The organism is Pseudomonas sp. Pseusp16 (assembly GCF_047324915.1).
Lineage (GTDB): Bacteria > Pseudomonadota > Gammaproteobacteria > Pseudomonadales > Pseudomonadaceae > Aquipseudomonas > Aquipseudomonas fluorescens_CD.
Genome location: NZ_CP168522.1, coordinates 3,355,435 through 3,468,112, shown reverse-complemented (window position 1 = coordinate 3,468,112; position 112,678 = coordinate 3,355,435). Strand labels below are relative to the sequence as shown.

General features: G+C 60.8%; 109 protein-coding genes (2 of these 109 running past the window's edge). 87 read left to right on the top strand and 22 right to left on the bottom strand.

What is annotated here, in order from left to right; genetic code table 11:
• The 3 genes from rluB to arfB all read left to right on the top strand — a co-directional run.
• Window positions 1–500, top strand: partial view of a 23S rRNA pseudouridine(2605) synthase RluB gene (gene rluB, locus ACEN8Q_RS15755; RefSeq protein ID WP_413427320.1) — the end only. Its footprint begins 712 nt before the window's first position; the window shows 500 of its 1,212 coding nt (coding positions 713–1,212); its start codon lies beyond the left edge, outside the window; its stop codon occupies window positions 498–500.
• 778 nt (window positions 501–1,278) lie between these two features.
• The gene (locus ACEN8Q_RS15750; protein ID WP_413427321.1) at window positions 1,279–2,700 is read left to right on the top strand and encodes an amino acid permease; all 1,422 of its coding nucleotides are present in this window, start codon (window positions 1,279–1,281) and stop codon (window positions 2,698–2,700) included.
• A gap of 227 nt (window positions 2,701–2,927) precedes the next feature.
• Window positions 2,928–3,341: an alternative ribosome rescue aminoacyl-tRNA hydrolase ArfB gene (arfB, locus tag ACEN8Q_RS15745; protein WP_008021374.1), complete on the top strand. Its 414-nt coding sequence runs from the start codon at window positions 2,928–2,930 to the stop codon at window positions 3,339–3,341.
• Here arfB and ACEN8Q_RS15740 read toward each other — a convergent pair.
• From ACEN8Q_RS15740 to phhA, 6 genes are all read right to left on the bottom strand, one after another.
• Entirely contained in the window at window positions 3,338–4,537 is a 1,200-nt protein-coding gene (locus ACEN8Q_RS15740; protein WP_413427322.1) for an MFS transporter, read from the bottom strand. The genes arfB and ACEN8Q_RS15740 overlap by 4 nt on opposite strands.
• Before the next feature lie 99 nt (window positions 4,538–4,636).
• Window positions 4,637–4,822, bottom strand: coding sequence for a hypothetical protein (locus ACEN8Q_RS15735; protein ID WP_413427323.1), 186 nt, complete (start codon window positions 4,820–4,822; stop codon window positions 4,637–4,639).
• 71 nt (window positions 4,823–4,893) lie between these two features.
• Window positions 4,894–5,025 (bottom strand): hypothetical protein, encoded by a 132-nt coding sequence (locus tag ACEN8Q_RS15730; RefSeq protein ID WP_008021369.1) that lies wholly within the window; start codon window positions 5,023–5,025, stop codon window positions 4,894–4,896.
• 263 nt (window positions 5,026–5,288) lie between these two features.
• Window positions 5,289–6,482, bottom strand: a complete 1,194-nt coding sequence (locus tag ACEN8Q_RS15725) for an amino acid aminotransferase (RefSeq protein ID WP_413705447.1) — start codon at window positions 6,480–6,482, stop codon at window positions 5,289–5,291.
• Complete coding sequence (locus ACEN8Q_RS15720) at window positions 6,482–6,838, bottom strand: 4a-hydroxytetrahydrobiopterin dehydratase (protein WP_007975310.1); 357 nt, start codon at window positions 6,836–6,838, stop codon at window positions 6,482–6,484. The genes ACEN8Q_RS15725 and ACEN8Q_RS15720 overlap by 1 nt, the downstream gene beginning before the upstream one ends.
• Before the next feature lie 105 nt (window positions 6,839–6,943).
• Complete coding sequence (gene phhA / locus ACEN8Q_RS15715; RefSeq protein ID WP_413425093.1) at window positions 6,944–7,729, bottom strand: phenylalanine 4-monooxygenase; 786 nt, start codon at window positions 7,727–7,729, stop codon at window positions 6,944–6,946.
• Between the two features lie 394 nt (window positions 7,730–8,123).
• Here phhA and ACEN8Q_RS15710 point away from each other — a divergent pair, with 394 nt between their 5' ends.
• From ACEN8Q_RS15710 to ACEN8Q_RS15385, 66 genes are all read left to right on the top strand, one after another.
• Window positions 8,124–9,683, top strand: coding sequence for a sigma-54-dependent transcriptional regulator (locus tag ACEN8Q_RS15710; protein ID WP_057398327.1), 1,560 nt, complete (start codon window positions 8,124–8,126; stop codon window positions 9,681–9,683).
• Window positions 9,684–10,008: 325 nt separating this feature from the next.
• Window positions 10,009–10,749, top strand: a complete 741-nt coding sequence (locus tag ACEN8Q_RS15705; protein WP_008021361.1) for a flagellar basal body rod protein FlgF — start codon at window positions 10,009–10,011, stop codon at window positions 10,747–10,749.
• 45 nt (window positions 10,750–10,794) lie between these two features.
• A complete protein-coding gene (gene flgG, locus ACEN8Q_RS15700) occupies window positions 10,795–11,580 on the top strand; it encodes a flagellar basal-body rod protein FlgG (protein ID WP_015096282.1) in 786 nt (261 codons plus the stop codon).
• Window positions 11,581–11,632: 52 nt separating this feature from the next.
• Window positions 11,633–12,328, top strand: a complete 696-nt coding sequence (flgH, locus tag ACEN8Q_RS15695) for a flagellar basal body L-ring protein FlgH (RefSeq protein ID WP_413425097.1) — start codon at window positions 11,633–11,635, stop codon at window positions 12,326–12,328.
• A gap of 18 nt (window positions 12,329–12,346) precedes the next feature.
• Window positions 12,347–13,456: a flagellar basal body P-ring protein FlgI gene (locus ACEN8Q_RS15690; protein ID WP_413425179.1), complete on the top strand. Its 1,110-nt coding sequence runs from the start codon at window positions 12,347–12,349 to the stop codon at window positions 13,454–13,456.
• Window positions 13,457–13,467: 11 nt separating this feature from the next.
• Complete coding sequence (gene flgJ / locus ACEN8Q_RS15685) at window positions 13,468–14,754, top strand: flagellar assembly peptidoglycan hydrolase FlgJ (protein ID WP_413705446.1); 1,287 nt, start codon at window positions 13,468–13,470, stop codon at window positions 14,752–14,754.
• Between the two features lie 23 nt (window positions 14,755–14,777).
• Window positions 14,778–16,823: a flagellar hook-associated protein FlgK gene (gene flgK, locus ACEN8Q_RS15680; RefSeq protein WP_413705445.1), complete on the top strand. Its 2,046-nt coding sequence runs from the start codon at window positions 14,778–14,780 to the stop codon at window positions 16,821–16,823.
• A gap of 13 nt (window positions 16,824–16,836) precedes the next feature.
• Complete coding sequence (locus ACEN8Q_RS15675; RefSeq protein ID WP_413425103.1) at window positions 16,837–18,408, top strand: flagellar hook-associated protein 3; 1,572 nt, start codon at window positions 16,837–16,839, stop codon at window positions 18,406–18,408.
• Between the two features lie 115 nt (window positions 18,409–18,523).
• Window positions 18,524–22,117: a glycosyltransferase gene (locus tag ACEN8Q_RS15670; protein ID WP_413705444.1), complete on the top strand. Its 3,594-nt coding sequence runs from the start codon at window positions 18,524–18,526 to the stop codon at window positions 22,115–22,117.
• 442 nt (window positions 22,118–22,559) lie between these two features.
• Entirely contained in the window at window positions 22,560–23,333 is a 774-nt protein-coding gene (gene rfbF / locus ACEN8Q_RS15665) for a glucose-1-phosphate cytidylyltransferase (RefSeq protein WP_413425107.1), read from the top strand.
• Window positions 23,315–24,397, top strand: coding sequence for a CDP-glucose 4,6-dehydratase (rfbG, locus tag ACEN8Q_RS15660; RefSeq protein WP_413705443.1), 1,083 nt, complete (start codon window positions 23,315–23,317; stop codon window positions 24,395–24,397). The genes rfbF and rfbG overlap by 19 nt, the downstream gene beginning before the upstream one ends.
• Window positions 24,394–24,954: a dTDP-4-dehydrorhamnose 3,5-epimerase family protein gene (locus ACEN8Q_RS15655; protein WP_413425111.1), complete on the top strand. Its 561-nt coding sequence runs from the start codon at window positions 24,394–24,396 to the stop codon at window positions 24,952–24,954. Before rfbG ends, ACEN8Q_RS15655 begins: the two co-directional genes overlap by 4 nt.
• On the top strand, window positions 24,951–26,177 hold the full coding sequence (locus ACEN8Q_RS15650) for a methyltransferase domain-containing protein (protein ID WP_413425113.1): 1,227 nt from the start codon (window positions 24,951–24,953) through the stop codon (window positions 26,175–26,177). Before ACEN8Q_RS15655 ends, ACEN8Q_RS15650 begins: the two co-directional genes overlap by 4 nt.
• On the top strand, window positions 26,174–27,295 hold the full coding sequence (locus ACEN8Q_RS15645) for a DegT/DnrJ/EryC1/StrS family aminotransferase (protein ID WP_413425115.1): 1,122 nt from the start codon (window positions 26,174–26,176) through the stop codon (window positions 27,293–27,295). The genes ACEN8Q_RS15650 and ACEN8Q_RS15645 overlap by 4 nt, the downstream gene beginning before the upstream one ends.
• Window positions 27,292–27,957, top strand: coding sequence for a NeuD/PglB/VioB family sugar acetyltransferase (locus ACEN8Q_RS15640; protein ID WP_413425117.1), 666 nt, complete (start codon window positions 27,292–27,294; stop codon window positions 27,955–27,957). The genes ACEN8Q_RS15645 and ACEN8Q_RS15640 overlap by 4 nt, the downstream gene beginning before the upstream one ends.
• A 30-nt stretch (window positions 27,958–27,987) precedes the next feature.
• A complete protein-coding gene (locus ACEN8Q_RS15635) occupies window positions 27,988–28,716 on the top strand; it encodes a cephalosporin hydroxylase family protein (RefSeq protein WP_015096269.1) in 729 nt (242 codons plus the stop codon).
• Between the two features lie 52 nt (window positions 28,717–28,768).
• Window positions 28,769–31,693 (top strand): TIGR00180 family glycosyltransferase, encoded by a 2,925-nt coding sequence (locus ACEN8Q_RS15630; RefSeq protein WP_413425119.1) that lies wholly within the window; start codon window positions 28,769–28,771, stop codon window positions 31,691–31,693.
• 134 nt (window positions 31,694–31,827) lie between these two features.
• The gene (pseC, locus tag ACEN8Q_RS15625) at window positions 31,828–33,018 is read left to right on the top strand and encodes a UDP-4-amino-4,6-dideoxy-N-acetyl-beta-L-altrosamine transaminase (protein ID WP_413425121.1); all 1,191 of its coding nucleotides are present in this window, start codon (window positions 31,828–31,830) and stop codon (window positions 33,016–33,018) included.
• Window positions 33,018–33,638, top strand: a complete 621-nt coding sequence (locus ACEN8Q_RS15620; RefSeq protein WP_111280481.1) for a pseudaminic acid biosynthesis-associated methylase — start codon at window positions 33,018–33,020, stop codon at window positions 33,636–33,638. Before pseC ends, ACEN8Q_RS15620 begins: the two co-directional genes overlap by 1 nt.
• Entirely contained in the window at window positions 33,635–34,342 is a 708-nt protein-coding gene (pseF, locus tag ACEN8Q_RS15615) for a pseudaminic acid cytidylyltransferase (protein WP_413425124.1), read from the top strand. Before ACEN8Q_RS15620 ends, pseF begins: the two co-directional genes overlap by 4 nt.
• The gene (pseG, locus tag ACEN8Q_RS15610) at window positions 34,339–35,844 is read left to right on the top strand and encodes a UDP-2,4-diacetamido-2,4,6-trideoxy-beta-L-altropyranose hydrolase (RefSeq protein WP_413705442.1); all 1,506 of its coding nucleotides are present in this window, start codon (window positions 34,339–34,341) and stop codon (window positions 35,842–35,844) included. The genes pseF and pseG overlap by 4 nt, the downstream gene beginning before the upstream one ends.
• Entirely contained in the window at window positions 35,837–36,889 is a 1,053-nt protein-coding gene (gene pseI / locus ACEN8Q_RS15605) for a pseudaminic acid synthase (protein ID WP_413705441.1), read from the top strand. The genes pseG and pseI overlap by 8 nt, the downstream gene beginning before the upstream one ends.
• A 226-nt stretch (window positions 36,890–37,115) precedes the next feature.
• A complete protein-coding gene (locus ACEN8Q_RS15600) occupies window positions 37,116–38,042 on the top strand; it encodes a ketoacyl-ACP synthase III (RefSeq protein WP_413425130.1) in 927 nt (308 codons plus the stop codon).
• Window positions 38,043–38,133: 91 nt separating this feature from the next.
• On the top strand, window positions 38,134–39,426 hold the full coding sequence (locus tag ACEN8Q_RS15595) for a motility associated factor glycosyltransferase family protein (protein WP_413425132.1): 1,293 nt from the start codon (window positions 38,134–38,136) through the stop codon (window positions 39,424–39,426).
• Window positions 39,423–39,689 carry a hypothetical protein gene (locus ACEN8Q_RS15590; RefSeq protein ID WP_413705440.1) on the top strand — a complete coding sequence of 89 codons (267 nt, stop codon included), beginning with the start codon at window positions 39,423–39,425 and terminating at the stop codon, window positions 39,687–39,689. The genes ACEN8Q_RS15595 and ACEN8Q_RS15590 overlap by 4 nt, the downstream gene beginning before the upstream one ends.
• A 242-nt stretch (window positions 39,690–39,931) precedes the next feature.
• Window positions 39,932–40,783, top strand: a complete 852-nt coding sequence (locus ACEN8Q_RS15585) for a flagellin domain-containing protein (RefSeq protein ID WP_111280493.1) — start codon at window positions 39,932–39,934, stop codon at window positions 40,781–40,783.
• 72 nt (window positions 40,784–40,855) lie between these two features.
• Complete coding sequence (locus ACEN8Q_RS15580) at window positions 40,856–41,209, top strand: flagellar protein FlaG (protein ID WP_413425136.1); 354 nt, start codon at window positions 40,856–40,858, stop codon at window positions 41,207–41,209.
• Window positions 41,210–41,291: 82 nt separating this feature from the next.
• Complete coding sequence (fliD, locus tag ACEN8Q_RS15575; RefSeq protein ID WP_413425138.1) at window positions 41,292–42,728, top strand: flagellar filament capping protein FliD; 1,437 nt, start codon at window positions 41,292–41,294, stop codon at window positions 42,726–42,728.
• 129 nt (window positions 42,729–42,857) lie between these two features.
• The gene (gene fliS / locus ACEN8Q_RS15570; RefSeq protein WP_413425140.1) at window positions 42,858–43,253 is read left to right on the top strand and encodes a flagellar export chaperone FliS; all 396 of its coding nucleotides are present in this window, start codon (window positions 42,858–42,860) and stop codon (window positions 43,251–43,253) included.
• A gap of 10 nt (window positions 43,254–43,263) precedes the next feature.
• The gene (locus ACEN8Q_RS15565; RefSeq protein ID WP_015096255.1) at window positions 43,264–43,560 is read left to right on the top strand and encodes a hypothetical protein; all 297 of its coding nucleotides are present in this window, start codon (window positions 43,264–43,266) and stop codon (window positions 43,558–43,560) included.
• Window positions 43,561–43,732: 172 nt separating this feature from the next.
• Entirely contained in the window at window positions 43,733–45,208 is a 1,476-nt protein-coding gene (locus tag ACEN8Q_RS15560; protein WP_111280501.1) for a sigma-54 dependent transcriptional regulator, read from the top strand.
• Window positions 45,209–45,336: 128 nt separating this feature from the next.
• Window positions 45,337–46,530 carry a sensor histidine kinase gene (locus tag ACEN8Q_RS15555; RefSeq protein WP_413425181.1) on the top strand — a complete coding sequence of 398 codons (1,194 nt, stop codon included), beginning with the start codon at window positions 45,337–45,339 and terminating at the stop codon, window positions 46,528–46,530.
• A 5-nt stretch (window positions 46,531–46,535) separates the two neighbouring features.
• The gene (locus tag ACEN8Q_RS15550) at window positions 46,536–47,921 is read left to right on the top strand and encodes a sigma-54-dependent transcriptional regulator (protein ID WP_413425143.1); all 1,386 of its coding nucleotides are present in this window, start codon (window positions 46,536–46,538) and stop codon (window positions 47,919–47,921) included.
• A gap of 258 nt (window positions 47,922–48,179) precedes the next feature.
• On the top strand, window positions 48,180–48,506 hold the full coding sequence (gene fliE, locus ACEN8Q_RS15545; protein WP_008021337.1) for a flagellar hook-basal body complex protein FliE: 327 nt from the start codon (window positions 48,180–48,182) through the stop codon (window positions 48,504–48,506).
• A 16-nt stretch (window positions 48,507–48,522) separates the two neighbouring features.
• Complete coding sequence (fliF, locus tag ACEN8Q_RS15540) at window positions 48,523–50,310, top strand: flagellar basal-body MS-ring/collar protein FliF (RefSeq protein WP_413705439.1); 1,788 nt, start codon at window positions 48,523–48,525, stop codon at window positions 50,308–50,310.
• The gene (gene fliG, locus ACEN8Q_RS15535) at window positions 50,303–51,322 is read left to right on the top strand and encodes a flagellar motor switch protein FliG (protein ID WP_007983391.1); all 1,020 of its coding nucleotides are present in this window, start codon (window positions 50,303–50,305) and stop codon (window positions 51,320–51,322) included. The genes fliF and fliG overlap by 8 nt, the downstream gene beginning before the upstream one ends.
• A gap of 4 nt (window positions 51,323–51,326) precedes the next feature.
• Window positions 51,327–52,112 (top strand): flagellar assembly protein FliH, encoded by a 786-nt coding sequence (fliH, locus tag ACEN8Q_RS15530; RefSeq protein ID WP_413425148.1) that lies wholly within the window; start codon window positions 51,327–51,329, stop codon window positions 52,110–52,112.
• On the top strand, window positions 52,102–53,460 hold the full coding sequence (fliI, locus tag ACEN8Q_RS15525) for a flagellar protein export ATPase FliI (RefSeq protein ID WP_413425150.1): 1,359 nt from the start codon (window positions 52,102–52,104) through the stop codon (window positions 53,458–53,460). Before fliH ends, fliI begins: the two co-directional genes overlap by 11 nt.
• A 6-nt stretch (window positions 53,461–53,466) precedes the next feature.
• Window positions 53,467–53,916 carry a flagellar export protein FliJ gene (gene fliJ, locus ACEN8Q_RS15520; RefSeq protein WP_413425152.1) on the top strand — a complete coding sequence of 150 codons (450 nt, stop codon included), beginning with the start codon at window positions 53,467–53,469 and terminating at the stop codon, window positions 53,914–53,916.
• Window positions 53,917–54,115: 199 nt separating this feature from the next.
• On the top strand, window positions 54,116–54,415 hold the full coding sequence (locus ACEN8Q_RS15515) for an STAS domain-containing protein (RefSeq protein ID WP_085717005.1): 300 nt from the start codon (window positions 54,116–54,118) through the stop codon (window positions 54,413–54,415).
• Between the two features lie 5 nt (window positions 54,416–54,420).
• Window positions 54,421–56,127, top strand: a complete 1,707-nt coding sequence (locus ACEN8Q_RS15510) for a SpoIIE family protein phosphatase (RefSeq protein ID WP_413425154.1) — start codon at window positions 54,421–54,423, stop codon at window positions 56,125–56,127.
• 30 nt (window positions 56,128–56,157) lie between these two features.
• Entirely contained in the window at window positions 56,158–56,526 is a 369-nt protein-coding gene (locus tag ACEN8Q_RS15505; RefSeq protein WP_413425156.1) for an Hpt domain-containing protein, read from the top strand.
• An 83-nt stretch (window positions 56,527–56,609) separates the two neighbouring features.
• Window positions 56,610–57,980, top strand: a complete 1,371-nt coding sequence (locus ACEN8Q_RS15500) for a flagellar hook-length control protein FliK (protein ID WP_413705438.1) — start codon at window positions 56,610–56,612, stop codon at window positions 57,978–57,980.
• Between the two features lie 229 nt (window positions 57,981–58,209).
• Window positions 58,210–58,713: a flagellar basal body-associated protein FliL gene (gene fliL, locus ACEN8Q_RS15495; protein WP_413425160.1), complete on the top strand. Its 504-nt coding sequence runs from the start codon at window positions 58,210–58,212 to the stop codon at window positions 58,711–58,713.
• Window positions 58,714–58,722: 9 nt separating this feature from the next.
• The gene (gene fliM, locus ACEN8Q_RS15490; RefSeq protein ID WP_007983373.1) at window positions 58,723–59,691 is read left to right on the top strand and encodes a flagellar motor switch protein FliM; all 969 of its coding nucleotides are present in this window, start codon (window positions 58,723–58,725) and stop codon (window positions 59,689–59,691) included.
• Between the two features lie 66 nt (window positions 59,692–59,757).
• Window positions 59,758–60,204 (top strand): flagellar motor switch protein FliN, encoded by a 447-nt coding sequence (gene fliN / locus ACEN8Q_RS15485; protein ID WP_057398370.1) that lies wholly within the window; start codon window positions 59,758–59,760, stop codon window positions 60,202–60,204.
• Between the two features lie 30 nt (window positions 60,205–60,234).
• Entirely contained in the window at window positions 60,235–60,648 is a 414-nt protein-coding gene (gene fliO, locus ACEN8Q_RS15480; RefSeq protein ID WP_413425183.1) for a flagellar biosynthetic protein FliO, read from the top strand.
• Entirely contained in the window at window positions 60,648–61,406 is a 759-nt protein-coding gene (gene fliP, locus ACEN8Q_RS15475; RefSeq protein ID WP_413705437.1) for a flagellar type III secretion system pore protein FliP, read from the top strand. The genes fliO and fliP overlap by 1 nt, the downstream gene beginning before the upstream one ends.
• On the top strand, window positions 61,403–61,672 hold the full coding sequence (gene fliQ, locus ACEN8Q_RS15470; protein ID WP_413425164.1) for a flagellar biosynthesis protein FliQ: 270 nt from the start codon (window positions 61,403–61,405) through the stop codon (window positions 61,670–61,672). Before fliP ends, fliQ begins: the two co-directional genes overlap by 4 nt.
• A 3-nt stretch (window positions 61,673–61,675) precedes the next feature.
• Window positions 61,676–62,458, top strand: coding sequence for a flagellar biosynthetic protein FliR (fliR, locus tag ACEN8Q_RS15465; protein ID WP_413705436.1), 783 nt, complete (start codon window positions 61,676–61,678; stop codon window positions 62,456–62,458).
• A 3-nt stretch (window positions 62,459–62,461) separates the two neighbouring features.
• Window positions 62,462–63,601 (top strand): flagellar biosynthesis protein FlhB, encoded by a 1,140-nt coding sequence (flhB, locus tag ACEN8Q_RS15460; RefSeq protein ID WP_413425168.1) that lies wholly within the window; start codon window positions 62,462–62,464, stop codon window positions 63,599–63,601.
• Between the two features lie 211 nt (window positions 63,602–63,812).
• Window positions 63,813–65,942, top strand: a complete 2,130-nt coding sequence (gene flhA / locus ACEN8Q_RS15455; protein WP_413705435.1) for a flagellar biosynthesis protein FlhA — start codon at window positions 63,813–63,815, stop codon at window positions 65,940–65,942.
• Window positions 65,943–65,953: 11 nt separating this feature from the next.
• Window positions 65,954–67,282, top strand: coding sequence for a flagellar biosynthesis protein FlhF (gene flhF / locus ACEN8Q_RS15450; RefSeq protein WP_413425172.1), 1,329 nt, complete (start codon window positions 65,954–65,956; stop codon window positions 67,280–67,282).
• A gap of 116 nt (window positions 67,283–67,398) precedes the next feature.
• On the top strand, window positions 67,399–68,229 hold the full coding sequence (gene fleN / locus ACEN8Q_RS15445) for a flagellar synthesis regulator FleN (RefSeq protein WP_008001746.1): 831 nt from the start codon (window positions 67,399–67,401) through the stop codon (window positions 68,227–68,229).
• The gene (gene fliA, locus ACEN8Q_RS15440; protein WP_007894214.1) at window positions 68,226–68,966 is read left to right on the top strand and encodes an RNA polymerase sigma factor FliA; all 741 of its coding nucleotides are present in this window, start codon (window positions 68,226–68,228) and stop codon (window positions 68,964–68,966) included. The genes fleN and fliA overlap by 4 nt, the downstream gene beginning before the upstream one ends.
• A gap of 167 nt (window positions 68,967–69,133) precedes the next feature.
• Window positions 69,134–69,505, top strand: coding sequence for a chemotaxis response regulator CheY (locus tag ACEN8Q_RS15435; protein WP_003183998.1), 372 nt, complete (start codon window positions 69,134–69,136; stop codon window positions 69,503–69,505).
• Window positions 69,506–69,526: 21 nt separating this feature from the next.
• The gene (locus ACEN8Q_RS15430) at window positions 69,527–70,315 is read left to right on the top strand and encodes a protein phosphatase CheZ (RefSeq protein WP_413425175.1); all 789 of its coding nucleotides are present in this window, start codon (window positions 69,527–69,529) and stop codon (window positions 70,313–70,315) included.
• Between the two features lie 51 nt (window positions 70,316–70,366).
• Window positions 70,367–72,628, top strand: a complete 2,262-nt coding sequence (locus tag ACEN8Q_RS15425) for a chemotaxis protein CheA (protein WP_413705434.1) — start codon at window positions 70,367–70,369, stop codon at window positions 72,626–72,628.
• Window positions 72,629–72,676: 48 nt separating this feature from the next.
• On the top strand, window positions 72,677–73,807 hold the full coding sequence (locus tag ACEN8Q_RS15420; RefSeq protein ID WP_413428154.1) for a protein-glutamate methylesterase/protein-glutamine glutaminase: 1,131 nt from the start codon (window positions 72,677–72,679) through the stop codon (window positions 73,805–73,807).
• The gene (locus ACEN8Q_RS15415) at window positions 73,807–74,547 is read left to right on the top strand and encodes a flagellar motor protein (RefSeq protein WP_413428155.1); all 741 of its coding nucleotides are present in this window, start codon (window positions 73,807–73,809) and stop codon (window positions 74,545–74,547) included. Before ACEN8Q_RS15420 ends, ACEN8Q_RS15415 begins: the two co-directional genes overlap by 1 nt.
• Window positions 74,548–74,562: 15 nt before the next feature.
• Window positions 74,563–75,453, top strand: a complete 891-nt coding sequence (gene motD, locus ACEN8Q_RS15410; RefSeq protein WP_413428156.1) for a flagellar motor protein MotD — start codon at window positions 74,563–74,565, stop codon at window positions 75,451–75,453.
• A 43-nt stretch (window positions 75,454–75,496) separates the two neighbouring features.
• Window positions 75,497–76,285 (top strand): ParA family protein, encoded by a 789-nt coding sequence (locus ACEN8Q_RS15405; RefSeq protein ID WP_008000390.1) that lies wholly within the window; start codon window positions 75,497–75,499, stop codon window positions 76,283–76,285.
• Between the two features lie 126 nt (window positions 76,286–76,411).
• Window positions 76,412–77,353: a chemotaxis protein CheW gene (locus ACEN8Q_RS15400; protein WP_413428157.1), complete on the top strand. Its 942-nt coding sequence runs from the start codon at window positions 76,412–76,414 to the stop codon at window positions 77,351–77,353.
• A gap of 73 nt (window positions 77,354–77,426) precedes the next feature.
• On the top strand, window positions 77,427–77,912 hold the full coding sequence (locus ACEN8Q_RS15395; RefSeq protein ID WP_007980742.1) for a chemotaxis protein CheW: 486 nt from the start codon (window positions 77,427–77,429) through the stop codon (window positions 77,910–77,912).
• On the top strand, window positions 77,913–78,305 hold the full coding sequence (locus tag ACEN8Q_RS15390) for a DUF2802 domain-containing protein (RefSeq protein WP_413428158.1): 393 nt from the start codon (window positions 77,913–77,915) through the stop codon (window positions 78,303–78,305).
• Between the two features lie 445 nt (window positions 78,306–78,750).
• Complete coding sequence (locus tag ACEN8Q_RS15385) at window positions 78,751–79,272, top strand: hypothetical protein (protein WP_413428159.1); 522 nt, start codon at window positions 78,751–78,753, stop codon at window positions 79,270–79,272.
• A 286-nt stretch (window positions 79,273–79,558) separates the two neighbouring features.
• On the opposite strand, the gene ACEN8Q_RS15380 is transcribed toward ACEN8Q_RS15385, so the two are convergent.
• Both ACEN8Q_RS15380 and ACEN8Q_RS15375 read right to left on the bottom strand, forming a co-directional pair.
• A complete protein-coding gene (locus ACEN8Q_RS15380; RefSeq protein ID WP_413428160.1) occupies window positions 79,559–79,888 on the bottom strand; it encodes an EscU/YscU/HrcU family type III secretion system export apparatus switch protein in 330 nt (109 codons plus the stop codon).
• On the bottom strand, window positions 79,885–81,462 hold the full coding sequence (locus ACEN8Q_RS15375; protein ID WP_413428161.1) for a flagellar hook-length control protein FliK: 1,578 nt from the start codon (window positions 81,460–81,462) through the stop codon (window positions 79,885–79,887). The genes ACEN8Q_RS15380 and ACEN8Q_RS15375 overlap by 4 nt, the downstream gene beginning before the upstream one ends.
• Window positions 81,463–81,661: 199 nt before the next feature.
• On the opposite strand from ACEN8Q_RS15375, the gene ccmA reads away from it, so the two are divergent.
• From ccmA to phnN, 11 genes are all read left to right on the top strand, one after another.
• Entirely contained in the window at window positions 81,662–82,297 is a 636-nt protein-coding gene (gene ccmA / locus ACEN8Q_RS15370) for a cytochrome c biogenesis heme-transporting ATPase CcmA (protein WP_085716985.1), read from the top strand.
• Window positions 82,294–82,962, top strand: coding sequence for a heme exporter protein CcmB (gene ccmB, locus ACEN8Q_RS15365; protein WP_007980754.1), 669 nt, complete (start codon window positions 82,294–82,296; stop codon window positions 82,960–82,962). Before ccmA ends, ccmB begins: the two co-directional genes overlap by 4 nt.
• 73 nt (window positions 82,963–83,035) lie before the next feature.
• Entirely contained in the window at window positions 83,036–83,791 is a 756-nt protein-coding gene (locus tag ACEN8Q_RS15360) for a heme ABC transporter permease (RefSeq protein WP_007980756.1), read from the top strand.
• Window positions 83,788–83,964: a heme exporter protein CcmD gene (ccmD, locus tag ACEN8Q_RS15355; RefSeq protein WP_007980758.1), complete on the top strand. Its 177-nt coding sequence runs from the start codon at window positions 83,788–83,790 to the stop codon at window positions 83,962–83,964. The genes ACEN8Q_RS15360 and ccmD overlap by 4 nt, the downstream gene beginning before the upstream one ends.
• Window positions 83,961–84,416, top strand: a complete 456-nt coding sequence (ccmE, locus tag ACEN8Q_RS15350; protein ID WP_008020317.1) for a cytochrome c maturation protein CcmE — start codon at window positions 83,961–83,963, stop codon at window positions 84,414–84,416. Before ccmD ends, ccmE begins: the two co-directional genes overlap by 4 nt.
• Before the next feature lie 3 nt (window positions 84,417–84,419).
• Entirely contained in the window at window positions 84,420–86,408 is a 1,989-nt protein-coding gene (locus ACEN8Q_RS15345) for a heme lyase CcmF/NrfE family subunit (RefSeq protein ID WP_413705433.1), read from the top strand.
• Window positions 86,405–86,941 carry a DsbE family thiol:disulfide interchange protein gene (locus tag ACEN8Q_RS15340; RefSeq protein ID WP_413428164.1) on the top strand — a complete coding sequence of 179 codons (537 nt, stop codon included), beginning with the start codon at window positions 86,405–86,407 and terminating at the stop codon, window positions 86,939–86,941. Before ACEN8Q_RS15345 ends, ACEN8Q_RS15340 begins: the two co-directional genes overlap by 4 nt.
• Window positions 86,938–87,411, top strand: coding sequence for a cytochrome c-type biogenesis protein (locus tag ACEN8Q_RS15335; protein WP_413428165.1), 474 nt, complete (start codon window positions 86,938–86,940; stop codon window positions 87,409–87,411). Before ACEN8Q_RS15340 ends, ACEN8Q_RS15335 begins: the two co-directional genes overlap by 4 nt.
• Window positions 87,404–88,606, top strand: coding sequence for a c-type cytochrome biogenesis protein CcmI (gene ccmI, locus ACEN8Q_RS15330; protein ID WP_413428166.1), 1,203 nt, complete (start codon window positions 87,404–87,406; stop codon window positions 88,604–88,606). The genes ACEN8Q_RS15335 and ccmI overlap by 8 nt, the downstream gene beginning before the upstream one ends.
• 15 nt (window positions 88,607–88,621) lie before the next feature.
• On the top strand, window positions 88,622–89,029 hold the full coding sequence (locus ACEN8Q_RS15325; RefSeq protein ID WP_008020322.1) for a hypothetical protein: 408 nt from the start codon (window positions 88,622–88,624) through the stop codon (window positions 89,027–89,029).
• Window positions 89,030–90,234: 1,205 nt separating this feature from the next.
• The gene (phnN, locus tag ACEN8Q_RS15320; protein WP_413705432.1) at window positions 90,235–90,786 is read left to right on the top strand and encodes a phosphonate metabolism protein/1,5-bisphosphokinase (PRPP-forming) PhnN; all 552 of its coding nucleotides are present in this window, start codon (window positions 90,235–90,237) and stop codon (window positions 90,784–90,786) included.
• A gap of 14 nt (window positions 90,787–90,800) precedes the next feature.
• On the opposite strand, the gene ACEN8Q_RS15315 is transcribed toward phnN, so the two are convergent.
• Both ACEN8Q_RS15315 and ACEN8Q_RS15310 read right to left on the bottom strand, forming a co-directional pair.
• Entirely contained in the window at window positions 90,801–91,688 is an 888-nt protein-coding gene (locus tag ACEN8Q_RS15315) for a LysR family transcriptional regulator (RefSeq protein WP_413705431.1), read from the bottom strand.
• Between the two features lie 89 nt (window positions 91,689–91,777).
• Window positions 91,778–92,983: an MFS transporter gene (locus ACEN8Q_RS15310; protein WP_413705430.1), complete on the bottom strand. Its 1,206-nt coding sequence runs from the start codon at window positions 92,981–92,983 to the stop codon at window positions 91,778–91,780.
• 235 nt (window positions 92,984–93,218) lie between these two features.
• Here ACEN8Q_RS15310 and ACEN8Q_RS15305 point away from each other — a divergent pair, with 235 nt between their 5' ends.
• Both ACEN8Q_RS15305 and ACEN8Q_RS15300 read left to right on the top strand, forming a co-directional pair.
• Window positions 93,219–93,848 carry a hypothetical protein gene (locus tag ACEN8Q_RS15305; RefSeq protein WP_413705429.1) on the top strand — a complete coding sequence of 210 codons (630 nt, stop codon included), beginning with the start codon at window positions 93,219–93,221 and terminating at the stop codon, window positions 93,846–93,848.
• 106 nt (window positions 93,849–93,954) lie between these two features.
• Window positions 93,955–94,398: a hypothetical protein gene (locus tag ACEN8Q_RS15300; RefSeq protein WP_413705428.1), complete on the top strand. Its 444-nt coding sequence runs from the start codon at window positions 93,955–93,957 to the stop codon at window positions 94,396–94,398.
• 129 nt (window positions 94,399–94,527) lie between these two features.
• Here the strand turns inward: ACEN8Q_RS15300 and ACEN8Q_RS15295 are convergent, their stop codons facing one another.
• The 8 genes from ACEN8Q_RS15295 to gcl form a co-directional block, all read right to left on the bottom strand.
• A complete protein-coding gene (locus ACEN8Q_RS15295) occupies window positions 94,528–95,526 on the bottom strand; it encodes a sulfate ABC transporter substrate-binding protein (protein ID WP_413428523.1) in 999 nt (332 codons plus the stop codon).
• A 221-nt stretch (window positions 95,527–95,747) separates the two neighbouring features.
• On the bottom strand, window positions 95,748–96,572 hold the full coding sequence (locus ACEN8Q_RS15290) for an ion transporter (RefSeq protein WP_413428524.1): 825 nt from the start codon (window positions 96,570–96,572) through the stop codon (window positions 95,748–95,750).
• Window positions 96,573–96,593: 21 nt separating this feature from the next.
• The gene (locus ACEN8Q_RS15285) at window positions 96,594–97,508 is read right to left on the bottom strand and encodes an urea transporter (protein ID WP_413705427.1); all 915 of its coding nucleotides are present in this window, start codon (window positions 97,506–97,508) and stop codon (window positions 96,594–96,596) included.
• Between the two features lie 131 nt (window positions 97,509–97,639).
• Window positions 97,640–99,055, bottom strand: coding sequence for a pyruvate kinase (gene pyk / locus ACEN8Q_RS15280; protein ID WP_413705426.1), 1,416 nt, complete (start codon window positions 99,053–99,055; stop codon window positions 97,640–97,642).
• Window positions 99,045–100,325: a glycerate kinase gene (locus tag ACEN8Q_RS15275; RefSeq protein WP_413705425.1), complete on the bottom strand. Its 1,281-nt coding sequence runs from the start codon at window positions 100,323–100,325 to the stop codon at window positions 99,045–99,047. Before ACEN8Q_RS15275 ends, pyk begins: the two co-directional genes overlap by 11 nt.
• A gap of 157 nt (window positions 100,326–100,482) precedes the next feature.
• The gene (locus ACEN8Q_RS15270; RefSeq protein ID WP_413705424.1) at window positions 100,483–101,376 is read right to left on the bottom strand and encodes a 2-hydroxy-3-oxopropionate reductase; all 894 of its coding nucleotides are present in this window, start codon (window positions 101,374–101,376) and stop codon (window positions 100,483–100,485) included.
• A gap of 145 nt (window positions 101,377–101,521) precedes the next feature.
• Window positions 101,522–102,304, bottom strand: coding sequence for a hydroxypyruvate isomerase (gene hyi, locus ACEN8Q_RS15265; RefSeq protein WP_057398407.1), 783 nt, complete (start codon window positions 102,302–102,304; stop codon window positions 101,522–101,524).
• A gap of 137 nt (window positions 102,305–102,441) precedes the next feature.
• Window positions 102,442–104,217 (bottom strand): glyoxylate carboligase, encoded by a 1,776-nt coding sequence (gene gcl, locus ACEN8Q_RS15260; protein WP_413705423.1) that lies wholly within the window; start codon window positions 104,215–104,217, stop codon window positions 102,442–102,444.
• A 268-nt stretch (window positions 104,218–104,485) separates the two neighbouring features.
• Between gcl and ACEN8Q_RS15255 the strand changes: the two genes are divergently transcribed.
• Together ACEN8Q_RS15255 and ACEN8Q_RS15250 are read left to right on the top strand one after the other, a co-directional pair.
• A complete protein-coding gene (locus tag ACEN8Q_RS15255) occupies window positions 104,486–104,926 on the top strand; it encodes a GlcG/HbpS family heme-binding protein (protein ID WP_103394780.1) in 441 nt (146 codons plus the stop codon).
• A gap of 213 nt (window positions 104,927–105,139) precedes the next feature.
• Window positions 105,140–105,598: an REP-associated tyrosine transposase gene (locus ACEN8Q_RS15250; protein ID WP_413705422.1), complete on the top strand. Its 459-nt coding sequence runs from the start codon at window positions 105,140–105,142 to the stop codon at window positions 105,596–105,598.
• A 111-nt stretch (window positions 105,599–105,709) separates the two neighbouring features.
• Here the strand turns inward: ACEN8Q_RS15250 and ACEN8Q_RS15245 are convergent, their stop codons facing one another.
• Entirely contained in the window at window positions 105,710–106,318 is a 609-nt protein-coding gene (locus ACEN8Q_RS15245) for a TetR/AcrR family transcriptional regulator (RefSeq protein ID WP_322614320.1), read from the bottom strand.
• A 134-nt stretch (window positions 106,319–106,452) separates the two neighbouring features.
• Here ACEN8Q_RS15245 and ACEN8Q_RS15240 point away from each other — a divergent pair, with 134 nt between their 5' ends.
• Window positions 106,453–107,367, top strand: coding sequence for a DUF808 domain-containing protein (locus ACEN8Q_RS15240; protein WP_413428617.1), 915 nt, complete (start codon window positions 106,453–106,455; stop codon window positions 107,365–107,367).
• A 139-nt stretch (window positions 107,368–107,506) separates the two neighbouring features.
• On the opposite strand, the gene ACEN8Q_RS15235 is transcribed toward ACEN8Q_RS15240, so the two are convergent.
• Window positions 107,507–108,295: a VacJ family lipoprotein gene (locus tag ACEN8Q_RS15235; RefSeq protein WP_413428618.1), complete on the bottom strand. Its 789-nt coding sequence runs from the start codon at window positions 108,293–108,295 to the stop codon at window positions 107,507–107,509.
• Window positions 108,288–109,586, bottom strand: a complete 1,299-nt coding sequence (locus ACEN8Q_RS15230; protein ID WP_413705421.1) for a serine/threonine protein kinase — start codon at window positions 109,584–109,586, stop codon at window positions 108,288–108,290. The genes ACEN8Q_RS15235 and ACEN8Q_RS15230 overlap by 8 nt, the downstream gene beginning before the upstream one ends.
• A gap of 225 nt (window positions 109,587–109,811) precedes the next feature.
• On the opposite strand from ACEN8Q_RS15230, the gene ACEN8Q_RS15225 reads away from it, so the two are divergent.
• Window positions 109,812–110,180, top strand: coding sequence for a hypothetical protein (locus tag ACEN8Q_RS15225; RefSeq protein WP_413705420.1), 369 nt, complete (start codon window positions 109,812–109,814; stop codon window positions 110,178–110,180).
• A 125-nt stretch (window positions 110,181–110,305) separates the two neighbouring features.
• On the opposite strand, the gene ACEN8Q_RS15220 is transcribed toward ACEN8Q_RS15225, so the two are convergent.
• A complete protein-coding gene (locus ACEN8Q_RS15220) occupies window positions 110,306–111,901 on the bottom strand; it encodes a beta (1-6) glucans synthase (protein WP_413705419.1) in 1,596 nt (531 codons plus the stop codon).
• Window positions 111,902–112,188: 287 nt separating this feature from the next.
• On the opposite strand from ACEN8Q_RS15220, the gene ACEN8Q_RS15215 reads away from it, so the two are divergent.
• Window positions 112,189–112,678: the 5' portion of a glycine betaine ABC transporter substrate-binding protein gene (locus tag ACEN8Q_RS15215; RefSeq protein ID WP_413428622.1), read on the top strand. 362 nt of this gene lie beyond the right edge of the window; only the first 490 of its 852 coding nucleotides appear in the window; the start codon lies at window positions 112,189–112,191; its stop codon lies off the right edge, out of view.

The following is a 112,678-nucleotide window of genomic DNA, read 5'->3' as shown; positions in this document are numbered from 1 at the left end:
CGATGGGCCGCTGGCGCGAGATGAGCCAGTACGAAGTCGACGTCCTCAGCGCGGAAGTCGGCCTGACCCCGGTGGCCATGCCGCAACTGAACGCCAAGAGCAAGGACAAGCTCGACCGGATGCAACGCAAGTCGTCGCGGCCGATGGCCAGGACCGAACGTGTACGCACCCTGCGTCCAGCGAATGGTGGACCTGCAGCCCCGCGTGAAAACCGCGAGCCGCAGATCGAAGGCGAGCGTCCAGGGCGCAAGCCAGCGGCGCGTCAGGACGGCGAACGCGGTCCACGCACGCCACGTCCGGCCAATGGCCGTACTGAGCGTGGTGAAGGTCGTGGTACGCCGGTAGCCGATCGTCCGGTCGACACCAAGCGCCCGGCCAAGCCTGCGCCGAAGCGTCCGGGGATCAAGCTGGTCGACGGTGACACGCCATCGGGCAAGCGCCGTGGCGCACCGGCCGGTTCCGGCCAGCGTCCGGGCTTTGGTCGGCGTAAGCCGGAGTGAGGCAGCGGTAAGCTGCAAGTGAAAAACGCCAACCTTCGGGTTGGCGTTTTTTTTTTGTCTGGCTTTATGTCTGTGTCGTTTTTGAGGCCGCCTTCGCGAGCAAGTCGCAGCACCGCAATGTCCGAAGTGGAAAGCCAGAATTACGCGTTGTAAAGAAAACATGACGAAATCCACAGATTAACCCCGTGGATTCGCCACTCTCTGGATTCCGTAAGAAAGCGCTTACACATCGGCGCCTTCCTTCCTCCTTCCCTCCGTCTAGCCCGCTTGTTTCACCGCTCCATGCAGGGTGTTATGCGCGCCATGCCTGTCGTGCAGGTGCATAACAAAAAGGAGGCGCAATGAACGCCGCAATCCGTTTCCATCTCTCTGCGAGAGGCGGTATTCCTGCCTTTCCCGTCGATGATCCGCAAGGGTCTGACCCATTTTTTGCAGCCGCCCGAACCTCTCGGGGCGGACACAGGCAATCCCGGCCATAGACGCGCTTGTCCAGCGGGTCTGGCAGCAGGGGGTTACAGGTGTACAATGCGCCGCGTTTTACCTGTGACCTCCTGCGCATCAGCGCAAACCTCAAGGCTATCCGCCTTGTTCACTCCGCCGCGTCACGAGCGTGTCGGGTTCGATTTCGTCGCAGATAAAAACAAACAGGTGACGCATGACCGTTGTAAATACGCTGAACTCCTGGTGCTTGCGCTGGGGTTTGATCGGTGCCGCTTAACGGATTTCCTGAGCAGCAACGTCTACTGAACATCATCAAACCTTGCGTGAGACCCTTTTCATGAGTGGACAACACCCGCAATCAGGCGAGCTGAAACGCGGCCTGAAAAATCGCCACATTCAATTGATCGCCCTCGGTGGCGCGATCGGTACCGGCTTGTTCCTCGGCTCGGCCGGGGTACTGAAATCCGCCGGCCCGTCGATGATCCTCGGCTACGCCATCTGCGGCTTCATTGCGTTCCTGATCATGCGCCAACTGGGCGAAATGATCGTCGAAGACCCGGTGGCCGGCTCCTTCAGCCATTTCGCGCACACCTACTGGGGCGGCTTTGCCGGCTTCCTGTCGGGCTGGAACTGCTGGATTCTGTACATTCTGGTAGGCATGTCCGAGCTGACGGCTGTCGGCAAGTACATCCACTACTGGGCACCGGACATCCCGACCTGGGTGTCTGCCGCCGCCTTCTTCGTGCTGATCAATGCGATCAACCTGGCCAACGTCAAGGTGTTCGGAGAAGCCGAGTTCTGGTTTGCGATCATCAAGGTCGTGGCAATCGTCGGCATGATTGCCCTGGGCAGCTACCTGCTGGTCAGCGGTAATGGCGGCCCGCAAGCAGCGGTAAGCAACCTGTGGTCCCATGGCGGCTTCTTCCCGAACGGCATCAGCGGCCTGGTAATGGCCATGGCTTTCATCATGTTTTCCTTCGGCGGCCTGGAAATGCTCGGTTTCACCGCAGCCGAAGCCGACAAGCCGAAAACCGTGATCCCGAAAGCCATCAACCAGGTGATCTACCGGATCCTGATTTTCTACATCGGTGCACTGGTTATCCTGTTGTCGTTGACCCCGTGGGACAGCCTGCTGACCACCCTGAACGCCTCCGGTGATTCCTACAGCGGCAGTCCGTTCGTGCAGGTGTTCTCGATGCTGGGCAGCAACACCGCTGCGCACATCCTCAACTTCGTGGTCCTGACCGCTGCCCTGTCGGTGTACAACAGCGGCACCTATTGCAACAGCCGCATGCTGCTGGGCATGGCCGAGCAGGGCGATGCGCCGAAGGGCCTGGCGAAGATCGACAAGCGTGGCGTGCCGGTGCGTTCGATCCTGGCCTCGGCGGCCGTGACCCTGATCGCAGTACTGCTGAACTACCTGATGCCGCAAAACGCGCTGGAACTGTTGATGTCGCTGGTGGTGGCCACCCTGGTGATCAACTGGGCGATGATCAGCTTCTCGCACTTCAAGTTCCGCCAGCACATGAACAAGACCCGGCAGACGCCGCTGTTCAAGGCCTTGTGGTATCCGTACGGCAACTTCATCTGCCTGGCGTTCGTGGTGTTCATCCTTGGCGTGATGCTGTTGATTCCCGGGATCAATCAATCGGTGTACGCGATTCCGGTGTGGCTCGTGTTCATGTGGGGCTGCTACGGCATCAAGAACAAGCGCAGTGCGCAACATGTAATGCAGTCTGCCAGTGCTTCGGTGAAGTAAACGCAGAGCGCAGTAACAACAAACCCGGCCATGTGCCGGGTTTGTTGTTTTCATGGCCCACATAAATCCCTTTGTGGGAGCGGGCTTGCTCGCGAAAAGGGCGTGTCAGTCGACATCTTTGTTGGCTGACCTGACGCATTCGTCGGAACGCCGCCCGGAGCAAGCCCGCTCCCACATTTTTTCCTCGCATGCCTTATCCTGCACACTCTGAATACGGACGCTTTTCCATGCTGGTCATTTCCAACAACGTGCATCTGCCGGATGCAGAGATCGAGTTGACGGCCATTCGCGCGCAAGGGGCGGGTGGGCAGAACGTAAACAAGGTCTCCAGTGCCGTGCACCTGCGCTTCGACATTCCGGCGTCGTCCTTGCCCGAGTTCTACAAGGAGCGGCTGCTGGCACTGCGCGACAGCCGCATCACCAGTGACGGTGTGCTGATCATCAAGGCCCAGCAGTACCGGACGCAGGAGCAGAACCGCGCCGATGCGCTGTTGCGGCTGACCGAGTTGATCCTCAGTGCCACCAAGGTCGAGAAGAAGCGCCGTCCGACCAAGCCGACCCTCGGCTCGAAGACCCGTCGCCTCGAATCCAAGAGCAAGCGCGGCAACATCAAGGCCGGGCGCGGCAAGGTCGACTTCTAACGGGCGTCCCGCGCCTCGCGTTGCTTCGGTGCCTGTCGGTACAGGTAAACGCTCAGCGTCAATCCGCTCACCGCAGCAAGGGCGGCGAACAGGAAGATCGAAGCGAAACCGAACCCGGCGGCAATGGCGCCAGCGACCGGTCCGGTGATCCCCAGTGACAGGTCGATGAACAGCGAATAGGCGCCAACGGCTGCGCCACGGCTGGAGGCCGGTACCAGGTTGACCGCTTCCACCCCCAGCGCCGGAAACACCAGCGAAAAGCCGAAGCCGCTCAGTGCCGCACCCGCCAGCGCCCAATGCGCATCCGGTGCCAGCCACAGCAACAGCAATCCCAGGGTTTCCACTGACAGGCAGGCAATGGCGACGCGAAAGCCGCCGAGGCGGTTGATCAGGTTGCCGAACAGCAAGCGCGCGCCGATGAAACTGGCACCGAACAGGCTCAGGCACAGCACGGCGTTATCCCAGTGTTGCGTGGCGTAATACAGGGTGATGAAGGTGGCGATGGTGCCGAAACCGATGGAGCCCAGGGCCAGGCCACAGCCGTGGGGGAAGACCCGCCCGAGCACGTGCATGAACGGCAGGCGCTCACCGGCAACGATAGGCGCGGCGGTTTTCGGCCAGGCCAGCAGCAGGCCGAGCACGGCCAGCAACATAATACTCACCCCCATGCTCCACAAGCCCAGTCGATGGACGATCAACACGCCCAAGGGCGCGCCGACGGCCAGTGCGCCGTAGCTGGCGATACCGTTCCAGGAGATGACTTTGGCGGTGTTCGCTGCACCGACCCGGCCGATACCCCAGCCAATCGAGCCCGAGCCTACCAGGCTCTCCGCGCTGCCGAGAACCAGGCGTCCGATCAACAGGCTGATCAGGCTCAAGGTCGGCAGGCTCTGGGTCCAGGCCGAGATCAGCATGAACACGCCGCTCAAGCCGCAACCGGCCAGGCCATACATCACTGCCAGTTTGCTGCCCTTGTTGTCGATGATCTTCCCGGCATGGGGGCGGCTGAGCAGGGTGGCCAGGTATTGCACGCTGATCACCAGGCCCGCGATCACCGCGCCGAAGCCCAGGTCGCTGTGGACGTAACCGGGCAACACGGCCAGGGGGATGCCGATGTTCAGGTAGCCGATGAAGGTGAAAAGGACGATGGAAACAACTTGCAGCGTGACCGCCAGGGGGCGCTGGTTTTCAGGCATGGGTAAAGGTCCACGGTAAAGCAGGATAGATAGGCTGCTTATGATAGCGGTGTGGACGGTCGCAGGTTATGAAAAAGTAAAACTATTTGCCCGGAGGTGTCATTCGGGTTTGACGGGAGCGACCAGTTGCGTGGTGACCAGGGCGGCCAGCGCATTTTCTTCGCTGCCGAAGCGGGCGAGCAAAGCGGCTTGTTTTTCGGGGGAGAGGCGATTCCAGATCTCGATCATTTTCTCGGCAGTGCCGATCAGGACGCTGGCTTGCGCTTCGCTGAAATCATCGGTCATGGTCAGGCTCGTTTCAGGCAGTGTGGAAAGCGCATGTTAGCGCTTTCCACACGGTCTGTACCGCGGGTGTTTCAGTCTTCGCTGTCAGCCTGGCGGCGGTCAGTGGCTTCTTTCGGCTCGGGCTGTCGGGCTCCGGCTTGCTGCGTGGGCGTCTGCTCAGGTACGTGCAGGCTTGGGAAGGGGAGATTGGGAATCTCGTGCATGGTTGCGCTCCTCGCTAAGTCTGTTGATAGATCTGGTAGATCCGCGCTTTAAAAAAAGCCTTGGCAGGATACAGCACTAAAAATGACAAACAGACTTTTATATCCATTTGTTTCGACGGATGGGATTGTATAGACAGGTTGAAACAACTGTAGGAGCGAGCTTGCTCGCGAAAAACGTCAACGATAACGCAGGGGTGCTTGACACCCCGCGGTGTTCTGGCGTCCATCGCGAGCTAGCTCGCTCCTACAGGAAGGGGGCAGGATTATTTGCAGACCTTGGCAATTGCTTCGGCCAGCAAATCCAGGCGCGTGGCATCAATGCCTGCGACGTTGGCCCGGCCGGAGTTGACCATGTACACGCTGTGGTGCTCGCGCAGTTGCCTGACCTGATCCGGCGACAGGCCGGTGTAGGAGAACATCCCGCGTTGCACGCCAATGTGCGCAAAGCGCTCGCGCAAACCGTGAGGCTCCAGCGCCTCCACCAGACCGCTGCGCAGTTGGGCGATGCGCAGGCGCATGCCTTCCACTTCGTCAGCCCAGAGGTTTTTCAGCTCCGGGTCGCCGAGGATGGTCGCGACCACGGCCGCACCGTGATCCGGCGGCGTCGACCATAGGTTGCGGGCGATATTGGCCAGCTGGCTGCGGATGTCGGTGAGCTTGTCGGCGGTTTTCGCGCAGACAATCAGCGCGCCGGTGCGGTCGCGGTACAGGCCGAAGTTCTTCGAGCAGGAACTGGTGATCAGCAGTTCCGGCAACTCGGCGGCGAACAGCCGGGTCGACCAGGCATCCTGTTCCAGGCCATCGCCGAATCCTTGGTACGCGAAGTCGATCAGTGGCAGCAATTCGCGCTTGCGTACTACCTCCAGCACCCGATGCCAGTCGTCGTGGGACAGGTCGAAACCGGTCGGATTGTGGCAACAGGCGTGCAGCAAGACCACGTCACCCTTGGGTGCTTCATTGAGCGCTGCCAGCATGCCTTCGACGTCGAGACGGTTGTCACTGCCGACGTAGGGGTAGTGGCTGACCTTGACCTTGGCGGCCGCGAAAATGCTTTCGTGGATCGGCCAGGTCGGGTTGCTCAACCACACACCGCGGCCTGGCAGGCATTGGGCGATGAAGTCCGCGCTCAGGCGTAGCGCACCAGTGCCGCCGGGCGTCTGGGTGGCGCCGGCGCGTTGTGCGCTGATCAGTTTCGAATCGGCGCCCAGCACCAGTTCATTGATGGCCTTGCCGAACGCAGGCTCGCCGTGGCCACCGATGTAGGTCTTGGTGGATTGACGCTCAACCAGGCGTTGCTCGGCAAGCTTCACCGATTCAAGAATCGGCGTCAGGCCCTGGGCGTCTTTATAGACGCCCACGCCCAAATCGAACTTGCGCGGGTTCGGGTCCTGCGCGTAGGCCTCCATCAGGCCGAGGATCGGGTCGCCAGGTACTCGACCGATGGCGTCGAAATGCATTATTTGCGCCCCTCAGCGTCCTTCGCTACTTCGTCAGTGCGCGCGGCCATGATGAAGTCGTTGCGGTGCAGGCCCTTGATCGAGTGGCTCCACCAGGTCACGGTCACTTTGCCCCACTCGGTCAGCAGGCCCGGGTGATGGCCTTCGGCTTCGGAGATTTCACCGACGGCGTTGGTGAAGGCCAGGGCATGTTTGAAGTTCTTGAACAGGAAGACCTTTTCCAGCTGCATGATGCTGTCGCGTACTTCGATGTTCCAGTCCGGGATCTGCTTGATCAGGATCGGCAGTTCTTCATCGCTGACTTGTGGGGCGTCGGCGCGGCAGGCTTCGCAATGGGCTTGGTTCAAAGTGGACATGGTGTGGTTCCTGAAATCGAGTGTTTTTATATCGGTCGACAGTTCCGTCACGCTAAACCAAAGCGACGGTGACTGACAGACTCACTTGTCAGCAAAAGTCGCGGTTCACGCAGCCTTTGGCGGAAATTTCGGGGTGTGCAGACCCATCTGCATCGCTTGCTTGACCATGCCCATGATGTCTTCGTGGGCCAGGTCGAACAGGCGCTTGAGGTTCGGCAGAACGAAATACAGGGGTTGCAGGATGTCGATGCGGTACGGCGTGCGCATGCATTCCAGCGGGTCGAAGGCTTGATGTTCAGGCTCGTTCGACAGGCAGTAAACGGTTTCCTTCGGCGAAGACAGAATGCCGCCGCCGTAGATGCGCTGGCCTTGCGGGGTGTCGAGCAGACCGAATTCGATGGTCATCCAGTACAGGCGCGCCAGGTACACGCGCTCTTCCTTGGTCGCCTTGAGGCCGAGCTTGCCGTAGGTGTGGGTGAATTCAGCGAACCAGGGGTTGGTCAGCAACGGGCAGTGGCCAAAGATCTCGTGGAAAATGTCCGGCTCTTGCAGGTAGTCCAGTTCTTCGCGAGTGCGAATAAAGGTCGCCACTGGAAACTGCTTGCTGGCCAGCAATTCGAAAAAGGTCTGGAAGGGAATCAGTGCCGGAACCCGGGCAACCTGCCAACCGGTAGTTTCACCGAGGACCTTGTTGATTTCGCCGAGTTGAGGAATGCGGTCGTGGGGCAGACCGAGTTTTTCGATACCGTCCAGGTATTCCTGGCACGCACGCCCTTCGATCACTTTCAGTTGACGAGTGATCAGCGTGTTCCACACCGCGTGTTCTTCGGCGGGGTAGTCGATAAAACCTTGCGCATCGGGCTCGCGAGCCACGTATTGCGTCTGCTTCATGCTGCTCTCCTGCTAGGGGGATTCGTTCTTGTTATGTGCTGCTATAGACCTAGGAATACCCCATGAATTGCAGCGTTGCAGCAGGTGTCGGGCGTCGTGCACAGGAAAACTCCTCGATAAACGTAAAATTTTCGTTACGAATTTGTCGCGATCGCGCAGCCATTGAGATTTCCCGGTTTGAAAAACGCTTTGCCTGTCACATAATCTTGACGACTATCTGGGTGCCTCGAAAGAAAAATGCGATCGAACGCGCACTGCAATACCCCTGTGGGAGCGGGCTTGCTCGCGAAAGCGTCGGCATAGTCAACATTGATGTATCAGACAGACCGCCTTCGCGAGCAAGCCCGCTCCCACAGGACCTCAACCTCACTCACTGCATTTTCGGGCCTTTTATATGCGTATCAAAGTCCACTGCCAGAACCGCATAGGCATCCTGCGCGACATTCTCAATCTGTTGGTGGAGTACGGGATCAACGTGGCCCGCGGTGAGGTGGGCGGTGAGCATGGCAATGCCATCTACCTGCATTGCCCGAACCTGATCAACATTCAGTTCCAGGCCTTGCGTCCGAAATTCGAAGCGATTGCCGGGGTCTTTGGCGTCAAGCGTGTAGGCCTGATGCCCAGCGAGCGTCGGCACATGGAGCTCAATGCACTGCTCGGTGCGCTGGAGTTTCCGGTGCTGTCGATCGACATGGGCGGTTCCATCGTCGCGGCCAACCGGGCAGCGGCGCAGTTGCTCGGAGTGCGGGTCGACGAGGTGCCGGGTATTCCCCTGTCGCGGTACGCCGAGGATTTCGATTTGCCGGAACTGGTGCGCGCCAACAAGTCGCGGATCAACGGGCTGCGGGTCAAGGTCAAGGGTGATGTGTTTCTGGCCGACATCGCGCCATTGCAATCGGAGCACGACGACAGTGAGGCCATGGCTGGTGCGGTGCTGACGCTGCACCGCGCCGACCGGGTGGGCGAGCGCATCTATAACGTGCGCAAGCAGGAGCTGCGCGGCTTCGACAGCATCTTTCAGAGCTCGAAAGTGATGGCCGCGGTAGTGCGCGAAGCGCGGCGCATGGCGCCGCTGGATGCGCCGCTTTTGATCGAAGGGGAAACCGGTACCGGTAAAGAATTGCTGGCGCGAGCCTGCCATCTGGCCAGTCCTCGCGGGCAGTCGCCGTTGATGGCGCTCAATTGTGCCGGTCTGCCGGAGTCCATGGCCGAGACTGAACTGTTCGGTTATGGCCCTGGTGCCTTTGAAGGGGCGCGGGCCGAAGGCAAGCTCGGGCTGCTGGAGCTGACGGCGGGCGGTACGCTGTTTCTCGATGGCGTTGGGGAAATGAGTCCGCGCTTGCAGGTGAAATTGCTGCGCTTCTTGCAGGACGGTTGCTTCCGTCGTGTGGGCAGCGATGAAGAGGTCTACCTCGACGTGCGAGTGATCTGCGCGACCCAGGTCGACTTGTCCGAATTGTGTGCTCGCGGCGAGTTCCGCCAGGACCTCTATCACCGCTTGAATGTGTTGTCGCTGCACATCCCGCCGTTGCGCGAATGCCTCGACGGCTTGACGCCGCTGGTGGAGCACTTCCTCGATCAGGCCAGTCGGCAGATCGGCTGTTCGCTACCCAAACTCGCCCCGGCGGCCATGGAGCGGCTCAGTCACTACCATTGGCCGGGTAACGTGCGGCAACTGGAGAATGTGCTGTTCCAGGCGGTTTCCCTGTGCGACGGCGGCACGGTCAAGGCCGAGCATATTCGTCTGCCGGATTATGGCGTGCGTCAGCCGCTTGGCGATTTTTCGCTGGAAGGCGGGCTGGACGAGATCGTCGGGCGTTTCGAGAAAGCCGTGCTGGAGCGGTTGTATTCCGAGCATCCTAGCAGTCGGCAACTGGGCAAGCGCCTGGGGGTTTCACATACCACCATTGCCAACAAGTTGCGCGAGTATGAGGTGGGCAAGACCGAGTCTTGACTGAAATCTGCGGCGTAATTGCCGGCCTCTTCGTCGGATCGCCGCCCGGAGCAAGCCCGCTCCCACATTTGGACGGCGTTCTCCCTGTGGGAGCGGGCTTGCTCGCGAAGAGGCCGGCACTGCTGGCACCAGGTCAAGTCTTGCCACCCACCGGCATGACACCGCCGGTTTTTCGTCTCCGATACAAATCACCAATCCCCTCTGATCCCTTCAAGTCCTTTGTTTGCCGGGCCTCGCGCCGCCAAAAACAAGTTGGTCTGCAAATTGCTTATGGCTCAGCAGTACAGCAGTGGACGGCAAACGTCCGGCAGGCAGAGGAAAGAGTGTGGACAAGTACCTTTATGTGGCAATGACCGGCGCCAGCCAGAATGCACTGGCGCAAAAGGCTCATGCCAACAACCTCGCGAACATCTCCACCAACGGCTTCCAGAAAGACCTGGAGCAGGCCCGTTCGATGCCGGTGTTCGGTGACAGCTTTCCGGCGCGTGCGTTTGCCATGTCCGAACGCCCAGCCACCGATTTCTCCCCGGGCTCGCTGGTGGAAACCGGCCGCGACCTCGACGTTGCCGTGCAAGGCAATGGCTGGATTGCCGTGCAGAACCCCGATGGCGCTGAAAGCTACGTGCGCACCGGCAGCCTGAACGTTGACGCCCTGGGCGTGTTGCGCGCCGGCAACGGCATGCCGGTCATGGGCAATGGCGGGCCGATTGCCGTGCCGCCGGAGCAGCAGATCGAAGTCGGTGAAGACGGCACCATCAGCATCCGCGCAATGGGCGAAGGTCCCCGGGTGATGGCTGAGGTCGACCGCATCAAGCTGGTCAACCCGGACCTCAAGAACATGACCAAGGGCCTGGATGGTTCGATCCACACCAAGGACGGCAAGCCGGCGCAGGCTGATGCCGGCGTCAAGCTGGTGTCCGGGTTCCTCGAGTCGAGCAACGTCAATGCCGTGGAAGAGATGACCTCGGTACTGGCCTTGTCCAAGCAGTTCGAGCTGCACATCAAGATGATGAACACCGCCAAAGACGATGACCAGGCCATGGCTCGGGTCTTGCAGATCAGCTAATTATCAGAACGTCGCGCCGTAAAACAGGCGCACGAGGAGAATCGAATGCTTCCGGCTCTATGGGTTGCCAAAACAGGTCTGTCCGCCCAGGACACCAACCTGACCACCATTTCCAACAACCTGGCGAACGTGTCGACCACGGGTTTCAAACGTGACCGCGCCGAGTTCCAGGACTTGCTCTACCAGATCAAGCGTCAACCAGGCGCCCAGTCGACCCAGGACAGCGAACTGCCGTCGGGCCTGCAACTGGGTACCGGTGTGCGCATCGTCGGCACCCAGAAAAACTTCACCGCCGGCAGCCTGCAAACCACCGAGCAGCCACTGGACATGGCCATCGACGGTCGCGGTTTCTTCCAGATCCTGCAACCGGACGGCACTACGTCCTACACCCGTGACGGTACGTTCCACCTGGACTCCAACGGCCAGATCGTGAACGCCAGTGGCTTTGCCCTGGAGCCGGCCATTGTCATTCCGAACGACGCGCAGACCTTCACGGTCGGCCGCGACGGCACCGTGTCCATCACCATTGCCGGCAACCCGGCTGCCCAGGTGATCGGCAACCTGCAAACCGCCGACTTCATCAACCCGGCCGGCCTGCAGGCAGTGGGCAACAACCTGTTCCTGGAAACCGCTGCCAGTGGCGCGCCGCAAGTCGGCACACCGGGCCTGAACGGTTTCGGCACCACACTGCAGAACACCCTGGAAACGTCCAACGTCAGCACCGTTGAGGAGATGGTCAACATGATCACCACCCAGCGCGCCTACGAGATGAACTCCAAGGTGATCTCCACCGCCGACCAGATGCTCTCGTTCGTAACGCAGAATCTGTAATCAAGTCTATGTGGCGGCCCTGAGGCTGCCTGCTACACCGTGAGGTAGGGTCATGAATCGCTATGTATCTGTTCTGGCACTGAGTGGGATCGCCGCGCTCGCAGGTTGCGTTCCTGCGACGCCCAAGCCCAATGACCCTTACTACGCTCCGGTGTTGCCGCGCACGCCGTTGCCGGCGGCGGCGAACAACGGCTCGATCTATCAGGCCGGTTTCGAACAGAACCTCTACAGCGACCGCAAGGCGTTCCGGATCGGTGACATCATCACCATCACCCTGAACGAAAGGACCCAGGCCAGTAAAAACGCCAACTCGCAGGTGGCCAAGAACAGCAAGACCGGCATCGGCCTGACCTCGCTGTTCGGTTCTACGCCCAACACCAACAACCCGTTCGGCGATGGCGATCTGAGCCTGAGCGCCAGCTACGAAGGCGACCGCGCCACCAAGGGTGACAGCAAGGCGGCCCAGGGCAACACCCTGACCGGCTCGATCACCGTAACCGTAGCCGATGTGTTGCCCAACGGCATCATCGCGGTGCGCGGTGAGAAGTGGATGACCCTCAATACCGGCGACGAACTGGTACGGATTGCAGGTCTCGTTCGCGCCGATGACATCGCTACCGACAACACCGTGTCGTCGACCCGTGTCGCCGATGCGCGCATCACCTACTCGGGCACCGGTTCGTTTGCCGATGCGAGTCAGCCAGGCTGGTTCGACCGTTTCTTCCTCAGCCCGCTGTTCCCTTTCTAGGTGGCTTTCCAGTTGAGCATGTTGAACTTCAAACACCTTATGGTGGGCGCCCTGTTGCTGTCCGTGGCCTTCGATGCTCAAGCCGAGCGCCTGAAGGACATCGCCAGCATTTCCGGCGTGCGTTCCAACCAGTTGATCGGCTACGGCCTGGTGGTCGGGCTTAACGGCACCGGCGACCAGACGACGCAAACCCCGTTCACCCTGCAGACCTTCAACAACATGCTCTCGCAGTTCGGCATCAAGGTGCCGCCGGGCTCGGGCAACGTGCAGTTGAAGAACGTCGCGGCGGTGTCGATCAGTGCCGATCTGCCGGCGTTCGCCAAGCCGGGGCAGCAGGTCGACATCACCGTTTCGTCCATCGGCAACTCCAAGAGTCTGCGCGGCGGCACCTTGCTGCTGACGCCACTCAAAGGTATCGACGGCAACGTCTATGCGGTGGCCCAGGGCAACCTGGTGGTCGGTGGTTTCGATGCGGAAGGACGAGATGGCTCGAAGATTACCGTCAACGTTCCGTCGGCCGGACGCATCCCCGGTGGTGCGTCGGTGGAGCGCGCGGTGCCGAGTGGTTTCAACCAGGGCAACAGCCTGACGCTGAACCTCAATCGTTCCGACTTCACCACCGCCAAGCGCATCGTCGACAAGATCAACGACATGCTCGGCCCAGGCGTGGCCCAGGCCATCGACGGCGGTTCGATTCGCGTCACCGCGCCGCTCGATCCGAGCCAGCGGGTCGACTACCTGTCGATCCTGGAAAACCTTGAGATCGATCCGGGCCAGGCGGTGGCGAAAGTCATCATCAATTCCCGTACCGGCACCATCGTGATCGGTCAGAACGTCAAGGTTTCCCCGGCCGCCGTGACTCACGGCAGCCTGACCGTGACCATCACCGAAGACCCGATCGTCAGCCAGCCCGGCCCTCTGTCCAATGGCACGACGGCGGTCGTGCCGCGTTCGAAGGTCAATGCCCAGCAGGAAGCCAAGCCGATGTTCAAGTTCGGCCCTGGCACCACCCTCGACGAGATCGTGCGGGCGGTGAATCAGGTCGGTGCGGCACCAGGTGACTTGATGGCCATTCTTGAAGCGTTGAAGCAGGCCGGCGCCCTGCAAGCCGACCTGATCGTGATCTGAGGACGGCCATCGTGGATATGCGCAAGAGCGGTCTGGTCAGCAGCAGCGACTCGGGCTCCTATTCGGACCTCAATCGTCTGAATCAGCTCAAGGTCGGCGACAAGAACAGCGACGGCAACCTGCGCAAGGTGGCGCAGGAGTTCGAATCGCTGTTCCTCGGGGAAATGCTCAAGTCGATGCGCTCGGCCACTGAAGCGCTGGGTCAGGACAATCCGCTCAACACCCCGGCGGCCAAGCAGTACCAGGAAATGTACGACCAGCAATTGGCCGTTTCCATGTCTCGCGAGGGTGGTGGTATCGGCCTGGCGGACGTGCTGATGCGCCAGATGTCGAAGAACAAACCGCTGGCGCCGGGTGAAGCCGCCGCTGCGTCGCTGGCCAAACAGGAGGCCGCGAAAGCAGCCGTTCAAACGCCAGTAGCGGCAGGCACGGTGGCGATCAATGGCCCGCTGTCGCGGATCAACGGTCAGCGTCCATTGTGGGCTTCGCGATCGGTGCATGCGCCGCAGGAGGCGGGTGAGGGTGGTCATCGCAATGACATGGCGCTGATCAATCAGCGACGCCTGGCATTGCCGCCGAAGCTGGCTGATCGTCTGTTGGCCGGGCTGGTGCCTTCGGCGACGACCACAGCTGCGACGGTCAACAAAACGCAATTGCCGGAGCGCACAACGGCCACCGGCTCGGGGCCGCTGTACAACGGCGACTGGCTGGCGAACGCGCAACAATCCTCCTCTGGGGGCATGCAGATTTACGGTCGCGCCATGGCGCAGATTCCTCTGGCGCCGCCGAAGAAAGCCTTCAGCTCCGCCGACGATTTCGTCAACACCATGTTGCCGATGGCCAGGGAAGCGGCGGCCCGGATCGGTGTCGACCCACGTTACCTGGTAGCGCAGGCGGCCCTGGAAACCGGTTGGGGCAAGTCGGTCATGCGCCAGCAGGATGGCAGCAGCAGCCACAACCTGTTCGGCATCAAGGCCGGCAACAGCTGGCAGGGTAATTCGGCGCGGGCGATCACCAGCGAATTCAGAAACGGGCAGATGGTCAAGGAGACGGCCGAGTTCCGTTCCTACGACTCCTACAAGGACAGTTTCCATGACCTCGTGACTTTGCTGCAGACCAACAATCGCTATCAAGATGTCGTGAAGTCGGCCGATAACCCAGAACAGTTTGTACGCGAGTTGCAGAAGGCCGGTTACGCAACCGACCCGGACTACGCAAGCAAGATTTCGCAGATAGCCAAGCAGATGACGAGTTACCAGAACTACGCTGCGGCGGGCGTTTCCACCACGCCTTTATAGGCACAAGGTATAAGGTCTGAATCATGAGTTTGCTCAATATCGGGATGTCGGGGCTGAGTGCTGGCCATAACTCGTTGGTGACGACCGGCAACAACATAGCCAACGTCGACACCGCCGGGTACTCGCGCCAGCAATCTGTGCAGAGCAGCAAAAGCTCGATTCAGTACGGCAACGTGTTCATCGGTACCGGCACGACACTGGCCGATGTGCGCCGTGTGTATAACTCGTATCTCGACTCGCAGCTGCGTACCGCTACCTCGCTCGACAGCGAAGCAGCGTCGTACAACGCTCAAGCCACTCCGCTGGACGCCACGCTTTCCGATAGCAACACCGGGCTGACCGGTGTGCTGCAAAAGTTCTTCACCTCGATGCAAGGCGTTTCGAAGTCGGCTACCGACGATACGTCCCGCCAGTCGGTGCTGACCGGTGCCCAGGCGTTGTCCGCCCGCTTCAATTCGATCGCCAAGCAGCTGAACGACCAGAACACCAACCTCAATGGCAGCCTGGGCGACATGGCGGATCAGGTGAACAAGCTGTCCACCACGATCGCCACGCTCAACCAGAAGATATCCGAGCTCTCCACCGGCAGCAGCCAGCCAAACGACCTGCTGGACTCGCGTAACGAAGCCGTGCGCCAACTGTCCGAGCTGGTCGGTACCCAGGTGGTCGAACGTGGCAACAGCTACGACATCTACATCGGCAGCGGTCAGCCACTGGTGGTCGGCAACACCACCAATACACTGCAAACCGTGCCGGGCAACGATGATCCATCACGCATGGCGCTGCAGCTCAACCGTGGCTCCAGCACCATCGATGTGACCTCGGTGATCAGCGGCGGTAAAATCGGTGGTCTGCTGACTTATCGCAATGAAGTGCTGGACCCTTCGCTCAATGAGCTGGGGCGAGTGGCACTGGTGGTCGCTGACCAGATCAACAGCCAGCAGGCGCAAGGTATCGACAAGAACGGTGATTTCGGCGCGGCGATCTTCAACAACATCAACAGTGCCGCGCTGGTCAGTCAGCGCAGCATTGCGTCGGCAGGCAACAGTGCCGGCTCCGGCAACCTGGATGTCACCATCAAGGACACCGGCAAGCTGACCACCAGCGACTATCAGGTGACGTTCACCAGCGCAACCAACTACACCGTCAAGCGCTCGGACGGCACCGACATGGGCGCGTTCAGTACCACGACGACTCCGGCTCCGGTGATCGATGGCTTCAGCCTGAACCTGAACGGCGGTGCGCTGAGCGCCGGCGACTCGTTCAAGGTGACGCCGACTCGAGGCGCGGCGGCCAGTATCCAGACCGTGCTCACCGACCCGAAAAAAATCGCCGCCGCCGCCCCGTTGACCGGCGTGACCAGTGCCAACAACAGCGGCACCTACACCCAGCCGACGCTGAGCAGCACCATCGATATCTACAACCCGGCGGCCCAGGCGGAAATGCAGACCGCGCTCAAGTACTCGACGCCGGTCAAACTGGTTTTCGCAGCGGCCAGCGGCGGTAGCCAGAACTACAACATGGTCGATGCCAAGGGCAACTCGATCGGCACCGGCACCATCGTTCCCGGCCAGAGCAACACACTGAACCTGAAAGTGGGCATGGTCGATGCCAGCGGTGCTCCGGTCATGGACAGCAGCGTCACGCCGGCGGTGCAGAAGACGTTCACCGTGCAGACCACGGTCGGCGCCACGCCAGCCAGCGGCGAAAGCTTCGCCATCAACCTGGCTGGCGCGGCGTCTTCGGACAACCGCAATGCCCAGGCGCTGGTCGGACTGCAAACCAGGCAGACCGTAGACACCGGCACGGCGAGCAAGGGCATCAGCCTGACCGATGCCTACAACAAACTGGTGACCAACGTCGGCGCCAAGGCGGCCCAGGGCAAGTCCGACAGCGAGGCCACCACGGCGATCCTGGCCAACGCCAAAGGGGCGCGGGATTCGAACTCCGGGGTCGACCTGGATGAAGAAACCGGCAACCTGGTCAAGTACCAGCAGTACTACACCGCGTCTTCGCAGATCATCAAGGCTGCGCAGGAAATTTTCACCACGCTGATCAACAGCCTTTAAGGAGTCGTAATTCATGCGCATTTCCACCGCCCAGTATTACGAAATCACCGCTGCGAACTACCAGCGCAACTTCAACAAGGCCATCGCGACCAGCAACGAAGCCAGCAGCCTGACCCGCGTCAATACCGCCGCCGATGATCCGATCGGTGCCGGTCGTTTGCTGCAGTTGGGTCAGCAGAGCGCGATGCTTGATCAGTACGGCACCAACATCCAGAGCACCAAGAGCGCGTTGAGCCTGCAGGAAACGACGCTCGACTCCATCGGTACCGCTTTGCAGCGCGCCAAGGAACTGGCCCTCGCCGCCAGCAACGGCATCGCCACCGACGCGGACCGCAAGGCCTATGCTTCGGAGTTGGGTCAGATCCAGCAACAAGTGTTGGGCCTGATGAACTCCAAGGATGCGAACGGCAACTACGTGTTCTCCGGTTCGAAAACCGACACTGCGCCTTATTCGCAGAACTCGGACGGTACCTACAGCTACAACGGCGACCAGACCACCGTCGACCTTGGCATTGGCGATGGCATGACGATCGGGACCAACACCACCGGCTGGGATGCGTTCCAGCAGACCATCAATACCGGTCGCACCCAAACCACCATGACCGCTCCGGCAGTGGATGACGGTCGCGTGGTGCTGTCCAACGGTACGGTCGGCACCAGCTCTACCTACAACGCGAAGTTCTCTGGCGGCCAGCCCTACACCGTCAGTTTCCTCAGCAGCACCCAGTTGAAGATCACCGACTCGCTGGGTAACGACGTTACGACCGAAGCCAGCCAGAACGGCGTCATCAGCAACGCCAACGGTGCCAACCAGACGGTCAGTTTCCGTGGCGTTGACCTGAAGCTGAACATCAACCTCAAATCCACTGATACCAACCCGGATGCGGTGATCGCCGGTCACAGTTTCAATCTGTCTTCCACCACGGATACCTTCAACACTTCGCGCAGTGCCGGTAACGCGTCGACCGCAGTCATCACCGGTTCCAGCGTGACGAACCAGACGGCGTACACCAACGCCTTTCCATCGGGCGGGGCGATCCTCAAGTTCACCAGTGCCACCGATTTCGACCTGTATGCGGCACCGATCACCGCCGACAGCAGGCCGGTGTCGTCGGGCACCGTGGCGGGCGGCAACGCCACTGCGGCGGGTGTGACGTTTGCCTTGGGCGGTGGCGCCCCGGCGTCCGGCGACCAGTTCGTGATTCAGTCCAACAACCATCAGACCCAGAACGTGCTCGATACCCTGGGCCAGATGATTACCGCGCTGAATACGCCAATCGACGGCAACCCGGTGGCCAAGCAGGTGTTTCTGGGCGCCATGGAGTCGGGAATGGGCAACATCGACAGTGCGGCCAACCAGATCGGCTCGGCCATCACCACGATCGGTGCCCGTGGTCAGGCGCTGGATAACCAGACCGCGACCAACGAGAGCCTGACCCTGGCGAACACGGCGAGCCAGTCGTCGATTCGCGATTCGGACCCGGCCGAAGTCATGACTCGCCTGACCTTGCAGCAGACCATGCTGCAGGCCGCGCAGCTGGCGTTCAGCAAGATTTCCCAGTTGGGCCTGTTCAACAAGATCTGATGGCGGTCGGGCGCGCAGGCGCCCGATTGTCTTGCCCCTTCAGTATTTATCGTCTTTTTTGCGGTAACAAAGGGCTCGCTTTTCAGGGCGGGCTCGCGCCGCCTGTGAGCCCGCCGTGAATTCACTCCCGCTTGTCAGCCTGGTCATTCCTGCCTTCAATCCGCGCTTCTTCGGTCGTGCCTTGCACACGGCTGTGAGTCAGAGCTACGGCAATCTGGAGATCATCGTTTGCGATGACAGTCGCGGTCATGAGATCGAAGAGATCGTGGCTTCGGCGGTTGAGCAGGGCGCGGCCGTACGGTATGTGCGAAATCCGCGAACCCTGGGGCTGGTGGGCAACTTGCAAGCCTGCCTGGAGCAGGCGCAAGGCGAGTACATCAAGTTTCTTTGTGACGATGACCAGTTGTTCTCGGCCTGCATCGAGCGTCAGGCCCAGGCGCTGATCGACTGCCCCGACGTCAATCTGGTCGTGGCCCAGCGGCTGCTCTGGGATGCCGACGACATGCCGCTGCCTTCGCGCCTGGAAAACACCCCGCTTTCCCCGGTGGGCGGGGTGTTCAAGGGCGAGGACCTGCTGGCGATCTTCGAAAACTTCCCGGTCAACATCCTCGGCGGCTTCAGCAACGCGATGTTCCGTCGGGCGGACGTGCTCGAACTGTTCCCGGCACTGACTCAGCCCGGCCATTGCTTCGTCGCGACCCTCGATTTCGCCTTGTACGTCTGCCTGATGCGGCGCGGAAATCTGGCGGTGTCCAATCACGTGCTCGGCGTCGAGCGCCTGTACCCGGAGCGTTTGAGCGGCCAGCAGGCGATGAAGGACGCGGCCGAAACCGAGCGGCAATGGCTGTCGCAGATGCTCAAGGCCCGTGGCGGCGAATCTGCGCCGGCGCAGGGTTGGGTGCGTTATGTGCCATTGACCAAAGTGGACGAGTCACCGCGGGTTTGGGAGGAATTGCCGCTGAGCCGGACCCTGGGGACAAAACAGACTACCCAGGACTGGCATGTCGGCATCGCCAGTGTCAGTTTCGCGCAACTGTATGCCCAGTGGCTGGCGTGCCGCACGATCACCGACGGTCAGCGCGAGCTGCTGGCGGATACGCTCGAAGCCTGGCCGAGCAGACCCAAAATCGTTCCGGTCATCATCGATGAGCATGGCAGTCGTTCGTCGCTGGAGCTCACCCTGCAATCGCTGGCAGATCAGGATTACGCCCCTGAACTGACACTGGTGCTGTCCGCATCCTGTACGCAAGCCGGGCTGGACGAGCGTGTGTTCCGCTTGCCGTTGCAGGACGACTGGCAGCAGCAAATCAACACCCTGTTGCCGCAACTGGAAGGCGCTGGCTGGTTCTATCTGTTGCGTGCCGGTGATCGCCTGGTGGCGCCGGCCTTGCTGATCATGGCTGAACGAATTGCGCTGTCGCGCACGCTGACCTGCCTGTACAGCGACGAAGGCGGGCTGCATCAGGGGGAGTCGGCCGAGCCTGCATTCAAGCCGGACTTCAACCTGGACCTCATGCGCAGCTATCCCTACGTGGGGCGAGCGCTGGCATTCGAGCGCGAGCAGTTCCTGGCGCTGGGCGGATTCGATTCGGCATACGGTGAGCTGGCGCCACACGATATGTTGTGGCGCATGGTCGAGCTTAGCGGCACGCACGTGGTCGGACACGTTTCGGAGGTGCTGCTGGAGTCGGCGTTCGACCTGACCAAATGGCTGTCGCTGCCGGAAGTGGTGGACACCAATCCGCGGCTGCTTGAGGCGCACTTGCATCGCCTGGGTGTCGCCCACGACATTCGCCAGGGCAGTTCGCAACTGCTCAATCGGATCGACTATCACCATGCCGAGCGGCCGCTGGTGTCGATCGTTATCGTCAGTAAAGATCAGACCCTGGCGTTGCAACGTTGTGTCGAGAGCCTGCTGGAGAAAACGGCCTACGGCGAATACGAGTTGCTGTTGGTGGACAACGGCAGCGAGAGCGTCGAGGCGCTTGACTGGTTCGCCGGCATGGCGCAACTGGGCAGCGACCGGATCCGGGTGTTGCGCAGTGAATTGCAAGGCAATGCGGCGGCGGTGCGCAATTTCGCCGTGCGGCAGGCGGCTGGCGATTACGTCCTGATGCTCAATCCTTACACGGTGATTACCCAGGCCGAATGGCTGGGTGAATTGCTCAACCATGCCCAACGTCCGGAAGTTGGCGTGGTGGGGGCCAAGTTGTTCAACCCCGATGGCCGCGTGCTGCATGCCGGCCTGATTCTCGGGTTGCAAGGGCCGGCCGGCGTGCCGTTCCATGGCGAGATGCTGCACGCGGCGGGCTACATGTACCGCTTGCAGGTCGCCCACGATTTCAGTGCTGTCGGCGGCGATTGCCTGATGGTGCGCAAGGCGGTCTTCGAAGCGGTCGGTGGCCTGGATGAGCAGGGCCTGGCACAGTCCCTCAACGAAGTGGACCTGTGTTTGCGCGTCGGCCAGGAAGGCTATCTGGTGGTCTGGACACCTCACGCGCAACTGGCGTTGGGCGCGCAACCGGCGGCGGTTGTGCATGAAGATGACCAGGTCCGCAGCGAACGGGAGCAGGAAGTTTTCTACAAACGCTGGCTGCCGATCGTGGCCCGTGATCCGGCCTACAACACCAACCTGGCGTTGCAGGGATTGGGCGGGGCAAGCTTCAGTCTGGAGCCTGGATTGCGCTCCGGTTGGAGCCCGTTTTCCAAGGCGCAATTGCCGAAGATTCTCGCGTTGCCGGTCAACGCGTCCGCCATCGGCCATTACCGGGTCACGCAACCGTTGATTGAGCTGGAGGCGGCCGGCAGGGCACAGGGGCGCATTCATTACAACCTGCCGACCATCATCGAAGTCGAGCGCCATTCGCCTGACGTGATCATCTTGCAGGGGCGCTATTCCGAAGGTCCGATCAACGAAATCCCGAGCCTGCAAAAATACTCCAGCGCACGACGCATCTATGAGCTGGATGACTTCGTGATCAACGTTCCGCACCGCAATGCGCACATCCGCAACATGCCGGGCAAGGACGAAATGGAGAAGCTGGTCCGGCGCGCCATCGGCATGTGCGATCGCGTGGTGGTCTCCACCGAGCCGCTGGGCAATGCGCTGTCGGACATGCATCACGACATTCGCGTGGTGCCCAACATGTTGGCGTCGCACTTGTGGACCGACCTGCGCGGCCAGCGCCGCACCTCGAAGAAGCCTCGGGTCGGCTGGGGCGGCGGCACCAGCCACCACGGTGACCTGGCGGTCATCGCCGATGTGGTCCGCGAATTGGCCAATGAAGTCGACTGGGTATTCTTCGGCATGTGCCCGGACGATTTGCGCCCGTACATGCACGAGTTTCATGGGGTGATCGGGCTGGATGTGTACCCGGCCAAGCTGGCCAGCCTGAACCTGGATCTGGCATTGGCTCCGTTGGAGTTCCACATCTTCAACGATTGCAAGAGCAATCTGCGGCTGCTGGAGTATGGCGCTTGCGGTTACCCGGTGATCTGCACCGACACCGAGGCCTATCGCGGCTACCTGCCGTGCACCCGGGTCAAGACCAACTCCACGGATGAGTGGCTGCAGGCGATCCGCATGCACCTGGCCGATCCGGACGCCAGCTATCGCATGGGCGATGAGTTGCGCGAGATCGTGCTGCGCGACTACGTGCTGCGCGGCGACAATTTGCGCTACTGGGAAAATGGCTGGCTGGCGGACTGACAGTTCACGCATCCATCCTGACCAGGCAGGCGACGTTGAGTCGCCTGCCTTTTTTTGGGTCCTTCACAGTTAACGCAATACTTGTAGGAGCCGGCTTGCCGGCGATGGACTCAAGTGCCCCGCGTTTAACCAGTCCATACGCGTTATCGTTAACGACCTTCGCCAGCAAGCTGGCTCCTACAGGTCTGTGTTCCCCCGGGATTTATTGAGGAGCCATTTGCCCGCAAGACCCTGGCGCAGTACGCCGCAGACCTCTCTTCGTATCGCCAGGCACTGAACTGAAAGAGCTGGCGCGTTTCCTGCAAGTCCCCCTTATATCGCCATAAAACGAGCACTTCCGGTGAGTCCGGACGTGCCCTGAACGGCGGCAGGTTTAACCCGGATGGCCCGCAAAAGCTTGATACAGCTTGGCTGAGCCCTGTGACGAACGAGAGGGAAAGGGATGAAGGCAGTTATTTTGGCGGGTGGCCTGGGTACGCGGATCAGCGAGGAGTCGCACCTCAAGCCCAAGCCGATGATCGAGGTCGGTGGCAAGCCAATTCTCTGGCACATCATGAAACAGTACTCCGCTCATGGAATCCACGATTTCGTGATCTGCCTTGGCTACAAGGGCTATGCGATCAAGGACTTCTTCGCCAACTATTTCCTGCACACCTCCGATGTCACGTTCGACATGCGCAACAACCGCATGGATGTTCACCAGAACTACAGCGAGCCATGGCGCGTCACGCTGATCGACACCGGCGAAGAGACCATGACCGGCGGCCGGTTGCGCCGTGCCCGCCGCTACCTCGAAGACGAACAGGCGTTCTGCTTCACCTATGGCGACGGCGTGTCGGACCTCAACATCGGTGCGTTGGTTGATTTCCATCTCAAGCACGAAAAACTGGCGACCGTCACCGCGGTACAACCACCCGGTCGCTACGGCGCGCTCAATCGCGATGGCGACAAGGTCCTGGGTTTCACCGAAAAACCTCGCGGCGACGGTGGCTGGATCAATGGCGGGTTCTTCGTCCTCTCGCCCAAGGTCCTGCCGTTGATCGAAGGCGACGACACCTCGTGGGAGTCCGGCCCGCTGGATGGCCTGGCCGAGCGCGGCGAACTCATGGCGTTCCAGCACGACGGTTTCTGGCAGCCGATGGACACCCTGCGTGACAAGAACCACCTCGAGGCGTTGTGGCAGAGCGGGGAGGCCCCATGGAAACAATGGGACTGAGCACGCAATTCTGGCGCGGCAAGCGGGTGCTGGTCACCGGGCACACAGGGTTCAAGGGCAGCTGGCTGACGTTGTGGCTGCAAAGCCTGGGCGCCGAGGTCAGCGGGTTTTCCCTTGATCCGTCCACCGAGCCGAGCCTGTTCGAACTGGCCCGCGTTCACGAAGGCATCAATGATCAGCGCGGTGACCTGCGTGACCTGGGGGCCTTGCTGGAACTGATTGCCGAGACCCAGCCGGAAATCGTCCTGCACCTGGCGGCCCAGCCGCTGGTGCGCGAAGGTTACCGCGACCCGTTGGGCACCTATTCCAGCAACGTCATGGGCACCCTCAATCTGCTCGAAGCGATCCGTCAGGTGGGTGGCGTGCGCGCCTGCGTGCTGGTCACCACCGACAAGGTCTACGCCAATCAGGAATGGCTGTGGCCATACCGCGAAAACGAAGCGTTGGGCGGTCACGATCCCTACAGCAGCAGCAAGGCTTGTTGCGAATTGCTCGCGCAATCCTATGCCGCCTCGTTCTTTGCGCCTGAAAAGCACGCCGAGCACGGTCTGGCGTTGGCCACGGCGCGCGCCGGCAACGTGCTCGGAGGCGGCGATTTCGCCCCGGAGCGGTTGATTCCCGACGTGCTGCGGGCGTGGTCGGCGGATGAGCCCGTGACCTTGCGCTATCCGCAGGCGGTGCGCCCATGGCAACACGCGCTGGAACCGCTGGCCGGCTATCTGCAACTGGCTGCCGGCCTGTTTGAGCAAGGCCCGGAATTCGCCGGGGCGTGGAATTTCGGTCCCGGTGAAGCGGACATGTGCAGCGTCGGTGAAGTGGTCGAACTGCTCGCCAGCCGCTGGCCGCAGGCACGCGGGCTGCGCATCGAACCGAGCGATATGCATGAGGCCGGCCTGTTGCGCCTGGACAGCAGCCGCGCCCGTCAATTGCTCGGCTGGCAACCGCGCTGGTCGTTGCAGCAGTGCCTGACCCAGACCCTGAATTGGCATCTGGCGTGGCAGAACGGCGATGACATGCGCGCCATCAGCCTGGCGCAATTGAACCTGTACCGAGGCGCACTGTGAGTGAATTTTTGTTGAAGGCGTTGCCGTTGAACGGTTTGTTCAGCGTGCAGCACAAACGCTTCGAGGACCAGCGCGGACACTTTTCCCGGTTATTTTGCGAAGGCAGCCTCAGTGCGTTTGGCCAGGCGTTTCATATCCACCAGATCAATCACTCCTGCACCCGCGAACGCGGTAGCGTGCGTGGCCTGCATTACCAGAATGCCTGTGCGCCGGAAGCCAAATTGATCACTTGCCTGCGGGGTGAAGTCTGGGATGTCGCGGTGGATTTGCGTCCCGACTCCGAGACCTTCCTGCACTGGCACGCCGAACACCTGCGTGCCGGCGATGGCCGCAGCCTGTTGATTCCGGCCGGGTTCGCCCATGGCTTCCAGACCCTGAGTGCCGACGCCGAGCTGCTTTACCTGCACAGCAACGACTACATGCCGGAACACGAGGGCGGGTTGTCGGTGCTCGATCCTCGGCTGGCGATTGCCTGGCCGCTGCCTGTCAATAATCTGTCGGTGCGCGATGCCAGCCATCCAGCGCTCGATGAACACTTCGCCGGAGTGCGTCTATGAACTGCCGTGGTTGCGCCGCTGCGCTGACCCTGCCGCTGATCGACCTGGGCACCTCGCCGCCGTCCAACGCCTACGTGCGTGTCGACCAGCTGGAGCAGGTCGAACAATGGGTGCCGTTGAAGGTTGCCGTGTGCCAGCAATGCTGGCTGGTGCAAACCGAGGATTACACCAGCGCCGACAGCCTGTTCGATGCCGAGTACGCCTATTTCAGTTCGTTCTCCAGCACCTGGCTGGCCCATGCCGAGCGTTATGTGGCCGAGATGGTGGAGCGCTTCGGCCTGACTGCCGACAGTCGCGTGGTGGAAGTCGCGGCCAACGACGGTTACCTGCTGCAGTACGTGGCCAGGCGCGGCATCCCTTGCCTGGGCGTCGAGCCGACTCGCAGCACCGCGCAAGCGGCGCGGGAAAAGGGCCTGGAGATTCGTGAGCTGTTTTTCGGTCGCGATACCGCCGCGCAGTTGAAAAGCGAAGGCTGGGGCGCCGACCTGATGGCCGCCAACAACGTGTTGGCCCACGTCCCGGATATCAACGATTTCCTTGGCGGTTTCGCGACGTTGCTCAAACCGACGGGCGTGGCGACTTTCGAGTTCCCGCAGTTGCTGACCCTGATGGCCGGCCAGCAGTTCGACACGCTGTACCACGAACACTATTCCTACCTGTCGCTGACTGCTGTGCAGACGTTGTGCGAGCGCAATGGCCTGCAAGTGTTCGACGTCAGCCAACTCTCGACCCATGGTGGTTCGCTGCGGGTGTTCGTGCAGCGACTGGACGGCGAGCGTCGCGAAATGCAGCCGGCGGTTCAGCAACAGCTACAGGCCGAACTTGCTGCCGGTGTGAAAACCCCTGAGTACTACGCGACCCTGGCGCCCGCCGCCGAGCGCATCAAGCATGACCTGCTGCGCTTCCTGTTGCAGGCCAAGGCCGACGGCAAGCGCGTGGTCGGTTATGGCGCCGCGGCCAAGGGCAACACCTTGCTCAACTACGCCGGTGTCAAAGCGGACCTGCTGGCCTGGGTCGCCGATGCCAACCCGCACAAGCAAGGCAAATACCTGCCCGGTAGCCGCATTCCGATCGTGTCGCCAGCACAGATCGACATCGAAAAACCGGACTACGTGCTGGTGCTGCCGTGGAACCTGCTGGATGAGATCACCCAGGCCTTTGCCGGCATTCGTGCATGGGACGGTCGTTTTGTCATTGCCATTCCCGAGTTGATCATTCGATGAGCCGAATTCATTACACCAAACCCAGTGTCGGTGAGCTGGAAGCTGACTATGTACTCGATGCCGTGCGCCATGGTTGGGGAGAGCGCTGCTACGAGTACCTGACGCGGTTCGAAAAGTCCTTTGCCGGGCACGTGGGAGCGACGTACGCGATTGCAACGTCCAGTTGCACCGGCGCGCTGCATATGGGGATGGCGGCGCTGGGCATCGGTGTCGGCGATGAGGTGATCCTCGCCGATACCAACTGGATCGCTTCGGCCGCGCCCATCACCTATCTGGGTGCGACGCCAGTGTTCGTCGACGTGCTGGCAGACAGTTGGTGCCTTGACCCACAGCAGGTTCGACGGGCGATTACCCCAAGGACCAAAGCGATTCTGGCGGTGCACCTCTACGGCAATCTCTGCGACATGGATGCGTTGCTGGCCATCGGTCGCGAGTTTGGCCTGCCGGTCATCGAAGACGCTGCCGAGGCAATTGGCTCGCAGTGGCGCGGTCAAGCGGCCGGTTCGCTGGGCGCGTTCGGCGCGTTTTCCTTTCACGGCACCAAGACCATGACCACCGGTGAAGGCGGCATCTTCGTGACGTCGGACAAGGCCCTGTATGACCGTGTACTGACCCTGTCCAACCATGGTCGGGTGGCGGGCAGCAGCAAACAGTTCTGGCCGGATTTCCTCGGTTTCAAATACAAGATGAGCAACCTGCAAGCCGCCGTCGGTTGCGCGCAGGTTGAGCGGATCGATGAGCTCATCCAGCGCAAGCGAGCGATCTTCGCTCACTATGCCGATGCCCTGGCTTCCTTGCCGGGCCTGTCCATGAACCCCGAGCCGGACCATTCGCGTAACGGTTACTGGATGCCCACCGTCGTCTTTGACCGCGAACTGGGGATTACCCGGGACATGTTGATCGCCGCTTTCCAGGCCGCCGATATCGATGCGCGGGTGTTCTTCTGGCCGCTGTCGTCCTTGCCGATGTTCAGCGAACTGACGGCCGACTCGCCCGTGGCGCATTCGCTGCCGGAGCGCGCGATCAATCTGCCGAGCTACCACGACATGACCGATGACGATCAGCGCCGGGTCATCGAGGTGCTGCGCGCGCTGGTACTCAAAAGGACCCGGCTATGAAGGTTTACCTGCTGGGGGCGGCCAATCCTGAAGCGGTCCGGATGATCCTCACCCTGCAACGCAGCCAGCCGGACGTGCAGTTCGCCTTTCTCGATAACGATCCGGCGAAGCAAGGCACGCTGTTTTATGGCGTGCCGGTGGTAGGTGGCACCGACAAGGTGCCCGAGCTGAAAGGGCCCGACACACGCTTTGTCAATTTGATCACCGGCTCCACGGCGCTGCGTTACCGGACCACCTGCGAGATCGTCGAGGCCGGTGGCACCCTGGGCAACTTCATCCACCCGGGCATCGATCTGACGATGATCACGATGGGCGTCGGCACGTATCTGCAAGAGGGTGTGATCATGCAGGCGCAAGTCAGCCTGGGCGATAACACCAGTATCAGCGCTGGCAGCGTGGTGGGGCATGAGGGGCAGATCGGTCATTCCGTGTTCATGGCGCCGGGTGTCTGCATTGCCGGTTGTGTCGAGATCGGGGACGGCACCTTCATCGGCACCAACGCCACGATCCTGCCGCGATTGCGCATCGGCCGTTGGGTCACCATCGGTGCGGGCGCCGTGGTAACCAGGGACGTTCCAGACTATGCGGTTGTGGTGGGAAGTCCCGCCAGGACCATCAAGACCAATCCTGCTTCCTTTCAAGACGGTCGGGTTTTCAAGTAACCCCCGCGACCAATTTCCGGAGAGTCTGTAATGAATCCTCATGAGCAGTTTCGTGAAGAAGTAAAAGAGAACATCGAAGGCCTGCAACAGGACAAAGCGTTGCAAGCCACGTCGCTGGACTGGGTTGGCACGACCGCCAGGCACAAGTACACCTACAACTTCAGCTGGATGGGCCGCCCGATCATTCAGTTCCCCCAGGACATGGTCGCCATGCAGGAGATCATCTGGGCACTGCGGCCGGACATCATCGTCGAGACCGGCATCGCCCACGGCGGCTCGCTGGTGTTTTACGCCTCGATGCTGGAACTGATCGGCCATGGCGAAGTGCTGGGCGTCGACATCGATATCCGCCAGCACAACCGTGAGGCAATCGAAGCGCACCCGATGAGCAAGCGGATCCAGATGATCCAGGGTTCGAGCATCGATCCTGCAATCGTCGATCAGGTCCGCCAGCGCGTCGAAGGCAAGAAAGTGCTGGTGGTCCTGGACTCCAACCACACCCACGAACACGTGCTGGAAGAGCTGCGGGCCTATGCTCCGATGACCTCGGTGGGCAGCTACTGCGTGGTGATGGATACCGTGGTTGAAGACATGCCGGAAGATGCCTTCCCGGACCGCCCGTGGGGCAAGGGCGACAACCCGAAGACCGCGGTATGGGCTTACCTGGAAGAAAACCGTGATTTTGAAATTGACCAGGCCATTCACAGCAAGCTGCTGATCACCGTCGCGCCGGACGGCTATCTGCGCCGCGTGCGGTAATCGACAAGACATCGTTGGGTTTTTTCGGCGATTCGCCGTTGTGGGGAAATGTATGCAAGGCAAGACTAATTCTGAACACGGGTTGGCACTCAACGAACAGTTGACCGTGGTGCTGATGTCTCACGAGCGGCCGGCATTTTTACGTCGGGCAGCACGTTTCTACAGCGGCTTGCCTTGCAGGATTCTGGTGCTGGATTCTTCGACTGAAGGTCAGCCGGGCCTGGCCGGGCAGTACGAGAATGTGGATTACCAGCATGTCCCGCAGTTTGGCTACTGGGGGGTTCGCGCCAAGCTGGCTCATGGCGTGGAACAAGTGACCACACCGTTCATGGTGTTCGCCGCCGACGATGACTTCCATGTGCACGACGCCCTGCGCGCAGCCGTGGCATTCATGCAGGACAATCCCGATTACGGCCTGTGCCACGGTTACAGCATGATGTACCTGTCGCAACCCAACAGCGTCAGCTACTTCCGGCGTGACAAGAAGGTCTGCGAAGACTATTGCTCCGAGCACGCCGAGGAGCGTGTGCTCGACTACATGCACCAGTACCTCCCGCCTTTCTATGCCGTACAGCGCACCGACCTGGTACGTGACTGGTATCAGGTCATGCCTCAGGATACGTCCTTCCAATGGCAGGAAATCGGTCACACCTATTACATGCTGGCGCGGGGCAAGGCGCGGATTCTGCCAATCCCGTATGTCGTGCGTGAGATGAACTACGGGTATTCGGATCACAACACCGAGATCTTCCACACGCTGGCTCATACCGATGCCAGGACGGTCGCCGAGCGTGAAACCTTTGCCGCCTTCCTCTTCGGGCTGCCGACTCAAGTTCAAGGCGAGGACCCGGAGCAAGGCAAGCAGTTCGCGCTGCAAAGCTTTGAAGCCTTGGCCGACAGCTTGCGCACCGGTCGCGCACTGACCACCGAACTGATTATCGAGTCCGCCTGGACGAGCGTCGAGAAAGGCCCTGTGCGCCGTTTCGGCCCCAAGCAATACGTCGAGATGCCGTTCTACAACCAGGCATTTTTCGATGAGTTGACCCAGTTCGAGTTCCTGTTGCACGCCATGCCGGCCGGTCGCGTTCAGTTGCAAGGCCTGGAAGGTATCTGGACCCGTCAACAGAGCCTGATGCTGGCGCATAACAATGACACGCCGGAAAGTGTGGTCGACCGTTTGTGGCAAGCCCACGACAGCAACGTGTTCAACCGCGTGGTGGTCAAGCGCCTGGCGGCACAGCTGGAGCTGCTGGGCGAAGACGAAGAGGCGCAGCCCCTGCGTGACTGGGCTGCACGTCTGGAGGCGGTGTCGGTCGAGGGCAATGGCGCGACGTTCGACAAGATGCTGTCCGGTCGTTTGCTCAAGTGGCTTGCACCGCGTCAGCCCGATGCACATGAGGCTGAGTCGATCGCCCGGCACCTGGCGGCCAATGACGGTGGCCCACAGTTCGGGATCTTCCTGCTGGACCTGGATAACGATATCGACAAGCTGCAAGTCTCTCTCGACAGCCTGCTCGAAGGTCACAGCAAGGCGTTCAGGATTGTGGTCTTCACCACCGGTGAAGCACCGGCGGCGACCACGGCGCAGAACACCCTGCACTTTGTCCGGGTCACGCAAAGCAACTATGTCGATAAACTGAACCAGAGTGCTCGTCAGTCGACCTGCGATTGGTTGCTGCTGGCTGAAGCCGGTGACGAATTCACCGCCGGTGGCCTGTTGCGCGCCAGCCTCGAGCTGCTGTCTGCTGCGGATTGCCGCGCCGTTGCTACCGACGAAATCCAGCGCACCCCGGAAGGCGCACTGGTGGACGTGTTCCGTCCGGGCTTCAATCTTGATTTGCTGCAAAGCCTGCCGGCCCTGATGGCGCGTCACTGGCTGATCCGTCGGGAAGTGTTCATTGAAGTCGGCGGTTACCAGCCTGACTTCAGCAAGGCCCTGGAATTCGACTTGCTGCTGCGCATCATCGAGCAGGGTGGCCTCAACGGACTGGCCCACCTGGACGAGCCGCTGGTGATTGCCAGGGCGCCGGTACTGGAAGAAAACGCCGATGAGCGCCTGGCGTTGTTGCGCCACCTGGGCAATCGTGGCTACAAGGCCAAGATCACTTCGACGGTGCCAGGTACCTGGCAGATCGATTACCGCCACACCGAACGCCCGCTGGTGTCGATCATCGTGCCGGCCGGGGATAATCTTTCGGCCCTGCAACAGTGCCTGCAAGCCGTGTTGCTGCGTACCCGCTACATCCAGTACGAAGTGCTGATCGCGCTCAACCCGAATCAGTCGGCCGAGGTCAACGATTGGCTGGGCACCTACCAGCATCCGAAAGTCAGCGTGCTGCGTGCCGAGCAGACCCTGAGCGACGCGGCGTTGTACAACGCGGCCAGCCTGCAGGCGCAGGGCGAGTATCTGGTGCTGTTGGCTGCCGACAGTGAAGTGGTCAACCCGAACTGGCTTGAGTCGTTGCTCAATCACGCCCAGCGTCCGGAAGTCGGTGTGGTCGGTCCCAAGTTGATCGACCGCGACGGCAAGGTTACCCAGGCCGGCCTGATTCTGGGCATGAACGGTGGTGTGGGGTCAGCCTTTGTCGGTGAAAAACGCGACGCCGAAGGTTACCTGCACCGGTTGGCGCTGGAGCAGAACTACTCGGCGGTATCGAAGGTGTGCCTGATGGTGCGCAAAGCGTTGTTCGACGACCTGGACGGTCTGGACAGCGTGACCTTCGCCGATGGCTTGAGCGATGTCGATCTGTGCCTCAGGGCCGGTCAGGCCGGTTACCTCACCGTGTGGACGCCGCTGGTGCAGGTCATTCATTCGGGTGAAGTGCCACAGGTGCCGCAGGCCCTCGATGCGCTGCGTGACAAGTGGGCGCCAGCCTTTGCGCAGGATCAGGCCTATAACGCCAATCTGGCCTTGAGCGGCAAAGGTTTTGCCCTGGGCGAAAGTGCTTCGGTGAACTGGGCGCAGTTGCTCGGGTAGGCCCGGCGAACAGGTATAAGGATTCAAGGCATGTTCAACGGAAAATCGATTTTCATCTCAGGCGGCACCGCTTCGTTCGGGCGTCATTTCGTCCGTCGCTTGCCGGACAAGCGCGCCCATGCCTGGTTACCAGCATGATTCCATACGCTCGGCAAAGCCTTGATCAGGCGGACATCGACGCCGTGGTCGGTGTATTGCAGTCTGACTGGCTGACCCAGGGACCGACCATCGAGCGCTTTGAGCGAGCGATGGCCGAACGCTGCGAGGCAGACTTTGCCGTGGCGGTGTGCAATGCCACGGCGGCCCTGCACATCGCTTGCCTGGCGGCGGGGCTCGGCCCGGGCGACTGGCTGTGGACGACGCCGAACACCTTTCTCGCCTCGGCAAACTGTGGTCGCTATTGCGGTGCCGAGGTGGATTTTGTCGATATCGACCCGCTGACCTGGAACCTCGACGCCGCTGCGTTGGCCGTCAAGCTGGAGCGCGCCGAGCGTGAAGGCAGGCTGCCGAAAGTGCTCGTGGCCGTGGCGTTCTCGGGGCAGAGCTGCGACATGCGCAGGATTGCCATGCTGGCCAGGCGATACGGTATTACCGTGATCGAAGACGCGGCCCATGCCGCCGGTGCGTCCTACGCCGGGCGCCCGGTGGGTTGCGGCGAGTTTGCCGCGATGACCGTGTTCAGTTTTCATCCGGTGAAGATCATCACCAGTGCCGAGGGTGGCATGGTGATGACCAACAGCCCGGAGCTCGCCGAGCGTTTGCAGCGCTTGCGCAGCCACGGCATGACCCGGGATCCGCAGCAGATGACCGGATCCAGCCACGGCCCCTGGTACTATGAGCAGGTTGAGCTGGGTTTCAATTACCGCATCACCGACCTGCAAGCGGCCCTTGGTTTGTCGCAGTTGAACAAACTGGATGAGTTCATCGAGCGTCGGCGTGAACTGGCGGCGCGTTATGAGCGCTTGCTGGCGTATCTGCCGCTGACCCTGCCCGGTGCGCAGCCTGAGGCCGAGTCGTCATGGCATCTGTACGTGGTGCGCCTGCAACTCGATCAGATCAGTCTCACTCATCGTGAGGTGTTCGAGGGATTGCGAGCTGCCGGGATCGGGGTGAACCTGCATTACATTCCCGTGCATTTGCAGCCTTACTATCGTGATCTCGGGTTTGCCGAAGGTGATTTTCCGCAGGCCGAACGTTACTACGCCGAAGCCATCAGCCTGCCGTTGTACCCGTTGCTCAGTGATGAGGAACAGGACTATGTGGTCGAGCAGATGCGGCAGTTGATCGAAATAATCCAGCCATTGCGGCGTGTGGGAAATGTGTGATGCGTGAACTGACCGAGCAGGAAACTTTCTGGCAGGGCGAATTCGGCAACCAGTACGTTGATCGCAATGTCGGACAGCCGCTGGTGGCCGCGAACCTGGCGTTGTTTGCCAAGGCGTTGACGCGGGTCGGGCGTATCGACAGCCTGGTGGAACTGGGCACCAATGCCGGCAACAACCTGCAGGCACTGCGTCAGCTGTTGCCCCGTTGCGAGTTGTTCGGCGTGGAAATCAATGCCAGTGCCTGTGCCGCTGCCCAGGCGTTGGGTATTGCACACATCTGGCAGGGTTCGCTGTTCGATTTTCCTCGCGAGCGCACCTTCGACCTGACGCTGAGCAAAGGCGTGCTGATTCATCTGGCACCGGAGTTGTTGCCGGCCGCTTACGCGCAACTGTATGAGCTGAGCCAGCGCTACATACTGATCGCCGAGTACTACAACCCGGCGCCGGTCGAGGTCCCGTATCGCGGCAACAGCGGCAAGTTGTTCAAACGCGACTTCGCCGGTGAAATGCTTGATCGATATGACGACCTGCAACTGCTCGATTACGGTTTTGGCTACCACCGCGATCCGCAATTCCCGGTGGATGACATCACCTGGTTTGTCCTGGAAAAACGCCGTTGAACAACGTCGCCATCATCCCGGCCCGGGGTGGCAGCAAACGCATACCCCGCAAGAACCTCAAGCCGTTCGCCGGTGTGCCGATGATTGCCCGCTCGATTCAGGTCGCCCTCGAGTCCGGGCTGTTTTCCCGGGTGGTGGTCAGTACCGACGACGAGGAAATCGCCGGGCTGGCGCGGGAGTGCGGTGCTCAGGTGCCCTTCATGCGCCCGGCGGCACTGGCCGACGACTTCACGGGTACCGCAGCGGTGATCGCCCATGCCCTGCAAGCCTTGCGCGAACAAGGCGACGAGTTTGCCCGCGCCTGCTGCATTTACGCGACCGCGCCGTTGTTGCAATCGCGATTTCTTGTCCAGGGGTTGAGCCTGCTGGAGCAGCATCCCGACAAGTCTTTCGCATTCTCGGTGTGCGACTTTGGTTTCCCGGTTCAGCGAGCCCTGACCCTTGATGATCAGGGCGCATTGACGGCACTGTATCCGCAGTATCGTGATACCCGCTCCCAGGATCTGTCGATCGCCTATCAGGACGCCGGGCAGTTCTACTGGGGCCGCAGCGATGCCTGGTTGCGTGGCGAGGTGCTTTATTCTCCGTACAGCCTGCCGGTCATCCTGCCACGTCATCTGGTGCAGGACATCGACACACCGCAGGACTGGAAACGCGCGGAGTACCTGTATGCCGCGCTGAAAGCCGGAGGTGAACTGCAATGAGAGTACTGATTCGCTCTGACGCTTCGCCAACCATCGGCAGCGGCCACATCGCGCGCTGCCTGTGCCTGGCCCGCGTATTGCGCCGGCAGGGCAGTCATGTGGCGTTCGCCTGTCGCCTGTTACCGGGACATCGACTGCAGGCATTGCGGGCCGAAGGTTTCGAAACCTTCGAACTGCCCGAACGCTACAGTGATGAAGACCCGCAGCAAGCCATCGAATCCATGTTGCCATGGCAGGCAGACATTGCCGCGCTCGGGCCGTTGCTGGAACACCAGCCGGCGTTTGACTGGATCATTGTCGACCACTACGGCCTCGATCATCACTGGCAGACGGCCGCGCGGCGCTGGGCGCCACGGATCGCCGTGGTGGATGACCTCGCCACGCGGACCTACAGCGCCGATTTGCTGCTGAACCAGAATCTTTCGGGGACTCCAGAGGCTTATGCGTCGTTGCTGGCGCCAGGCTGCCGGACATTGTTCGGCCCCCGGTTTGCCATGTTGCGCGACGAGTTCCATTGCCCGGCCATCGAAATCAAGCCCCGGGCCCGGCGCATGCTGGTGAATTTCGGCGGGTTCGACGCTGCCATGCAGACCCATCATGCAATGCTGGCGCTGGCGGACTTTGCTGAACTGGAAGTCGATTTTGTCGCCGGTGCGGGTAATCCGGCCTGGGCACAGATGCAGGCGTTGGCGGCGAGTCGGCCGCACTGGCGCCTGCACAGTTTTGTCAGCGACTTTTATCGATTGATGACCGAAGCCGACCTGTTTGTCGGGGCGGGTGGCGGCACCAGTTGGGAGCGGGCGGCCATGGGGCTGCCGACGATTTGCATTGCCGTGTCGAACAACCAGCAGGCCAATGGCGAGGTAATGGCGGCGGCGGGCGCCCATGTGTTCATGGGGGCTCGCGAGCACGTCAGTGTCGAGCAACTGCGCCTGGCCATCGGCTTTGTCGCGGGTAACCAGGGTTTGCGCCAGAGCCTGGCACAGCGGTCGCGACAGCTTGTCGATGGCCGGGGTGCGCAGCGGGTGGCGGCGGCGCTGGCCGGCGCGGTGCTGAAGATGCGCCCGGCGACCCTGGAGGATGCGCAGTTGTTGTTCGACGGGCGCAACACCCTGGCGGTGCGCCGCTGGTCGCTGGAGACCGGCGTGATCGAATGGCCTGCGCATCAGAACTGGCTTATCGCGAGCCTGAGCAATCCCCGGCGGCTGTTGTTGATTGCCGAGGCTGATGACGGTCCGGTCGGTGTGCTGCGTTATGACGTGCGCGGCTTTAGCGCCGAAGTGTCGATTTATCTGTTCGAAGGCCGGTTCGGCCTGGGCTGGGGCAGGGCGCTGCTGGCCCGTGGAGAAGCCTTCGTGATGGCCCGTTGGCCAGAACTGGAGTCGCTCACCGCCCAGGTGTTGCCTGCTAACCAGCCGTCGCTGAACGTCTTTCGCGAAGCCGGTTTTACCCAGAATGCCTGCGCGTTCACGCGCGTATTGAAGGATCACGCAGATGACTAGCTTCAAGATCGGCGAGCGCCTGATCGGTGCCGATGCGCCGCCATTCATCATTGCCGAGATGAGCGGCAACCATAACCAGTCCCTGGACATGGCGCTGCAAATCGTCGAGGCCGCGGCCAGGGCCGGTGCCCATGCGCTGAAGCTGCAGACGTACACCGCGGACACCATGACCCTGGACCTGGCCGAAGGCGAGTTCTTCATCAAGGACCCCAAAAGCCCGTGGGCCGGTACTTCGCTGTACGCCTTGTATGAAAAGGCCCACACGCCCTGGGAATGGCACGCACCGATTTTCGCTCGCGCCAGGGAATTGGGCCTGCTGGCATTCTCCACGCCCTTCGATGAGAGCGCCGTGGATTTCCTCGAAAGCCACGACGTGCCTGCCTACAAGATCGCCAGTTTCGAAAACACCGACCTGCCGCTGATACGGCGGGTCGCCGCGACGGGCAAGCCGCTGATCATTTCCACCGGCATGGCCAGCATCGCCGAACTCGATGAAACCGTGCGCGCCGCCCGCGAGGCCGGGTGCAAGGACCTGGTGCTGCTCAAATGCACCAGCACCTATCCGGCATCACCGGCGAACAGCAACCTGAGGACGATTCCTCATCTGCGCGAGTTGTTTGATTGCCAGGTGGGGCTGTCCGATCACTCCATGGGCGTCGGTGTGTCCGTGGCGGCGGTGGCACTGGGGGCAACGGTGGTGGAAAAGCATTTCACCCTCGACCGTGCGGCCGGTGGTGTCGACGCCAGTTTCTCGCTGGAGCCCTCTGAACTGGCAAGCCTGGTGATTGAAACCGAACGCGCCTGGCAAGCCATGGGGCAAGTGCATTACGGCGTCACCGAGGCCGAACGGCAATCCCTGGTGTACCGTCGGTCGCTGTATGTCGCCCAGGACATGGAGGCCGGAGAGACCTTCGATGCGACGAATCTGAGAACCATCCGTCCGGGACTCGGGCTGGCGCCCAAGCATGCGCAAAGCCTCCTGGGACGCCGTGCCCGTCAGGCCATCAAGCGTGGAACAGCGCTGGACTGGTCGTTGGTCGAATAACCCCAAGCGGCGCTGATTCGGCAAAATGCGTGACCTGCGAGTCATAACGGGCATCTTCACTGTATTGTATTGACCGGGAAGATGGCGCCTGACCCTTTATCGGGTTCAGTGATAGTCCTTGACGCTTCCCTGCCGTCGCCCTGGGGTGACGGTAATCCAGGTTTGTCGGCGCCCCTCGATTGCTTGCGAGTGGTGGTATTGGGCTGTTTATTATTGGGAAGCCGTAATGATTGGCATAAAAAGCATTGCGAGCTACGTTCCTGTAGCCGGCGTGGACAATTACGCACAAGGTGCAAAATTCGAGAAGGATGAAGAATTCATCCTGGGCAAGATCGGTTCGGCTTTCCTGCCGCGCAAAGGCGTTGATCAGGAAACCTCCGATCTGTGCGTTGAAGCGGCCAATGCGCTGTTTGCCAGCAACCCTGATCTGAAGCGTGAATCCATCGATGCGTTGATTGTCGTCACCCAGAACGGTGACGAAGAAGGCCTGCCACATACCGCAGCCATCGTGCAGGACAAACTCGGCCTGCCGACCAGCGTCGCCGCGTTCGATATTTCCCTGGGCTGCTCCGGTTACGTCTACGGCATCTATGCGATCAAGGGCTTCATGGAGGCCGCTGGCCTGAAGAACGGCCTGCTGATCACTGCCGACCCGTATTCGAAGATCGTCGACCCGGAAGACCGTAACACCACCATGCTGTTCGGCGATGCCGCCACTGCGACCTGGATGGGTGAAAATCCGACCTGGGCACTGGGCAAGGCCAAGTTCGGCACCGATGGTTCCGGCGCTCCGCATTTGAAAGTCACTGACGGCGTGTTCTTCATGAACGGCCGCCAGGTCTTCAACTTCGCGCTGCTCAAGGTGCCGGCACATTTGCATGAGTTGCTGGGCGAGTCGCAACTGAGTGCTGACGACATCGATGCGTTCTGCATTCACCAGGGCAGCGCGGCGATTGTCGATGCGGTCGCGCGGCGCTTCGAAGAATGCCCGCAGAAGTTCATCAAGGACATGGTCGAGACCGGTAACACGGTGTCGTCGAGCATCCCATTGCTGCTGGAAAAGCATATTCTCGATTCCGAATGGAGGCGCGTTGCGCTCAGCGGTTTCGGAGTGGGGCTGTCATGGGGTTCGGCGATCATCTATCGCCCTTGAGTGAAAGTCTTTTAATAAAAAAGGCCGGTACAAAAAAGCGCTCAAGGGTTAACCTTGAGCGCTTTTTTGCTTGTAAGGAATGCGAGGTAGCATGAGCGAATGCTTTGAAGACAATGCTCAGGTTATCCAGCGGCGCTGGCCGTCGCTGTATGCGCGATTGGAAATGGAAGACCACCTGGCCATCGAGGTCGAACTGATCGAAGGGCGGGACTCGACGTTGTGTGTGGGTGGCATCCAGCTCACCAGCCGCCATGATCGATTGGGTGAGGCCCGTTTGCAGGCCGCCAGCCTGGCGCCAGACAAGCCAATACTGCACGTTTACGGCACCGGTTTCGGCGATTTGCCTTCGGTCTTGCTGGAGCGCGCGGGGCTTGAAAAGCTCTATGTCCATATTCTCAACGGCGCGCTTTTCGCACTGGTGTTGCAACTGATCGATCAACGCCAATGGCTGAGCGATCCGCGCGTGCAACTGCTGTATGCCGGCGATCTGTCGGACATCTGCACCCCGTTTTTTGCGTTGCCGGCGGAAATGCTGCTGGCGGATGACTTCAGTGCGAAGATTCGTGATCGCCTGGTCAGCGAAGTGCACCTGAGTTTCAACAATCGGGAATTCGACCCGCAATCTCCCGTGATTCAGCAACGCTTGCAGGACACCCTCGAAGTGCTGCTTGCCGATGATGATGTGGCACAGCTGTTTGGCACTTGTGCCGGGCGTGAAATCTATGTGATCGGCACAGGGCCCAGCCTTGAAGGCAACTTCGAGCGCCTGGCGGCCGTGCGCAATCAAACGCCGCGTCCCCTGTTCATCAGTGTGGATACCGCCTACAGGCCCCTTCGCGAGCACGGAATCAAACCTGACCTGGTGGTGAGCATCGATCAGCGCATCAGTGCGCTGCACTTGCCGGGCGAAGACTCCGAAGGCATTCCGCTGGTGTACTTGCCTTTGAGCGATCCACACATGCTGAAGGCCTGGAACGGCAAACGCTATGGCGGTTATTCCGCCAGCCCGATCTATGCCGCACTACGTGAGCAACACCCACGTGCGCAGCTCTACGTCAGCGGCAGCGTGATCCATCCGGCAGTTGATCTGGCAGTGAAGATGGGCGCGCAGCGCATCACGCTTTTCGGTGCGGATTTTTCCTTCCCGATGAACAGGACCCATACCGGTTGGAATGATGGTGACCTGGGTCCGCCAGTGAACCAGGCCCGTCACTGGGTGCACGATGGACATGGACAGAAGGTCAAGACGCAATTGAATTTCCGCAGTTACCTGTGCGAGCTCGAACGTTACATTGCCAGGCATCCCGAGGTGCAGTTCTTCAATAGCAGTCGGGCTGGGGCAATGATTGCCGGTACGCAATTCAATCAGGATTTCGTGCAATGAAGCCTCAAGTGAAAGGCATCCAAGAGTACCGGCAGTGCGCAGGACTGTTTCGCCTGGGGCGTGATGTCGAGGCGGCTTTGAACATGGTTGATCTGTTCGATGAGGCGCAGCGGCTGTTTGCACAGGCACCTCAGGATGTTCAGCAGGCCTGGGCCTTGATGCTCAGGCAAATGCTGGCCTGCCAGGAGTGCCAGGATTGGCTGGGGCTTGCCGATTTCATGGAATATGAGTTGATCGAATTGCTCGAAAACATGCCGGCCTGAGGGGCAGCAACAGCTTTGGCACGGGCGTTTGTGGGTTGGACAGTTTCATGGCGTCATTTTTTTGCGGTTGAGGGGCGCTAAGCCCTTGTTTTCTCGGGGGTGGCAGGGTGATGGCATTTTTTTTCAAAAAAGCCCTCAAGCAACCTGCCAACCCGACGATAACTATTACGAAGGTTCTCTAGGCCATACCCGGCGGTTGCCAGGGCCGGAAGCCGCAGTACCCAACCAACGAGGAATTCGTCATGGCTTTAACTGTAAACACCAACACCACGTCGCTGGGCGTTCAGAAAAACCTGAACCGTGCTACCGATGCACTTTCGACCTCGATGCAGCGCCTGTCTTCCGGCCTGAAAATCAACAGCGCCAAGGACGACGCCGCCGGCCTGCAGATCGCAACCCGCATGGCTGCACAGATCCGTGGTGGTACCCAGGCAATCCAGAACGCCAACGACGGTATCTCCGTTGCCCAGACCGCTGAAGGCGCGCTGCAAGCTTCGACCGACATTCTGCAGCGTATGCGTGAACTGGCTGTTAAAGCACGTAACGGTACCAACAGCACCGCTGACCAGACCGCTACCAACTCCGAATTCGCTCAGATGTCTGACGAAATCACTCGTATCTCCGCTTCCACCAACCTGAACGGCAAAAACCTGCTGGACGGTACGGCTGGTACCATGCAACTGCAAGTTGGCGCCAACACTGGCTCGGCCAACCGCATCGACCTGGTGCTGAGCTCCAAGTTCGACGCCGTTTCCCTGTCCGTAGGCAGCGGTACTGTTGTTCTGACCGGTGCGACTTCCGCTACCCTGTCTGCCAACATCGACAACGCGATCACCGCGATCGACGCTGCTCTGGCATCGATCAACGCCACCCGCGCAAACCTGGGTGCTTCGCAGAACCGTCTGACCAGCACCATCTCCAACCTGCAGAACATCGTGGAAAACACCACTGCTGCACAAGGCCGTGTACAAGACACCGACTTCGCCGCAGAAACCGCGAACCTGACCAAGCAGCAAACCCTGCAACAGGCTTCCACCTCGGTTCTGGCCCAGGCCAACCAACTGCCTTCCGCTGTACTGAAGCTGCTTCAGTAATTTCGGAATGAGTTTGAGCGGGGGAGTGTGCTTGTCACGCTCTCTCGCTTTTTACGTTAAGAGGTGATGGGCATGGAGATGAGCGTAAAGCTTGGCGTGTCTTATCCGGCTCCCCAGCCAGCGAGCAGCGTCTCGGATAAAGCACCGGAAAAGCCTGAAGCCGTCAGCGTGACTCCAGTGGCGGACAAGAAGCTGGATGCGGATGACACTCACCTGAAGCAGGCGGTGCAGCAGATCGAAAAATTTGTGCAGTCGATCAAGCGCAATCTGGAGTTCTCGATAGACGAGCAATCCGGAAAGGTCGTCGTCAAGGTGATTGCAAGCGAAACGGGTGAGGTCGTGCGACAGATCCCTTCCGCAGAGGCCCTCAAGCTGGCGGAAAGCCTGAGCAATGCGAGCCACGTATTGTTCGACGCTAAAGTTTGATAGCTGGCATGAATAGTGTCTGTAAGTTCTTGGGCGCAGGTATTGGCCAAAAGAGTGGCAGCAACCTGAAGGGAGACGCAAAATGGCAAGTCCAATTTTACCGGGTTCGGGCTTAGGCTCTGGCCTGAATATCGGTGATATCGTCACTGCGCTGGTCAACGCCGACAAATCTGCCAAGCAGACGCAGATCGATACCCAGACCAAAACCAACACGCTGAAGATTTCCGGTGTCGGTTCCTTGAAAAGCGCACTGACGGCCTTTCAGACGGCGCTGACCAATCTCGGTAGCAAGACCAATCCTGCGTTTGCGGGCTTTACCGCCACTTCGGGTACCCCGTCGATTCTGGGTGTAACTTCCGACAACACCGCAGTTGCCGGTACCTACAGCGTTGTTGTGAATAACCTGGCCACCAGCTCGAAAGTAGCCAGTGCTTCTTTTGCCGGCGGTGCCGCCAGTGCCATTCCGAGTGGTACTCTGAAAATCAGTCAGAATGGCACTGATTACGATGTCACGATTCCAGCCAGTGCGACCCTGCAGAGCACCCGGGATGCCATCAACTCTGCGCAGGCGAGCAATGGTATTTCTGCCAACATCGTGACCGACAGCAGCGGTGCGTCGCGACTGGTGATCAGTTCCAGCAAGACCGGCGCGGGTTCCGACCTTGTGGTCAGCGGTATCGCCGGCCTTGCAATCGACGGTACCCAACCGATGGGCGCCAACCCTTCGGCTGCAAGTTCCGGTGCTGTCAACGGAGTTGCGGTGGATGCATCGCTGACCATCGATGGTCTGGCAGTGACCAGCAAGAGTAATACGGTTACCGGCGCAGTCAGTGGCCTGACCCTGAACCTGGCGTCCGCGAGCACGGGTACACCGCCGGCTGCTGCGACCGTCACCGTTGCGACCAACACCACCGGTTTGCAAACATCGATCCAGTCGTTCGTCGATTCCTACAACACCCTGATGAACACCATCAACTCCCTGTCCAAGGCGACAGAGGGTGCCGATGGCAAGCTGACGGTTCAGGCGGCGTTTACCGGTGACTCGATGCCGCGCTCACTGATTTCCGATATTCGCAGTGTACTGACGGCTCCTGGTGCGGGCGGTCCTTTGGCGGTGCTGTCGCAGATCGGCGTGATGACAAACGAGAAAACCGGCAACCTGGCATTCGACACGACGGCGTTCAACAAGACGATGTCCACCGGCGGTATGAGTGGCCAGGTGCAGCAGTTGTTCAGCGGAACCAACGCGACCAACGGCCTGCTGGCGCGCATGGGCACTGCAATCAAGCCTTATGTGCAGGCTGGTGGCTTGCTCGACCAGCGCAATAGCAGCCTGCAGAGCGTGAGCAAGAACCTTTCAAACCAACAGTCTGCGCTGGACTTGCGTGTCGCGAACATGACCAAGACGCTGACCGCCAAATACAACGCAATGGACCTTTTGGTCGGGCAAATGAAAGCGACGGCGACTAACATCACCTCGTTCTTCACGTCCTTGAACGCCCAGAAGTCCAACAGCTAGTCATGAGCTGACGACAAAAACCCGGCTACGCATTTTAGCGTGTGCCGGGTTTTTGTCTTTTGCTCTAAAGTTTTCCGGTACGCGGACGATACACTGCTCATACGAGTCATTGTGGTAATGAGGTAGAACATGAATCCAATGTTAGCCCTTCGGCAGTATCAGAAAGTGGGCGCGCACGCCCAGACGTCCGAAGCGAGTCCGCATCGTTTGGTGCAAATGCTCATGGAAGGTGGCCTGGACCGTATCGCTCAGGCCAAAGGCGCCCTGGAACGCAAGGACATTCCCGGCAAGTGTGTGTCGATCAGCAAGGCGATTGGCATCATCGGTGGCTTGCGTGAAGGCCTGGATCTTGAAAATTGCGCCGATGCCGTGGGCGAGCTCGACAGTCTTTACATCTATATGATGAAGCGCCTGGCCGAGGCGAACATCAGCAGCGACCTGAAGATTCTCGATGAGGTCGCGGGGTTGCTTCGCACGGTGAAAGAAGGCTGGGACGGCATTGCTGAGCCAGGTCCGCAGTTCTAGGGAGATCGCCATGAGTCTTGTATTGCAGCGAATAGAACAAACCCGTGAAGCGCTGGTCGGTGCCTTGGCCGAGCGCGACTGGGAGGCTATCGGTCAATTGGACCTGGATTGCCGTTCGTGCATGGAAGACGTCTTGAGCGAGGCTTCGCTGGACGAAGAAGTTCTGCGCAGCAATCTTGAGGAGTTGCTGTATGTCTACAAGCAACTGCTTGAGGTGGCGATGGGGGAGAGGCAGGCGATAGTCGATGAAATGTCTCAGATCCAGCAAGCGCGGAACGCGGCAAAGGTTTACCATCTGTTTGGTTAATTAACCCCAAGTTAATCCAGACATGTGCGCCATAAATTTGACTGTGCACGTTTTTTTGACTTAACTAGTGGCTGGTTCCAGATTTCAGTCGTCTTCAGGCACAACGTGTCTGCAAGCGTCTAGCTTGCCCCAGCATTTTGGGCATTGAGTTGACTAGGGAAGTTGCTATTGCATGTGGCGTGAAACCAAAATTCTGCTGATCGATGACGATAGCGTCCGCCGCCGCGACTTGGCGGTGATCTTGAATTTTCTCGGCGAAGAAAATTTACCCTGCGGTAGCCATGACTGGCAGCAGGCTGTCGGCTCATTGTCGTCAAGTCGTGAAGTAATCTGTGTCCTCATCGGGACGGTAAATGCTCCTGGTGCACTTCTGGGCTTGCTTAAGACACTCTCGACCTGGGATGAGTTCCTTCCGGTTTTGTTAATGGGCGATAATTCTTCCATTGACCTGCCGGAAGACCAGCGTCGCCGGGTGCTTTCGACCCTCGAAATGCCGCCCAGCTACAGCAAGTTGCTCGACTCGCTGCACCGTGCCCAGGTCTATCGCGAGATGTACGACCAGGCCCGCGAGCGCGGTCGTCATCGCGAGCCCAATCTTTTCCGCAGTCTTGTCGGCACCAGCCGGGCGATTCAACACGTCCGTCAGATGATGCAGCAAGTCGCCGATACCGATGCCAGCGTGCTGATCCTCGGTGAGTCCGGCACCGGCAAGGAAGTGGTTGCACGCAACCTGCATTACCACTCCAAGCGCCGCGAAGCGCCGTTCGTGCCGGTCAACTGCGGGGCGATCCCGGCCGAGTTGCTGGAAAGCGAATTGTTCGGTCACGAGAAGGGCGCCTTCACCGGGGCGATCACCAGCCGCGCCGGTCGATTCGAGCTGGCCAATGGCGGCACCCTGTTCCTCGATGAAATCGGCGACATGCCGCTGCCGATGCAGGTCAAGCTGCTGCGCGTGTTGCAGGAGCGCACCTTCGAGCGCGTGGGCAGCAACAAGACCCAGAGCGTCGACGTGCGCATCATTGCGGCGACCCACAAGAACCTCGAAAGCATGATCGAGATCGGCACCTTCCGCGAAGACTTGTACTACCGCCTGAATGTGTTCCCGATCGAGATGGCGCCGCTGCGCGAGCGGGTCGAAGACATTCCGCTGCTGATGAACGAACTGATCTCGCGCATGGAGCACGAGAAGCGCGGTTCGATCCGCTTCAACTCGGCAGCGATCATGTCGCTGTGCCGGCATGGCTGGCCGGGCAACGTCCGTGAACTGGCCAACCTGGTGGAGCGCATGGCGATCATGCATCCGTACGGTGTGATCGGCGTGGCCGAGTTGCCGAAGAAATTCCGCTACGTCGACGATGAAGACGAGCAGATGGTCGACAGCCTGCGCAGCGATCTGGAAGAGCGCGTGGCCATCAACGGTCATACGCCGGACTTCACGGCCAACGCCATGTTGCCTCCCGAAGGCCTGGACCTGAAGGACTACCTCGGAGGTCTGGAGCAAGGGTTGATTCAGCAGGCGCTGGATGATGCCAATGGCATTGTGGCGCGCGCGGCCGAGCGGCTGCGTATTCGTCGCACCACGCTGGTGGAAAAGATGCGCAAGTACGGCATGAGCCGTCGTGATGGAGACGAGCAGGCGGATGATTGACGCCTGTTTTTCAAGTCATTCATTTACAATGAGTTTTTTTTAGGCACGGGTATTGCTACGTCCCTCGCAACGTTCCGTTTCACTGACGGTCAGCCAAGCGAGAGAGCACAATGCCCCAAGCCGCCCAGATGTCTCCTGTCCCTGATGCTTCGCGGCAACCGTCGTCCGTAGAGCAGGCGAGTCGGCTGGGCCTTGAGCAGGCATTCGCGCTGTTCAATCAGATGTCCAGTCAGTTGACCGATTCCTACAGCATGCTTGAAGCCCGGGTAACCGAGCTCAAGGGTGAACTGGCGGTGGTCAGTGCTCAGCGCATGCAGGAGCTGGCGGAAAAAGAACGCCTGGCCAACCGCCTGCAAAACCTCCTTGATCTGTTACCCGGCGGTGTCATTGTCATTGACGCCCAGGGCATCGTGCGCGAAGCCAATCCGGCAGCGTGCGAGTTGCTGGGTTTGCCGCTGGAAGGTGAATTGTGGCGCCACGTCATTGCCCGCTGTTTTGCACCACGCGAAGACGATGGTCATGAAGTCTCCCTCAAGAATGGTCGACGCCTGTCGATCGCCACGCGCTCGCTGGACGCCGAGCCCGGCCAGTTGGTGTTGCTCAATGACCTGACCGAAACCCGTCACCTGCAGGATCAACTGGCCCGACATGAACGTCTGTCGTCGCTGGGGCGCATGGTCGCTTCGTTGGCTCATCAGATACGCACGCCGTTGTCCGCCGCGTTGCTGTACGCCAGCCATTTGACCGAGCAGGAGCTGCCGGTCGCTACCCAGCAGCGCTTTGCCGGGCGCCTCAAGGAGCGCCTGCACGAACTGGAGCACCAGGTGCGTGACATGCTGGTGTTCGCCCGGGGCGAGTTGCCGCTGACCGATCGCGTGACCCCTGCTCAACTGATGCAGTCGTTGCAGGCGGCCGCGCTGACCCACGTGCAGGATCTGCCGATCCGCTGGCAGTGCGACAGTCACTCGGGGGCGTTGCTGTGCAATCGCGACACGCTGGTCGGAGCGATCCTCAACCTGATCGAGAACGCCATTCAGGCCAGTGCCGGTCAATTGCGCCTCAAGATTCACCTCTACACCCGCGGCAACAACCTGCGCCTGTGCGTCAGTGACAGTGGCTCCGGTATCGATGCCGGCGTTCTGGCGCGATTGGGCGAACCCTTTTTCACTACCAAAACCACCGGCACAGGTCTTGGTCTGACCGTGGTCAAGGCAGTGGCGCGTGCTCATCAGGGAGAATTGCAGTTGCGTTCGCGGCTCGGTCGCGGCACCTGCGCGCAGGTGATCCTGCCGTTGTTCAGCAGCGCTCAAGGGGCGGAGTGACGCACATGGGGATCAAGGTTCTGCTGGTCGAGGACGACCGCGCGTTGCGCGAGGCACTGGCTGATACGCTGTTGCTCGCGGGGCACGATTACAAGGCAGTGGGTTCGGCTGAAGATGCGCTGGCTGCTGTCGGCGACGAGGCCTTCAGCCTGGTGATCAGCGACGTCAATATGCCGGGCATGGACGGCCACCAGTTGCTCGGCATGCTGCGAGTGCGGCAGCCGCAGTTGCCGGTGTTGCTGATGACGGCTCACGGTGCGGTCGAGCGTGCGGTCGACGCGATGCGCCAGGGCGCGGCGGACTACCTGGTCAAGCCATTCGAACCCAAGGCGTTGCTCGATCTGGTGGGGCGTCATGCCCTGGGCAGCCTCGGCCTTACCGAAGGTGAAGGGCCGGTAGCGTTCGAACCGGCGAGCGCGCAGTTGCTCGAGTTGGCGGCGCGGGTCGCACGCAGCGATTCCACGGTGCTGATCTCGGGTGAGTCGGGCACGGGCAAGGAAGTGCTGGCGCGTTACATCCATCAGCATTCTCATCGCGCCCGTCAGCCGTTCATTGCGATCAACTGCGCTGCGATCCCGGACAACATGCTCGAAGCGACCTTGTTCGGTCACGAGAAGGGCTCCTTCACCGGCGCCATTGCCGCGCAAGCCGGCAAGTTCGAGCAGGCCGACGGCGGCACCATTCTGCTCGATGAAATTTCTGAAATGCCCCTGGGGCTCCAGGCCAAATTGCTGCGCGTGCTGCAAGAGCGCGAGGTCGAAAGGGTTGGGGCGCGCAAACCGGTCACGCTGGATATTCGTGTGGTCGCGACCACCAATCGCGACCTGGCGGGTGAGGTAGCGGCGGGGCGCTTTCGCGAGGACCTTTATTATCGCCTGTCGGTGTTTCCTCTTGCCTGGCGTCCATTGCGCGAGCGCACCGCCGACATCCTGCCGCTGGCCGAGCGCCTGCTGGCCAGGCACGTCAATAAAATGAAGCATTCGCCTGCCAGGTTGTCGCCCGAGGCTCAGGCGTGCCTGATCGGTTATCCGTGGCCGGGTAACGTGCGCGAACTGGACAACGCGATTCAGCGTGCGCTGATTTTGCAGCAGGGTGGCTTGATCCAGCCGCAGGATTTCTGCCTGGCCGGGCCGGTGGCTTGCGCTCCATTGCCGGCGTTGGCGCAGGTGCCGGTGCGTCCGGTGGAAGTCGAGGCCGAGTCGGCCGGGGCGCTGGGAGATGACCTGCGTCGCCATGAATTCCAGATGATCATCGACACCTTGCGCGCCGAGCGCGGCCGTCGCAAAGAGGCGGCCGAGCGCCTGGGCATCAGCCCGCGAACCCTGCGTTACAAGCTGGCGCAGATGCGCGATGCCGGCATGGATGTGGAAGCCTATCTCTTTGCCACCTGATCCCTGGTTCCAATACCTGGACCTGTTCCTGTAGGAGCGAGCTCTGCTCGCGATGGACTCAAGAGCGCCGCGTTTTTCCTGCAATCCCGCGTTATCGTTAACGACCATCGCGAGCAGGGCTCGCTCCTACATAGATCGGAATGAAGCTCGGGACGGGCTTTTGTATGACTCAGCCATGGAGCTGGCACCCTTGTTGCTAACACCTCACTACCCGCCGAGTGAGTGTCAAAAAATTGCGGGTCGTCAAAGAGAGAAACCATGAGCCAAGGTATTGAATTCAATCGGTTGATGCTGGATATGCGCGCCATGCAAATGGATGCCATGTCTGCGCCGAAATCGACGGCCGTCCCTGAAGTGGCGGGCAGCAGCTTTTCCGACATGCTCGGCCAGGCCGTCAATAAAGTGAACGACACCCAACAGGCTTCCACTCAGTTGGCCAGCGCCTTCGAAATCGGTAAAAGCGGCGTCGACCTCACAGACGTGATGATTTCCTCGCAGAAGGCCAGTGTGTCATTCCAGGCATTGACCCAGGTGCGCAACAAGCTGGTTCAGGCCTATCAAGACATCATGCAGATGCCTGTTTAAAGGACGAGATTGAGTCATGGCAGAAGCAGTCGCCGATAACGTTCCGGTCAAGGCCACTCCAATAGACGGCAAGCCGCCGCTGTTCGGATTGTCCTTCCTGGAAAACCTCTCCGAGATGACCATGTTGCGTCAGGTGGGCCTGTTGGTCGGCCTGGCGGCGAGCGTGGCGATTGGCTTCGCCGTGGTGTTGTGGTCCCAGCAGCCGGACTACCGGCCTCTGTACGGCAGCCTTGCCGGCATGGACGCCAAGCAGGTCATGGATACCCTGGCCTCCGCCGATATTCCGTACACCGTCGAACCCAACTCCGGTGCCTTGCTGGTCAAGGCCGATGACCTGTCCCGTGCGCGGCTCAAGCTCGCGGCCGCTGGTGTCACTCCCAGCGACGGCAACATCGGTTTTGAAATCCTCGACAAGGAACAGGGGCTGGGCACCAGCCAGTTCATGGAAGCGACCCGCTATCGTCGCGGACTCGAAGGCGAACTGGCCCGCACCATTTCCAGCCTGAACAACGTCAAGGGCGCCCGTGTGCACCTGGCGATCCCGAAAAGCTCGGTGTTCGTGCGCGACGAGCGCAAGCCGAGCGCTTCGGTCCTGGTTGAACTCTATTCCGGTCGCTCCCTCGAGCCAGGCCAGGTCGTTGCCATCATCAATCTGGTGGCGACCAGCGTTCCCGAACTCAGCAAGTCGCAGATTACCGTCGTCGACCAGAAGGGTAACCTGCTGTCGGATCAGGCGGAAAACTCCGAACTGACCATGGCCGGCAAGCAATTCGACTACAGCCGTCGCATGGAAAGCATGCTCACCCAGCGCGTACACAACATCCTGCAGCCGGTGTTGGGCAACGATCGCTATAAAGCCGAAGTGTCCGCCGATGTGGACTTCAGTGCGGTCGAGTCGACTTCCGAGCAATTCAACCCGGATCAACCGGCATTGCGCAGCGAGCAGTCGGTCAACGAACAACGTACCGCCAGCAATGGTCCGCAAGGCGTGCCGGGTGCCTTGAGCAACCAGCCGCCGTCGCCGGCCTCCGCGCCGCAAACCACCGGTGGCGCGACCGCGTCGGCCGGCATGGTGCAGCCAGGCCAGCCACTGATCGACGCCAACGGCCAGCAAATCATGGACCCGGCCACCGGTCAGCCGATGCTCGCACCGTACCCGGCGGACAAGCGTCAGCAATCGACCAAAAACTTCGAACTCGACCGTTCCATCAGCCATACCAAGCAACAGCAGGGCCGATTGAATCGCCTGTCGGTGTCGGTGGTAGTGGACGATCAGGTCAAGATCAACCCGGCCAACGGCGAAACCACCCGTGCGCCATGGAGCGCCGATGAATTGGCGCGCTTCACGCGCCTGGTTCAGGATGCGGTCGGCTTTGATGCCAGCCGTGGTGACAGTGTCAGCGTGATCAACATGCCGTTCTCCGCCGAGCGCGGTGAAGTGATTGCCGATATTCCGTTCTACTCCCAGCCGTGGTTCTGGGACATCGTCAAGCAAGTGCTGGGTGTGCTGTTCATCCTGGTGCTGGTGTTCGGTGTGCTGCGTCCGGTGCTCAACAACATCACTGGCGGCGGCAAGGGCAAGCAGTTGGCCGGCATCGGCAGCGACGTCGAGTTGGGTGGCATGGGCGGCCTGGACGGCGAGCTGGCCAACGACCGCGTCAGCCTCGGCGGCCCGCAAAGCATTCTGCTGCCGAGCCCGAGCGAAGGCTATGACGCACAGTTGAACGCAATTAAGAGTCTGGTGGCAGAAGATCCGGGTCGTGTGGCCCAGGTCGTGAAAGAGTGGATTAACGCAGATGAGTGATAACCGAGCCGTTGCCGCCAAACTGTCCAAGGTCGACAAGGCCGCCATCCTGTTGCTGTCCCTGGGCTCCACCGACGCGGCCCAGGTGCTGCGCCACATGGGCCCCAAAGAGGTTCAGCGCGTGGGTGTGGCCATGGCCCAGATGGGAAATGTGCACCGCGAGCAGGTCGAGCAGGTGATGAGCGAGTTCGTCGATATCGTCGGCGACCAGACCAGCCTGGGCGTCGGCTCCGACGACTATGTGCGCAAGATGCTCACCCAGGCCCTGGGCGAAGACAAGGCCAACGGCCTGATCGACCGCATCCTGCTCGGTGGCAACACCAGCGGCCTCGACAGCCTGAAGTGGATGGAGCCGCGCGCCGTCGCCGACGTGATCCGTTACGAGCACCCGCAGATCCAGGCGATCGTGGTGGCGTATCTCGATCCGGACCAGGCCGGTGAAGTGCTCGGCAACTTCGACCACAAGGTGCGGCTGGACATCATCCTGCGAGTCTCCTCGCTGAACACCGTACAGCCAGCGGCCCTGAAAGAACTCAACCAGATTCTCGAGAAGCAGTTCTCCGGCAACTCGAATGCCTCGCGCACCACCCTGGGTGGCATCAAGCGTGCGGCGGACATAATGAACTTCCTCGACAGCTCGATCGAAGGCCAGCTCATGGATTCGATTCGCGAAGTCGACGAAGACCTGTCCGGTCAGATCGAAGACCTCATGTTCGTCTTCAACAACCTGGCCGATGTCGACGACCGCGGGATCCAGGCGCTGCTGCGCGAAGTGTCCTCCGATGTGCTGGTGCTGGCCCTCAAGGGGTCGGACGAAGGCGTCAAGGAGAAGATCTTCAAGAACATGTCCAAGCGTGCGGCCGAACTGTTGCGCGACGACCTGGAAGCCAAGGGCCCGGTGCGCGTCAGCGACGTGGAAACCGCGCAGAAGGAAATCCTCACCATCGCCCGCCGTATGGCCGAAGCCGGAGAAATCGTTCTCGGCGGCAAGGGCGGCGAGGAAATGATCTAACACCATGGTCAAGAATGATGATGCACCCACTGACCTGATCCGGGCCAGGGATGTCAGTGGCTTCGATACCTGGGCACTGCCCAGTTTCGACCCGCCGGAACCCGAGCCGGAACCGGAGCCGGAACCCGAGCCGCCGGAAATGGAGGAAGTGCCGCTGGAGGAAGTCCAGCCACTGACCCTCGAAGAACTCGAAAGCATTCGCCAGGAAGCCTACAACGAAGGCTTCGCGGTGGGTGAGAAAGAAGGATTCCACAGCACCACGCTCAAGGTCCGCCAGGAAGCCGAAGTGGCCCTGACGGCCAAGATCGGGGCGCTGGAGCAATTGATGAGCCATCTGTTCGAGCCCATCGCCGAGCAGGACACCCAGATCGAAAAGTCCTTGGTCGACCTCGTGCAACACATCACCAGGCAGGTGATCCAGCGCGAACTGGCGATCGACTCGTCACAGATCGAACACGTGATGCGCGAAGCCCTCAAGCTCCTGCCGCTGGGCGTGGGCAATGTGCGGCTGTACATCAATCCGCAGGATTTCGAACAGGTCAAAGCCCTGCGCGAACGCCATGAAGAAACCTGGCGCATCGTCGAGGACGAATCGTTGTTGCCTGGCGGTTGCCGGGTCGAGACCGAACACAGCCGCATCGACGCCACGGTGGAAACCCGAATCGCGCGGGTGATGGACAAGCTGTTCGATCAGTTGCACGAGCAGGCCTTGCACCCGGCGGCGCCGGACGTCAGCCTGGAACTGCCGATCGAAAGCAAGCCTGCGTCGGACATTGCCGATGCGCCTTGAACGCACCAGTTTTGCCAAGCGCCTGGGCAGTTATGCCGAGGCCACGCAATTGGAGGGCGCACCGATTCTCGAAGGGCGCCTGCTGCGCATGGTCGGCCTGACCCTCGAAGCCGAGGGCCTGCGCGCCGCCATGGGCAGCCGCTGTATGGTCATCAATGACGACAGCTATCACCCGGTGCAGGTCGAAGCCGAAGTAATGGGCTTCTCCGGCAGTAAAGTCTTCCTGATGCCAGTCGGCAGTGTCGCCGGCATTGCGCCCGGTGCCCGAGTGGTGCCCCTGGCGGATAACGGTCGCCTGCCCATGGGCATGAGCATGCTCGGACGGGTGCTCGACGGTGCCGGTCGTGCTCTGGACGGCAAGGGCGGGATGAAGGCCGAAGACTGGGTACCCATGGATGGCCCGACCATCAACCCGCTCAAGCGCGAGCCGATCAGCGAACCGCTGGACGTGGGCATCCGTTGCATCAACGGCATGTTGACCGTCGGTCGTGGCCAGCGGCTTGGCCTGTTTGCCGGTACCGGTGTCGGTAAATCGGTGTTGCTGGGAATGATGACGCGCTTTACCGAGGCCGACATTATCGTCGTCGGGCTGATCGGTGAACGGGGTCGTGAAGTTAAAGAGTTCATCGAGCACATCCTCGGTGAAGAAGGGCTCAAGCGTTCAGTGGTGGTGGCGTCCCCGGCGGACGATGCGCCGCTGATGCGCCTGCGCGCTGCCATGTATTGCACGCGCATCGCCGAGTATTTCCGCGACAAGGGCAAGAACGTTCTGTTGCTGATGGATTCCCTGACCCGATTCGCTCAGGCCCAGCGGGAAATCGCCCTGGCCATTGGCGAGCCACCGGCGACCAAGGGCTATCCGCCGTCGGTATTCGCCAAGTTGCCGAAACTGGTGGAGCGGGCGGGTAACGCGGAGAAGGGCGGAGGTTCGATCACCGCGTTCTACACCGTGCTGTCCGAAGGCGACGACCAGCAGGACCCGATTGCCGACTCGGCGCGGGGCGTGCTCGACGGGCACATCGTGCTGTCCCGGCGCCTGGCCGAGGAAGGGCATTACCCGGCCATTGATATCGAGGCGTCCATCAGCCGGGTGATGCCGGCGGTGGTGTCGCCGGAGCACATGACCCGTGCGCAGTATTTCAAGCAGCTGTGGTCGCGCTATCAGCAGAGCCGCGATCTGATCAGCGTTGGCGCCTATGTCGCCGGCGGAGATCGGGAGACCGATCTGGCGATTTCCCTGCAACCGCAATTGGTCAAATACCTGCGTCAGGGCCTCAACGACAGCATCAGCCTGGGCGAAAGCGAAGCGTATCTCGCCTCGATCTTCGCGCCCGCGGCAGGCGGTTAAGCGGTCATGGCCCAGAGTCGGGCGGGCCGGCTGGCGCCGGTGGTGGAAATGGCCGAAAAGGCCGAGAAAACCGCGGTCCAGCGCCTGGGGCACTTTCAAGGGCAGGTTCGCCTGGCACAAAGCAAACTCGCCGACCTTGAAGCCTTCCGTCTCGACTATCAGGAACAATGGATCGTACGTGGCAGCGGCGGTGTCTCGGGTCAATGGTTGCTGGGTTATCAGGGCTTTCTTGCGCAACTGGGCACGGCCATCGACCAGCAGCGGCAAAGCCTGGCCTGGCATCAGAACAACCTCAACAAAGCCCGGGAAACCTGGCAGCAGGCGTTTGCCCGGGTCGAGGGCCTGCGCAAACTGGTTCAGCGCTATGCCGATGAGGCGCGGGCGCTTGAAGACCGGCGTGAGCAGAAATTGCTGGATGAATTGTCCCAGCGCCTGCCACGGCAAAATCACCCGTAGGAGCGAGCTCGCTCGCGATGAACCTGTGAGCGCACGGGGGTGTCAGGTTTACAGCGATAATATTGACGACCATCGCGAGCGAGCTCGCTCCTACAGCGATAGCGATTTGACAGTCGCCAAAACCTCCCGCCTTGCTCCAACCTCTACCAAATGCTAAACCTTGTGCAAGCGGGTTTACCAATGACAAGGAAGCCATGAAATGTCAGTCGTTACAGAAGTCTCTCCGGATGGGCAAAAACTGACGATATCGGTCAAGGGACGATTCGATTTCGCCAAGCATCAGGAGTTTCGCCAGTCCTACGAAGATAAACAGCTATCGGCGGTTGTGGTCGACCTGAAAGACGCCACTTACCTCGACAGCTCGGCCCTGGGCATGCTGCTTCTGCTGCGTGATCACGCCGGTGGCGATGATTCCGATATCCGCGTCGTCAACAGCAGTACCGACGTGCGCAAGATCCTCGCCATCTCCAATTTCGACAAGCTGTTCGACATCAGTTGATTGCCATGCAGCCACTGGAGCCGCTGACGATCCTGATTGCCGAGGACAGCGCCGCCGATCGCCTGCTGTTGTCGAGCATCCTGCGCCGCCAGGGGCACGAAGTGCTGACGGCGGCCAACGGTGCCGAAGCGGTCGAGGCGTTTCGCCAGCAGCCACCGCATCTGGTGTTGATGGATGCGCTGATGCCGGTGATGGACGGCTTCGAGGCGGCCCGGCAGATCAAGGCCCTGGCCGGGGAAACCCTGGTGCCGATCATCTTCCTCACTTCCTTGTCCGAAAGCGAAGCGCTGGCCCGTTGTCTGGAGGTTGGCGGTGACGACTTTCTGGCGAAGCCGTACAACCAGGTGATTCTCGCAGCCAAGATCAAGGCGATGGATCGCTTGCGGCGCTTGCAGGACACGGTGCTGCAACAGCGAGACCAGATCGCCGGGCACCACGACTACCTGCTCAACGAGCAGCGTGTGGCCAAGGCCGTTTTCGACAAGGTGGCGCACTCGGGCTGCCTGAATGCCGCGCCGAACATCCGTTATCTGCAATCGCCCTATGCGCTGTTCAACGGCGACCTGTTGCTGGCCGCGTTCACGCCGGCCGGAGACATGCACGTACTGCTGGGCGACTTCACCGGCCACGGTCTGCCGGCGGCAGTGGGGGCCATGCCCCTGGCCGAAGTGTTTTACGGGATGACGGCCAAGGGTTATGGCCTGGCGGAAACCCTGCGTGAGATGAATGCCAAGCTCAAGCGCATCCTGCCGGTGGACATGTTCTGCTGTGCCACGTTGCTGTGCCTGAGTTTCCAGCGCCGTTCGGTGGAAGTGTGGAACGGTGGAATGCCGGACGGTTACCTGCATTGCATTGCCAGTGGCGAGCGAACGCCGCTTCCGGCGCGGCACCTGCCTTTGGGGGTGCTGAGCCCGGAAGCCTTCGATGAATGCACCGATGTGTTTCCCATGGCGCTCGGGGATCGGGTTTTCCTGTTGTCCGATGGGGTGATCGATACCTGCGACGCCAATGACCAGTTGTTTGGCGAGCAGCGATTGCAGCAGGTGTTTGCCGCCAACCGTCAGCCAGATGCGCTGTTCGAAGAACTCGAGCAGGCGCTGCGCGATTTCGGCGGAGAGAACCGCGACGATGTCAGCATGGTCGAAATCAGCCTGGTGGAGCCGGCGCAGATCACTCCGCCAGCGTTGATCTACTCCGACAGCGGCCAGTCCTGTCCGCTGGACTGGTCGGTGAGTTTCGAATTTCGCGCCGCCACGCTCAAGCGATTCAATCCGTTGCCCTATCTGTTGCAGTTGCTGCTGGAGGTGCATGGCCTTCGGGCTCAGAGCGGTGCGCTCTACAGCGTGCTGGCGGAGCTCTACTCCAATGCGCTGGAGCATGGCGTGCTGGGGCTGGATTCGCGCCTCAAGCGCGATGCCTCGGGTTTTGCGCGATATTATCAAGAGCGCAATGCGCGCCTGGACGAGCTTCAGGAGGGCTATGTACGGCTGCATTTGCAGGTGGCGCCAACAGACGACGGCGGTTGCCTGACCATTCACATCGAAGACAGCGGCAAGGGTTTCGATGTCGAGCGGGTGATGCAAAGGCCTCTGGATGACATCCGCCTGTCGGGACGTGGGGTCAGCCTGATCCGCCAGTTGGGGCGTAATGCCCGTTGGACCGACGATGGTCGAAGTGCACGCGTGGAGTTTATCTGGGACGCTCTGGCATAATCCGCGCATTCTTGATCAAGGAGTGAGCAAGTGGCTGACATACATCTGGACCCGGACGTGCTGAAAGCGTTGCGGGAAGTCATGGAGGACGAGTTTTCGACTTTGATCGATACCTTCCTTGCGGACTCCGAAGAGCGGCTGCGGCAGTTGACCATGATTGTCGACGCTACGCAGATTATCGAGGCTGCCCATAGCTTCAAGGGCAGTAGCAGCAACATGGGGGCGACTCGCCTGGCCGAGCTGTGTCATGACCTGGAGCAAGATGCCAAAGTGCAGAGCGTTTCAGACCTGGGGGCGAAAATCGCTGAAGTCGTCCGGGAATTCGCGCTTGTCCGACCTCTGTATGAGGAGGCGCGTCAGCATTCTCTCTTGGCCATCGCGACCGTTCGGCCTCATTGATCGCGACCGAACAAAACTGGCGCAACCTTTGCATTCAACTCTCCCGACTGTACCTACGATCCCAGTGCAGCGGAGACCGTTAAATGCCCGTTACCCCCAATATTCCTATTCAGGCTGCCGTACAGGCCAAGACTCAAGCCGCCTCCGCCAATCCTCCGGCGCTGACCGCTGAGCCCGGGGACAAGGCCGCAAGCTTCGCTCATGTCTACGCCAATCAGGCACAGGGCAAGCCCAATGCGGTGGCGGATGCCTCGTCCAGGACGAGTCGTGACAAAGCCTCCGATGTCGCCGGAAAAAAAGACGCTGGCGACGACAAGTCTGCCGCCGAGGAACCGGTGGTTGCCGATGGCGGCAAATCCTTGCCTGCCGACAAGCCGCTGCAGGCTGACGACAAGACAGCCGGCGATGATGCCTCGGATGCCGCCCCGGCGCTGGTCGTCGATGCTGCGCCGGTCGATCCGGCGCTTGATCCCTCATTGCAGCAAACCGTACAGCCAGTGATGCCTGCGCCAGCGCCGGTGCCGACAACGCCTGCCGTGGCCGAAGCAGCGCAGCCAGTGGTTGAAGCACCGGTTGCTGCGGCGATCACGGCTGCAAGCGCTCCGGCACCGACCGGCACCGACGGCGATTTCGATCCCGAAGCCGATCCGCTCGACGCATTGCCGGCGGTGCGTCTGGCGATGGAGCAGAGCGGTCATGTCTCGGCGTCCAGCCAGGCGCAGCCCAAGTCTGCACCGACACCGGCGCAAGCCCAGGCTGACGGTGAACTGACGCCAGCGCAAAACTTTGCCGCCGGCATGGCGACCATGCTGGATATTCAGGGCGACAAGAGCAGCACGGGTCAGGGGGACGACAAGGCTTTCAGCGGCTTGCTCGATGACGGTCTGAAGGATCTCAAGTCCGCCAGCAGCGACACCCGTGTCGACGATTTCGCCAACCGCCTGGCAGCGCTGACCCAGGCGGCCACTCCGAAGACCGCCAATGCCTTGCCGGTGAACCAGCCGATCGCCATGCATCAGAGCGGGTGGACCGAAGAAGTGGTGAACCGGGTCATGTACCTGTCCAGCGCCAATCTCAAGGCGGCGGACATCCAGTTGCAGCCCGCCGAGCTGGGACGCCTGGACATTCGGGTGAACATGGTTCCCGACCAGCAGACCCAGGTCACGTTCATGAGTGCGCATCCGGGAGTCCGCGAGGCGCTGGACGGCCAGGTCCATCGCTTGCGCGACATGTTTGCGCAGCAGGGCATGGGGCAGGTCGATGTCAATGTTTCGGACCAGTCTCGTGGTTCGCAGCAGGGACAGGAGCAGGCTCAACAGGGCCAGAGCGGGCGAACGAGCACCAGTGGTGGTCGTCTTGAAACCATGGATGACGAAATCGCCCCGAGCATCACAGAAGTTGCCGCAACGGCTACCAGCGTGATCGGCTCCAGCGCCGTCGACTACTACGCCTGATCAAACATAAACCCTGTGGGAGCGGGCTTGCTCGCGAATACTGTTTAACATTCAACATTGATGTTGACTGTCACAACGCATTCGCGAGCAAGCCCGCTCCCACATTTGTTTGGCGGTGCTCTTCAAAAAGGCGTCTGTCCACCCATCTCCCTCCCAACCGTTCTGGCATAACACTTGCTCTTGCCTTGCCGTGCGACTGTGAAAACCCGAATAGTGACGGATTATTGGCATGGCGAAGAGCGACGCAGCAGTAAAAGACCCCGCAACCAAAGGCAAACTCAAGCTGATTATCGTGATCGCGGTGGCCCTGCTGCTGGCGATCGGTGTGTCCGTGGGGGCGACCTGGTACTTCATGCACAGCGCTCAGAGCAAGCCTGCCGCCGCCGTGGCGGAGACGGCTCCCGTCGGCAAGCAGCCAGCGATTTTCGAGTCGATGGCGCCGGCCTTCGTGGCCAACTTCAACCAGAACGGTCGCCAGCGCTACATGCAAGTGAGCATCACCATGCTCGCGCGCAACCAGGCGGATCTGGATGCGCTCAAGGTTCACATGCCGGTGATCCGCAACAACCTGGTCATGCTGTTCTCCGGGCAGGACTTTGCGACCCTGGCGTCGCCGGTCGGCCAGGAAATGCTGCGGCAGAAAGCCACCGCCAGCGTGCAGGAAGTAGCGCAGAAAGAGCTCGGCAAAGTGGTGGTCGAACAGTTGCTTTTCACTAATTTCGTACTGCAGTAGGAACACGACATGGCCGTGCAGGACCTGCTGTCCCAGGATGAGATCGACGCGCTGCTGCATGGCGTCGACGATGGTCTGGTACAGACTGAAAACGCTGCCGAACCCGGTAGCGTCAAAAGCTATGACCTGACCAGCCAGGATCGCATCGTCCGTGGACGCATGCCGACCCTGGAAATGATCAACGAGCGTTTCGCCCGCTATACCCGCATCAGCATGTTCAACATGCTGCGGCGCTCGGCAGACGTAGCGGTCGGCGGCGTGCAGGTGATGAAGTTCGGCGAATACGTGCACTCGCTGTACGTGCCGACCAGTCTCAACCTGGTCAAGATCAAACCCCTGCGTGGCACCGCGCTGTTCATCCTCGACGCCAAACTGGTGTTCAAGCTGGTGGACAACTTCTTCGGTGGTGACGGCCGGCACGCCAAGATCGAAGGGCGTGAATTCACGCCGACCGAGCTGCGCGTGGTGCGCATGGTGCTGGAGCAGGCCTTCGTCGATCTGAAGGAAGCCTGGCAGGCGATCATGGAAGTCAACTTCGAGTACATCAACTCGGAAGTGAACCCGGCCATGGCCAACATCGTCGGCCCGAGCGAAGCCATCGTGGTGTCGACCTTCCACATCGAACTCGATGGCGGTGGCGGCGACCTGCACGTGACCATGCCGTACTCGATGATCGAGCCGGTGCGCGAAATGCTCGACGCCGGCTTCCAGTCGGACCTCGACGACCAGGACGAACGCTGGGTCAATGCCCTGCGCCAGGACGTGCTGGACGTCGACGTGCCGATCGGCGCAACGGTGGCTCGTCGTCAGTTGCGCCTGCGCGACATCCTGCACATGCAGCCGGGGGATGTGATCCCGGTCGAGATGCCGGAAGAAATGATCATGCGCGCCAACGGCGTGCCGGCCTTCAAGGTCAAGATGGGCTCACACAAGGGCAACCTGGCGTTGCAAGTGATCGAGCCGATCGAGCGCCGTTGACTGGCGCTGGTACCCATTCGCGAATAACCGAATTCTGAACTTTTGCTCGCCGAGGACACTGACAATATGAACACCCAAGACGACCAGGCTCTGGCCGATGAGTGGGCTGCGGCCCTGGAAGAAACCGGTGATGCCGGGCAGGCCGACATCGACGCCTTGCTGGCCGCCGATTCCGGCAGCTCCGCCTCCAACCGCCTGCCAATGGAAGAGTTCGGCAGCGTGCCGAAAAACAACGATCCGGTGAGCCTCGAAGGCCCGAACCTGGACGTGATCCTCGATATCCCGGTGTCGATTTCCATGGAAGTGGGCAGCACCGACATCAACATCCGCAACCTGCTGCAACTGAACCAGGGTTCGGTGATCGAGCTTGATCGCCTGGCCGGCGAGCCGCTGGACGTGCTGGTCAATGGCACGCTCATCGCCCACGGCGAAGTGGTGGTGGTCAACGAGAAGTTCGGCATCCGCCTGACGGACGTGATCAGCCCAAGCGAACGCATCAAGAAGCTGCGCTGAGTGAAAAAGCTTCTGGGGGCTGTGCTGGTCATGCCGTTCAGCGTGCTGGCGGCCGAACCGGTTGCAACGGCGACCACGGCTGCTGCGCCAGCGGTGAACAGTGGTGTGGGCGGCCAACTGACGCAACTGGTGTTCGGCCTGCTGCTGGTGCTGGGGCTGATCTTCCTCCTCGCCTGGTTGCTGCGTCGGGTCCAGCAGGCCGGACCGGCCGGCAAGGGGCAGGTGATCGACATTGTCGGCTCCCGCGCACTGGGGCCTCGCGACCGGCTGATGCTGGTACAGGTCGGCAACGAGCAGATCCTGTTGGGCCTGAGCCCGGGCAGCATTACTGCGCTGCACGTTCTCAAGGAGCCGGTGCAAGTGCCGAGTAGCGAGAAGCCGACGCCGGAATTTGCCCAGCGCCTGTTGGAGATGCTGGGTAAAGATCAGAAGGATAAGAAGTAATGGGTGCGCTACGCATCGTCTTGACGCTGGCCCTGATGCTGGCCTCGCCGCTGGCATTCGCCGCCGATCCGCTGTCGATCCCGGCCATCACCCTGGGCACCAATGCGCAGGGTGCGCAGGAGTACTCGGTCAGCCTGCAAATCCTGCTGATCATGACCGCGCTGAGTTTTATCCCGGCGTTTGTCATGCTGATGACCAGTTTCACCCGGATCATCATCGTCTTCTCGATCCTGCGCCAGGCCTTGGGCCTGCAGCAGACACCGTCGAACCAGATCCTCACCGGCATGGCACTGTTCCTGACCCTGTTCATCATGGCGCCGGTGTTCGACCGGGTGAATCAGGACGCCTTGCAGCCGTATCTGGCGGAAAAGCTGACGGCCCAGGATGCCGTCGCCAAGGCGCAGGTGCCGATCAAGAATTTCATGCTCGCCCAGACCCGTACCAGTGATCTGGAGTTGTTCATGCGCCTGTCCAAGCGCACTGACATCGCGACGCCGGATCAGGCGCCGCTGACCATCCTGGTGCCGGCCTTCGTGACCTCCGAGCTCAAGACGGCGTTCCAGATCGGTTTCATGATCTTCATTCCGTTCCTGATCATCGACCTGGTCGTGGCCAGTGTGCTCATGGCCATGGGTATGATGATGCTGTCGCCGCTGATCATTTCCCTGCCGTTCAAAATCATGCTGTTCGTGCTGGTGGATGGCTGGGCGTTGATCATCGGCACCCTGGCCAGCAGTTTCGCTGGTGTCTCGCCATGACCCCTGAAGTCGCCGTAGACATTTTCCGCGAAGCCCTGTGGTTGACCACCATGATGGTCGCCGTGCTGGTGATTCCGAGCCTGCTGGTGGGGCTGTTGGTGGCGATGTTCCAGGCCGCCACCCAGATCAACGAACAGACCCTGAGCTTCCTGCCGCGCCTGCTGGTGATGCTGGTGACGCTGATCGTCGGTGGTCCGTGGCTGGTGCAGACCTTCATGGACTACATCATTCAGCTGTACGGCAGCATTCCTCAGGTCATCGGCTAAACCATGTCACTGCTTGCGCTGACCGATACGCAGATCAGCACCTGGGTGGCGACGTTCATGTTGCCGCTGTTTCGCGTCGGCTCCTTGCTGATGGTCATGCCGGTGTTCGGCACGACCTTGCTGCCTCGGCGCATCCGCCTGTATTTCGCATTGGCCATTACCGTGGTCATCGCGCCGGGCCTGCCACCGATGCCTCCGGTCAATCCCCTGGACCTTAGCGGGTTGTTGCTGATCGCCGAGCAGATCCTCATCGGCGCGGTGATGGGCTTTTCCTTGCAGTTGTTCTTCCAGGCCTTTGTGGTGGCCGGACAGATCGTCGCCATTCAAATGGGCATGGGCTTCGCCTCGATGATCGACCCGGCCAACGGCGTATCGACGGCGGTGATCGGGCAGTTTTTCACCATGCTGGTGACGCTGCTGTTCCTGTCCATGAACGGTCATCTGGTGGTGTTCGAGATCCTCACCGAGAGCTTTACCACGTTGCCGGTGGGTGGCGGCCTGATGGTCAACCACTACTGGGAACTGGCCGGCAAGCTCGGCTGGGTGCTCGGTTCGGCGTTGTTGCTGGTGCTGCCGGCGATTACCGCGCTGCTGGTGGTCAACATCGCGTTTGGCGTCATGACCCGGGCGGCGCCGCAACTGAACATTTTCTCTGTCGGCTTCCCGCTGATCCTGGTGCTTGGGCTGTTTATCGTCTGGGTCGGGCTGGCGGACATTCTCAATCAGTACCAACCGCTGGCCTCCGAGGCCTTGCAGTTGTTGCGCGAAATGGCACGGGCGCGCTGAGTCATGGCTGAGAGCGAAAGCGGTCAGGACAAGACAGAAGACCCCACGGAGAAACGCAAGCAGGACTCCCGTGAAAAAGGCGAGGTCGCACGGTCCAAGGAGCTCAACACCCTGGCGATCATGCTGGTCGGTGCCTCGGCGCTGCTGATTTTTGGCGGCGCGATGGCGCAGGACATGATGGAGCTGATGCGCATCAACTTCTCGCTGCCGCGGGAAGTGATCCTGGACCAGCGTTACATGGCCACCTACCTGATGCGCTCGGGGCAAATTGCCCTTTGGTCGATCCAGCCAGTGATGATCACGCTGGTGCTGGCCGCCATCATCGGGCCGATTTCCCTGGGGGGCTGGCTGTTCGCGGCGAGCTCCATGGCGCCCAAATTCAGCCGCTTGAACCCCGGCCCCGGGCTCAAGCGCATGTTCTCGACCAAGTCGCTGGTCGAACTGCTCAAGGCCCTGGCCAAATTCATCATCATTCTGTTCGTGGCGCTGGCGGTGTTGTCGTCGGACATCGATGACCTGCTGCGGATCGCCCATGAACCCTTGGACATGGCCATCATTCACAGCCTGCAAGTCGTGGGCTGGAGCACCTTGTGGATGGCGTGCGGGCTGATCCTCATCGCTGTGGTAGACGTGCCTGTGCAGCTCTGGGAAAGCCACAAGAAACTGCTGATGACCAAGCAGGAAGTGCGTGACGAGCACAAGGATCAAGAGGGGCGGCCGGAGGTCAAGCAGCGAATTCGACAGCTGCAGCGCGAGATGTCCCAGCGGCGGATGATGGCCGCCATTCCCGAGGCCGACGTGGTCATCACCAACCCGACGCACTACGCCGTGGCGCTCAAGTACGACCCGGAAAAGGGTAGTGCGCCGGTATTGCTGGCCAAGGGGACCGACTTCCTGGCCCTGAAGATTCGTGAAATCGCGGCGGCCAACGAGATCCTGTTGCTGGAATCCCCGGCGCTGGCGCGCTCGATCTACTACTCCACCGAGCTTGAGCAGGAAATCCCCGGCGGGCTCTATCTGGCGGTAGCGCAGGTATTGGCTTACGTCTATCAGATTCGACAGTACCGTGCGGGCAAGGGCAAGCGACCGGATCCGCTCAAGGATGATCTGCCGATTCCGCCGGATTTGCGCCGCGATTCCTGAGTTTCGCGCTGTCGCTGACGGCCCCATCGTCGGGTTCGACGAGGTCCTGTGGGAGCGGGCTTGCTCGCGAAGAGGCCTGCCCAGGCAACACATATCCCCCTGAAAAATCGCTCTATTTCTCCCTTTGCAAAAGTTGGAAAGCTTCTTGCAGTAGCCGCTCTGCGCCCGCTTCAGGCGTCAAAAGTTTGCTTTAAAGGAACGGGGAAAACCGGTGGATCGCTCTCAGTTAATCAACAGTGCCCGCAGCAACATTGCCGACCTCAGTCGAGGCAATCTGGGCGTGCCGCTGTTGCTGCTGGTCATGCTGGCGATGATGATGCTGCCGGTGCCGCCGTTTCTGCTGGACGTGTTCTTCACCTTCAACATTGCGCTGTCCATCGTCGTGCTGCTGGTGTGCGTCTACGCCTTGCGCCCGCTGGACTTTGCGGTGTTCCCGACCATTCTGCTGGTGGCGACGCTGTTGCGCCTGGCGTTGAACGTGGCCTCCACGCGGGTGGTGATGCTCCACGGCCAGGACGGTCATGCGGCGGCCGGCAAGGTGATCCAGGCGTTCGGCGAGGTGGTGATCGGCGGTAACTATGTGGTCGGTATCGTGGTCTTCGCGATTTTGATGATCATCAACTTCGTCGTGGTGACCAAGGGTGCGGGGCGGATTTCCGAGGTGAGCGCGCGTTTCACCCTCGATGCGATGCCCGGCAAGCAAATGGCGATCGACGCCGACCTCAATGCCGGCCTGATCGATCAGGCCCAAGCCAAGGCCCGCCGCTCGGAAGTGGCCCAGGAAGCCGAGTTCTACGGCTCCATGGACGGTGCCAGCAAATTCGTCCGGGGTGACGCCATTGCCGGCCTGTTGATCCTGTTCATCAACCTGATCGGTGGTATGGCGGTCGGTATCTTCCAGCACAACATGAACTTCGCCGACGCCGGCAAGGTGTATGCGTTGTTGACCATCGGTGACGGTTTGGTGGCGCAATTGCCATCACTGTTGTTATCGACAGCGGCAGCGATCATGGTGACCCGTGCTTCCGGCTCGGAAGACATGGGCAAGCAAATCAATCGCCAGATGTTCGCCTCGCCCAAGGCGCTGGCGGTGGCGGCGGGCCTGATGGCGGTCATGGGCCTGGTGCCCGGCATGCCGCACTTCTCGTTCCTGAGCATGGCGGCCCTGGCGGCTGGCGGCGCTTACCTGTTCTGGAAAAAGCAGAACGTCGCCAGGGTGCAGGCCCTGCAAGAGGTCAAGCGCCAGCAGGAGCTGCTGCCGTCGCCGGCCCGCGCCCAGGAAACCAAGGAGCTTGGCTGGGATGATGTGACGCCCATCGACATGATCGGCCTGGAAGTGGGTTATCGCCTGATTCCACTGGTGGACCGCAACCAGGGTGGCCAGTTGCTCGCGCGGATCAAGGGGGTGCGCAAGAAGCTGTCCCAGGATCTCGGCTTCCTGATGCCGACCGTGCATATCCGCGACAACCTCGACCTGGCGCCAAGCGCCTATCGCCTGACCCTCATGGGGGTGATCCTGGCCGAGGCGGAGATTTACCCGGATCGCGAGCTGGCGATCAACCCGGGGCAGGTCTACGGCACGCTCAATGGCATTACCGCCAAAGATCCGGCTTTCGGCCTGGAGGCGGTCTGGATCGAAATCAGCCAACGCGCCCAGGCGCAATCCCTCGGTTACACGGTGGTCGATGCCAGTACAGTAGTGGCTACCCACTTGAACCAGATACTCTACAAGCATTCCAGTGAGCTGATCGGTCACGAAGAAGTGCAGCAGCTCATGCAATTGCTGGGCAAAAGCTCGCCGAAACTGGCCGAGGAGCTGGTGCCGGGCGTGGTTTCGCTGTCGCAGTTGCTCAAGGTGCTGCAAGCGCTGCTGGCCGAACAAGTGCCTGTTCGCGATATCCGCAGCATTGCCGAGGCCATCGCCAACAATGCCGCCAAGAGTCAAGATACCGCCGCGCTGGTGGCTGCCGTGCGTGTTGGCGTATCCCGCGCAATCGTCCAAAGCATTGTAGGCACTGAGTCGCAGCTGCCAGTCATCACGCTGGAGCCAAGGTTGGAACAGATATTGCTCAATAGTCTGCAGAAGGCAGGACAAGGCTCGGAAGAAGGCGTTCTGCTGGAGCCAAGCATGGCGGAGAAGTTGCAACGCTCGTTGATCGACGCGGCGCAGCGTCAGGAGATGCAAGGTCAGCCGGTAATTCTGCTGGTGGCCGGTCCGGTTCGCGCGATGCTCTCGCGATTTGGCCGACTCGCAGTCCCGGGTTTGCATGTGTTGGCTTACCAGGAAATTCCTGACAACAAGCAAGTGACCATCGTTGCGACAGTAGGGCCCAACGGCTGAGGTAGTGGTTTATGCAAGTTAAGCGTTTTTTCGCCGCCGATATGCGTCAGGCCATGAAGCTGGTTCGCGATGAGCTGGGCGCTGATGCCGCCATTATTGGCAACCGCCGGATCGCCGGGGGTGTCGAGCTGACGGCTGCGCTGGATTACAAGTTGTCGGCGCTGGCGCCGCGGGTTCCGAACATGGAGCTCGAAGACGAGCTGCGCAAGACTCAGTCGCGGATCGTCACCGCCCAGGCCGAATTGAGCCTGCGTGGCGATGGCGAGAGCGACAATGCTACCAACCGCCAGTTGTTCGCCGGCTTGCCGTTGACCGCCGCCGAGCCGCTGATCGAGCCGACGTACGCCGAGCCCCGTCGCCCTGCACCGGCCGCTGCGCCAGCGTCCGGTGGCGTAGACCCGCGCGCGTTCGACTCGATGCGTTTCGAGCTCAACAGCCTGCGCGAACTCATGGAGGTACAGCTTGGCTCGCTGGCCTGGAATCAGCTGCAAGGCAGTCGTCCGGACCAGGCCAACCTCTGGCGTCGCCTGCAACGCATTGGCCTGTCTGGCCCGCTGTCGCGCGACCTGCTGGCAATGATCACGGAAATCGAAGAACCTCGTCAGGCGTGGCGCATGTTGCTGGCGCACCTGGCGCGCATGATCGTTACCCCGGAAGTCGAGCCGCTGGAAGAGGGCGGAGTGATCGCCATGGTCGGCCCTGCCGGCATGGGCAAGACCACCACCCTGGCCAAGCTGGCTGCCCGTTACGTGCTCAAGTACGGCGCGCAGAACATTGCGCTGGTGAGCATGGACAGCTTCCGCATCGGTGCCCAGGAGCAGCTCAAGACCCTGGGGCGCATTCTCAATGTGTCGGTGACCCACGTCGACCCGGGGCAGTCCCTGGTGCAGGCGCTGGAACCCTTGCTGCGCAAGCGCGTGGTGCTGATCGATACCGCGGGCCTGCAGGCCAGCGATCCGGCCCTGCGCATGCAGCTCGAAAGCCTGGCCGGTCGCGGCATCCGTTCAAAAAATTATCTGGTCCTGGCAACCACCAGCCAGAAACAGGTTCTAACGGCCGCTTACCACAGTTACAAGCGTTGCGGGCTAGCTGGCTGCATCCTGACTAAACTGGATGAGACGGCAAGCCTGGGCGAGGTGTTGAGCCTGGCCATCAGTCATGAGTTACCCGTGGCCTACCTGACCGATGGCCCGCGGATCCCGGATGATTTGCATCTGCCGCGCCGTCATCAGTTGGTCAGTCGCGCCGTCAGCGTGCAAATGCAGGAAGAACCCAGCGAAGAAGCCATGGCTGACATGTTCGCTGATATTTACCACAGCCAAACCAAGCAGGTTGGCTAAGGTAGTAATGAACAGTTTTTGTACCTACATCGATGGTCTGCCATGCATTGTTCCGATTGCGAACGCGCAGCCAGTAATGTGGCCTCCGTCTATGCAAGACAAGGTAAAGAAATAACATGGGCAGCATGCATCCCGTACAGGTGATTGCGGTGACCGGCGGCAAAGGTGGCGTCGGGAAAACTAATGTGTCAGTGAACTTGTCCCTGGCTCTGGCTGAGCTTGGCCGGCGCGTCATGCTGTTGGACGCCGACCTGGGACTGGCGAACGTCGACGTTCTGCTGGGCCTGACACCCAAACGTACCCTGGCCGACGTGATCGAGGGCCGCTGCGAACTGCGCGACGTACTGCTGCAGGGACCAGGCGGCATCCGTATCGTTCCGGCCGCATCCGGCACTCAGAGCATGGTGCATCTGAGTCCTGCGCAACACGCCGGCCTGATCCAGGCCTTCAGTGATATCGGTGACAACCTCGACGTATTGGTGATCGACACCGCTGCGGGCATAGGTGACTCGGTAGTCAGTTTCGTTCGCGCAGCCCAGGAAGTGCTGCTGGTGGTGTGTGACGAGCCGACCTCGATTACCGATGCCTACGCCTTGATCAAGTTGCTCAATCGCGACTACGGCATGAACCGCTTCCGCGTCCTTGCCAACATGGCCCAGAGCCCGCAGGAAGGGCGCAACCTGTTCGCCAAGTTGACCAAGGTCACGGATCGCTTCCTCGACGTCGCCCTGCAATACGTCGGCGCTGTGCCCTACGACGAAAGCGTGCGCAAGGCTGTGCAGAAACAGCGCGCCGTCTACGAGGCTTTCCCGCGTTCCAAGTGCTCGCTGGCGTTCAAGGCCATCGCGCAGAAAGTCGATACCTGGCCGCTGCCTGCCAACCCGCGCGGGCACCTGGAGTTTTTCGTCGAGCGCCTCGTGCAGCAAACAGCAGGACCCGTGTTATGACAGCAAGCGGTTACAACCTCTACAAGAAATCGGCGCGTGATGCGCAGTACGAGCTGATCGAGCGTTACGCGCCGCTGGTTAAACGCATTGCTTACCACCTGCTGGCGCGCTTGCCGGCCAGTGTCCAGGTCGAAGACCTGATCCAGGCCGGGATGATCGGCCTGCTTGAAGTGTCGACCAAATACGACGCCAGCAAAGGCGCCAGTTTCGAGACGTACGCGGGCATTCGAATCCGCGGCGCCATGCTCGATGAAGTGCGCAAGGGGGACTGGGCGCCACGTTCGGTTCACCGCAATACGCGCATGGTCAGCGACGCGATTCGCTCGATTGAAGCGAAAACCGGCCGTGACGCTAAAGATCACGAGGTTGCGGCCGAACTCCAATTGAGTCTCGACGATTACTACGGAATTTTGAACGACACCCTGGGCAGCCGGTTATTCAGTTTCGACGATCTGTTGCAGGACGGCGAACACGAAGGGCTGCACGAGGATGGCGCGAGTGCTCATCTCGAGCCGTCACGCGATCTGGAAGATGAACGCTTCCAGGCTGCGCTGGCGGATGCGATTGCCAATTTGCCGGAGCGTGAGCGACTGGTGTTGGCGCTGTACTACGACGAAGAGTTGAACCTCAAGGAAATCGGTGAGGTCCTGGGGGTCAGCGAATCGCGGGTCAGCCAGTTACACAGCCAGTGCGCGGCCCGTTTGCGGGGGCGTTTGGGGGAGTGGCGAGCGCGCTGAAGGCAGTGTGGGGACACTGCGAACGAGGCTGGTGTGGTGTTGAACTGCGCCAGTCGCGATCTGTTGTGCTCCAGACAGTCATTGAGTGCTTTGCCGGATTGATTGAAATGGCGCGTCCAGGTGCTGGGCGCGTTTAAGACTGCTTGGAGGTCGAATTGGACAAGAACATGAAAATCCTCATCGTTGATGACTTCTCAACGATGCGGCGGATCATCAAGAACCTGCTGCGTGACCTTGGGTTCACCAACACCGTCGAGGCCGACGATGGCACTACCGCCATTCCGGTGCTCAACAGCGGAAGCATCGACTTTCTGGTAACGGACTGGAACATGCCTGGCATGACCGGTATCGATCTGCTGCGCCACGTGCGTGCCGATGAAAAGCTCAAGCATCTGCCGGTGCTGATGGTGACCGCTGAAGCCAAGCGCGAGCAGATCATCGAAGCGGCCCAGGCCGGCGTTAACGGCTATGTGGTCAAACCCTTCACGGCCCAGGCGTTGAAAGAAAAAATCGAGAAGATTTTCGAACGCATCGGTTGATGAGTGCGCCACGGGGGAGCTATGGACAATAACGAAACCTCATTGGGCGATTTCGAATCGACCCTGAAAAAACACGCCGTCGAATTGGTCGCAAGCCTTGAAAAGGGCAAGTTCGGCGACGCGGTGCAATTGATCCATGAGCTCAACCAGACCCGTGACCGCGGCCTGTATCGGGAAGTGGGCAAGCTCACTCGCGAACTGCATAGCGCGATCGTCAATTTCCAGATTGACCCGCACATGCCGCAAGCCGAAGAAGTGTCGCAGATTACCGATGCCACCGAGCGTCTGGGGTATGTGGTCAAGCTGACCGAAGCTGCGGCCAACCGCACCATGGATCTGGTGGAAAGTGCCACGCCACTGGTCAATGGCCTGGCGGATGAAGCCCAGGCCTTGAGCACGGACTGGGGGCGTTTCATGCGTCGCGAAGTCGGGGCGCAGGAGTTTCGTGAACTGGCCCGGCGGGTCGACGGGTTCCTGGCGCGCAGCGGCACGGACAATCGCGCGGTGTCGGGCAACCTGAACGACATCCTGCTCGCCCAGGATTACCAGGACCTCACAGGGCAAGTGATCAAGCGCGTGACCCAGTTGGTCACCGAAGTTGAAAGCAACCTGCTCAAGCTCGTGCTCATGGCCAGTCAGGTGGACCGCTTTGCGGGCATCGAACATGACCGTGAAGCGATGCTTGCTGAAAAAGATCCACAAAAACATCTCTCTCAGGGTGAAGGTCCGCAGATTCATGCCGATAAAAGAGAAGACGTTGTGTCCGGTCAGGACGATGTGGACGATTTGTTATCCAGCCTGGGGTTTTAGAATTTTAGGCATTTTAGGTTTTTAGACCTGTCTGTTAGGAGCACACCCTTAATGAGCTTCGGCGCCGATGAAGAGATCCTTCAGGATTTCCTGGTTGAGGCCGGCGAGATTCTAGAGCAACTGTCCGAGCAACTGGTCGAGCTGGAAAGCCGTCCGGATGATGCGGATTTGCTCAATGCAATTTTTCGCGGTTTTCACACTGTAAAAGGGGGCGCCGGCTTCCTCCAGCTCAACGAGCTGGTGGAGTGCTGCCACATCGCCGAGAACGTGTTCGACATCCTGCGCAAGGGTGAGCGTCGCGTTGATGCGGAACTGATGGACGTGGTTCTCGAAGCGCTGGACGCGGTGAACAGCATGTTCAGCGAAGTCCGCGAGCGCGGCCCGATCACGGCCGCGACACCTGAACTGCTCGCGGCGCTGGCCCGTCTGGCCGAGCCGCAATCGGCTGACGAGGCAGTAACTGCGCCCGTCGCCGCCGTGGTCGAAGCGCCAGTGGCTGAAGCTGATTCCGGCGATATCACCGACAATGAATTCGAACAACTGCTGGACTCGCTGAATGCCGTCAAGGCTCAGGCCGTGGCGCCGGCAGCTGTTTCTGCGCCGGTCGGCGATGCCGCGGCCAGCGATGAAATCACCGATGCCGAGTTCGAGTCGTTGCTCGATCAACTGCACGGCAAGGGCCAGTTCGCCGTCGATGCGGTGGTCCCGGCGCCCGTCGCGCCAGAGGCCCCGAAAGCGGCCGGCGACAGCTCCGACATTACCGACGATGAATTCGAGGCCTTGCTCGATCAGTTGCATGGCAAGGGTAACTTTGCCGTCGAGGCACTGGAGTCGGCCATCGCTTCGGTGCCTGCAGCCGCAGTGCCAAGCGCGGCGGCGGCCGGTAGCGACCTGATCACCGATCACGAATTCGAATCGCTGCTCGACGAACTGCATGGCAAAGGCAAGTTCAGCGAAGTCGGCAGCGCGGCGACGGCCAACGGTTCGAACGCTTCCGTTGCGGCACCGGTGGCCAAGGCGGCGGCGCCGAAACCTGTGGCCAAGGCACCCGAGCCGAAAGCCGAAGCGCCGGCCCCGGTCGCTGCTGCACCTGCTGCAGCCCGTACTCCGGCCGCGCCACCGGCGGAAAAACCGGCGAGCGAAGCCGAGACCACCGTACGTGTCGATACCGCGCGTCTCGACGAGATCATGAACATGGTCGGCGAGCTGGTGCTGGTACGTAACCGCCTGGTCCGCCTGGGCCTCAACAGCGGCGACGAAGCCATGTCCAAGGCCGTGTCGAACCTCGACGTGGTCACGGCCGACCTGCAAACCGCGGTCATGAAGACCCGGATGCAACCGATCAAGAAAGTCTTCGGGCGCTTCCCGCGCCTGGTTCGCGACCTGGCTCGCCAGCTCAAGAAAGAGATCAACCTGGAACTGGTCGGCGAAGAAACCGACCTCGACAAGAACCTCGTCGAGGCCCTGGCCGACCCGCTGGTCCACTTGGTGCGCAACGCAGTCGACCACGGCATCGAATCGCCGGAAGAACGCGAAGCCTCGGGCAAGGCCCGTGGCGGCAAAGTCATCCTGGCGGCCGAGCAGGAGGGCGATCACATCCTGCTGTCGATCTCCGATGACGGCAAAGGCATGGACCCGAACGTCCTGCGTTCCATCGCGGTCAAGCGCGGCGTGATGGACAAGGATGCGGCCGATCGCCTGAGCGACACCGAATGCTACAACCTGATCTTCGCCCCGGGGTTCTCAACCAAGACCGAGATCTCCGACGTATCGGGTCGTGGCGTGGGCATGGACGTGGTGAAAACCAAGATTTCCCAGCTCAACGGTTCGATCAACATCTACTCGGCCAAGGGCCAGGGTTCGAAGATCGTCATCAAGGTGCCGCTGACCCTGGCGATCATGCCGACGCTGATGGTCATGCTCGGCAACCAGGCGTTTGCGTTCCCGCTGGTGAACGTCAACGAGATCTTCCACCTCGACCTGTCGACCACCAACGTCGTGGACGGCCAGGAAGTGGTGATCGTGCGGGACAAGGCGCTGCCATTGTTCTATCTCAAACGCTGGCTGGTCAGCTCCGCCGCTCACGAAGAGCAGCGCGAGGGCCATGTGGTGATCCTTTCGGTGGGCACGCAGCGGATCGGCTTTGTCGTCGATCAACTGGTGGGCCAGGAAGAAGTGGTCATCAAGCCATTGGGCAAAATGCTCCAGGGAACCGCAGGCATGTCCGGCGCCACCATCACCGGTGACGGCCGCATCGCGCTGATTCTCGATGTTCCGAGCATGCTCAAGCGTTACGCCACACGGCGTATTTGATTCTGGTGGAGCGGGGCGCCTGGCCCCGCTCCATCTAATGGAGTGTTTATGGCAGTCAAAGTCCTGGTGGTGGACGATTCGGGGTTTTTCCGCCGCCGCGTCTCGGAAATTCTTTCAGCGGATTCGAATATCCAGGTCGTCGGCACGGCGACCAACGGCAAAGAGGCGATTGATCAGGCGCTGGCCCTCAAGCCCGACGTGATCACCATGGACTACGAGATGCCGATGATGGACGGCATCACCGCCGTGCGGCACATCATGCAACGCTGCCCGACCCCGGTCCTGATGTTTTCCTCGCTGACCCATGAAGGCGCGCGGGTCACCCTCGATGCGCTGGATGCCGGCGCGGTGGACTTCCTGCCGAAGAATTTCGAGGACATCTCGCGCAACCCCGAGAAGGTCAAGCAACTGCTGTGCGAGAAGATTCTCAGCATTTCGCGCAGCAATCGTCGAGTCAGCGCCTACAGCGCTCCGGCGCCTGTCGCTGCGCCAGCCCCGACGCCTGCGCCTTCCAGCGTGGGCAGTTATGGCAGCAGCGCGCCCGTGCGTCCGGCAGCGGCACCGATCCCGGCGCGTACGCATGCGGCCACTACGTCGTCGCCCGCGCCAAAACGCAAACCCTACAAGCTGGTGGCCATCGGTACGTCGACCGGCGGCCCGGTAGCCCTGCAACGGGTCTTGACCCAATTGCCGGCCAGTTTCCCGGCCCCGATCGTGCTGGTTCAACACATGCCGGCCGCCTTCACCAAGGCCTTTGCCGAGCGCCTGGACAAGCTCTGCCGCATCAGCGTCAAGGAAGCCGAGGATGGCGACATCTTGCGTCCGGGCCTGGCACTGCTGGCGCCGGGTGGCAAGCAGATGATGATCGACGGCCGCGGCGCAGTGAAAATCCTCCCGGGCGACGAGCGTCTGAATTACAAGCCATGCGTGGATATCACGTTCGGTTCGGCGGCCAAGTCCTACGGCGACAAAGTTCTGGCGGTGGTCCTGACCGGCATGGGCGCCGACGGCCGTGAAGGCGCGCGCCTGCTCAAGCAGGGCGGCAGTTCGATCTGGGCGCAGGACGAAGCCAGTTGCGTGATCTACGGCATGCCGATGGCCATCGTCAAAGCTGAACTCGCCGACGCGGTGTACAGCCTCGACGACATTGGCAAGCACCTGGTCGAGGCCTGTATCTGATGGATGTCCTAAGCCTGATCGGCATCATCATGGCCTTTGTCGCCATCATCGGCGGCAACTACCTTGAAGGCGGTCATCTGGGCGCCCTGGCCAACGGCCCGGCAGCACTGATCGTGCTCGGTGGCACCATTGGCGCCGCGCTGCTGCAATCGCCGATGAGCGCCTTCAAGCGCGCCATGCAGATCCTCGCCTGGATCCTGTTCCCGCCTCGCGTTGACCTGGCCGGTGGCATCGACCGCGTGGTGAACTGGAGCCTGACCGCCCGCAAGGAAGGCCTGCTCGGCCTGGAAGGTATCGCCGACGCCGAGCCCGACAACTACGCGCGCAAAGGCCTGCAGCTGCTGGTCGACGGCGCCGAGCCGGAAGCGATCCGCAGCATTCTGGAAGTGGACTTCTATACCCAGGAAAGTCGCGATGTCGAAGCGGCCAAGGTCTTCGAAAGCATGGGCGGTTACGCGCCGACCATCGGCATCATCGGTGCGGTGATGGGCCTGATTCACGTCATGGGCAACCTGGGTGATCCATCGCAACTGGGTAACGGCATCGCCGTGGCCTTCGTCGCCACCATCTACGGCGTGGCCAGTGCCAACCTGATGCTGTTGCCGATTGCCGCCAAACTCAAATCCATCGCGTTGCGCCAGTCGCGTTATCGCGAGATGTTGCTGGAAGGGCTCCTGTCGATCGCCGAAGGTGAAAACCCTCGCTCCATTGAGTTGAAGCTTCAAGGCTTCATGGATTGATGGGGGTAAAGGACTATGGCACGTCGTCGCCAGCATGAAGAGCATGTAAACCATGAACGTTGGCTGGTTTCCTATGCGGACTTCATCACCTTGCTGTTCGCCTTTTTCGTGGTGATGTACTCCATCTCATCGATCAACGAAGGCAAGTACAAGGTCATTTCCGAGGCATTGATCGGGGTCTTTACCGACTCCGACCGTTCGCTCAAGCCGATCCCCATCGGTGACGAGCGGCCGAAGACCGTGACCCCGGCCAAGCCGCTGGTCAAGGACAGTGACCAGGTCGATGCCGGTCTTGCCGGCGCCAGCGATCCGCTCAAAAGCATCGCCGACGACATCAGCGCGGCGTTCGGTGACCTGATCAGCTCCAACCAGATGACCGTGCGCGGCAACGAGTTGTGGGTCGAGATCGAGCTCAATTCCAGCCTGTTGTTCGGCAGTGGCGACGCCATGCCCAGCGACATCGCGTTCAACATCATCGACAAGGTTGCAGCGATCCTGAAACCGTTCGATAACCCGATTCATGTCGAAGGTTTCACCGACGATCAACCGATCCGCACCGCGCAGTATCCGACCAACTGGGAGCTGTCCTCGGCCCGCTCGGCAAGCATCGTGCGCATGCTGGCGATGCAGGGAGTGAACCCCGGTCGCCTGGCTTCGGTGGGCTATGGCGAGTTTCAGCCGGTGGCCAACAACGCCACTGCCGAAGGCCGCGCGCGCAACCGTCGGGTGGTGCTGGTGGTGTCGCGCAACCTCGATGTTCGCCGCAGCCTGACCGGCACCGGAACCGCCCATGCGCAACCGGATGCCGCATTGAAGCGTGCTGGCACACAAACTGCACCGACCCCGGTCAAGTCGCCGGTACGAGAGAGCGCCGTCAATTCTCCGTCACCCGCATTAACACGTTGAGCTATTTCTCGGTCGATCCATTCGGCCGGGAGGAACAATCCGAATGAGAGTCTGGGCAGTCGCCAATCAAAAGGGTGGTGTCGGTAAAACCACTTCCTCCATCGCTTTAGCCGGTTTACTGGCGGAGGCGGGCAAGCGCGTGGTCGTGGTCGATCTCGACCCCCACGGCTCCATGACCAGCTACTTCGGTTACGATCCCGACGCTCTGGAGCACAGCAGCTACGACCTGTTCCTGCACAAGGGCAACGTGCCGCAAGGCCTGCCGGGTCAACTGCTGTTGTCGACCAGTGACGAACGCATCTCCCTGTTGCCCTCCAGCACCGCACTGGCCACCCTTGAGCGCCAGTCGCCGGGGCAGAGCGGCTTAGGCCTGGTGATTGCCAAGAGCCTGGCGCAACTGTGGCAGGACTTCGATTACGCCGTGATCGACAGCCCGCCATTGCTCGGCGTGCTGATGGTCAATGCCTTGGCGGCGAGCCAGCAACTGGTGATCCCGGTGCAGACCGAACACCTGGCGGTCAAAGGCCTTGAGCGCATGGTCAACACCCTGGCGATGATCAACCGCTCTCGCAAACAGGCGCTGCCGTTTACCATCGTGCCGACGCTGTTCGACCGGCGCACCCAGGCGTCCCTCGGCACGTTGCGCGTACTACGCGACAAATTCCCCGACGAAATCTGGCAGGGCTATATCCCGGTGGACACGCGCCTGCGCGATGCCAGCCGTGCCGGACTGACCCCTTCGCAGTTCGACGGCAAGAGCCGTGGCGTTCTCGCTTACCGCGCGTTGCTCAAGCATCTGCTGGCGGCACAACTTGTTCCGCAGGTGGCCTGAGATGAATCCAGCCCCTGTAGGAGCGAGCTTGCTCGCGATGGACGACAACGATAACGCGGGCCTCCTGGAGATACGCGGCGCTCACACCTCCATCGCGAGCAAGCTCGCTCCTACAGGTGCGTGCCAATGAACCGGCCGTTGAAGACCACGTCGCGGCCGCAACTGGCTTTGCAGTCGTACCTGGATAGCTTGCTGCAGGAAGTGACCGAAGAATTCACGCTGCCCATAGAGGCAGTGGCCGAGGCTATAGCGGCCGAAGCGGTGCTGGACGAGTTCCAGGCCGCAGTGCTTGAAGAGCAGGCCCGCGACGCCGCAACAGCTGTCACGGCCGCTCCGGTGCAGGCATCGGTAGCGCCAGCATTCAAGGCTCCCGTGATCGAAGCCCCGGCACCAATCATGGCGCCGGTATCGACCATCGCACCGTTGCTCCAGGCGTTGGTGCCGCCGGCCGCAGAGGTGCAGCCAGCACCGGAGCCAGTGGTTGTCGAAGTGCATCAAGCGCTGGTGGCGCCCGTCGTTGAAGTTCATCTGCCGCCGAGCAATACGCCGCCACCGGTGGACACCGATGGTCGTCCGTCCTGGGCCGCCGAACCGTTCGAATGCCTGCTGTTCGATGTCGCCGGCTTGACCCTGGCGGTGCCGCTGGTGTGCCTTGGGTCGATTTACTCCCTGGCCGGTCACGAGTTGACACCGTTGTTCGGCCAGCCGGAATGGTTCCTTGGCATCCTGCCCAGCCAGGCCGGCAACCTCAAGGTGCTCGATACCGCGCGTTGGGTCATGCCCGACCGTTACCGCGACGATTTCAAGCAAGGCCTGCAATACGTGATTTCGGTCCAGGGCTACGAATGGGGCCTGGCCGTGCATCAGGTCAGCCGCTCGTTGCGTCTGGACCCGAATGAAATCAAATGGAGAAGTCATCGAGGTCAGCGGCCATGGCTCGCCGGCACGGTGATCGAACACATGTGCGCCTTGCTCGATGTTGCCTCCCTGGCCGAGTTGATCGCCAGTGGCGGGGCAAAGCACATGTCCGGCAGCAAGCCGAACCACACACCGACAAACATTAAATAAACAACAGGCGACGCCACTCGATGGCGTTGCACGAAACACACACCGCCAGGGCGGTTTCTTGAGGGGACAGGGTATGAATGACAAGGCGACGGCGGCAAAAGGTTCCGAAGATCCGATCCTGCAATGGGTCACCTTCAAGCTGGACAACGAGACCTACGGCATCAACGTGATGCGCGTTCAGGAAGTCCTGCGTTACACCGAAATCGCCCCGGTCCCGGGCGCCCCGAGCTACGTGCTGGGCATCATCAACCTGCGCGGCAACGTCGTCACCGTGATCGACACCCGTCAGCGCTTCGGCCTGATGAATGCCGAGATCAGCGACAACACCCGTATCGTCATCATCGAAGCCGACAAGCAAGTGGTCGGGATCATGGTCGACAGCGTGGCCGAAGTGGTTTACCTGCGTCAGTCGGAAATCGAAACCGCGCCGAACGTGGGTAACGAAGAGTCCGCCAAGTTCATTCAAGGCGTGTGCAACAAGAACAACGAACTGCTGATCCTTGTCGAGCTCGACAAGATGATGAGCGAAGAAGAATGGTCGGAACTGGAGAGTATCTGATTGATTCTCGAGGTTGCGGTCATTGTCCTGTTCCTGTTCTGGGCAGGCACGCTGGCAATGTTCCTGGCATACATCCGCGGTCAAAAGCAGATCGCCGCGCAACAGACCCAAGGTGATGCGCTGCGCGATCAGCGCATCAAGGACCTGGGCAAACGCGTCGACGACTACCAGAACGGCAATGTGCGCATGGGTGAAGACCTGCATGAGCTACGCGCGATAGTCGCGCCACTGCCGGACAAACTCGCCCAGCTGGAACAGCGTGATCCTTCGAGCCTGTCGTTTGCCCAGGCTGCGCGACTGGTCGGCATGGGCGCCAGCGTCGACGAACTGACCCAGTCCTGCGGCTTGACCCAGGCTGAGGCGGAGTTGATGAGCAAGTTGCACAAGAACTGAGTTTTGCGAACTCGCTGAAATGGCTTTCGCGAACAGGCTCGCTCCCACAGTCGTTCTATGTCGGACACAAAAGATGTGTTCACTGAAGATCGCCTGTAGGAGCGAGCTTGCTCGCGATGGTCGTTAACGATGACGCGGGTTTCCTGGAGAAACCCGGCGCTCATACCCCCATCGCGAGCAAGCTCGCTCCTACAGTGGTTCTATGTCGAACACAGAACAGGTGTTCACCTGAGATCACCTGTGGGAGCGAGCCTGCTCGCGAAGGCGCCTGCGAATGCGCCGCTATCATCCCCGCGATCCGACGCATCCCCCTTCATCCCCAGACAGGTATTACGCCGTCGTAGTCTCCTGCCTATAGCCTTCTCAGATCCCGCCGCCTTGTAATTGCAACCTGCCATCAGTAGTTTGATCATCTTGTTCAAAATATGCAGTGCCAGGGAGGCTTATGATCGACATTTTGCGTGGTACACCGCTGTGGGTTTATGCGGTTTTTCTGATCCTGACTTATTACGGTGTCATTGCCTGTTTCAAGAATCACGTGTCGAAAAGGTCATTGCAGATCACTCCGGTGATATTCGTGATCCTGTCTCTGGCTTCGCTGAATCTCTCCCAAGGTGTAGTCATTCCCCTCTCGGCCTACGTACTCGGGCTATTGGCTGGATCGTTACTCGCATTGCGTTTTTACTCGTACACGAATGTGAAGTGCGTGGGAGAAACGTTGGAGTTGGGCGGTACAGTCAAGGTGCTGATGGTGTATTGGGGCTTCTTTGCATGGCGTTACTACCTTGGCTATCAGGCAGCGATGTATCCGGAAATGGCCAATGAATTGCCGATGACGGCATGGTCGGCACTGGGGGCTGGCTTTATCAATGGATTGATTATTGGTCGCAGTCTCAAGCTTTTGCGTTTTTTCAAATTTGAAAGCGTCGCGCAGACATCGATGAAGAGAGTGCGCAAAAGCGGCTAGAAGCCTGTAGGAGCGAGCCTGCTCGCGATGGACGTTAACGATGACGCGGGCTTCCTGGAGAAACGCGGCGCTCATGCCTCCATCGCGAGCAAGCTCGCTCCTACAGTGGTTCCATGTCGAACACGGAGCATGTATTCACCTGTAGGAGCGAGCTTGCTCGCGATGGACGTCAACGATGACGCGGGCTCCCTGGAGAAACGCGGCGCTCATGCTTCCATCGCGAGCAAGCTCGCTCCTACAGTGTTTTTATGCCGGACATGGAATATGAAATGGCATCCTCGAATCCTCAGTAATCATCCCCGCGTTCAGTAATGTCCTTCTCGGCCAGCAGCGCTTCCTGATCCATCCCCGCCGGAAATTTCCCCTTCAGATTCCACGCAAATGCAATGATCTCGGCAATCGTCAGATAGAGCTCCTGCGGAATGCTGTCCCCCAGCTCCATGCGCGCCAGCAGTCTCACCAGTTCGGCGTTTTCGTAGATCGGCACTTCGCAGTCGCGGGCGATGCGCAGGATTTCTTCGGCCAGTTCTTCGTCACCCTTGGCGGTGAGGGTGGGGGCGTGGGTGCCGTCGTATTTGAGGGCGATGGCCTGGCGTGGGGTGTTGGGGTTGTTCATGCGGTGTCATCCACCCAGCGTTGTTCGAGGCGGGTTTGCGGGCCTTGGGGCGGTGTGCCGAGGTGGCAATCCAGGTCGCCGACGTTCAGGCCGGCGGACAGCAAGCGGTCACGCAGCCCGCTCAGATTGCTTTCGATCAGGCTGGCGGTGTAAGGCCGCTCTGCCCAGAGCTGGCTGGAGAGGGTGCCTTTGATCAGTTGCGCCTGAATTTGCAGCGGCCCCAAAGGCTCCATGGCGAAGGCCAACTCCACACGCCACAGCTGTTGTTTGGGTTCGCGTTCTTCGCGACGTTCCTTAGGCTGTTCTTTTTCGGGCGCGTCTTCACGCTGGATTTTGACCTGCAGCGGCACGATGTCCTGCATGTTGCGCATCGGGATTTCCAGCTGCCAGGTGCTCATCAGGCGGCCGTCGGCGGTGACGCCGGTTTGTTCCAGGCTCGACAGCTGATGGCTTTGCAGGCGCGATACTGCCGCAGCGGCCAGGCGCAGCAGGTGTTCGAGGTCGTCGTTTTCACCATCGGCGCTTTGTAACAGGCGTTCGGGCAGCGGGAAACCGGTTGGCGGCGGTTTGGCGCTGACCTGACCGAGCATGCCCAGGGCATTGCGGACAAAATTCGGCATGGCCTGGGCCAGGGTATTGGCGGCGATGATCGCGCCGAGGCTGGTGTTGGCCGGCAACCCCTGGCTCAACTGCGCAACCAGTTTGAGCAGGTCGCCTTTCATGTCCGGTGCGAGTGTCGGGTTTTGCCCGGTCAGCAGTTTGCTTTCGAGAAACACGCCGCTGCTGGCCAAAGCCTGAGCCAGGCCCTTGGGGGTGCTCAATTGCTGGACATCCGGCAGGCCGGCGAGCAGCCGGGTAGCGGCGCTGCGCAATTCAACGGAGGTCTGGTCCGAGGCCGGCAAGTTCTGCAGGAGCTTGAGCAAGCCGTCCAGCGAGCCCTGGCGGCTTTGCTGGTCGACCAGTTGCCGGGTCACCGCCAGTTGTTCCTGGCGGCTGCTCAGTGGCACGAACTTCACGGTCCGGGCGTCCTGCACCTGCGCGCTCAACAAGGTGCCGATGCGCAAGGGCTGCGGACTGTCGATGTTCAGGGTGCTGCCGCTCAGTGCGGTATTGAGCAGGCTCACCATCGAGCGAAACACCAACGGCTGGCCGGGCACCTGCGGCAGCACTTGCGAGGTCAATACCTTGCCCTGCAGCAGGGTACCAACGGGCAGTTGCGCGGTGTCGAGGCGGGTGAGGGTGGCGACGCTGGAGGCAATGGCCTGTTGCACCGTCACGGCCAGATTGCCGGCCGAGGGTTGGCTGACGACCAGCGTGGTGCCCTGGGCCAGCGGTTGATTGCCGGTGGTCTGGACCGTGGTCTGGCGGCCGTTGTCGAGGGTGACCTTGAGCAGCATCTGGAAAGTCTGATCCGCCTGCTTGAGCGACAACACTTCGGCCTGGGCGGTTTGACCGACGCTGATCAGGCCCTCCACCGGCGTCAGCAACTTGAGCAACTCACCGCTGACCACCTGCGCACGTGAAGTCACCGGGACGGTTTGCGCCAGCGGGAGGATGTTCATTTCGCCTGTCATACGAGGTCACAACCTGAGGAAAATGCACTCTTTAGAGTAAGGTCTGGCATGTATAATGCCGCGCCGTTGTATCCAAAAATGGCGAAAATTTTGCAATTGTTTGACGCAGCTCTCTAGAACAAGACGTCATTGCATCTATGCTGCATCTCTTTAACGGCCGCGCCAGTGCCGACTTGAACCGTATAAGGCCCGTGAACCCTTGACCAGTCCAGTCCTGCAAACCGTTGCCCTTGCCTGTGAGCGAGACCTTCGGCTGCTCTTCGAAAATCTCGATTTGAGACTGGCCAGTGGCGAAATGGTGCAAATCAGTGGCCCCAACGGCAGTGGCAAGACCAGCCTGCTGCGCCTGCTCTCGGGGCTGATGCACCCGACCGCCGGTCAAGTGTTGCTCAACGGCAAGCCCCTCGATGAGCAGCGCACTGAGCTGGCGCGCAACCTGCTGTGGATCGGCCATGCGGCGGGAATCAAGGATTTGCTGACACCGGAGGAGAACCTGAGCTGGCTCTGCGCCCTGCATCAACCGGCCTCCCATGAAGCGATCTGGCAAGCTCTGGCGGCGGTCGGATTGCGCGGTTTCGAAGATGTTCCCTGCCATACCCTGTCCGCTGGCCAGCGGCGTCGCGTCGCATTGGCGCGTTTGTATCTGGACAGCCCGCCGCTGTGGATTCTCGATGAGCCGTTCACCGCCCTCGACAAGCAAGGCGTGGCGCAACTCGAAGAACACCTGGCCGCTCACTGCGAACGTGGCGGCATGGTGGTGTTGACCACCCACCACACGCTGAGCCGGATGCCGGCCGCTTATCGCGACATCGATCTGGGGAATTGGGCCGTATGAGTGTTTTTGGCCTGTTGGTCGCCCGTGAGGCCCGTCTGCTGTTCCGCCGTCCCGCGGAGCTGGCGAATCCGCTGGTGTTTTTCGCCATCGTCGTTTCCCTGTTCCCGTTGGCGGTCGGTCCCGAGTCTCAATTGTTGCAAACCTTGTCTCCGGGGTTGGTCTGGGTCGCGGCACTTTTATCGGTTCTGCTCTCGCTGGACGGGCTTTTCCGCAGTGATTTCGAAGACGGATCCCTTGAACAGTGGGTCCTTTCGCCGCACCCCCTGGCTCTTCTGGTTTTAGCCAAAGTGCTGGCACACTGGGCTTTTTCCGGCCTGGCACTGGTTTTGCTCGCACCTTTGCTGGCACTGATGCTCGGTTTGCCTGCCGCCTGTCTGCCAGTGTTGCTGCTTTCGTTGCTGCTCGGTACACCGGTACTGAGCCTGCTCGGTGCGGTGGGTGCGGCACTGACAGTAGGGTTGAAGCGTGGTGGCCTGTTGCTGGCACTGCTGATTCTGCCGTTGTACATCCCGGTATTGATCCTTGGCAGTGGCGCCTTGCAGGCGGCCTTGCAGGGCATGCCGGCGACCGGTTATCTGCTGTGGCTTGGTAGTCTGACCGCCCTGGCGATAACCCTGACACCTTTTGCAATAGCTGCTGGCCTGAAGATCAGCGTCGGCGAATAATGAGGTCTGGTTGTTTTTTGACCAGTAAAGACCCTGGCTCTTCACAGTAAAGAGCAACCGTGATGGAAACAGTATGAACTGGACGTGGTTTCACAAGCTCGGCTCGCCCAAATGGTTTTACGGCATCAGCGGCAAAATGCTGCCCTGGCTGAGCGTCGCGGCGTTGCTGCTGATCAGCGTTGGCGTGGTCTGGGGCCTGGCCTTCGCGCCGCCGGACTATCAGCAGGGCAACAGCTTTCGCATCATCTATATCCACGTTCCGGCCGCCATGCTGGCGCAGTCCATCTACGTGATGCTGGCCGTGTGCGGCATCGTCGGGCTGGTGTGGAAAATGAAACTGGCCGACGTCGCCCTGCAATGTGCGGCGCCCATCGGCGCATGGATGACCGCCGTGGCGCTGGTCACCGGCGCGATCTGGGGCAAGCCGACCTGGGGCTCGTGGTGGGTCTGGGATGCACGACTCACGTCTATGCTGATCCTGCTGTTCCTGTACTTCGGTCTCATTGCGCTGGGCAACGCGATCAGCAATCGTGACAGCGCGGCCAAGGCCTGTGCGGTGCTGGCGATTGTCGGCGTGATCAACATCCCGATCATCAAGTACTCGGTGGAGTGGTGGAATACCCTGCACCAGGGCGCGACCTTCACCCTCACCGAAAAACCGGCGATGCCCGCTGAAATGTGGCTGCCATTGCTGCTGACGGCGTTGGGCTTCTATTGTTTCTTTGGCGCGGTGTTGCTGCTGCGCATGCGTCTGGAAGTACTCAAGCGCGAAGCCCGGGCCAGTTGGGTCAAGGCCGAAGTGGAAAACAGCCTGGAGGTCGCTCGATGAGTTTTGCTTCATTCGGCGACTTCATCGCCATGGGCCATCATGGCCTGTATGTCTGGTCAGCCTATGGCATCTGCCTGGCGGTGCTGGCCCTCAACGTGGCGGCGCCGATCCTGGCCCGCAAGCGGTATCTGCAACAAGAGGCGCGTCGTTTGCGCCGGGAGAACGGCAAGTGAATCCGCTGCGCAAAAAGCGTCTTATCATCATTCTCGCGATCCTGGTCGGGGTCGGCGCTGCCGTCGGCCTGGCCCTGAGCGCCCTGCAGCAGAACATCAATCTGTTTTACACACCGACCCAGATCGCCAACGGCGAAGCCCCGCTGGACACACGAATTCGCGCCGGCGGCATGGTCGAGAAGGGTTCGCTGGAGCGTTCCAGCGATTCCCTGGACGTGAAGTTCGTCGTCACCGACTTCAACAAATCCGTGACCATCACTTATCGTGGCATCCTTCCGGACCTGTTCCGCGAAGGGCAGGGCATCGTCGCCCTGGGCAAGCTCAATGCCGATGGCGTGGTGGTGGCCGATGAAGTGCTGGCCAAGCACGACGAGAAGTACATGCCGCCGGAAGTGACCAAGGCATTGAAAGACAGCGGTCAATCGGCTCCAACGCCCGCGAAGGAGGGTTGATCCATGACATCCGGCATCTTTATTCCCGAACTGGGTCATCTGGCGATGATCCTGGCCCTGTGCTTCGCCCTGGCCCAGGCCGTGGTACCGCTGCTCGGTGCGTGGCGCAATGATCGCCTGTGGATGAGCCTGGCCCAGCCGGCCGCGTGGGGGCAGTTCACCTTTCTGGTGTTTGCCTTCGGCTGCCTGACCTACGCCTTCATGGTCGATGACTTCTCCGTGGCCTATGTGGCCAACAACTCCAACAGCGCGTTGCCGTGGTACTACAAGTTCAGTGCCGTGTGGGGCGCCCACGAAGGCTCCTTGCTGTTGTGGGCCTTGATTCTCGGCGGCTGGACCTTCGCGGTGTCGGTGTTTTCCCGGCAGTTGCCGCAGGTCATGCTGGCCCGCGTGCTGGCGGTGATGGGCATGATCAGCACCGGTTTCCTGCTGTTCCTGATCATGACCTCCAACCCGTTCAAGCGCATCCTGCCGCAAGTGCCCGGCGACGGTGCCGACCTCAACCCGTTGCTGCAGGACATCGGCCTGATCGTGCATCCGCCGATGCTGTACATGGGCTACGTCGGCTTCTCGGTGGCCTTCGCCTTCGCCATCGCCGCGCTGATGGGCGGTCGCCTGGATGCGGCGTGGGCGCGCTGGTCGCGTCCGTGGACCATCGTGGCCTGGGCGTTCCTCGGCATCGGTATTACCTTGGGTTCGTGGTGGGCGTACTACGAACTCGGCTGGGGCGGCTGGTGGTTCTGGGACCCGGTGGAAAACGCCTCGTTCATGCCATGGCTGGTGGGCACCGCACTGATTCACTCGTTGGCGGTCACGGAAAAACGTGGCGTGTTCAAGAGCTGGACCGTGTTGCTGGCCATCGCTGCGTTTTCGCTGAGCCTGTTGGGTACTTTCCTTGTGCGCTCCGGCGTGCTGACGTCGGTGCACGCCTTTGCGTCCGATCCGGAACGCGGGGTGTTCATCCTGATTTTCCTGCTGTTCGTGGTCGGTGGTTCATTGACGCTGTTCGCCCTGCGCGCGCCGGTGGTCAAGAGCCAGGTGGGCTTCAACCTCTGGTCCCGGGAAACGCTGTTGCTGGGCAACAACCTGGTGCTGGTGGTGGCGGCATCGATGATTCTGCTCGGCACCTTGTACCCGTTGATTCTGGACGCCATGACTGGCGCCAAGCTGTCGGTCGGCCCGCCGTACTTCAACGCGCTGTTCATTCCGTTGATGGCGCTGCTGATGGTGGTGATGGCGGTCGGCGTGATCGTGCGCTGGAAGGACACCCCGGTGAAATGGCTGGTGAGCATGCTGACGCCGGTGTTGTTGGGCAGCGCTGCCATGGCCGTGGTGGCCGGCGTCGCGTACGGCGATTTCAACTGGGCAGTGCTCGCCACCTTCATGCTCGCCGCCTGGGTGTTGCTGGCCGGCGTGCGTGACATCTTCGACAAGACCCGGCACAAGGGCCTGATCAAAGGCCTGCCAACCCTGACCCGCAGCTACTGGGGCATGCAGATCGCGCACCTGGGCATTGCCGTATGTGCGCTCGGTGTCGTGCTGTCGAGCCAGAACAGTGCCGAGCGTGACCTGCGCCTGGCGCCGGGCGAGTCCATGGACTTGGCGGGTTATCACTTCATCTTCGAAGGCGCCAAACACTTCGAAGGCCCGAACTTCACTTCCGACAAGGGCACCGTCCGGGTGATCCGCAACGGCAAGGAAGTCAGCGTGCTGCATCCGGAAAAACGCCTGTACACCGTGCAGAACTCGGTGATGACCGAAGCCGGGATCGACGCCGGGTTCACCCGCGACCTCTACGTCGCCCTCGGTGAGCCGCTGGGTAACGGTGCCTGGGCTGTGCGCGTGCACGTCAAGCCGTTCGTGCGCTGGATCTGGTTCGGTGGTTTGCTGACCGGTTTCGGCGGGTTGCTGGCTGCGCTGGATCGGCGTTATCGGGTCAAGGTAAAAAGCCGCGTGCGCGAAGCACTGGGCATGTCTGGAGCCACTGCATGAAGCGTTGGTTGATGTTGTTGCCACTGGCGATTTTTCTGGTGGTTGCCGTGTTTCTTTACCGTGGGTTGTACCTGGATCCGGCCGAGTTGCCTTCGGCCATGATCAACAAGCCGTTCCCGGAGTTTTCCCTGCCGGCGGTGCAGGGCGACAAGAGCCTGACCCGCGCTGACATCCTCGGCAAACCGGCGCTGGTCAACGTCTGGGGCACCTGGTGCATTTCCTGCCGGGTCGAACACCCGGTGTTGAACAAGCTGGCCCAACAGGGCGTGGTGATCTACGGCATCAACTACAAGGACATCAACGCCGATGCCTTGAAGTGGCTGACGGATTTTCATAACCCGTATGCACTGGATATCCGTGACGACCAAGGCTCGCTGGGCCTGAACCTCGGTGTATACGGCGCGCCGGAAACCTTCTTCATCGACGCCAGGGGCGTCATCCGTGACAAGTTCGTCGGTGTGATCGACGAGCAGGTCTGGCGCGAAAAACTGGCGGCCAAGTACCAGGCGCTGGTCGACGAGGCCAAGCCATGAAGCGCTGGATCGCTGCCGCCGTTCTGGGCCTGAGCATGGCGGGCGTGGCCCACGCGGCCATCGACACCTACGAGTTCGCCAACGAAGGCGATCGTGAGCGTTTTCGCGAGCTGACCAAAGAGCTGCGTTGCCCCAAGTGCCAGAATCAGGACATCGCCGATTCCAACGCCCCCATTGCCGCCGACCTGCGCAAAGAGATTTTCCGCATGCTCGGCGAGGGCAAGGACAACCAGCAGATCATCGACTTCATGGTCGACCGCTACGGTGATTTCGTCCGCTACAAACCGGCCCTGAATGCCAAGACCGCCTTGCTCTGGTTCGGCCCCGCCGGCTTGTTGCTCGGCGGTGTGGTGATCATCGCGGTGATCGTCCGCCGTCGTCGCGTGCAACGTGCCGACACCCCGGGCTCGCTTTCTGCCGAGGAGCGCTCGCGCCTCGACCACCTGTTGGATAAAACCAAGAATGATTGATTTCTGGCTCGCTGCAGGTCTGCTGCTTCTGGTTGCCCTGAGTTTTCTGTTGATCCCGGTGCTGCGCAGCCGTCGCGCCCAGCGTGAAGAGGATCGTACCGCCCTGAACGTGGCGCTTTATCAGGAACGCGTGGCTGAGTTGCAGACTCAGCAGGAAGAGGGCGTGCTCGATGCGGCGCAAATGGATGCCGGTCGCGCCGAAGCCGCCCGTGAGTTGCTGGCGGACACCGAAGGCGTCGAAACGCCGCAGGTATCGCGCTTGGGCAAACCCTTGCCGTTGCTGGCGGCCATTCTGGTGCCGGTGCTGGGTCTGGGGCTGTATATGCATTACGGTGCCAGCGACAAGGTCGAACTGACCCGCGAATTCTCCCAGGCACCCAAGACGATGGAGGAGATGACCCAGCGCCTGGAGCGTGCGGTCGCCGCTCAACCGGATTCCGCTGAAGGCACGTACTTCCTCGGTCGTACCTACATGGCTCAGGATCGCCCGGCGGATGCGGCGAAAATGTTCGAGCGCACGGTGAACCTGGCCGGGCGTCAGCCCGAGTTGCTCGGTCAATGGGCCCAGGCCCAGTACTTCGCCGATGGCAAAAAGTGGTCGGACAAGGTCCAGGCCCTGACCGACGAAGCGCTCAAGGCTGATCCGAAGGAGGTCACCAGCCTCGGTCTGCTCGGCATCGCCGCGTTTGAAGGCGAGCGCTATCAGGACGCCATTGATTACTGGAATCGCCTGCTGGCGCAGTTGCCGCCGGACGACAAATCCCGCGAGGCGTTACAAGGCGGGATTGTCCGGGCCACGGAGAAGCTGGTGGCCAGTGGCGGCAAGGTTGCGCAAGCACCGGCAGCCAAGGCCTCGGCTTTGCTCAAGGTCAGCGTCGATCTGGCAGCGGACCTCAAGACCAAGGTCCAGCCTGGCGACAGCGTGTTCATCTTCGCCCGTGCGATCTCCGGTCCTCCGGCCCCGCTGGCGGTCAAGCGCATGACCGTGGCCGACCTGCCGGTGACTGTCGAACTGGGTGATGCCGACGCGATGATGCCGCAATTGAAACTGTCGAACTTCCCTGAAGTCCAACTGGTTGCGCGTATTTCCCGTGCCGGCAAACCTACCGCTGGCGAATGGATCGGTCGCAGCCAGCCTCTGGCCAGCAGCACCACCGCGCCGCAAACACTGACCATCGACAGCCCGGACAAATAACAGGAAAACGCAATCATGACCGCATTCGCTCGTATCACCCTGCTCAGCGTCGTTATGGGGTTAAGCGCTTGTGCGGTCCAGCGACCAGCGGAGCATGAGGCACCACCGCCGATCCCGCCGTCGCAGCCCAGCCCCACGCCTTCGACGTCGCCCGTACCGAGCAAGCCGAGCATCCCGGCCAAACCCTCCAAGCCGTTGCCACGTACCTCGGCCAGCTTCGCGCCACCACCGGGGGGCAACAGCCATTGGGATCCGAAGCTTGGGGTGTATGTGCTGGATGACCAGCCCAATACTTTCTATCGCCAGCGTACCTACTATCGCTGGGATAATGGCTGGAGCCGGTCGATCAGTCCGAAGGGGCCGTGGGAGGAGACTGATATTCACGGTGTACCGGGTGGGCTGGGGCGGCAATTCGGGCAGTAACGCATCAAGGCGGCTTTCGGGTCGCCTTTTTTGTGCCTGCTCTGGAATGTGATTGGCGGTTCACTGCTGAACTCTGTGGGAGCGGGCTTGCTCGCGAAGGCGGCCTGACGGAGTACATATCCGTTTTTTGGGTAACGGCGGCTTATGGTTCCGCCCTTACGGCGGGTCCCTTTTGTCAAACGACACAAAAGGAACCAAAAAGTCTCGCCCCTTACGTACGGCCCCTCGCTTAGGCTCGGGGTTCCTTCGCTCCGGCATTCATCCGGGGGCATTGCCCTACGGTTTGCTTCGCTGCACCTCCCTGCAATGTGTGCGGCTTCGCCGCACGGCGCTTCGCGCCCATCCCCGGATGAACACCTCCGCTCAGCCTGCCGAGGGGGCGGGTGGATCAAGATCAAAAGCGGCAGGCGAGCTAACGCTCGGCCTGTTGAGTGGTGAGGAGCGTGGGGTACGCCGGTCTGCTTTTGCTCTGCTCTGCTCTGCTCTGCTCTGCTCTGCTCTGCTCTTGCTCTTCTGTGGGAGCGGGCTTGCTCGCGAATGCGGTGGGTCAGAGAAGAAGATGTCGATTGTCACACCGCCTTCGCGAGCAAGCCCGCTCCCACAGTTGACTGGTGCCGGGCCAAGGTCCGTTTACGCCTCCTGAACCACGGTGGGAACGAGCCTGCTCGCGATCAGGCCGGCGAGCAGACCGCCTCGCTTCTGCTTTTGTTTTTGCTTTGGCTTTTGATCTTCTTGCCCCCTCGAGAGGCCGAGCGCAGGTTCTGCGCAGTGGGCAACCCGGCATGGATGCCGGGTTAGCCGCGTACGGCCAGGGATGGCCGATCGCGGCGGGCCCACGGAGCAGGACCGGAGCGAGGGAATGCCGAGCCTTGGCGAGGCACCGAACGTCAGGGGCAAGAGCCCTTGGTTACTTGGGGCTCTTCCAAGTAACCCGCTGTAAAAGCGGAACCGTTAGTGGCCGTTACCTAAATAACGGATATGTACACCGGTAAAAAAAACACGTCGCCCAACACCCCTGACGCGAGATTGACCTGCGCTGCGAGGACACCCTCAGCTTATACCGTGATCAAGTGGAGAACCCGCTGGTGCAACCGGTGTCGGTGATGGATCATACGCCGGGCCTGCGGGCTGATCTGATGCAAGAGCAATCAGGACAGTCTGCCGTGGGTACGGCAAGCAGGGCGACAAATGAAGAGGTTGGTTTGATGGCAGGCAGGTTGATCTATCTCATCGGGCCTTCAGGTTCGGGCAAGGACAGCCTGCTGGATGCTGCGCGAACACGGTTGGCCGAACGCGGCTGCCGCATCGTGCGAAGGGTCATCACGCGTTCGGCGGAAGCTGTGGGCGAAGCGGCGCTGGGCGTCAGTGCAGAGGAATTCGCCGATATGGAGGCCCAGGGCGCATTTGCCCTGAGCTGGCACGCCAATGGGTTGTCCTATGGCATCCCACGGGAAATCGACGATTGGCTGGCCGCCGGGCAAGACGTACTGGTCAATGGTTCTCGCGGGCATTTGCAGAACACGCGCCTGCGCTATCCGAACGCGTTGGTGCTGTTGTTGACTGTGGATCAGGCAGTACTGCGCCAGCGCTTGCTGGAGCGCGGGCGGGAATCGCCGATCGAGATCGATCAGCGGTTGGCACGCAATGCCCGATTCAGCGAGCAACTGCTGGCGGAGGACCCGGCCGTGCACGTGCTCGACAACTCCGGGCCGCTTGAGCAAACGGTCGAACGGTTGCTGCTCTGCATTGACGAGTAACCCCCGGCTGCCTGTCAGGCCTTCCTGGTCAACAACCCCTGCACATACTCCACGAACGCCCGAGCCTTGGCGCTGGCCATTCTCCCCGTGGGGAAAACCGCCCACAAATCCAGGTTCGGCAGTGTCCAGTCCTTCATCACTTCCCGGACCGAACCGTCGGCCAGTTCCGGCGCAAACATCCATTGCGAGGCCAAGGTCAGTCCCTGATGGGCCAGCACGGCTTCTCGCAGGCCTTCGGCGGCATTGACGCGGATCCGGCCGCTGACGATGACCGATTGTTCCTCGCCGGCCTTGTTGAATGGCCAACTGGCGCCTCCTCCAAGGGTGTAGACGACTGCCTGGTGCTTGCACAGGTCGGCGGGGCAGGCAGGTTCGCCGTGTTTTGCGAAGTACGCCGGTGTGCCCAGTACCATGCGCCGGCATTCGGCGATCTTGCGCACAGTCAGGCCCGAGTCGTTCAGGGCGCCCATGCGCAGGGCGATGTCGATGCCTTCTTCTACCAGGTTGACATTGCGATCATCGAGCATCAGGTCGATGTTCAACTCCGGGTTTTGCTCCAGGAAGGGGCCCAGGTGCGGAACGATATGCAGCCGGCCGAAGGTGACTGCCGTACAGATACGCAGGTTGCCACTCAGCCCGCTGGCAGAACCGCGAGCGGCGTTGTCGGCCTCGTCGGCTTCTTCGATGGCACGCTTGGCCCGTTCGAAAAAGGCCAGCCCGGCTTCGGTGGGCGTCAGCCCCCGGGTCGAACGCAGCAATAGCCGCACCGCCAACCGCGACTCAAGTTGCGCGATGGTTTTCGACACGGCAGGCTGGCCGATGTTCAGGCGCCGTGCGGCGGCGGAAAACGAGCCGGTTTCCACCACGTAGACGAAGGTTTCCATTGCGCCGAGGCGGTCCATCCAGAGTCCTTGTACTGTTCTGAAAAACAACGCGGGCCCAGTGTGTGAGCGAGCCTGCTCCGGTCGGCGATCCGACCGGGTTTTGCGGCTTATGCCGTCGCCAGCGAAACCTTCTGCGAAACACTCAGGAACCGCAGCAAGGCCAGCAGCGGGAACGCACTGCCGACGATCACGATCCACAACCAGCCGCCGTGTTCGTACACCGCGCTGGCCACCGAAGAGCCGAAGGCGCCGCCGATGAAGATGCTGGTCATGTACAACGCATTCAGGCGGCTGCGGCTTTTGCCGTCGAGGGCGTAGACCGCGCGCTGGCCGAGGACCATGTTCATCTGCACGCAGAAGTCGAGCACCACGCCGGTCACGGCCAGGCCGATGACGCTGTAGGCCGGGTGGATGAACGCCGGCACGAAACTCAGGCTGGCGAACAGCAGGGCCAGCAATGATGCGATGCGGGTGTGTCCGGCATCGGCCAGGCGTCCGGCGATCGGGGCGGCAATGGCGCCGATGGCTCCCACCAGCGCGAAAATCGCGATCTCGCTTTGCGACAAACCGTGATTACGCGCCAGCTCCAGCGGCACGGCAGTCCAGAACAGGCTGAAGGTGGCAAACATGCAGCCCTGGTAAAACGCACGCTGGCGCAGCACTGGTTGCTTGCGCAACAGCGTCCACAGCGAGCCCAGCAATTGGCCATAGGACGCGCTGTGATCCGGTTCACGCTTGGGAATGGTCACCGCCAGCACGATGCTGATGGCCGCCATCAACACCGCGGCAATCACAAACATCGCCCGCCAGCCGAAGTGGTCGGCTACCACACTGGACACCGGCCGGGCCAGCAGGATGCCCAGCAACAAACCGCCCATGATTGCGCCAACCACGCGGCCACGTGTTTCTTCCGGCGCCAGGTGCGCAGCCAGCGGAATCAGGATTTGCACTGAGACCGAACTGAACCCCACCAACAGCGAAATCAGCAAGAACACGTTCGGCTGATCGGTGAACGCCGCACCCAGCAGGCTGACAATCGCCACCAGCGTGGTGGTGATCATCAACCGGCGGTTCTCCAGCAGGTCCCCCAGCGGCACCAGGAAAAACAGGCCCAGCGCATAGCCGATCTGAGTCAGGGAAACGATCAGGCTGGCCATGGCATTGGTCAGGCCGATGTCCGGGGCGATCAGGCCGATGATCGGCTGGGCGTAGTAGATGTTGGCGACAATGGCGCCACAGCAGAAGGCGAACAACAGCACCAAGCCTCGGGTCATTGTCGCGGTGCCGTGGGGCACCTGGGTCGCTGGGTTCATAACGGGTCTCGCTGTACGGAAAGGATTGCGCGCAGGCTAACGGGCTGACTGAAACGGCGGAAGCGGGATTGGAGTGATAGTAATCATTCCATTGCGGAATGACTGGCGGACGCGTGTGTCGTGCGCCGAAGTGCCTTGCGTCAGAACACTGGAGGTGAATGATACATTCACTTACTTCTTGTTCGATAGCGTGCTTATGTTCTCTCTCCACGTCTTGTAGCCAGAGGGTCGCTCCATGAATGCGATGTTCCGTCAGCTGATTCGCTGTGTTTCATTCGTCACCTTGACCAGCGTCTTCAGCGCTGGCCTGGTTCTGGCCGAAGACGCACCCGGCACGCGCATCGGTGTGCGTGGCGAGATCACCGGCGTCAGCCCGGACGCTCTGAAAGTCCATGCCAACAGCGGCGACAACGTGGTGATCAATCTGACCAAGGACACCAAGGTCCGCGCCGTGACCCTGGCCAACATCGAAGACATCAAGCCCGGCAGCTACATTGGCTCAGCCGCTATTCCTCAGGAGGATGGCACCCTCAAGGCCCTGGAGGTCCACGTTTTCCCGCCGGAACTGGCCGGCAGTGGCGACGGTCATCGGCCGTTTGACCTGGTCAAGGGCAGCAGCATGACCAACGGCAGCGTCGGCGACCTGGTGGTGAGCAATGGCCGGGTGCTAACCGTCAACTACAAGGGCGGCCAACAGAAGATCCTGGTGCCCGAAGACGTACCCATCGTCAACCTGATGCCGGCCGATCGCAGCCTGTTGAAGGTGGGCGTGAAGATCGTGACCTTTGTGACGCAGAGCGCTGACGGCACGCTCACCGCTCAATCCATCTCGGCGGGCAAGGATGGCGTGACACCGCCGATGTAGCCGGTACTTGGCAACCAACCATCCGAAGAAAAACCCGCAAAACCCCGGTAGCTAGAATCTACAGGGGGGATCACTTCAATGAGTCCTTACAAGCGGGAGTATCACGATGAAAATCGTATCTTCGCTGGCGTTTGTCGTAGCAGTCGGCGGGCTCTGCGGATGTTCGACAGTGCCTGACAACCAGGTCACCAACGTTCCCCTGTATGGCACCTCGGCCAATGCCGGGAAAATCGGCCGACCGATCATGATGCCCAGTGGGCATGACACCGTGTTCTGGTTTGCGGTCAGCGGCGAGCCTATGGGCAGTGCGTTACCGGGCCGTCTGCTGGCTTACATCTACCCGGGCAGTTGCGCGAACCTGGGGGCGAAACCGGCCTATGACATGAATGACGGACCGAATGCGCGGTTCTATTCGGCGGCGTCGCACCAGTATTTCTGGAAAAGCGCACCGGTCGCGGTCGAGACCCTTCGAGCCGGCGGCTATGCCCTGGTGGTGCGTGAAAGCCCGGCCGATGGTCACCAGGCTATTTTCTGCGGCAACCTGAGCTGAAATTACAGGTGAAAAAACTGTGGGAGCGGGCTTGCTCGCGAAGGCGGCGCAACAGTCGACATCAATGTTGAATGTGATGGCCTCTTCGCGAGCAAGCCCGCTCCCACAGGCGTTGCAGTGTTCAGATCATCACTGACCGCTGTAGATCTGGTCGAAAACCCCACCGTCATTGAAGTGGGTCTTCTGCACAGTGCGCCAGTCACCGAAGGTCTTCTCGACGGACAGGAAGTCCACTTTCGGGAAACGGTCGGTGTACTTGGCCAGCACGGCCGGGTCACGCGGGCGCAGGTAGTTGGCGGCGGCGATTTCCTGGCCTTCAGGCGACCACAGGTACTTCAGGTATTCCTCGGCGGCGGCGCGGGTGCCTTTCTTGTCGACCGATTTGTCGACCACCGACACCGGTGGCTCGGCTTCGGCGGAAACGCTTGGGTAGATGACTTCGAACTGATCACGGCCGAACTCGCGGGCGATCATTTCCGCTTCGTTCTCGAAGGTCACCAGCACGTCGCCAATCTGGTTGGTCATGAAGGTGGTGGTGGCGGCACGACCACCGGTATCGAGTACTGGCGCTTGCTTGAACAGTTTGCCGACGAATTCCTTCGCCTTGTTCTCATCACCGCCGTTTTTCAGCACGTAGCCCCAGGCCGAGAGATAGGTGTAGCGACCGTTACCGGAAGTCTTCGGGTTCGGCACGACAACCTGAACGCCGTCCTTGAGCAGGTCCGGCCAATCCTTCAGGGCTTTCGGGTTGCCTTTGCGCACGATGAACACGGTGGCCGAGGTGAACGGCGCGCTGTTGTTCGGCAGGCGTGTGACCCAGTTGTCCGGGACCAGTTTACCGTTGTCGGCCAGGGCGTTGATGTCGGTGGCCATGTTCATGGTGATCACGTCAGCCGGCAGACCGTCGATGACCGAGCGCGCCTGTTTGCTGGAGCCGCCGAAGGACATTTGCAGGGTGATGTTTTCGTTGTGCTCGGCTTGCCAGTGTTTCTGGAACGCAGTGTTGTAGTCCTTGTAGAAATCTCGCATCACGTCATAGGAGACGTTGAGCAGGGTCGGTGCAGCCTGGGCGATGTTGCCCAGGGCCAGGCCAGCGGCGAGAAGTGAGGCGCCAAAGAGTTTTTTCACTGCGCATTCCTTGTTCTTTGTGTAGGAGCCGCCGCACCAACACTGTAGGAGCGAGCCTGCTCGCGATGGACGCTAACGGTGACGCGGGCTGTCTGAGTGCCCGCGTTGTCCTGGCGTTTTTCGCGAGAGAGCTCGCTCCTGCAAGTGGTGCGGTCGATACGATTTTGCCAGCGACTATAACCGGGCTCGTATAGTCCTTTAAAGATTAAAAAGCTCTTTGCTTATTCCCGTTTCTTGAATAGCGCATTGCCGCAACGGGAGCAGAACGACGCTTCCTGTTCGTGGCTGTTTTTCGCACACACCGGGCAGTCGTGCTGCAACTGGCCGCCACGCATGGCCGTGGCCAGTTCGGCGGTGAAGATCCCGGTGGGCACGGCAATGATCGAGTAACCGGTGATCATCACCATCGACGAGATGACCTGGCCCAGTGCAGTCTTGGGCACGATGTCGCCGTAGCCGACGGTGGTAAGGGTGACGATCGCCCAGTAAATGCCCTTGGGAATGCTGGTGAAGCCATGTTGCGGGCCTTCGACCACGTACATCAGGGTGCCGAACACCGTCACCAGGGTGCAGACGCTGAGCAGGAACACGAGGATTTTCTGCTTGCTGCCGCGCAGGGCATCGAGCAGGTAATGGGCTTGCTTGAGGTAGGGACCGAGTTTGAGCACGCGGAAGATCCGCAGCATCCGGATCACCCGGATGATCAGCAGGTACTGGGCATCGCTGTAATACAGCGCGAGGACGCCGGGCACGATGGCCAGCAGGTCCACCAGGCCATAGAAACTGAAGGCATAGCGCAGGGGCTTGGGCGAGCAGTACAGGCGCAGGATGTACTCGCCGAGGAAGATCACCGTGAAGCCCCACTCGATGAACGCCAGCAGGCTGGCGTAGTTCTGGTGGACGTCATCGATGCTGTCCAGAATCACCACCACCAGGCTGGCGAAGATGATCAGCAGCAGGGCGGTGTCGAAGCGTCGCCCGGCAACGGTATCGGTCTGGAAAATAATCACGTACAGGCGATTACGCCACGTGTCGTTGCTGATCATGCACATCGCCTTGGCCGCAAATCAGCGCAGCCTAGGTTGATTCTCCCCGTTAGCGCAAGGCGTGCTTTCGACGGTGGCTTTGCCGAGCATCTGCACAACGCTGCGGATCAGCCAGCAGGCAAGAATGAACGGCGCGGTCATCGTCGGCAGGCCGATGGCGGCAAAGACCGGCGTCAGCGCCAGCGCCAGGCCGATGCCAACCAGCGGCAGCCAAGGATGGCGACGCTGCGAGCTGAAGGCGAGGGCGGCGAGTACGGCGTTATAGCCGCCGAGACCGAGCAATGCACTGTAGAAGTCGTGGTGCAGCAGGCTCCAGCCCATGCCCGCGACAGACGCCAGCAACGCCCAGCCGAATGCGCGACGATCGGCGATCAGCAAACCGGCGGCAATCATCGCACCGGCCAATGGATGACCGAGGAACATCACCTGACCAAGACCTTTGAGTGGCGCGGCGAGCATGTTCAGGGTGCTGACTTCGATCAAATGCGGCTCTGTCGAGGGCGTGGCGAAGCACAGCAGCAACCAGCCGAGTCCGACGAAGGGCGCGGTGTAGGCCGGCAGGTATTGGCTGACCCGGACGCGTTTGAGCCACTGCTGGGTGATCATCGCGCTCAGGCCACCGGCGGCCAGAATCAGCAGCGGCATCATCGCCGACCAGGGGAAATACAGGCTCAGCAACAGACCGAGCAGAACGCCGTTGTAGCTGAACAGCCCGGCCTGGCGATCAGCCTTGGCATAGTTGCGACGTTGCGCGGTGAGCAGCCCGGCGACACCGCCGAGCAAAGCGCCGCCGAGCAAGGCGGGCGCCGTGAACAGAATGGCCAGCAGGCACAGCAGGCCGCACAGCGGATTGCGCTGGAGAAAGATCTGGCTGAAGCCGTTGAGCAACGCTTCGGCCCAGTCGGGGCAGTGGGTGTTGAAATGGTTGGCAGGCATGATGAAGTCTGTGGTGTTTCCGGTGAATCGTGTCGCCTGCTTCGCGAGCAAGCCCGCTCCCACATTGGTTCTGTGAACGACACAAAACCAATGTGGGAGCGGGCTTGCTCGCGAAGAGGCCAGTTCAGGCGCTAAATCAATGTCTCAATGCGCAAAGAGTTAGTCGATCCCGGCTGCCCAAAGGGCACACCGGCGGTGATCAATAACGTGTCGCCACGCTGCGCCATGCCCTGGGCCTGGGCAATCTCCAGTGCCGTCGAGCAGACTTCATCGACCTGACGCAGGCGGTCGTTGACCACCGAGTGCACACCCCACGCCACGCTCAGGCGACGGGCGGTTTGCAGGTTCGGTGTCAGGTTGAGGATCGGCACCGTCGGCCGCTCCCGCGCCGCGCGCAGGCTCGATGCGCCGGACTCGCTATAGTTCACCAGCACCGCCACCGGCAACACGTTACTGATGCGGCGAATGGCGCAGCTGATCGCGTCGGAAACTGTCGCCTCGGCTTTCGGTCGGCTGACGTCGAGTTGAGTCTGATAGTCCGGACCGTTTTCCACCTGGCGGATGATCTTGCTCATCATCTGCACGGCTTCGAGCGGGTATTCGCCGGACGCGGTTTCCGCCGACAGCATCACTGCGTCCGCACCTTCGGCCACGGCGTTGGCCACATCGGTGACTTCGGCGCGGGTGGGCGCCGGGGAGAAGCGCATCGACTCCAGCATCTGGGTCGCCACCACCACCGGTTTGCCGAGCTGGCGGCAGGTGCTGATGATGTTCTTCTGAATCTGCGGCACGCTTTCGGCCGGCACTTCCACACCCAGGTCACCGCGGGCGACCATGATCGCATCGCTCAGTTCGGCGATCTCGCGCAGTTGTTCGACGGCCGAGGGCTTCTCGATCTTGGCCATCAGGAAGGCCTTGTCGCCGATCAGTGTGCGGGCCTCGCGGATGTCATCGGGACGTTGTACGAACGACAGCGCCACCCAGTCCACACCCAGCTCCAGACCGAAGGTCAAGTCACGGCGATCCTTGGCGGTCAGCGGGCTCAGGTCGAGCACCGCTTGCGGCACGTTCACGCCTTTGCGGTCCGACAGTTCGCCGCCATTGAGCACGGTGGTGTCGATGGCGTCGGCGTACTTGGTCACTACCCGCAGACGCAATTTGCCGTCGTCCAGCAGCAGGTCCATGCCTGGTTCCAGCGCGGCGATGATTTCCGGGTGTGGCAGGTTGACCCGGCGCTCATCGCCTGGCGTGGCATCAAGGTCCAGGCGCAAGGCCTGGCCGCGTACCAGTTGTACCTTGCCATCGGCGAACTTGCCGACCCGCAGTTTCGGGCCTTGCAGGTCCATCAGAATGCCCAGTGGATAATTCAGCTGGCGCTCGACTTCACGAATCCACTGAAAACGCTGGGCGTGGTCGGCGTGATCGCCATGGCTGAAGTTCAGGCGGAAGATATTGACCCCGGCCAGCACCAGCTCACGGATGTCGTCGATACCGTCGATGGCCGGACCCAGGGTGGCGAGGATTTTGACCTTTTTGTCAGGCGTCATGTTTAGTGCTCTCAAGGATCAGGATGGCGCGGAAGTCGTTGACGTTGGTACGGGTCGGCTCGGTGACGATCAGGGCGTCGAGTGCCTCGAAGTAGCCGTAGCCATTGTTGTTGTCCAACTCGTCGCTGGCGCTCAACCCCATTGCTGCGGCGCGGGCGTAGCTGTCCGGGGTCATGATCGCGCCGGCGTTGTCCTCCGAACCGTCGATGCCGTCGGTGTCACCGGCCAGCGCATAGACGCCGGGCAGGCCCTTGAGGCTGTCGGTTAGGCTCAGCAGGAATTCGGCGTTACGCCCGCCACGGCCATTGCCGCGCACGGTGACGGTGGTTTCACCGCCCGAGAGAATCACGCAGGGCGCCGCCAGCGGCTGGCCGTGCAGGACAATCTGCCGCGCGATGCCGGCGTGGACTTTCGCCACCTCGCGGGATTCGCCTTCGAGGTCACCGAGGATCAGCGGACTGAATCCGGCCTGACGGCATTTCACCGCCGCCGCTTCAAGGGATTGCTGTGGGCGGGCGATCAACTGGAAATGACTGCGCGCCAGGCTCGGATCACCGGGTTTGACGGTTTCCGATTCGGGGCTTTGCAGCCAGGTGCGCACCGAGGCCGGAACCTCGATGGCGTAGCGTTTGAGGATTGCCAGCGCTTCGGCCGACGTGCTCGGGTCGGCCACGGTAGGGCCGGAGGCGATGACCGTGGCGAGGTCGCCCGGTACATCGGAAATCGCATAGGTGTAGACCGTGGCAGGCCAGCAGGCTTTGCCCAGGCGGCCGCCTTTGATCGCCGAGAGGTGCTTGCGCACGCAGTTCATCTCGCCGATGGTTGCGCCGGACTTGAGCAGGGCTTTGTTGATCGACTGCTTGTCGGCCAGGGTGATGCCTTCGGCCGGCAGTGCCAGCAGGGCAGAGCCGCCACCGGAGAGCAGGAAGATCACGCGGTCGTTCTCGCTGAGATTGCTGACCAGTTCCAGCACACGCTTGGCCACGGCCAGGCCGGCAGCGTCCGGTACCGGATGCGCGGCTTCGACCACTTCGATTTTTTCGCAAGGGGCGCCGTGACCGTAACGGGTCACCACCAGGCCGGACACTTCACCCTGCCAGCAGCGCTCGACCACCTGGGCCATGGCAGCTGCGGCTTTGCCAGCACCAATGACGATCACGCGACCGCTGCGGTCGGCAGGCAAATGGGCTTCGAGGACTTGTTGCGGATGCGCCGCGTCGATGGCTGTGGCAAACAGCTCGCGCAGCAATTGTTGCGGATCGACCGACATGGCGGGCTCCCGGAATTCTTGTTATTGGGTTTGTCGCGGACCCTGTGGGAGCGGGCTTGCTCGCGAAAGCGGTGGTTCAGTCAGTATCCATGTCGACTGACACTCCCTCTTCGCGAGCAAGCCCGCTCCCACAGGTTTGATGCAGGGCGGGACAGGCTTACTTCTTGTCGCGAATCGAGAAGTTCGCCATGTGTTCCAGGCCCTTGATCAGCGCCGAGTGGTCCCAGTTGCTGCCACCGATGGCCGCGCAGGTGCTGAACACTTGCTGGGTGTTGGCGGTGTTCGGCAGGTTGATGTTCAGCTCCTTGGCGCCTTGCAGGGCCAGGTTCAGGTCTTTCTGGTGCAGGCTGATGCGGAAGCCTGGATCGAAAGTGCCCTTGATCATGCGCTCGCCGTGCACTTCGAGGATCTTGGAGGACGCGAAACCGCCCATCAGTGCTTCACGCACCTTGGCTGGATCGGCACCGTTCTTCGAAGCGAACAACAGGGCTTCAGCCACGGCCTGGATGTTCAGGGCCACGATGATCTGGTTGGCCACCTTGGCGGTTTGACCGTCGCCGTTGGCGCCGACCAGGGTGATGTTCTTGCCCATGGCCTGGAACAGCGGCAGGGCGCGTTCGAAGGCGTCGGCATCGCCGCCGACCATGATGCTCAGGGTCGCAGCCTTGGCGCCGACTTCACCGCCGGAGACCGGGGCGTCGAGGTATTGCGCGCCTTTTTCGTTGATCTTTGCAGCGAAAGCCTTGGTGGCGGTCGGCGAGATCGAACTCATGTCGATCACCACTTTGCCTTTGCCAACACCAGCGGCAACGCCGTCGGCGCGGAACAGCACGTCATCGACCTGCGGGGTATCCGGCACCATGACGATGATGAACTCGGCTTCCTGGGCAACTTCTTTCGGGTTCGCCAGGGCAACGGCGCCAGCGGCGACCAGGTCGGCAGGCGCAGGGTCGTGGTGGGCCGACAGGAACAGGCTGTGGCCGGCTTTCTGCAGGTTCGCTGCCATTGGGTGGCCCATGATGCCGGTGCCGATAAATCCGATTTTAGCCATGAGAAAATCCTCTTGTTTTTGTGCTGCTGCTTATCTGTAGGAGCGAGCATGCTCGCGATGGACGTTAACGATAATGCGGGCCGTCTGATGCCCCGCGTTGTCTGGGCCTACATCACGAGCATGCTCGCTCCTACAGGGGGCTGCGTTAGATTGCGTTATGGGTCTTGAGCCAGCCCAGACCGGCTTCAGTGGTGGTCAGCGGCTTGTATTCGCAACCGACCCAGCCCTGATAACCGATGCGGTCCAGGTGTTCGAACAGGAAGCGGTAGTTGATTTCACCGGTACCTGGTTCGTTGCGCCCCGGGTTGTCCGCGAGCTGCACATGGTTGATCTCGCCCAGGTGCGATTGCAGGGTGCGGGCCAGATCGCCTTCCATGATTTGCATGTGATAGATGTCGTATTGCAGGAACAGGTTGGCGCTGCCGACCTGCTCGCGAATCGACAGGGCTTGCGCCGTGTTGTTCAGGTAGAAGCCTGGAATGTCACGGGTGTTGATCGCTTCCATCACCAGCTTGATACCCGCCGCTTGCAGCTTGTCGGCCGCGTACTTGAGGTTGGCGACGAAGGTTTTCTCCACAGTGGCATCGTCGACGCCTTGTGGACGAATACCGGCCAGGCAGTTGACCTGGGTGTTGCCCAGCACTTTCGCGTAAGCGATGGCCAGGTCGACACCGGCACGGAACTCTTCAACCCGATCCGGCAGGCACGCGATACCGCGTTCGCCCTTGGCCCAGTCACCGGCCGGCAGATTGAACAGCACTTGGGTCAGACCATTGGCGTCGAGCTGGGCCTTGATTTCGGCGGAGCTGAAGTCGTACGGGAACAGGTATTCGACACCGCTGAAGCCGGCCTTGGCGGCCGCTTCGAAACGGGCAAGAAAGTCCTGTTCGGTGAACAGCATGGACAGGTTGGCTGCGAAACGCGGCATGGTGGTCTCCCGTATGTGTTTGAGGTCCCCTGTGGGAGCGGGCTTGCTCGCGAAGGCGGTGGTTCAGTCAGCATTGTTGTCGACTGACAGTCCCTCTTCGCGAGCAAGCCCGCTCCCACAGTAGGAGCGGTCAGCTATCAATCAAGCAACGAAATCGCAGTCGGTGCGTCGTCGCCGACCAGCGCCAGGTCTTCGAATTCGTTGACGGCGTTGATCTCGGTACCCATGGAAATGTTGGTCACGCGCTCCAGAATGATCTCGACGATCACTGGAACCTTGAACTCTTCGATCAGTTCCTGAGCCTTGCGCAGGGCAGGCTGGATCTGAGCCGGTTCGAACACACGCAGCGCCTTGCAGCCGAGGCCTTCGGCCACCGCGACGTGGTCGACACCGTAACCGTTGAGCTCCGGGGCGTTGAGGTTGTCGAAGGACAGCTGCACGCAGTAGTCCATGTCGAAACCGCGTTGTGCCTGACGGATCAGGCCCAGGTACGAGTTGTTCACCACGACGTGGATGTAAGGCAGTTTGAACTGAGCGCCGACCGCCAGTTCTTCGATCATGAACTGGAAGTCATAGTCCCCCGACAGGGCCACGACTTTACGGTTCGGATCAGCCTTGACCACGCCCAGCGCTGCCGGAATGGTCCAGCCCAACGGGCCTGCCTGACCGCAGTTGATCCAGTGGCGCGGCTTGTAGACGTGCAGGAACTGCGCGCCGGCAATCTGCGACAGACCGATGGTGCTGACGTAGCAGGTGTCTTTGCCGAACACCTGGTTCATTTCTTCGTAAACGCGTTGCGGCTTGACCGGCACGTTGTCGAAGTGAGTCTTGCGCTGCAGGCTGGCTTTACGATGCTGGCAGTCTTGCAGCCAGGCGCTGCGGTTCTTCAGTTTGCCGGCGGCTTGCCATTCGCGAGCGACTTCGATGAACACGGTCAGCGCGGCAGCGGCGTCGGACACGATGCCCAGGTCCGGGGTGAACACGCGGCCGATCTGAGTGCCTTCGATGTCGACGTGAATGAACTTGCGGCCTTCGGTGTACACGTCGACCGAACCGGTGTGACGGTTGGCCCAACGGTTACCGATGCCCAGCACCACGTCCGACTTCAGCATGGTCGCGTTGCCGTAGCGGTGCGAGGTCTGCAAGCCAACCATGCCCACCATCAGCGGGTGATCGTCCGGGATGGTGCCCCAGCCCATCAGGGTCGGGATAACCGGAATACCGGTCAGCTCGGCGAACTCCACCAACAGATCGCTGGCGTCGGCATTGATGATGCCGCCACCGGCCACCAGCAATGGGCGTTCAGCCTGATCCAGCAAGGCCAGAGCCTTTTCGACTTGAACGCGGCTAGCGGTCGGCTTGGCCAGCGGCAGTGGCTGGTAAGCGTCGATGTCGAATTCGATTTCAGCCATCTGCACGTCGAACGGCAGGTCGATCAGCACCGGGCCTGGACGGCCGGAGCGCATTTCGTAGAAGGCTTTCTGGAACGCGTAAGGCACCTGGCCCGGCTCCAGAACGGTGGTTGCCCACTTGGTTACCGGCTTGACGATGCTGGTGATGTCGACAGCCTGGAAGTCTTCCTTGTGCATACGGGCGCGGGGTGCCTGGCCGGTAATGCAGAGGATCGGGATCGAGTCGGCCGAGGCGCTGTAGAGCCCGGTGACCATGTCGGTGCCGGCAGGGCCGGAAGTGCCGATGCACACACCGATGTTGCCAGCCTTGGTGCGGGTGTAGCCCTCGGCCATGTGCGAGGCACCTTCAACGTGGCGAGCGAGTACGTGATCGATGCCGCCGACCTTTTGCAGGGCGGAGTACAACGGGTTGATGGCGGCACCCGGGATGCCAAAAGCGGTATCGACCCCTTCACGGCGCATCACCAGAACGGCGGCTTCGATTGCTCTCATTTTGCTCATGGTTTTGTGCCTCTTTACGTTTTGTAATTGTATACAAGTGGCTTTGCGCAGAGTGTATTCACGGCGGACGGCGCAGGTCAATCCATTTTCTCAAGCGCTCGTTTCATTCGTCGGAAGCCCAATCTACTGTGGCTTTTCGTCGCATGTGGCGCCTTTCGATAATTATTGTATACAAAAAAATAATTCATTGTGTTCTATTTGTTGCATCGAGCTGCGGCACAACGGCGCAGCCCAACGACTTTCCGAAAAACAAAATGAGGACGGCACCATGAGCGCTTTAACCTTGAAAGTCGCAGTCAACCTGGTCAACGAGGCCATCAGTGCAGGGCGGGCCATCTCGGCAGCGCCCCTGACCATTGCGGTACTGGATGCCGGGGGGCATCTGATCACCCTGCAGCGCGAAGACGGCGCCAGCCTGTTGCGCCCGCACGTCGCCATCGGCAAAGCCTGGGGCGCCATTGCGCTGGGCAAAGGGTCACGCCTGCTGGCGCTGGACGCCCAGCAACGCCCGGCGTTTATCGCCGCGTTGAACAGCCTGGGGCAGGGCAGCGTCGTGCCGGCACCGGGTGGTGTACTGGTTCGGGATCAGGACGGGAATGTGCTGGGAGCGGTGGGGATCAGCGGGGATCTGTCGGATGTTGACGAGCAGTGTGCGATCAATGCGATCGAGGCGTTGGGGCTGGTGGCGGATGCGGGGGTGGCGGCTTAAATCTCACTGGCTGAACTAGCGCTTTCGCGAGCAAGCCCGCTCCCACACTGGACCGTTGTTAGACACAAAATGTCCGGATGCCGAAATCCACTGTGGGAGCGGGCTTGCTCGCGAAGGCTATGTACCGGACACATCCAGCCAAAAGTCTACGCCGCGATTTTGCAGTCGCTGATCTAGCCTTTCCCAGATTTCATCATGAGAGAGGGCAAGGGAATGCCTGAGCTGTCAGCTTCACACCGCCTGCGCATCGGCCGGTACACCGAGCAATACCGCATCTATCTACTGACTGCCAATACCCTGAAGCGAGAACCTGTTTTCAGGGATTACGCCTTGGGTCGCTTGGTGGTCCATCAATTCAGGCAAGCACAGAATGATGGCTTCGCCGATTCCTTGGCCTGGGTAGTCATGCCCGATCATTTTCATTGGTTGATTCAGTTGAACAAAGGCTCATTGGGACAGCTGATGTGCCAAACCAAATCCTTGAGTGCCCGAGCAATCAATGCGGCTACTGGCAGAACAGGTAGCCTCTGGCAGCAAGGTTTCCATGACCATGCCTTAAGAAAAGAAGAAGATCTTGTGAAGCTGGCTCGATATGTTGTGGCTAACCCATTGCGGGCAGGACTGGTCGAGAAGCTTGGCGACGATCCGTTGTGGGATGCGATTTGGGTTTGATCTAAAACCGAGTTGTCGCCATTCGCGAGCAAGCCCGCTCCCACACCGGATCTTCAGCGCCCACCAATCCCCTGTGGGAGCGGGCTTGCTCGCGAAGGCGCGCGCCGCGGTCTACCGCTCGGGCTCACACCCCTTGAGCACCAACCGGATAATCGTCTGCGCTGCCGCTTCGTAATCCTCTTCATCCAGCCTGGCCTTGCCGGTGATGGCGGTGATCTGCCAGTCGAAGTCGGCGTAGGTCTGGGTCGCGGCCCAGATGCTGAACATCAGGTGGTTGGGGTCGATGGGGGCGATTTGTCCGCGGTCGATCCAGGTCTGGATGCACTCGATGTTGTGTTTGGCCTGGCCATTGAGCTGTTCGACCAGATCGCTGCTCAGGTGGGGGGCACCGTGCATGATTTCGCTGGCGAACACCTTGGAGGCGAAAGGCAGGTCGCGGGAGATGCGGATTTTCGAGCGAATGTAGCCGCTGAGCACTTCACCGGGTTCGCCCTCCGGATTGAACGGTGTCGAAGCCTGCAGGATTGGCTCGATGATACTTTCCAGAACCTCGCGGTAGAGGTTTTCCTTGGATTTGAAGTAGTAGTAGACGTTGGGCTTGGGCAATCCCGCCTTGGCTGCGATGTCACTGGTTTTGGTCGCAGCGAAGCCTTTGTCGGCAAACTCCTCACTGGCGGCACGCAGGATCAGTTGTTTGTTGCGCTCGCGGATAGTGCTCATAACCCGGGTGATTCCTTGCCTGTTCTGGCGGTTGCGCATGGTATCACCGGCCTCGCGCGGCGCTCAAGAATGCACCGCAGCCCGCGCTGCCGCGCTATGCTGCTGCGCATTCATTGCAGAAGGAAACCCGATTCATGGCAGGAAGCAGTTTGCTGGTGCTGATCGACGACATCGCGGCCGTGCTGGACGACGTGTCATTGATGACCAAAATGGCCGCCAAGAAAACCGCTGGCGTACTCGGTGACGACCTGGCACTCAACGCCCAGCAAGTCAGCGGCGTGCGGGCCGAGCGGGAAATCCCGGTGGTCTGGGCGGTCGCCAAGGGTTCGTTCATCAATAAATTGATCCTGGTGCCGTCGGCGCTGGCCATCAGTGCGTTCATTCCGTGGCTGGTCACGCCGCTGTTGATGCTCGGTGGTGCTTATTTGTGCTTCGAGGGGTTTGAAAAACTCGCCCACAAGTTCCTGCACAGCAAGGCTGAAGATCAGGCTGAACATGCCGAATTGGTCGAGGCGGTGGCAGACCCGGCGGTGGATCTGGTGGCGTTTGAAAAGGACAAGATCAAGGGCGCGATCCGTACCGACTTCATTCTCTCGGCCGAAATCATCGCCATCACCCTCGGCGTCGTGGCCGAGTCGGCGCTGAGCCAGCAAGTCATCGTGCTCTCGGGGATCGCCATCGTCATGACTGTCGGTGTCTACGGGTTGGTAGCGGGCATCGTCAAACTCGATGACCTGGGGCTGTGGCTGACCCGCAAGCCTGGTCAGATGGCCAGGAGCATCGGTGACGCCATTCTGCGCGCTGCGCCGTACATGATGAAAAGCCTGTCGGTGATTGGCACTGCGGCGATGTTCCTGGTAGGCGGCGGCATCCTGACCCACGGCGTGCCGGTGGTGCATCACTGGATTGAAAGTGTCAGCACAGGGGCAGGCGGTGCCGGGTTTATCGTGCCGACGTTGCTCAATGGGGTAGCGGGGATTGTGGCGGGTGCGGTGGTGCTGGTTGGGGTCATGGCTGCCGGCAAAATCTGGAAAACGCTCAAAGGCTAAAGCCAACACCAAACAAATGTGGGAGCGGCGGTGCGGCGATCCGACTTGCTCGCGAAAGCGGTCTGTCAGTCAATGTTGATGTCGACTGACACTCCGTCTTCGCGAGCAAGCCCGCTCCCACAGTGCTTTTTTTGGGGGGTTACTCGGCGATCTGCAACTTGCGCGCTTCGGTGTATACGTAACGCACTTTCTCGTACTCGAACGGCGAGTTCATCTGGCCATAGCGGAAGCTGGTCTGGTGGCGCTTGTCGATGCCGCGCAGGATCCAGACTTCCGGATGGTTGGAGCTGACCTCGGCGACGTTGAGGAAGTTGATCGCACTCTCGGCCGTGTAATCCACCACCAGGCCACTGGTATCACGCAGGTTCGACGGACCGAGGATCGGCAGGACGAAATAAGCGCCGCCCGGCACGCCGTAGAAGCCCAGTGTCTGGCCGAAGTCTTCGCTTTGACGCGGCAGGCCCATGGCGGTGGCCGGGTCCCACAGGCCGGCGATGCCGATGGTGGTGTTGAGCAGCAGTCGCCCGGTGGTTTCCAGTGAACGCTGGCCCTTGAGTTGCAGCAGGCTGTTCAACAAGTTGGGTACGTCGCCCAGGTTGTTGAAGAAGTTGCTGACACCGGTACGCAGGAAACTCGGGGTGACGTAGCGGTAACCATTGACCACCGGCATGAACACCCATTGGTCGAAGCGGTAGTTGAAGTGATACACGCGCCGGTTCCACTCTTCCAGTGGATCGTAGACAGCCAGTGCGCTGAGCGTCGAACGTTCGAACTCGCGCTGATCCAGGCCCGGGTTGAACTTGAGTTTGCTCAACGGTTCCTTGAAACCGTCACTGTCGACGACCACGGGAGCGTTGGCTTTGCTGTTGTCGGCATTGGCGACGCCTGCACAGAGTAACGCTGCGAACAGCAGGAGATATTTAGCCACGGAAGAACTCCAGCATGGCGTCGCTGTTGACGCGGTAGTTAATGTTGCCGCAGTGGCCACCGTGCGGGTAAACAGTCAGGCGATCACCGAAGGTCCTGCGCAGGAAGCCCAGGTCGCCAGGGCCGAGGATCACGTCATCGGCGTTGTGCATGACGGCGATTTTCGGGCTTTCGTGCAGATAGTCCTTCAGTGCATACAGGCTTACCTGGTCAATCAGTTGCAGCAGGCTGCCGCCGTCGGTACGGGCGCGCCACATCGGGATGACCTGTTCGGTGATGTAGCAGTCGAAGTCGCATTGCAATGCACGCTTGAGGAATGGCGTGAGGCTGGTGCCCTCGGTGATCGGGAACTTGGGTGGGGTGATCAGGCCGCGGCGGTTGATCAGGTCCGAAGTGAAGGCAATGTCGGCCGCCGAAAAGCGGAACGAAGTGCCGATCAGCATGGCCATCTGTTCGTTGCTCAGCTGCTGTTTGGACTGCTGGAAGTCGTAGACCAGAGCGTCGTTGAGGTCGATGTAGCCCTTTTGCTGGAAGTAGCGGGTCAGTTTGTTCAGCACCAGTTCATAGAATGTGGTGCTGTTGTTGATGCCCTTGACCTCGGTCTGGACCAGCTTGTCGAGGTTGGTGATCGAGGTATAGAGGTTGACCGGCGGGTTGAGCAGCAGGACTTTCTTGAAGTTGAAGCTGCGGCGGGTTTCATCCAGGTGCGAAACGAAAGCGGCATCCAGTGCACCCAGGCTGTACCCGGTCAGGTAGTAATCGGTGACCGGCACTTTCGGGTTCTGTGCCCGCACGGCCTGCATCACCCGGTACATGTCTTCAGCGTCTTCCTTGGAAATGCCCGGCGTGGCGAAGCGCGATGCGGCACTCATGAAGTCATAGCTGGTGGGCGATGACAGCTGCACCACGTGGTAGCCGGCTTTGTAATAGAGCTTCTTCAGGTATTCGTTCAGGCTGCTGTCATAGCGTGCACCGGTGCCGGCGATCAGGAAAATCAGCGGCGCGGCGTGATCCTGCGTGGCAATGCGGTAGTCGAGTTTCTTGACCGCCCAGAAATTATCCGGCAAATCGAATTCCCGTTCCGGACGCAAGGTGACGCTGCGCACCGCCTGATCGATGTCACCGTCCAGGGGCAGCTCCGGACGCAGGTCCGGCGGCGTGGTCGCGATGGTCGCCTCGAACGGATTGGTCAGGGGGTAGCCATAACTGGCGACGTCAATGTCGACCGCCAGTGCGGACGCACTCAATATAAGGCCGCCAAACAGGGCGGCGAAGCGCAAGGAACGGAGCATGACTATATCCCTTAGAGGAAGGTGCCGAATGAGTTTCGCAGGCTATGACCGCTGGATTTGCGCCAAAGTGCCACGCATCGGCACCAAACAGGCCTGATTTCGACGTAATAGTAGCTGGACGATACACTTTGCAGCGATTGAATGCCCAGTTAACAGTTGTTAATGCTTGCGCAAGGCTGTCGTGCGATTAAGCTGGCCGCCGTTTTTCGCCTTTTGGAGTGTTACATGTCCCGCCGTTTGCCCGTGATTTTGCTGCTTGTGTTGCTGCCGCTATGGCTGGCCGCCAGTTATGGCGCGCGTTATGGCTTCATGGAGGATGCGCAATGGGTCGGCATTTGCGTGGATGAGGCAAGCCGCTGGGAGTGCCAGGTGCGTTCCAGCCTGGGGCTGATGATCCACTTCGGGGTTCTGGGCTGGGCTGCGCTGGGCGCGGCGATCATCGGCTTTGTCGTGCCGGGGCGGGCAGGCTGGTGGCTGGCGGTGCTGGCGCTGGTGTTCGGGTTTCCGGCACTGGCCCTGTACAACACGACGCTGGCGGTGTTTGCGGTGGTGATTGCGGGGTTGCGGTTGGTCAGGGAGTCTCGCGGCGCCTGACCGTCAGCCTTCGCGAGCAAGCCCGCTCCCACACTTGATCGTTGTCGAACACAAAACTTATGTTCTCTGAAGGACTTTGTGGGAGCGGGCTTGCTCGCGAAGAGGCCGGTCAAGTCGCTAAAGAGTCAAACCTTGCGAACCCGCAAGCAACGCCACAACGCCGCCACCATCAACACACTCGCCAGCGCCCAGCCCCAGGCCTGCTGATTCTGCAAGCCTTCATGGAACAACTGCGGCGCAATGCCGGCACCGATGATAAAGGTCAGCAACGCGATCTCGCGGCGCGGCACATTCACCGGGCGGCACAGATAAACCAGCGCCGGCACGATGAACGCGACGCTCGGGAAACTGCGGTAGCGCGGGTCGAACACCAGTTCCAGCATCATCACGGCTGCCGCGAAACCTGCCGTTGCCACCAGCCAGCCAGCACGGCGTTCGAGCAAGTCGAAAGCCCGCCCGCGCCAACCGCTGCGAGGGCTCAAAGTCAGCGCGGCATGGGCCAGCGCGAGCAGATTCAGGGCAGTCAGCAATGCGACCCACAACCACTCACTGGTAAAGCGCGTGGTAACCCGTGCCAGGTCACCCCAGGCGCCAATCGAGCACCCCGCCAATGCGCCGAGCAGGGGCAGCACCAGCGCCGAGCGCGTCGTGCGAACCCGGCCGCCAAGCAGCAGCGTGCCGATGAAGATCAATCCGCCAACCGACAGCCATTGCGACCAGTACGGTACGTTTGTCACTGGCCCGGCCAGCACGCCCTTGTCCTGGCGATCGGCATCGAACAATCCCCAGTAACCCCCGACCGCACCTTCACTGGCACGTTTCCACGGCTGGTCGAAGGCTTCGATCAGGTTGTAGTGCCAGCCCTGTTGCTCGGCCATGGCGACAAAACCACGAATGAACCTGGCTTCGTTGACCCGGCTCGGCAGGGCCGTTTCACGCTGGCGACCTTCGCTTGGCCAGCCGGTTTCGCCGATCAGTACATCCTTGGGCGCGAACTTGTTGCCGAACACCTGGCGTACTTCGGCCACATGTTGAAGGGCTGCGTCGATGTTCGATGGATCATCTTCCCAATACGGCAGCAAATGGATGGTCAGGAAGTCCACGGCGGGGGCGATTTCCGGGTGCTTGAGCCAGAACTCCCAGACGTCGGCATAGGTGACAGGCTGTTTGACGTGGCTTTTGACCTTGTTGATCAGCTTCGCCAATTGCGCGCCGGTGACTTCCTTGCGCAACAGGGTTTCGTTGCCGACGATCACCGCGCTCACCACATCCGCGTTGGCGTTGGCCGAGGCGATCAGCAGGTCGACTTCTTTTTCCGTGTCCACCGGGTTGCTGTTGACCCAGGCGCCGATCATCAGCTTCAAGCCATGCTTGCGCGCCAGATCCGGCAGGGCTTCGAGGCCGGTCATGGAGTAGGTGCGGATGCATTCGAAGCTTTTGGACAGCAGCGCGAGGTCGGCATCCATGCGCTCGGGGCGCAAGTTGAATGGCACGTCGAACGGCGATTGGTCTTTGTCGAACGGGGTGTAGGAGGCGCATTGCAGCTTGTGCGTCGCGCTGGCGACATCCGGCAGGATCACCGGTTTGCCAATGCCGTACCAGAAACCACCGAGGGCAAAAAGCCCCAGCAGGCAGGCGAATAGATAAGCAGGAAAAGGAAAGCGTGATGTCGCGGACATGGTCAGGCCGTGTGGGAACAAAGCGGCGCATGTTACCTGCATTTACCGCGTGCTTGGTGGCCTGCATGATTTTGACATGCAAAGTTCGGGCGGAGCCTCCGGTGCGTAGGTCGCGTTAAAGGTTAATGGCTTTCTGATGTCGTTTCTCGATGGATTGAGGTCGCTGGCAGAGCAGGTCGCGATGAGCGTCAGGTTGATTATCGAAGGCGTCAGTACTCCGCTGATGTTCCAACGAGTTTGCGGTAGGCGTGATGGGGGCGCTGTGCACCATAACAATACGTTTAAGCGACTCGGCATCCGTCGAGCGCAGCACTTTCGGGGAAGTAACGATGAAGATGCGACGACTCTTGGGCGCAGGTGCCGCTTTGGTGCTGGCGATCAGCGCTACCGCGGCCAGTGCCGCCGGTAAGGAAGTGACTTTGGGTTATGTCGACGGCTGGTCGGACAGTGTCGCCACGACCAACGTGGCGGCAGAAGTGATCAGACAGAAACTCGGCTACGACGTGAAGCTGCAAGCGGTCGCTACCGGGATCATGTGGCAGGGCGTGGCCACCGGCAAACTCGACGCCATGCTGTCGGCCTGGCTGCCGGTGACCCACGGCGAATACTGGGCGAAGAACAAGGATCAGGTCGTCGATTACGGCCCGAACTTCAAGGACGCGAAAATTGGCCTGATCGTGCCGGAGTACGTTAAGGCCAAGTCCATCGAGGACCTGAAAACCGACGACAGCTTCAAGAAACGCATCGTCGGCATCGACGCAGGTTCAGGTGTGATGATCAAGACCGATCAGGCCATCAAGGACTATGACTTGACCGGGT

What these genes read in the sequence shown, in the direction of transcription:
- ACEN8Q_RS15750 (WP_413427321.1), top strand. Translation starts at nt 1,279, where the DNA reads ATGAGTGGACAACACCCGCAATCAGGCGAGCTGAAACGCGGCCTGAAA.
- arfB (WP_008021374.1), top strand. Translation starts at nt 2,928, where the DNA reads ATGCTGGTCATTTCCAACAACGTGCATCTGCCGGATGCAGAGATCGAG.
- ACEN8Q_RS15740 (WP_413427322.1), bottom strand. Translation starts at nt 4,537, where the DNA reads ATGCCTGAAAACCAGCGCCCCCTGGCGGTCACGCTGCAAGTTGTTTCC.
- ACEN8Q_RS15735 (WP_413427323.1), bottom strand. Translation starts at nt 4,822, where the DNA reads ATGACCGATGATTTCAGCGAAGCGCAAGCCAGCGTCCTGATCGGCACT.
- ACEN8Q_RS15730 (WP_008021369.1), bottom strand. Translation starts at nt 5,025, where the DNA reads ATGCACGAGATTCCCAATCTCCCCTTCCCAAGCCTGCACGTACCTGAG.
- ACEN8Q_RS15725 (WP_413705447.1), bottom strand. Translation starts at nt 6,482, where the DNA reads ATGCATTTCGACGCCATCGGTCGAGTACCTGGCGACCCGATCCTCGGC.
- ACEN8Q_RS15720 (WP_007975310.1), bottom strand. Translation starts at nt 6,838, where the DNA reads ATGTCCACTTTGAACCAAGCCCATTGCGAAGCCTGCCGCGCCGACGCC.
- phhA (WP_413425093.1), bottom strand. Translation starts at nt 7,729, where the DNA reads ATGAAGCAGACGCAATACGTGGCTCGCGAGCCCGATGCGCAAGGTTTT.
- ACEN8Q_RS15710 (WP_057398327.1), top strand. Translation starts at nt 8,124, where the DNA reads ATGCGTATCAAAGTCCACTGCCAGAACCGCATAGGCATCCTGCGCGAC.
- flgG (WP_015096282.1), top strand. Translation starts at nt 10,795, where the DNA reads ATGCTTCCGGCTCTATGGGTTGCCAAAACAGGTCTGTCCGCCCAGGAC.
- flgH (WP_413425097.1), top strand. Translation starts at nt 11,633, where the DNA reads ATGAATCGCTATGTATCTGTTCTGGCACTGAGTGGGATCGCCGCGCTC.
- ACEN8Q_RS15690 (WP_413425179.1), top strand. Translation starts at nt 12,347, where the DNA reads ATGTTGAACTTCAAACACCTTATGGTGGGCGCCCTGTTGCTGTCCGTG.
- flgK (WP_413705445.1), top strand. Translation starts at nt 14,778, where the DNA reads ATGAGTTTGCTCAATATCGGGATGTCGGGGCTGAGTGCTGGCCATAAC.
- ACEN8Q_RS15675 (WP_413425103.1), top strand. Translation starts at nt 16,837, where the DNA reads ATGCGCATTTCCACCGCCCAGTATTACGAAATCACCGCTGCGAACTAC.
- rfbF (WP_413425107.1), top strand. Translation starts at nt 22,560, where the DNA reads ATGAAGGCAGTTATTTTGGCGGGTGGCCTGGGTACGCGGATCAGCGAG.
- rfbG (WP_413705443.1), top strand. Translation starts at nt 23,315, where the DNA reads ATGGAAACAATGGGACTGAGCACGCAATTCTGGCGCGGCAAGCGGGTG.
- ACEN8Q_RS15650 (WP_413425113.1), top strand. Translation starts at nt 24,951, where the DNA reads ATGAACTGCCGTGGTTGCGCCGCTGCGCTGACCCTGCCGCTGATCGAC.
- ACEN8Q_RS15645 (WP_413425115.1), top strand. Translation starts at nt 26,174, where the DNA reads ATGAGCCGAATTCATTACACCAAACCCAGTGTCGGTGAGCTGGAAGCT.
- ACEN8Q_RS15640 (WP_413425117.1), top strand. Translation starts at nt 27,292, where the DNA reads ATGAAGGTTTACCTGCTGGGGGCGGCCAATCCTGAAGCGGTCCGGATG.
- ACEN8Q_RS15635 (WP_015096269.1), top strand. Translation starts at nt 27,988, where the DNA reads ATGAATCCTCATGAGCAGTTTCGTGAAGAAGTAAAAGAGAACATCGAA.
- ACEN8Q_RS15630 (WP_413425119.1), top strand. Translation starts at nt 28,769, where the DNA reads ATGCAAGGCAAGACTAATTCTGAACACGGGTTGGCACTCAACGAACAG.
- pseC (WP_413425121.1), top strand. Translation starts at nt 31,828, where the DNA reads ATGATTCCATACGCTCGGCAAAGCCTTGATCAGGCGGACATCGACGCC.
- ACEN8Q_RS15620 (WP_111280481.1), top strand. Translation starts at nt 33,018, where the DNA reads ATGCGTGAACTGACCGAGCAGGAAACTTTCTGGCAGGGCGAATTCGGC.
- pseG (WP_413705442.1), top strand. Translation starts at nt 34,339, where the DNA reads ATGAGAGTACTGATTCGCTCTGACGCTTCGCCAACCATCGGCAGCGGC.
- pseI (WP_413705441.1), top strand. Translation starts at nt 35,837, where the DNA reads ATGACTAGCTTCAAGATCGGCGAGCGCCTGATCGGTGCCGATGCGCCG.
- ACEN8Q_RS15600 (WP_413425130.1), top strand. Translation starts at nt 37,116, where the DNA reads ATGATTGGCATAAAAAGCATTGCGAGCTACGTTCCTGTAGCCGGCGTG.
- ACEN8Q_RS15595 (WP_413425132.1), top strand. Translation starts at nt 38,134, where the DNA reads ATGAGCGAATGCTTTGAAGACAATGCTCAGGTTATCCAGCGGCGCTGG.
- ACEN8Q_RS15590 (WP_413705440.1), top strand. Translation starts at nt 39,423, where the DNA reads ATGAAGCCTCAAGTGAAAGGCATCCAAGAGTACCGGCAGTGCGCAGGA.
- ACEN8Q_RS15585 (WP_111280493.1), top strand. Translation starts at nt 39,932, where the DNA reads ATGGCTTTAACTGTAAACACCAACACCACGTCGCTGGGCGTTCAGAAA.
- ACEN8Q_RS15580 (WP_413425136.1), top strand. Translation starts at nt 40,856, where the DNA reads ATGGAGATGAGCGTAAAGCTTGGCGTGTCTTATCCGGCTCCCCAGCCA.
- fliD (WP_413425138.1), top strand. Translation starts at nt 41,292, where the DNA reads ATGGCAAGTCCAATTTTACCGGGTTCGGGCTTAGGCTCTGGCCTGAAT.
- fliS (WP_413425140.1), top strand. Translation starts at nt 42,858, where the DNA reads ATGAATCCAATGTTAGCCCTTCGGCAGTATCAGAAAGTGGGCGCGCAC.
- ACEN8Q_RS15565 (WP_015096255.1), top strand. Translation starts at nt 43,264, where the DNA reads ATGAGTCTTGTATTGCAGCGAATAGAACAAACCCGTGAAGCGCTGGTC.
- ACEN8Q_RS15560 (WP_111280501.1), top strand. Translation starts at nt 43,733, where the DNA reads ATGTGGCGTGAAACCAAAATTCTGCTGATCGATGACGATAGCGTCCGC.
- ACEN8Q_RS15555 (WP_413425181.1), top strand. Translation starts at nt 45,337, where the DNA reads ATGTCTCCTGTCCCTGATGCTTCGCGGCAACCGTCGTCCGTAGAGCAG.
- ACEN8Q_RS15550 (WP_413425143.1), top strand. Translation starts at nt 46,536, where the DNA reads ATGGGGATCAAGGTTCTGCTGGTCGAGGACGACCGCGCGTTGCGCGAG.
- fliE (WP_008021337.1), top strand. Translation starts at nt 48,180, where the DNA reads ATGAGCCAAGGTATTGAATTCAATCGGTTGATGCTGGATATGCGCGCC.
- fliF (WP_413705439.1), top strand. Translation starts at nt 48,523, where the DNA reads ATGGCAGAAGCAGTCGCCGATAACGTTCCGGTCAAGGCCACTCCAATA.
- fliG (WP_007983391.1), top strand. Translation starts at nt 50,303, where the DNA reads ATGAGTGATAACCGAGCCGTTGCCGCCAAACTGTCCAAGGTCGACAAG.
- fliH (WP_413425148.1), top strand. Translation starts at nt 51,327, where the DNA reads ATGGTCAAGAATGATGATGCACCCACTGACCTGATCCGGGCCAGGGAT.
- fliI (WP_413425150.1), top strand. Translation starts at nt 52,102, where the DNA reads ATGCGCCTTGAACGCACCAGTTTTGCCAAGCGCCTGGGCAGTTATGCC.
- fliJ (WP_413425152.1), top strand. Translation starts at nt 53,467, where the DNA reads ATGGCCCAGAGTCGGGCGGGCCGGCTGGCGCCGGTGGTGGAAATGGCC.
- ACEN8Q_RS15515 (WP_085717005.1), top strand. Translation starts at nt 54,116, where the DNA reads ATGTCAGTCGTTACAGAAGTCTCTCCGGATGGGCAAAAACTGACGATA.
- ACEN8Q_RS15510 (WP_413425154.1), top strand. Translation starts at nt 54,421, where the DNA reads ATGCAGCCACTGGAGCCGCTGACGATCCTGATTGCCGAGGACAGCGCC.
- ACEN8Q_RS15500 (WP_413705438.1), top strand. Translation starts at nt 56,610, where the DNA reads ATGCCCGTTACCCCCAATATTCCTATTCAGGCTGCCGTACAGGCCAAG.
- fliL (WP_413425160.1), top strand. Translation starts at nt 58,210, where the DNA reads ATGGCGAAGAGCGACGCAGCAGTAAAAGACCCCGCAACCAAAGGCAAA.
- fliM (WP_007983373.1), top strand. Translation starts at nt 58,723, where the DNA reads ATGGCCGTGCAGGACCTGCTGTCCCAGGATGAGATCGACGCGCTGCTG.
- fliN (WP_057398370.1), top strand. Translation starts at nt 59,758, where the DNA reads ATGAACACCCAAGACGACCAGGCTCTGGCCGATGAGTGGGCTGCGGCC.
- fliO (WP_413425183.1), top strand. Translation starts at nt 60,235, where the DNA reads ATGCCGTTCAGCGTGCTGGCGGCCGAACCGGTTGCAACGGCGACCACG.
- fliP (WP_413705437.1), top strand. Translation starts at nt 60,648, where the DNA reads ATGGGTGCGCTACGCATCGTCTTGACGCTGGCCCTGATGCTGGCCTCG.
- fliQ (WP_413425164.1), top strand. Translation starts at nt 61,403, where the DNA reads ATGACCCCTGAAGTCGCCGTAGACATTTTCCGCGAAGCCCTGTGGTTG.
- fliR (WP_413705436.1), top strand. Translation starts at nt 61,676, where the DNA reads ATGTCACTGCTTGCGCTGACCGATACGCAGATCAGCACCTGGGTGGCG.
- flhB (WP_413425168.1), top strand. Translation starts at nt 62,462, where the DNA reads ATGGCTGAGAGCGAAAGCGGTCAGGACAAGACAGAAGACCCCACGGAG.
- flhF (WP_413425172.1), top strand. Translation starts at nt 65,954, where the DNA reads ATGCAAGTTAAGCGTTTTTTCGCCGCCGATATGCGTCAGGCCATGAAG.
- fleN (WP_008001746.1), top strand. Translation starts at nt 67,399, where the DNA reads ATGGGCAGCATGCATCCCGTACAGGTGATTGCGGTGACCGGCGGCAAA.
- fliA (WP_007894214.1), top strand. Translation starts at nt 68,226, where the DNA reads ATGACAGCAAGCGGTTACAACCTCTACAAGAAATCGGCGCGTGATGCG.
- ACEN8Q_RS15435 (WP_003183998.1), top strand. Translation starts at nt 69,134, where the DNA reads ATGAAAATCCTCATCGTTGATGACTTCTCAACGATGCGGCGGATCATC.
- ACEN8Q_RS15430 (WP_413425175.1), top strand. Translation starts at nt 69,527, where the DNA reads ATGGACAATAACGAAACCTCATTGGGCGATTTCGAATCGACCCTGAAA.
- ACEN8Q_RS15425 (WP_413705434.1), top strand. Translation starts at nt 70,367, where the DNA reads ATGAGCTTCGGCGCCGATGAAGAGATCCTTCAGGATTTCCTGGTTGAG.
- ACEN8Q_RS15420 (WP_413428154.1), top strand. Translation starts at nt 72,677, where the DNA reads ATGGCAGTCAAAGTCCTGGTGGTGGACGATTCGGGGTTTTTCCGCCGC.
- ACEN8Q_RS15415 (WP_413428155.1), top strand. Translation starts at nt 73,807, where the DNA reads ATGGATGTCCTAAGCCTGATCGGCATCATCATGGCCTTTGTCGCCATC.
- motD (WP_413428156.1), top strand. Translation starts at nt 74,563, where the DNA reads ATGGCACGTCGTCGCCAGCATGAAGAGCATGTAAACCATGAACGTTGG.
- ACEN8Q_RS15405 (WP_008000390.1), top strand. Translation starts at nt 75,497, where the DNA reads ATGAGAGTCTGGGCAGTCGCCAATCAAAAGGGTGGTGTCGGTAAAACC.
- ACEN8Q_RS15400 (WP_413428157.1), top strand. Translation starts at nt 76,412, where the DNA reads ATGAACCGGCCGTTGAAGACCACGTCGCGGCCGCAACTGGCTTTGCAG.
- ACEN8Q_RS15395 (WP_007980742.1), top strand. Translation starts at nt 77,427, where the DNA reads ATGAATGACAAGGCGACGGCGGCAAAAGGTTCCGAAGATCCGATCCTG.
- ACEN8Q_RS15385 (WP_413428159.1), top strand. Translation starts at nt 78,751, where the DNA reads ATGATCGACATTTTGCGTGGTACACCGCTGTGGGTTTATGCGGTTTTT.
- ACEN8Q_RS15380 (WP_413428160.1), bottom strand. Translation starts at nt 79,888, where the DNA reads ATGAACAACCCCAACACCCCACGCCAGGCCATCGCCCTCAAATACGAC.
- ACEN8Q_RS15375 (WP_413428161.1), bottom strand. Translation starts at nt 81,462, where the DNA reads ATGACAGGCGAAATGAACATCCTCCCGCTGGCGCAAACCGTCCCGGTG.
- ccmB (WP_007980754.1), top strand. Translation starts at nt 82,294, where the DNA reads ATGAGTGTTTTTGGCCTGTTGGTCGCCCGTGAGGCCCGTCTGCTGTTC.
- ACEN8Q_RS15360 (WP_007980756.1), top strand. Translation starts at nt 83,036, where the DNA reads ATGAACTGGACGTGGTTTCACAAGCTCGGCTCGCCCAAATGGTTTTAC.
- ccmD (WP_007980758.1), top strand. Translation starts at nt 83,788, where the DNA reads ATGAGTTTTGCTTCATTCGGCGACTTCATCGCCATGGGCCATCATGGC.
- ACEN8Q_RS15345 (WP_413705433.1), top strand. Translation starts at nt 84,420, where the DNA reads ATGACATCCGGCATCTTTATTCCCGAACTGGGTCATCTGGCGATGATC.
- ACEN8Q_RS15340 (WP_413428164.1), top strand. Translation starts at nt 86,405, where the DNA reads ATGAAGCGTTGGTTGATGTTGTTGCCACTGGCGATTTTTCTGGTGGTT.
- ACEN8Q_RS15335 (WP_413428165.1), top strand. Translation starts at nt 86,938, where the DNA reads ATGAAGCGCTGGATCGCTGCCGCCGTTCTGGGCCTGAGCATGGCGGGC.
- ccmI (WP_413428166.1), top strand. Translation starts at nt 87,404, where the DNA reads ATGATTGATTTCTGGCTCGCTGCAGGTCTGCTGCTTCTGGTTGCCCTG.
- ACEN8Q_RS15325 (WP_008020322.1), top strand. Translation starts at nt 88,622, where the DNA reads ATGACCGCATTCGCTCGTATCACCCTGCTCAGCGTCGTTATGGGGTTA.
- phnN (WP_413705432.1), top strand. Translation starts at nt 90,235, where the DNA reads ATGGCAGGCAGGTTGATCTATCTCATCGGGCCTTCAGGTTCGGGCAAG.
- ACEN8Q_RS15315 (WP_413705431.1), bottom strand. Translation starts at nt 91,688, where the DNA reads ATGGACCGCCTCGGCGCAATGGAAACCTTCGTCTACGTGGTGGAAACC.
- ACEN8Q_RS15310 (WP_413705430.1), bottom strand. Translation starts at nt 92,983, where the DNA reads ATGAACCCAGCGACCCAGGTGCCCCACGGCACCGCGACAATGACCCGA.
- ACEN8Q_RS15305 (WP_413705429.1), top strand. Translation starts at nt 93,219, where the DNA reads ATGAATGCGATGTTCCGTCAGCTGATTCGCTGTGTTTCATTCGTCACC.
- ACEN8Q_RS15300 (WP_413705428.1), top strand. Translation starts at nt 93,955, where the DNA reads ATGAAAATCGTATCTTCGCTGGCGTTTGTCGTAGCAGTCGGCGGGCTC.
- ACEN8Q_RS15290 (WP_413428524.1), bottom strand. Translation starts at nt 96,572, where the DNA reads ATGATCAGCAACGACACGTGGCGTAATCGCCTGTACGTGATTATTTTC.
- ACEN8Q_RS15285 (WP_413705427.1), bottom strand. Translation starts at nt 97,508, where the DNA reads ATGCCTGCCAACCATTTCAACACCCACTGCCCCGACTGGGCCGAAGCG.
- pyk (WP_413705426.1), bottom strand. Translation starts at nt 99,055, where the DNA reads ATGACGCCTGACAAAAAGGTCAAAATCCTCGCCACCCTGGGTCCGGCC.
- ACEN8Q_RS15275 (WP_413705425.1), bottom strand. Translation starts at nt 100,325, where the DNA reads ATGTCGGTCGATCCGCAACAATTGCTGCGCGAGCTGTTTGCCACAGCC.
- ACEN8Q_RS15270 (WP_413705424.1), bottom strand. Translation starts at nt 101,376, where the DNA reads ATGGCTAAAATCGGATTTATCGGCACCGGCATCATGGGCCACCCAATG.
- hyi (WP_057398407.1), bottom strand. Translation starts at nt 102,304, where the DNA reads ATGCCGCGTTTCGCAGCCAACCTGTCCATGCTGTTCACCGAACAGGAC.
- gcl (WP_413705423.1), bottom strand. Translation starts at nt 104,217, where the DNA reads ATGAGCAAAATGAGAGCAATCGAAGCCGCCGTTCTGGTGATGCGCCGT.
- ACEN8Q_RS15255 (WP_103394780.1), top strand. Translation starts at nt 104,486, where the DNA reads ATGAGCGCTTTAACCTTGAAAGTCGCAGTCAACCTGGTCAACGAGGCC.
- ACEN8Q_RS15250 (WP_413705422.1), top strand. Translation starts at nt 105,140, where the DNA reads ATGCCTGAGCTGTCAGCTTCACACCGCCTGCGCATCGGCCGGTACACC.
- ACEN8Q_RS15245 (WP_322614320.1), bottom strand. Translation starts at nt 106,318, where the DNA reads ATGAGCACTATCCGCGAGCGCAACAAACAACTGATCCTGCGTGCCGCC.
- ACEN8Q_RS15240 (WP_413428617.1), top strand. Translation starts at nt 106,453, where the DNA reads ATGGCAGGAAGCAGTTTGCTGGTGCTGATCGACGACATCGCGGCCGTG.
- ACEN8Q_RS15230 (WP_413705421.1), bottom strand. Translation starts at nt 109,586, where the DNA reads ATGCTCCGTTCCTTGCGCTTCGCCGCCCTGTTTGGCGGCCTTATATTG.
- ACEN8Q_RS15225 (WP_413705420.1), top strand. Translation starts at nt 109,812, where the DNA reads ATGTCCCGCCGTTTGCCCGTGATTTTGCTGCTTGTGTTGCTGCCGCTA.
- ACEN8Q_RS15220 (WP_413705419.1), bottom strand. Translation starts at nt 111,901, where the DNA reads ATGCAGGTAACATGCGCCGCTTTGTTCCCACACGGCCTGACCATGTCC.